Origin of the sequence: Bombella dulcis, assembly GCF_026385505.1 — a bacterium.
In the GTDB taxonomy this organism is placed as follows: domain Bacteria; phylum Pseudomonadota; class Alphaproteobacteria; order Acetobacterales; family Acetobacteraceae; genus Bombella; species Bombella dulcis.
Genome location: NZ_JANIDV010000001.1, coordinates 518332 through 633674, shown reverse-complemented (window position 1 = coordinate 633674; position 115343 = coordinate 518332). Strand labels below are relative to the sequence as shown.

The 115343-nt window shown below is 58.5% G+C and carries 105 protein-coding genes, 4 tRNA genes and 1 riboswitch (2 of these 110 only partly in view); of the genes, 76 read left to right on the top strand and 33 right to left on the bottom strand.

Annotated features, from left to right (window positions below; all coding sequences use genetic code 11):
* The 4 genes from NQF87_RS02875 to NQF87_RS02860 all read left to right on the top strand — a co-directional run.
* Positions 1–719: the 3' end of an ATP-binding cassette domain-containing protein gene (locus NQF87_RS02875; protein WP_266126905.1), read on the top strand. The gene continues 1087 nt to the left of window position 1, outside the view; 719 of the gene's 1806 nt are visible here — the last part of the coding sequence; the start codon falls outside the window, past its left edge; the stop codon is at positions 717–719.
* 133 nt (positions 720–852) lie between these two features.
* Entirely contained in the window at positions 853–1158 is a 306-nt protein-coding gene (rpmB, locus tag NQF87_RS02870) for a 50S ribosomal protein L28 (protein ID WP_077395677.1), read from the top strand.
* A 153-nt stretch (positions 1159–1311) separates the two neighbouring features.
* Positions 1312–3423 carry an elongation factor G gene (gene fusA / locus NQF87_RS02865; protein ID WP_266126904.1) on the top strand — a complete coding sequence of 704 codons (2112 nt, stop codon included), beginning with the start codon at positions 1312–1314 and terminating at the stop codon, positions 3421–3423.
* Between the two features lie 104 nt (positions 3424–3527).
* Positions 3528–3613, top strand: a riboswitch (Fluoride riboswitch).
* A 43-nt stretch (positions 3614–3656) separates the two neighbouring features.
* A complete protein-coding gene (locus tag NQF87_RS02860) occupies positions 3657–4997 on the top strand; it encodes a voltage-gated chloride channel family protein (RefSeq protein ID WP_266126903.1) in 1341 nt (446 codons plus the stop codon).
* A gap of 73 nt (positions 4998–5070) precedes the next feature.
* Here the strand turns inward: NQF87_RS02860 and NQF87_RS02855 are convergent, their stop codons facing one another.
* Positions 5071–7863, bottom strand: coding sequence for a phosphoenolpyruvate carboxylase (locus tag NQF87_RS02855; protein WP_266126902.1), 2793 nt, complete (start codon positions 7861–7863; stop codon positions 5071–5073).
* A gap of 218 nt (positions 7864–8081) precedes the next feature.
* Between NQF87_RS02855 and NQF87_RS02850 the strand changes: the two genes are divergently transcribed.
* The 8 genes from NQF87_RS02850 to NQF87_RS02815 all read left to right on the top strand — a co-directional run bounded on the left by NQF87_RS02850 (position 8082) and on the right by NQF87_RS02815 (position 15451).
* Complete coding sequence (locus tag NQF87_RS02850) at positions 8082–9338, top strand: DUF445 domain-containing protein (protein ID WP_266126901.1); 1257 nt, start codon at positions 8082–8084, stop codon at positions 9336–9338.
* 137 nt (positions 9339–9475) lie between these two features.
* Positions 9476–9970 carry an SUF system Fe-S cluster assembly regulator gene (locus tag NQF87_RS02845; protein WP_266126900.1) on the top strand — a complete coding sequence of 165 codons (495 nt, stop codon included), beginning with the start codon at positions 9476–9478 and terminating at the stop codon, positions 9968–9970.
* Entirely contained in the window at positions 9945–11426 is a 1482-nt protein-coding gene (gene sufB, locus NQF87_RS02840) for a Fe-S cluster assembly protein SufB (RefSeq protein WP_266126899.1), read from the top strand. Before NQF87_RS02845 ends, sufB begins: the two co-directional genes overlap by 26 nt.
* A 3-nt stretch (positions 11427–11429) precedes the next feature.
* Positions 11430–12200 (top strand): Fe-S cluster assembly ATPase SufC, encoded by a 771-nt coding sequence (sufC, locus tag NQF87_RS02835; RefSeq protein ID WP_266126898.1) that lies wholly within the window; start codon positions 11430–11432, stop codon positions 12198–12200.
* Positions 12197–13396 (top strand): Fe-S cluster assembly protein SufD, encoded by a 1200-nt coding sequence (sufD, locus tag NQF87_RS02830; RefSeq protein WP_266126897.1) that lies wholly within the window; start codon positions 12197–12199, stop codon positions 13394–13396. The genes sufC and sufD overlap by 4 nt, the downstream gene beginning before the upstream one ends.
* On the top strand, positions 13389–14600 hold the full coding sequence (locus tag NQF87_RS02825) for an aminotransferase class V-fold PLP-dependent enzyme (protein WP_266126896.1): 1212 nt from the start codon (positions 13389–13391) through the stop codon (positions 14598–14600). Before sufD ends, NQF87_RS02825 begins: the two co-directional genes overlap by 8 nt.
* Before the next feature lie 7 nt (positions 14601–14607).
* On the top strand, positions 14608–15054 hold the full coding sequence (locus tag NQF87_RS02820) for an SUF system Fe-S cluster assembly protein (RefSeq protein ID WP_266126895.1): 447 nt from the start codon (positions 14608–14610) through the stop codon (positions 15052–15054).
* Between the two features lie 40 nt (positions 15055–15094).
* Entirely contained in the window at positions 15095–15451 is a 357-nt protein-coding gene (locus NQF87_RS02815) for a HesB/IscA family protein (RefSeq protein WP_266126894.1), read from the top strand.
* A gap of 42 nt (positions 15452–15493) precedes the next feature.
* Here the strand turns inward: NQF87_RS02815 and NQF87_RS02810 are convergent, their stop codons facing one another.
* Together NQF87_RS02810 and NQF87_RS02805 are read right to left on the bottom strand one after the other, a co-directional pair.
* Positions 15494–16792, bottom strand: a complete 1299-nt coding sequence (locus NQF87_RS02810) for a class I SAM-dependent RNA methyltransferase (protein ID WP_266126893.1) — start codon at positions 16790–16792, stop codon at positions 15494–15496.
* The gene (locus NQF87_RS02805; protein WP_266126892.1) at positions 16789–18453 is read right to left on the bottom strand and encodes a DEAD/DEAH box helicase; all 1665 of its coding nucleotides are present in this window, start codon (positions 18451–18453) and stop codon (positions 16789–16791) included. The genes NQF87_RS02810 and NQF87_RS02805 overlap by 4 nt, the downstream gene beginning before the upstream one ends.
* Positions 18454–18490: 37 nt before the next feature.
* On the opposite strand from NQF87_RS02805, the gene NQF87_RS02800 reads away from it, so the two are divergent.
* On the top strand, positions 18491–18844 hold the full coding sequence (locus tag NQF87_RS02800) for a hypothetical protein (protein ID WP_266126891.1): 354 nt from the start codon (positions 18491–18493) through the stop codon (positions 18842–18844).
* A gap of 171 nt (positions 18845–19015) precedes the next feature.
* On the opposite strand, the gene NQF87_RS02795 is transcribed toward NQF87_RS02800, so the two are convergent.
* Complete coding sequence (locus NQF87_RS02795; protein ID WP_266126890.1) at positions 19016–19459, bottom strand: hypothetical protein; 444 nt, start codon at positions 19457–19459, stop codon at positions 19016–19018.
* A 126-nt stretch (positions 19460–19585) separates the two neighbouring features.
* Between NQF87_RS02795 and NQF87_RS02790 the strand changes: the two genes are divergently transcribed.
* From NQF87_RS02790 to dnaE, 15 genes are all read left to right on the top strand, one after another.
* Entirely contained in the window at positions 19586–20974 is a 1389-nt protein-coding gene (locus NQF87_RS02790; RefSeq protein ID WP_266126889.1) for an NAD(P)H-hydrate dehydratase, read from the top strand.
* Between the two features lie 169 nt (positions 20975–21143).
* A tRNA-Leu gene (locus NQF87_RS02785) sits at positions 21144–21228 on the top strand.
* 65 nt (positions 21229–21293) lie between these two features.
* Positions 21294–22622, top strand: coding sequence for a trigger factor (tig, locus tag NQF87_RS02780; protein ID WP_266126888.1), 1329 nt, complete (start codon positions 21294–21296; stop codon positions 22620–22622).
* Between the two features lie 147 nt (positions 22623–22769).
* On the top strand, positions 22770–23411 hold the full coding sequence (locus tag NQF87_RS02775; RefSeq protein ID WP_266126887.1) for an ATP-dependent Clp protease proteolytic subunit: 642 nt from the start codon (positions 22770–22772) through the stop codon (positions 23409–23411).
* A gap of 71 nt (positions 23412–23482) precedes the next feature.
* Positions 23483–24745 carry an ATP-dependent Clp protease ATP-binding subunit ClpX gene (gene clpX / locus NQF87_RS02770; protein WP_266126886.1) on the top strand — a complete coding sequence of 421 codons (1263 nt, stop codon included), beginning with the start codon at positions 23483–23485 and terminating at the stop codon, positions 24743–24745.
* Between the two features lie 167 nt (positions 24746–24912).
* Positions 24913–27516: an endopeptidase La gene (gene lon / locus NQF87_RS02765; RefSeq protein WP_266126885.1), complete on the top strand. Its 2604-nt coding sequence runs from the start codon at positions 24913–24915 to the stop codon at positions 27514–27516.
* A 127-nt stretch (positions 27517–27643) separates the two neighbouring features.
* Positions 27644–27931 (top strand): HU family DNA-binding protein, encoded by a 288-nt coding sequence (locus tag NQF87_RS02760; protein WP_266126884.1) that lies wholly within the window; start codon positions 27644–27646, stop codon positions 27929–27931.
* A 91-nt stretch (positions 27932–28022) separates the two neighbouring features.
* Positions 28023–28097 (top strand) — tRNA-Val (locus tag NQF87_RS02755).
* 21 nt (positions 28098–28118) lie between these two features.
* Positions 28119–28865 carry a biotin--[acetyl-CoA-carboxylase] ligase gene (locus NQF87_RS02750; protein ID WP_266126883.1) on the top strand — a complete coding sequence of 249 codons (747 nt, stop codon included), beginning with the start codon at positions 28119–28121 and terminating at the stop codon, positions 28863–28865.
* 10 nt (positions 28866–28875) lie between these two features.
* Positions 28876–29709 (top strand): type III pantothenate kinase, encoded by an 834-nt coding sequence (locus NQF87_RS02745; RefSeq protein WP_266127037.1) that lies wholly within the window; start codon positions 28876–28878, stop codon positions 29707–29709.
* An 18-nt stretch (positions 29710–29727) separates the two neighbouring features.
* The gene (locus NQF87_RS02740; RefSeq protein WP_266126882.1) at positions 29728–31386 is read left to right on the top strand and encodes a ribonuclease J; all 1659 of its coding nucleotides are present in this window, start codon (positions 29728–29730) and stop codon (positions 31384–31386) included.
* Between the two features lie 12 nt (positions 31387–31398).
* A complete protein-coding gene (proS, locus tag NQF87_RS02735; protein WP_266126881.1) occupies positions 31399–32715 on the top strand; it encodes a proline--tRNA ligase in 1317 nt (438 codons plus the stop codon).
* Positions 32716–32717: 2 nt separating this feature from the next.
* Entirely contained in the window at positions 32718–33965 is a 1248-nt protein-coding gene (locus NQF87_RS02730; RefSeq protein WP_266126880.1) for a lipoprotein-releasing ABC transporter permease subunit, read from the top strand.
* On the top strand, positions 33958–34656 hold the full coding sequence (locus NQF87_RS02725; protein WP_266126879.1) for an ABC transporter ATP-binding protein: 699 nt from the start codon (positions 33958–33960) through the stop codon (positions 34654–34656). Before NQF87_RS02730 ends, NQF87_RS02725 begins: the two co-directional genes overlap by 8 nt.
* A gap of 48 nt (positions 34657–34704) precedes the next feature.
* Positions 34705–38133 carry a DNA polymerase III subunit alpha gene (gene dnaE / locus NQF87_RS02720; RefSeq protein ID WP_266126878.1) on the top strand — a complete coding sequence of 1143 codons (3429 nt, stop codon included), beginning with the start codon at positions 34705–34707 and terminating at the stop codon, positions 38131–38133.
* A 56-nt stretch (positions 38134–38189) separates the two neighbouring features.
* Here the strand turns inward: dnaE and NQF87_RS02715 are convergent, their stop codons facing one another.
* The 4 genes from NQF87_RS02715 to NQF87_RS02700 all read right to left on the bottom strand — a co-directional run bounded on the left by NQF87_RS02715 (position 38190) and on the right by NQF87_RS02700 (position 42660).
* Positions 38190–39083 carry a hypothetical protein gene (locus NQF87_RS02715; protein WP_266126877.1) on the bottom strand — a complete coding sequence of 298 codons (894 nt, stop codon included), beginning with the start codon at positions 39081–39083 and terminating at the stop codon, positions 38190–38192.
* 53 nt (positions 39084–39136) lie between these two features.
* The gene (locus NQF87_RS02710; protein WP_266126876.1) at positions 39137–40960 is read right to left on the bottom strand and encodes a cobaltochelatase CobT-related protein; all 1824 of its coding nucleotides are present in this window, start codon (positions 40958–40960) and stop codon (positions 39137–39139) included.
* Positions 40961–40964: 4 nt separating this feature from the next.
* The gene (locus tag NQF87_RS02705; protein ID WP_266126875.1) at positions 40965–41933 is read right to left on the bottom strand and encodes an AAA family ATPase; all 969 of its coding nucleotides are present in this window, start codon (positions 41931–41933) and stop codon (positions 40965–40967) included.
* A gap of 115 nt (positions 41934–42048) precedes the next feature.
* The gene (locus NQF87_RS02700; protein ID WP_266126874.1) at positions 42049–42660 is read right to left on the bottom strand and encodes a J domain-containing protein; all 612 of its coding nucleotides are present in this window, start codon (positions 42658–42660) and stop codon (positions 42049–42051) included.
* A gap of 126 nt (positions 42661–42786) precedes the next feature.
* Between NQF87_RS02700 and NQF87_RS02695 the strand changes: the two genes are divergently transcribed.
* Positions 42787–43086, top strand: a complete 300-nt coding sequence (locus NQF87_RS02695; RefSeq protein ID WP_266126873.1) for a BolA family protein — start codon at positions 42787–42789, stop codon at positions 43084–43086.
* Positions 43083–43730, top strand: a complete 648-nt coding sequence (locus NQF87_RS02690) for a LolA family protein (protein WP_266126872.1) — start codon at positions 43083–43085, stop codon at positions 43728–43730. The genes NQF87_RS02695 and NQF87_RS02690 overlap by 4 nt, the downstream gene beginning before the upstream one ends.
* Before the next feature lie 3 nt (positions 43731–43733).
* Here the strand turns inward: NQF87_RS02690 and lipB are convergent, their stop codons facing one another.
* The gene (gene lipB, locus NQF87_RS02685) at positions 43734–44417 is read right to left on the bottom strand and encodes a lipoyl(octanoyl) transferase LipB (protein ID WP_407651980.1); all 684 of its coding nucleotides are present in this window, start codon (positions 44415–44417) and stop codon (positions 43734–43736) included.
* 88 nt (positions 44418–44505) lie between these two features.
* Here lipB and NQF87_RS02680 point away from each other — a divergent pair.
* The 7 genes from NQF87_RS02680 (at position 44506) to NQF87_RS02650 (ending at position 49990) form a co-directional block, all read left to right on the top strand.
* A tRNA-Leu gene (locus NQF87_RS02680) sits at positions 44506–44592 on the top strand.
* Positions 44593–44831: 239 nt separating this feature from the next.
* A complete protein-coding gene (gene galU / locus NQF87_RS02675) occupies positions 44832–45701 on the top strand; it encodes a UTP--glucose-1-phosphate uridylyltransferase GalU (RefSeq protein ID WP_266126870.1) in 870 nt (289 codons plus the stop codon).
* Positions 45702–45715: 14 nt separating this feature from the next.
* A complete protein-coding gene (gene pgmG / locus NQF87_RS02670; RefSeq protein ID WP_266126869.1) occupies positions 45716–47125 on the top strand; it encodes a phosphoglucomutase/phosphomannomutase PgmG in 1410 nt (469 codons plus the stop codon).
* A 17-nt stretch (positions 47126–47142) separates the two neighbouring features.
* Positions 47143–47883, top strand: coding sequence for a ComF family protein (locus NQF87_RS02665; RefSeq protein WP_266126868.1), 741 nt, complete (start codon positions 47143–47145; stop codon positions 47881–47883).
* 27 nt (positions 47884–47910) lie between these two features.
* Positions 47911–48171: a glutaredoxin 3 gene (gene grxC / locus NQF87_RS02660; RefSeq protein ID WP_266126867.1), complete on the top strand. Its 261-nt coding sequence runs from the start codon at positions 47911–47913 to the stop codon at positions 48169–48171.
* Positions 48149–48634 carry a DUF2147 domain-containing protein gene (locus tag NQF87_RS02655; RefSeq protein WP_266126866.1) on the top strand — a complete coding sequence of 162 codons (486 nt, stop codon included), beginning with the start codon at positions 48149–48151 and terminating at the stop codon, positions 48632–48634. The genes grxC and NQF87_RS02655 overlap by 23 nt, the downstream gene beginning before the upstream one ends.
* Positions 48635–48748: 114 nt before the next feature.
* Positions 48749–49990 carry a lactonase family protein gene (locus NQF87_RS02650; RefSeq protein ID WP_266126865.1) on the top strand — a complete coding sequence of 414 codons (1242 nt, stop codon included), beginning with the start codon at positions 48749–48751 and terminating at the stop codon, positions 49988–49990.
* Positions 49991–50062: 72 nt separating this feature from the next.
* Here NQF87_RS02650 and ubiG read toward each other — a convergent pair whose 3' ends face one another.
* On the bottom strand, positions 50063–50827 hold the full coding sequence (gene ubiG, locus NQF87_RS02645) for a bifunctional 2-polyprenyl-6-hydroxyphenol methylase/3-demethylubiquinol 3-O-methyltransferase UbiG (protein ID WP_266126864.1): 765 nt from the start codon (positions 50825–50827) through the stop codon (positions 50063–50065).
* A 210-nt stretch (positions 50828–51037) separates the two neighbouring features.
* On the opposite strand from ubiG, the gene NQF87_RS02640 reads away from it, so the two are divergent.
* From NQF87_RS02640 to prfA, 6 genes are all read left to right on the top strand, one after another.
* The gene (locus NQF87_RS02640; RefSeq protein WP_266127036.1) at positions 51038–52264 is read left to right on the top strand and encodes an aspartate kinase; all 1227 of its coding nucleotides are present in this window, start codon (positions 51038–51040) and stop codon (positions 52262–52264) included.
* A gap of 8 nt (positions 52265–52272) precedes the next feature.
* Positions 52273–53310: an NAD(P)H-dependent flavin oxidoreductase gene (locus NQF87_RS02635; RefSeq protein WP_407651979.1), complete on the top strand. Its 1038-nt coding sequence runs from the start codon at positions 52273–52275 to the stop codon at positions 53308–53310.
* Positions 53311–53362: 52 nt separating this feature from the next.
* On the top strand, positions 53363–54547 hold the full coding sequence (locus NQF87_RS02630; RefSeq protein WP_266126862.1) for a helix-turn-helix domain-containing protein: 1185 nt from the start codon (positions 53363–53365) through the stop codon (positions 54545–54547).
* A 76-nt stretch (positions 54548–54623) separates the two neighbouring features.
* Complete coding sequence (gene ispG, locus NQF87_RS02625; RefSeq protein ID WP_266126861.1) at positions 54624–55745, top strand: flavodoxin-dependent (E)-4-hydroxy-3-methylbut-2-enyl-diphosphate synthase; 1122 nt, start codon at positions 54624–54626, stop codon at positions 55743–55745.
* On the top strand, positions 55745–56995 hold the full coding sequence (gene hisS / locus NQF87_RS02620) for a histidine--tRNA ligase (RefSeq protein WP_266126860.1): 1251 nt from the start codon (positions 55745–55747) through the stop codon (positions 56993–56995). Before ispG ends, hisS begins: the two co-directional genes overlap by 1 nt.
* A complete protein-coding gene (gene prfA / locus NQF87_RS02615; protein WP_266126859.1) occupies positions 56992–58065 on the top strand; it encodes a peptide chain release factor 1 in 1074 nt (357 codons plus the stop codon). The genes hisS and prfA overlap by 4 nt, the downstream gene beginning before the upstream one ends.
* 18 nt (positions 58066–58083) lie before the next feature.
* Here the strand turns inward: prfA and NQF87_RS02610 are convergent, their stop codons facing one another.
* Positions 58084–58572, bottom strand: a complete 489-nt coding sequence (locus NQF87_RS02610; RefSeq protein WP_266126858.1) for a hypothetical protein — start codon at positions 58570–58572, stop codon at positions 58084–58086.
* 49 nt (positions 58573–58621) lie between these two features.
* Between NQF87_RS02610 and prmC the strand changes: the two genes are divergently transcribed.
* Positions 58622–59461, top strand: coding sequence for a peptide chain release factor N(5)-glutamine methyltransferase (prmC, locus tag NQF87_RS02605; RefSeq protein WP_266126857.1), 840 nt, complete (start codon positions 58622–58624; stop codon positions 59459–59461).
* A 192-nt stretch (positions 59462–59653) separates the two neighbouring features.
* On the top strand, positions 59654–60121 hold the full coding sequence (locus NQF87_RS02600) for a DUF4167 domain-containing protein (protein WP_266126856.1): 468 nt from the start codon (positions 59654–59656) through the stop codon (positions 60119–60121).
* A 175-nt stretch (positions 60122–60296) separates the two neighbouring features.
* Here the strand turns inward: NQF87_RS02600 and NQF87_RS02595 are convergent.
* Positions 60297–60371 (bottom strand) — tRNA-Met (locus NQF87_RS02595).
* 179 nt (positions 60372–60550) lie between these two features.
* Between NQF87_RS02595 and NQF87_RS02590 the strand changes: the two genes are divergently transcribed.
* Positions 60551–61759: a mechanosensitive ion channel family protein gene (locus NQF87_RS02590; protein ID WP_266126855.1), complete on the top strand. Its 1209-nt coding sequence runs from the start codon at positions 60551–60553 to the stop codon at positions 61757–61759.
* 64 nt (positions 61760–61823) lie between these two features.
* On the opposite strand, the gene NQF87_RS02585 is transcribed toward NQF87_RS02590, so the two are convergent.
* From NQF87_RS02585 to NQF87_RS02575, 3 genes are all read right to left on the bottom strand, one after another.
* Positions 61824–63368: an APC family permease gene (locus NQF87_RS02585; protein WP_266126854.1), complete on the bottom strand. Its 1545-nt coding sequence runs from the start codon at positions 63366–63368 to the stop codon at positions 61824–61826.
* Between the two features lie 62 nt (positions 63369–63430).
* The gene (locus NQF87_RS02580) at positions 63431–64933 is read right to left on the bottom strand and encodes an APC family permease (protein WP_266126853.1); all 1503 of its coding nucleotides are present in this window, start codon (positions 64931–64933) and stop codon (positions 63431–63433) included.
* Positions 64934–65064: 131 nt separating this feature from the next.
* Positions 65065–65925, bottom strand: a complete 861-nt coding sequence (locus NQF87_RS02575; RefSeq protein WP_266126852.1) for an undecaprenyl-diphosphate phosphatase — start codon at positions 65923–65925, stop codon at positions 65065–65067.
* A 165-nt stretch (positions 65926–66090) separates the two neighbouring features.
* On the opposite strand from NQF87_RS02575, the gene NQF87_RS02570 reads away from it, so the two are divergent.
* Positions 66091–66549 carry an MlaD family protein gene (locus NQF87_RS02570; protein WP_266126851.1) on the top strand — a complete coding sequence of 153 codons (459 nt, stop codon included), beginning with the start codon at positions 66091–66093 and terminating at the stop codon, positions 66547–66549.
* 46 nt (positions 66550–66595) lie between these two features.
* Here the strand turns inward: NQF87_RS02570 and NQF87_RS02565 are convergent, their stop codons facing one another.
* Positions 66596–67660 (bottom strand): ATP-grasp domain-containing protein, encoded by a 1065-nt coding sequence (locus tag NQF87_RS02565; RefSeq protein ID WP_266126850.1) that lies wholly within the window; start codon positions 67658–67660, stop codon positions 66596–66598.
* A gap of 8 nt (positions 67661–67668) precedes the next feature.
* Positions 67669–68235: a DedA family protein gene (locus tag NQF87_RS02560; RefSeq protein ID WP_407651978.1), complete on the bottom strand. Its 567-nt coding sequence runs from the start codon at positions 68233–68235 to the stop codon at positions 67669–67671.
* 126 nt (positions 68236–68361) lie between these two features.
* On the opposite strand from NQF87_RS02560, the gene NQF87_RS02555 reads away from it, so the two are divergent.
* The 7 genes from NQF87_RS02555 to NQF87_RS02525 all read left to right on the top strand — a co-directional run bounded on the left by NQF87_RS02555 (position 68362) and on the right by NQF87_RS02525 (position 75454).
* Entirely contained in the window at positions 68362–69372 is a 1011-nt protein-coding gene (locus NQF87_RS02555) for a lytic murein transglycosylase (protein ID WP_407651994.1), read from the top strand.
* Positions 69373–69502: 130 nt separating this feature from the next.
* Positions 69503–70726 carry a D-alanyl-D-alanine carboxypeptidase family protein gene (locus NQF87_RS02550; RefSeq protein ID WP_266127034.1) on the top strand — a complete coding sequence of 408 codons (1224 nt, stop codon included), beginning with the start codon at positions 69503–69505 and terminating at the stop codon, positions 70724–70726.
* Positions 70713–71366 carry a dTMP kinase gene (gene tmk / locus NQF87_RS02545; protein WP_266126848.1) on the top strand — a complete coding sequence of 218 codons (654 nt, stop codon included), beginning with the start codon at positions 70713–70715 and terminating at the stop codon, positions 71364–71366. The genes NQF87_RS02550 and tmk overlap by 14 nt, the downstream gene beginning before the upstream one ends.
* Positions 71363–72307 (top strand): AAA family ATPase, encoded by a 945-nt coding sequence (locus NQF87_RS02540; protein WP_266126847.1) that lies wholly within the window; start codon positions 71363–71365, stop codon positions 72305–72307. Before tmk ends, NQF87_RS02540 begins: the two co-directional genes overlap by 4 nt.
* Positions 72308–72345: 38 nt before the next feature.
* Positions 72346–73887 (top strand): methionine--tRNA ligase, encoded by a 1542-nt coding sequence (gene metG, locus NQF87_RS02535; RefSeq protein WP_266126846.1) that lies wholly within the window; start codon positions 72346–72348, stop codon positions 73885–73887.
* A complete protein-coding gene (locus NQF87_RS02530; protein WP_266126845.1) occupies positions 73884–74669 on the top strand; it encodes a TatD family hydrolase in 786 nt (261 codons plus the stop codon). The genes metG and NQF87_RS02530 overlap by 4 nt, the downstream gene beginning before the upstream one ends.
* On the top strand, positions 74666–75454 hold the full coding sequence (locus NQF87_RS02525) for an MBL fold metallo-hydrolase (RefSeq protein ID WP_266126844.1): 789 nt from the start codon (positions 74666–74668) through the stop codon (positions 75452–75454). Before NQF87_RS02530 ends, NQF87_RS02525 begins: the two co-directional genes overlap by 4 nt.
* 8 nt (positions 75455–75462) lie before the next feature.
* Here the strand turns inward: NQF87_RS02525 and NQF87_RS02520 are convergent, their stop codons facing one another.
* The 3 genes from NQF87_RS02520 to argH form a co-directional block, all read right to left on the bottom strand.
* The gene (locus NQF87_RS02520) at positions 75463–75804 is read right to left on the bottom strand and encodes a hypothetical protein (RefSeq protein ID WP_266126843.1); all 342 of its coding nucleotides are present in this window, start codon (positions 75802–75804) and stop codon (positions 75463–75465) included.
* Between the two features lie 281 nt (positions 75805–76085).
* Positions 76086–76244 (bottom strand): hypothetical protein, encoded by a 159-nt coding sequence (locus NQF87_RS02515; protein ID WP_266127044.1) that lies wholly within the window; start codon positions 76242–76244, stop codon positions 76086–76088.
* Positions 76245–76246: 2 nt separating this feature from the next.
* Positions 76247–77701 (bottom strand): argininosuccinate lyase, encoded by a 1455-nt coding sequence (gene argH, locus NQF87_RS02510; protein ID WP_266126842.1) that lies wholly within the window; start codon positions 77699–77701, stop codon positions 76247–76249.
* 10 nt (positions 77702–77711) lie between these two features.
* Here argH and NQF87_RS02505 point away from each other — a divergent pair, with 10 nt between their 5' ends.
* The 12 genes from NQF87_RS02505 (at position 77712) to NQF87_RS02450 (ending at position 90087) form a co-directional block, all read left to right on the top strand.
* A complete protein-coding gene (locus NQF87_RS02505) occupies positions 77712–78284 on the top strand; it encodes a TlpA disulfide reductase family protein (protein ID WP_266126841.1) in 573 nt (190 codons plus the stop codon).
* A gap of 12 nt (positions 78285–78296) precedes the next feature.
* Positions 78297–79085, top strand: coding sequence for an N-formylglutamate amidohydrolase (locus NQF87_RS02500; RefSeq protein WP_407651993.1), 789 nt, complete (start codon positions 78297–78299; stop codon positions 79083–79085).
* Positions 79086–79087: 2 nt separating this feature from the next.
* Complete coding sequence (locus NQF87_RS02495; RefSeq protein ID WP_266126839.1) at positions 79088–79930, top strand: shikimate dehydrogenase; 843 nt, start codon at positions 79088–79090, stop codon at positions 79928–79930.
* A 24-nt stretch (positions 79931–79954) separates the two neighbouring features.
* Complete coding sequence (gene coaE, locus NQF87_RS02490) at positions 79955–80569, top strand: dephospho-CoA kinase (RefSeq protein ID WP_266126838.1); 615 nt, start codon at positions 79955–79957, stop codon at positions 80567–80569.
* 1 nt (position 80570) lies between these two features.
* Positions 80571–81266 (top strand): DNA polymerase III subunit epsilon, encoded by a 696-nt coding sequence (gene dnaQ / locus NQF87_RS02485; protein ID WP_266126837.1) that lies wholly within the window; start codon positions 80571–80573, stop codon positions 81264–81266.
* Positions 81263–82168: a glycosyltransferase family 9 protein gene (locus NQF87_RS02480; RefSeq protein ID WP_266126836.1), complete on the top strand. Its 906-nt coding sequence runs from the start codon at positions 81263–81265 to the stop codon at positions 82166–82168. Before dnaQ ends, NQF87_RS02480 begins: the two co-directional genes overlap by 4 nt.
* Positions 82169–82219: 51 nt before the next feature.
* Positions 82220–83542: a dihydroorotase gene (locus tag NQF87_RS02475; protein WP_266126835.1), complete on the top strand. Its 1323-nt coding sequence runs from the start codon at positions 82220–82222 to the stop codon at positions 83540–83542.
* A gap of 169 nt (positions 83543–83711) precedes the next feature.
* Positions 83712–84404 (top strand): hypothetical protein, encoded by a 693-nt coding sequence (locus NQF87_RS02470; RefSeq protein WP_266126834.1) that lies wholly within the window; start codon positions 83712–83714, stop codon positions 84402–84404.
* A 20-nt stretch (positions 84405–84424) separates the two neighbouring features.
* Entirely contained in the window at positions 84425–85810 is a 1386-nt protein-coding gene (locus tag NQF87_RS02465; protein WP_407651992.1) for a PQQ-binding-like beta-propeller repeat protein, read from the top strand.
* A complete protein-coding gene (gene der, locus NQF87_RS02460) occupies positions 85803–87170 on the top strand; it encodes a ribosome biogenesis GTPase Der (protein WP_266126832.1) in 1368 nt (455 codons plus the stop codon). Before NQF87_RS02465 ends, der begins: the two co-directional genes overlap by 8 nt.
* Positions 87171–87254: 84 nt before the next feature.
* Entirely contained in the window at positions 87255–88688 is a 1434-nt protein-coding gene (locus NQF87_RS02455; RefSeq protein ID WP_266126831.1) for a sugar porter family MFS transporter, read from the top strand.
* Between the two features lies 1 nt (position 88689).
* A complete protein-coding gene (locus NQF87_RS02450; RefSeq protein ID WP_266126830.1) occupies positions 88690–90087 on the top strand; it encodes an MFS transporter in 1398 nt (465 codons plus the stop codon).
* Positions 90088–90165: 78 nt separating this feature from the next.
* On the opposite strand, the gene ubiA is transcribed toward NQF87_RS02450, so the two are convergent.
* Entirely contained in the window at positions 90166–91083 is a 918-nt protein-coding gene (gene ubiA, locus NQF87_RS02445; protein WP_266126829.1) for a 4-hydroxybenzoate octaprenyltransferase, read from the bottom strand.
* Between the two features lie 88 nt (positions 91084–91171).
* Between ubiA and NQF87_RS02440 the strand changes: the two genes are divergently transcribed.
* The 3 genes from NQF87_RS02440 (at position 91172) to NQF87_RS02430 (ending at position 94056) form a co-directional block, all read left to right on the top strand.
* On the top strand, positions 91172–91888 hold the full coding sequence (locus NQF87_RS02440; protein ID WP_266126828.1) for a 16S rRNA (uracil(1498)-N(3))-methyltransferase: 717 nt from the start codon (positions 91172–91174) through the stop codon (positions 91886–91888).
* A gap of 141 nt (positions 91889–92029) precedes the next feature.
* Positions 92030–93430, top strand: a complete 1401-nt coding sequence (locus NQF87_RS02435) for a glutamate--cysteine ligase (protein WP_266126827.1) — start codon at positions 92030–92032, stop codon at positions 93428–93430.
* A complete protein-coding gene (locus NQF87_RS02430; protein ID WP_266126826.1) occupies positions 93430–94056 on the top strand; it encodes a LolA family protein in 627 nt (208 codons plus the stop codon). The genes NQF87_RS02435 and NQF87_RS02430 overlap by 1 nt, the downstream gene beginning before the upstream one ends.
* On the opposite strand, the gene rsmI is transcribed toward NQF87_RS02430, so the two are convergent.
* Positions 94053–94889: a 16S rRNA (cytidine(1402)-2'-O)-methyltransferase gene (rsmI, locus tag NQF87_RS02425; RefSeq protein WP_323670705.1), complete on the bottom strand. Its 837-nt coding sequence runs from the start codon at positions 94887–94889 to the stop codon at positions 94053–94055. The two genes, NQF87_RS02430 and rsmI, sit on opposite strands and share 4 nt — an antisense overlap.
* A 203-nt stretch (positions 94890–95092) precedes the next feature.
* On the opposite strand from rsmI, the gene NQF87_RS02420 reads away from it, so the two are divergent.
* Positions 95093–96433, top strand: a complete 1341-nt coding sequence (locus NQF87_RS02420) for a penicillin-binding protein activator (RefSeq protein WP_266126824.1) — start codon at positions 95093–95095, stop codon at positions 96431–96433.
* A gap of 74 nt (positions 96434–96507) precedes the next feature.
* On the opposite strand, the gene NQF87_RS02415 is transcribed toward NQF87_RS02420, so the two are convergent.
* The 4 genes from NQF87_RS02415 to NQF87_RS02400 all read right to left on the bottom strand — a co-directional run bounded on the left by NQF87_RS02415 (position 96508) and on the right by NQF87_RS02400 (position 100250).
* On the bottom strand, positions 96508–96906 hold the full coding sequence (locus NQF87_RS02415; RefSeq protein ID WP_266126823.1) for a hypothetical protein: 399 nt from the start codon (positions 96904–96906) through the stop codon (positions 96508–96510).
* Between the two features lie 168 nt (positions 96907–97074).
* A complete protein-coding gene (locus tag NQF87_RS02410) occupies positions 97075–97980 on the bottom strand; it encodes a lysophospholipid acyltransferase family protein (RefSeq protein ID WP_266126822.1) in 906 nt (301 codons plus the stop codon).
* A 6-nt stretch (positions 97981–97986) separates the two neighbouring features.
* Positions 97987–98973 (bottom strand): tetraacyldisaccharide 4'-kinase, encoded by a 987-nt coding sequence (gene lpxK / locus NQF87_RS02405; RefSeq protein ID WP_266126821.1) that lies wholly within the window; start codon positions 98971–98973, stop codon positions 97987–97989.
* A complete protein-coding gene (locus NQF87_RS02400) occupies positions 98970–100250 on the bottom strand; it encodes a 3-deoxy-D-manno-octulosonic acid transferase (protein WP_266126820.1) in 1281 nt (426 codons plus the stop codon). Before NQF87_RS02400 ends, lpxK begins: the two co-directional genes overlap by 4 nt.
* 172 nt (positions 100251–100422) lie before the next feature.
* Here NQF87_RS02400 and fabI point away from each other — a divergent pair, with 172 nt between their 5' ends.
* The 5 genes from fabI (at position 100423) to NQF87_RS02375 (ending at position 106898) form a co-directional block, all read left to right on the top strand.
* Positions 100423–101274: an enoyl-ACP reductase FabI gene (gene fabI, locus NQF87_RS02395; protein WP_266126819.1), complete on the top strand. Its 852-nt coding sequence runs from the start codon at positions 100423–100425 to the stop codon at positions 101272–101274.
* 11 nt (positions 101275–101285) lie between these two features.
* A complete protein-coding gene (gene aroC / locus NQF87_RS02390) occupies positions 101286–102380 on the top strand; it encodes a chorismate synthase (RefSeq protein ID WP_266126818.1) in 1095 nt (364 codons plus the stop codon).
* 213 nt (positions 102381–102593) lie between these two features.
* A complete protein-coding gene (locus tag NQF87_RS02385) occupies positions 102594–104486 on the top strand; it encodes a ribonucleoside-diphosphate reductase subunit alpha (protein WP_407651991.1) in 1893 nt (630 codons plus the stop codon).
* Positions 104487–104592: 106 nt separating this feature from the next.
* Positions 104593–105615 carry a ribonucleotide-diphosphate reductase subunit beta gene (locus tag NQF87_RS02380; RefSeq protein WP_266126816.1) on the top strand — a complete coding sequence of 341 codons (1023 nt, stop codon included), beginning with the start codon at positions 104593–104595 and terminating at the stop codon, positions 105613–105615.
* 335 nt (positions 105616–105950) lie between these two features.
* A complete protein-coding gene (locus NQF87_RS02375; RefSeq protein WP_266126815.1) occupies positions 105951–106898 on the top strand; it encodes a polyprenyl synthetase family protein in 948 nt (315 codons plus the stop codon).
* Here the strand turns inward: NQF87_RS02375 and murI are convergent.
* Together murI and NQF87_RS02365 are read right to left on the bottom strand one after the other, a co-directional pair.
* Positions 106874–107719, bottom strand: coding sequence for a glutamate racemase (murI, locus tag NQF87_RS02370; RefSeq protein WP_266126814.1), 846 nt, complete (start codon positions 107717–107719; stop codon positions 106874–106876). The genes NQF87_RS02375 and murI overlap by 25 nt on opposite strands.
* Positions 107720–107809: 90 nt before the next feature.
* A complete protein-coding gene (locus NQF87_RS02365) occupies positions 107810–108553 on the bottom strand; it encodes an orotate phosphoribosyltransferase (RefSeq protein ID WP_266126813.1) in 744 nt (247 codons plus the stop codon).
* 205 nt (positions 108554–108758) lie between these two features.
* Here NQF87_RS02365 and NQF87_RS02360 point away from each other — a divergent pair, with 205 nt between their 5' ends.
* Complete coding sequence (locus tag NQF87_RS02360; RefSeq protein WP_266126812.1) at positions 108759–109013, top strand: hypothetical protein; 255 nt, start codon at positions 108759–108761, stop codon at positions 109011–109013.
* A 116-nt stretch (positions 109014–109129) separates the two neighbouring features.
* On the opposite strand, the gene NQF87_RS02355 is transcribed toward NQF87_RS02360, so the two are convergent.
* From NQF87_RS02355 to NQF87_RS02335, 5 genes are all read right to left on the bottom strand, one after another.
* Positions 109130–111334: a pyrroloquinoline quinone-dependent dehydrogenase gene (locus NQF87_RS02355; protein ID WP_266126811.1), complete on the bottom strand. Its 2205-nt coding sequence runs from the start codon at positions 111332–111334 to the stop codon at positions 109130–109132.
* On the bottom strand, positions 111327–111707 hold the full coding sequence (locus NQF87_RS02350; protein WP_266126810.1) for a glycerol dehydrogenase: 381 nt from the start codon (positions 111705–111707) through the stop codon (positions 111327–111329). The genes NQF87_RS02355 and NQF87_RS02350 overlap by 8 nt, the downstream gene beginning before the upstream one ends.
* A gap of 124 nt (positions 111708–111831) precedes the next feature.
* Positions 111832–112170, bottom strand: coding sequence for a chorismate mutase (locus NQF87_RS02345; RefSeq protein WP_266126809.1), 339 nt, complete (start codon positions 112168–112170; stop codon positions 111832–111834).
* Positions 112160–112816: a metallophosphoesterase gene (locus NQF87_RS02340; RefSeq protein ID WP_266126808.1), complete on the bottom strand. Its 657-nt coding sequence runs from the start codon at positions 112814–112816 to the stop codon at positions 112160–112162. Before NQF87_RS02340 ends, NQF87_RS02345 begins: the two co-directional genes overlap by 11 nt.
* Before the next feature lie 150 nt (positions 112817–112966).
* Positions 112967–115343, bottom strand: partial view of a coiled-coil domain-containing protein gene (locus NQF87_RS02335; RefSeq protein WP_266126807.1) — the 3' portion only. It continues 2171 nt past the right edge of the window; only the last 2377 of its 4548 coding nucleotides appear in the window; its start codon lies off the right edge, out of view; the stop codon is at positions 112967–112969.

Below are 115343 nucleotides of genomic sequence, written 5' to 3'. Positions count from 1 at the left end.
CGGGGCGGCTGATCCTGCGGGATGTCAGCTTCCGGCTGGAAGCGGGAAAGATGCTGGCCATTGTCGGGCGGAGTGGTTCGGGCAAGTCCACGCTGGCGAAACTGGCCAGCCGTCTCTACGACCCTCTGGAAGGCATGGTCTTCATGGAGGGCGTTCCTCTCCCGTCTCTTTCGCTGGAAGAGCTGCGGGCACAGATCGGGGTGGTTGCGCAGGATACGTCGCTCTTCAATGCCAGCATGGCGGAGAATATCGCCTATGGGCGGGTGGGGGCCAGCATGGAGGAAATCCGGCACGCAGCGGAAGCAGCCCAGCTGGCCCCCCTGATTGAAAGACTGCCGGATGGTTTCGGGACGCTGGTCGGGGAGCGGGGCGTGCGCCTGTCCGGTGGGGAGAGGCAGAGGATGGCCATTGCCCGTGTCATCCTGCGTAATCCCCGCCTGCTTGTGCTGGATGAGGCAACCAGCGCATTGGACACCAGGACGGAAGAGGCCATCCAGACGGCATTGCAGGGCCTCTCGGCAGGCAGGACCACGCTTGTCATTGCCCATCGGCTGTCCACCATCCAGCAGGCTGACCATATAATCGTGATGGACGCCGGAGCCGTGGCAGAGGAGGGAACCCATCGTGACCTGCTGGAAAAGGGAGGTATTTACGCAGGAATGTGGAGATTGCAGGCAGGAGGGGGTTCCGTTGAAAGTCATTCGGATGTAGAGGGGTAGCGGGCTGCTTCTGTCGGTATGAAAGGCAGGAAAGACTTGACGTATCAGCGTCCATAAGTCATAAGCCCGCCTTATTTACGGAACACGTCAGGCCGTCCTGCGGCCCTGCGTATCACAGTATCGAGGAAGTTCTATGTCTCGCCGTTGCCATGTCACGGGCAAAGGGGTACTGACGGGCAATAACGTCAGCCACGCCAACAACAAGTCCCGTCGCCGTTTCCTGCCGAACCTTCAGGAAGCCACGCTCCTGTCCGATATCCTTGAGGCCCCGGTGCGCATGCGCCTTTCTGCCAAGGGTATCCGTACGGTCGAGCATAATGGCGGACTTGATTCCTTCCTGCTGGGCACACCGAACCGGAAACTGACACCGGAAGCTCTGGTCATCAAGCGTCGCATCCTGCGTGTTCAGGAGCGTAAGGCTGCCCAGCCAGCCGCCTGATCCATGCGGCTGGGTCCCGCCCTAGAAGAAGGGCGGGCGGCTGTGCCGGGGTGACTCTGCCGGGGCAGTCCGTTTTCTGGTATTCATACAGGGTCTGATGAGGGTGCCCCGGTGAAGGTCGTGGCACCTTTCCTTGCATTTTGGAGGTTTCCCGTGACCGACGACAGCGTACAGGGCGCGAAGTCCGCTCTCTCAAAAATTCGCAACATCGGTATTACCGCTCACATTGACGCCGGTAAGACGACGACGACAGAGCGCATGCTCTATTACACTGGTATGTCCCACCGTATCGGTGAAGTGCATGACGGGAACACCACAACCGACTACATGGAGCAGGAGCGTGAGCGCGGCATCACCATCACCTCTGCTGCCGTGACCTGTGAGTGGGAAGGTCACCGCATCAACATCATCGACACGCCTGGTCACATCGACTTCAACATCGAAGTGAACCGTTCTCTCCGTGTGCTCGATGGTGCCATCTTCGTGATCGAAGGTGTGGCCGGTGTGCAGCCGCAGTCCGAGACCAACTGGCGTCTGGCTGACCGCTACAACGTGCCCCGCATCATCTTCATCAACAAGCTGGACCGTACCGGTGCCGACTTCGATTACGCCTTCAGCACCCTGAAGGAGAAGCTGGACATCGTGGCCATTCCGCTTCAGCTGCCGATCGGTGCTGAAGAAAACATGGTTGGCGTTGTTGACCTGGTGGAAATGCGCGCGATCGTCTGGGAAGGCGGTGAACTGGGTGCCAAATTCCACTACGAGGAAATCCCGGCTGACATGAAGGAACGTGCTGAAGAAGCACGCCAGAACCTGCTGGATACAGCCCTGAGTGTCGATACTGCCGCCATGGAAGAATATTTCGACAAGGGCGAAGTGGACGTTGCCACCCTGAAGCGGTGCATCAAGAAGGGCACCATCGCTGGTGAGTTCCGCCCTGTCCTGTGTGGTACGGCCTTCAAGAACAAGGGTGTGCAGCCGCTGCTGGATGCCGTGATCGACTACCTCCCGGCTCCGGACGAGGTTGAGGGCATCCGCATTGCTCCGCCGGAAGACAAGGAAGTCGATGAGAGCTTCCTGCCGATCATCCCGGTTGACCCGGAAGGCAAGTTTGCCGGTCTGGCCTTCAAGATTATTTCCGACAAATACGGTACACTGACCTTCGTCCGTGTCTATCGTGGCGTGCTGAACACGGGTGATACCGTGCTGAACACCACCAAGGGCACGAAGGAGCGTGTTGGCCGCATGTTCCAGATGCACGCTGACAAGCGTCAGGAAGTGAAGTCCGTCGGTGCTGGTGACATTGCTGCCTTCGTGGGTCTGAAAGACACCGTGACGGGTGACACGCTGGCCGATTCTGCTGATCCGGTCGTTCTGGAGCGTATGCAGTTCCCGGTTCCGGTGATCGACATTTCCGTCGAGCCGAAGACCAAGGATGCCGTCGAGAAGATGACGCTGGCTCTCCAGAAGCTGACAGCTGAGGACCCGTCCCTGCATCTGCGGACAGACCAGGAAACGGGCCAGACCATCCTTTCTGGTATGGGTGAGCTGCATCTGGACATCATCGTGGACCGTCTGCGCCGTGAATATGGCGTTGACGCCAACATCGGTGCTCCGCAGGTTGCCTACCGTGAGACGATCACCCAGTCCCACACCGAGACCTACACCCACAAGAAGCAGTCCGGTGGTTCCGGTCAGTTCGCTGAAGTGAAGATCACCTTCGAGCCGCTGACAGAAAAGGGTGCCGAAGAAATTCTCTTCGAGAACAAGATCGTCGGTGGTGCCGTGCCGAAGGAATATATCCCGGCTGTCGAAAAGGGCGTGCGTATGCAGTCCACGACGGGTGTTCTGGCTGGCTTTGACACGGTGGGCTTCAAGTTCACTCTGGAAGACGGTAAGTATCACGACGTTGACTCCTCCGCTCTGGCCTTCGAAATTGCCGCCAAGGCCTGCTTCCGTGAAGGCATGAAGAAGGCCGGTCCGGTCATTCTGGAACCGATCATGGATGTGGAGATCACCACACCGAACGATCACGTTGGTGACGTGGTGGGTGACCTGAACCGTCGCCGTGGTATCATCCAGAACCAGGAGACATCCGGCTCCACCGTTCTGATCCGGTCTCAGGTGCCGCTGAAGGAAATGTTCGGTTACATTTCCCATCTGCGTTCTGCCACGAAGGGTCGTGCATCCTTCACCATGCAGTTCCACCACTATGAGCCGGTGCCGCGCAACGTGCAGGATGAGATCATCGCAGAGCGTGCCTGATACGCTCCCTGGCGATTGTTCCTTCAGGAAGGCCCTCCGTCAGTTCGCTGGCGGAGGGTTTTCTTTTACGTCTGCTTGACAGAATGCGGCATGATGGTGTTCTGTCATTACACGGTGATGGATTGCCACCGGGCCATACAGGCCGAACCGCCACCCGGAAACGGGAAAGGCTGATGATTCCTGCCAATGAGACCCTTCATGGCGTATATGAAGGGCTGGTGAGGGAGTCTGTCATGCCGTCTTTTAAAGAATCCATATCCTTTCTGCTGAATCTTCTGCGCTGGCTTGGCCTGCTGGTGCCTCTGGCCGTCGTTGTGGGTAGTTCCTGCGCCCTGTTCCTCTGGATGCTGGAATGGGTGACGCAGTATCGTTTCATGCACCCTGCCATCCTGTATGGTCTGCCCTTTGCCGGTGTGGCTGTCGCCCTGTCCTATTACTGGTGGGGAGGCCGTGCGGGTGGTGGCAACAATCTCATCATTGATGAGATTCATCAGCCGTCAGAAGGCGTGCCGCTGCGTATGGCACCGCTGGTCTTCATCGGGACAGTGGTCAGCCACCTTTTCGGGGCCTCCGTCGGGCGTGAAGGTACCGCCGTACAGATGGGCGGGAGTCTCGCCAGCAGTTTTGCAAAATGGTTCCGGCTGGATAAGCGCAGCACGAGCATCCTTCTGACGGCTGGTGTGGCATCAGGGCTGGGAGCCGTCTATGGCACGCCCATTACAGGTGCCGTCTTCGGGCTGGAAGTTCTGACCCTTGGTGCGCTGGATTATTCAGCCCTGCTGCCCGTGGCCGTCACGTCCATCATCGCAGACTGGACATGCCATCAGTGGGGCATCCACCACGCCGTTTACCCGGTAACCTTCAAGGGGCTTGCGGCACCGGGACAGATTCCCTTCCATGTTGATGCCGTGTTGTGGGTGAAGGTGGCCATTGCTGCCGTGGCCTTCGGTTTTGCCAGCCGTGCCTTTGCGGAAGGTGTGTATCGGCTTGGCCCGGTCATTAAGAAAATCTGTCCCACGCCCTGGTTGCAGCCTGCCATTGGTGGTGTGGCGACCATTCTGCTGGTCTGGTTACTGGGAACACGGGATTATCTGGGGCTTGGCGTCATGGCACCCGAGGCGGGTGGAGCCTCCATCGTCAATTTTTTCAGCACGACCCATTATGACTGGAGCTGGCTGCTGAAACTGGTCTTCACCGTCATCGCTCTTGCGACGGGTTATAAGGGTGGTGAAGTGACGCCCCTGTTCTTCATAGGGGCCGGGCTGGGGAATGCGCTTGCTCCCGTACTGGGCGTGCCCGGTGATCTTCTGGCTGGTGTGGGCATGGTGGCTGTCTTCGGTGGTGCGGTGAATACCCCTCTGGCCTGTACGATTATGGGGGTGGAACTCTTTGGCGGGGCGAATATCGTCTATTACGCCACGGGCTGTTTCATTGCCTATCTCTGTTCCGGCCATACGGGCATCTACCTTTCCCAGAAGGTGGGTGTGCCCAAGGTATGGCGGCCCGATTTCGTGCCGGGGATTGCCCTGCGCCGCACGAGAGAAGGAATCTGGAAGGAAGAAGAGCAGCTCTGAATCAGAAAGGGCCTCTTTCCGGAAAGGAAAGAGGCCCTTTGTCCTGAAGGCCGTTTCTGGCCGCAGGACTGTATCAGCCGAAGCAGTGATTGGCGTGCATGATGGCCACGCCGACTTCACGAAGCAGGTCGAACGCGTCCCGCAGGGGCTGGAAGATTTCCCGATGTTCACGGGCGAAGCCCTGCGCCACACCGGCACCGCCCGGTTCACCGAAATCGAGATCAGCAATGCTGGGGGCCGTGATGGGAAAGAGATCATCCAGCAGGCGCAGTGCCCGTGGGACATCAAGGCAGAGGATCAGCGTCGTGATGGCTTCCCGCGTCAGCCCGCCACGGGGGCCGAAATAGGGGATGTGTGTTCCCAGTGTCCAGATGCGGTCCATCAGGGCGAAGCGGATGACATGGAGCAGCTTCTCGTTCACATCCATGCGGGGGGCTTCAGGCCATGCGGAGCGCAGGGCGATGTCTTCCCTCTGGATGCGGCGGAAGAGGGCCGGAACGCTCTTCCAGAATTCCAGTTCTTCCAGATCACGGGCAATGTTGAGGAAGTGAACCCGTTCATCAGCATTGTCGCAGTCGGCGGCACGGTTCAGCCATGTGCCGGGGTCCAGCTGGTGAATGGTGGCCCGCAGGACATCAAGGTCTGAATGTTTCAGGGCCTGGGAGGCAAAATCCATCAGCTGGCGGAAACGGGGCGAGCTGTGGCGCAGCTGCTCAAACTGTTCCGTGTGACGGCGGGCGGCTCCGCCAAGGCCGTGCAGGACATTGGCCCACCAGCCCAGCTGCTGGAGAATGGCATTGTTAGGAATGGCACGGATCTGGCTCGGATGGGTGATGCGTGTCACTCGTGCCGTGTCGGACTGGCGTGCAGAGGGGCGGGAGCCGGTCTTGTCCACCAGCGCAGGCCCGAAGGCACTCAGCAGGGCAGTATAGCCAGGGTCATTCACCAGATCGCCCATCTTCAGGGCGATGGTGGAGAAGAAATCCATGGCAAAATCAGGCTTGTTGAAAAGCGGGTCTTTCAGCCTGTCCGTGGCAATGGGTTCGCCCTGTGAGGCCACGAACTCGGCCAGCGTCGCAATGGTGGAGGAGGCGAGCCTGTCCGTCCCGAAGGAAAGGTAACCATCACCGCCCTGAAAAGCGGCTTCCACCCGGCTCGTGATACCTGCTTCACGCAGGGCATGGCGTGTATTGGCCGGGGAGAAATATTCCAGACGCTCTTTCAGGCTGAAAGGATGGGCACCACGGCCGATGCTCTCACCATGCGTGTCGAACATGGTGAGGGCGATGTCTTCCAGCCCATGTTCTTTCATCAGCTCCAGTGTGCGCAGGCGCAGGCGTTCGACCATGGGGCCAGCGGCCAGCTGCCCGACATAACGCCCGGAATCCGAATAGCCGAACTGGAGCGACAGACGGCCATTGGCCCGGAGATAGGCCCGCCAGTGGGGAGAGCGGAAGGCTTCTTCCAGAATTTCTTCCCCATTCTCCAGAGCCGTTTCCGTTTCGAAGAGCGGGGAAATTTCGATCTGGTCATCCCGGATGCCGAAGAGACGGGCCAGCCAGAGCGTGGCAAGCAGCGTATAGCCACTTTCCGTCTCGGCGATCAGGAAGCGGATGGGGGACCCGGAATCAACGTGCTTGAGAATCTGCGCCATCGTCATCATCAGGCGTGATGCCGCGCTGGGTTCCACCAGCAGGGCACCAAAGTCGATGGCCAGTGGCTTCAGGTCATCCATGGCGGCATCAATGTGCGAGAGAAGGGCACGCCGATGGAAAGGCAGGGTCGGGTCATCCGTCAGGCCCAGCCTCGTGCGGGCCACGTTGTAAATCTGTGCCGCATTGAGGCGGGTATGGATGTGGGACAGCCCCAGCCCATGATTGAGGAAGCCCGTGCGGATGACATCCAGCCGACGGGCAGCGGCTTCATCCAGTCCGGCGGCTTCTGTCCGGAAGAGGGGGAGAAGCTCTTCTGCACTGAGTAGGGCCGTTTCCCGCAGGTCGATGAGAATATGGGAGAAACGGGCAATGTCTTCCGGCTTCATGCTCTGGCCGGGGACAGAACGGGGGCAGGCCTCCCGCTGCTTCTGCGTGGCGTGCAGGGCGGATTCAACCCGTCTGCCAAGGGCAGAGTCTTTCAGGTCCATTTTTCCCAGACCATCCAGCAGGCGTTCCAGCTGGGCGATCTTGAGACCCAGACGGATGCGGATGGTATCCCACCAGCCGATGTCATTGCGGCCATCCGTATCGAACCCGACCCAGCTTGCCAGCCGGACGGAGGCTGGGGTCAGTTCCGTGACATCGGGCCAGCGACGGCGGGCAGTCTGGAAGATTTCCGCAGACAGCCTGTCCAGCGCATCACGCCCGCGGGTGATGGCGGCAAGGGCAAGGGCCTGTTCTTCATCCAGTGTTGGTGGCGTGCTGCGACGGTGGGTCGGCAGGGAGGGAACCGGGCAGGAAGGGTCTTCAGCACGGCGGGCCAACAGTTCGTAAACATCATTGGCCAGAGCAAAGGTCGGGTGTGCGGTGAAGACGGCAGCAAAACCGGTGGAGGCAAGGTCATCAGGTGTCCGGGCCTGGGCGACCAGCTGCTCTGCCACTTTGCGCAGGCGAGGTTCCGGCGGGCATTCCGCACCGTCATGCTCCAGACCGATATAGCGGCGCAGGGCATCGGCACGGGTCACAAAGTTGCGGTCCCGCAACAGACGGACAGCCTGCCCGATCGTGTCCAGCCCGTTTTCCGTCCCCGTTTTTTCCGCAATGGAAATGATCAGGCCGGAAAGGTCATGCGGTGCATGTTTCAGCACCGTGGCGCAGGATTCAATCAGTTCGGCAGGCGATGCGTCAGCAGGGGAGGCGCAATCTGGCATGGGGAACAGTCTCGCTTGTCTTGATCTCATGGCAGCCGGAAAGGGTATGGCTCCATTACCGGCACGGTCGTTCCTGTATAGGCTCAATTATGTTAATGCGCCAAGTGCTGTTAATAAGTGTTCGCTGTCGTGTGATCCGTGTTCTACTGCTGTTTTCCGGGATGGCAGGTGCCCGGATCGGCTCCGTGCAGGCGGCCATAGGAGGTTAGCCCAACATCATGTCCGTTCCGGTGCGTAAAAATCGGGTTTCTTTCTGGGCCACCCTGCTGCTGGCTGGTGCCTCTGCACTGGCGGTCATCAGTCGGCTGAGCCTCTGGCAGAAGCTGTTCGGGCCTTCGCTCTGGCTGGAGATGGTGCGTGCGGGCAGTCAGGCCGGTGTCGTGGGGGGGCTGGCCGACTGGTTTGCCGTCACGGCCCTGTTCCGTCATCCGCTGGGTCTGCCCATTCCACATACGGCCATCCTGCCGCAGCGCAAGGCCCAGCTGGGGGAAGCTCTCGGGCGTTTCATGGTCGAGCATTTCCTGACGGAAGAGGAACTGTTCCGTCTTCTGGAGCGGGCTGACCTGCCAGCCGCTCTGGCCCGTCTCCTTCAGCGGGATGAAACGGAGGAGCATCTGCTCCGGCATCTGCGGGGTCTGGCTCCGGCCGTGCTGGAACGGATGGGAGACGGGCGGGGCGGTTCATTTCTGGCCACCCTGTTCCCGACCCTGATGAAGCGGGACGACATTGCCGCCCTTGTCATCCGTGGGCTGCGGGCCATGGTGGATGGTGACGTGCATCAGGAGGTTTTCTCGTTCTTCCTGGCCCAGTTCAAGGAGCTGGTGAATACGAAGGAAGCGGACCTGCACAGTTTTGTGGAAAAACGGGTGCGGGAGCAGGGGGGACGGCTGCTGGGCTGGGCGATCGGGGCGTCGGTGGCCACGCAGGTGCTGACGGCCCTGAAGGCGGAGCTGAACCGGGTGGACCCGATGGATTCCGATATCCGGCATGGTTTCACCCGCTGGGTACGGAAGAAAATTCACCAGCTGGATGAAGACCCCCAGAGTGCTCATGATCTGATGGACAGCATCACGGCCTTTTTCTCTCACGACAGTGTGAAAGAGTGGAGCGGCGGCCTGTGGCGGCGTTTCTGCCAGATGGTGGAGGACGACAGCCAGCGTGATGACGGGCTGAACGTGCAGGCCCTGAAGACGGCCTATCAGCAGCTGGTGGATATGCTTTCACAGCGGACGGACCTGTCCAGCCAGTTGGATCAGGCGGTCCGTCAGGCTGTCAGGCAGGCCCTGCCGCAGATGCAGCAGACTGTGGCGGGCATGATTGCCCGTGTCGTCGGGCAGTGGGATGCGGACAGCCTGTCATCCCGTCTGGAATCCGGCATCGGGAAGGACCTGGCCTATATCCGGGTTAATGGCACTGTGGTCGGTTTTGTGGTAGGTGCCGTGCTGGAGGCTCTACTCATCCTGCTTGTCCCGTGATGAGGGCCGGACAGGGCCTGTTTCATATGAATATTACATAAAGCTTGACCCCCGGAAAAATATGGGTCACTTCCTTGAATGGGGACCGGTAGGGTCTTAAATTAAGAATCATTGATACAGGCTGTAGGTTTTTCATCGTGCTGAGACTGTCCAAACTGGCTGATTATGCGACTGTTGTTCTTGTACGTCTTGGTGTGCGTGGCGATCTGGCCACGGCTGCGTCTCTGGCGCAGGAGACCGGCGTGCCGGAACCAACCGTCGCCAAGCTGCTGAAGGGACTGGCAGCGGGTGGGCTGGTCGTGTCCTACCGTGGCGCACGGGGCGGGTACCGTCTGGCCGAGGAGCTGAAGGACATTTCTGTAGCACGGGTGATCACCGTCGTGGATGGCCCCATCTGTGTGACGGCCTGTTGTGATGGCAGGGAATGTGCCCACGGGGAAACCTGCGGCCTGTCCGGGCAATGGGATATGGTCAATGGAGCGGTCCGTCAGGCCCTTGAGACCATATCTCTGGCAGATATGGCCAACCCCGATCTGAAATTCGATCCGTCCTCTGCCGCATCGGCGGGAGCGACGATGCGTGGACCTGAGGAACAGGGAGGATGTCATGCCGGCTGTGTCGGAAACCCGTGAAACCGTTGAGAAACTGGCCAAGTCCAATTACGAGTGGGGTTTTGAGACGAATGTGGAGATGGACCTCGCCCCGAAGGGGCTGAATGAGGACATCGTCCGGCTGATTTCCGCTCGCAAGAAAGAGCCACAGTGGATGCTGGAATGGCGTCTGAAGGCCTTCCGTGCCTGGCAGGAAATGAGCGAGCCGAACTGGGCAAAGGTCAAGCATCCGCCGATTGACTATCAGGATGCCCACTATTTCGCCCAGCCCAAGAAGAAGGATGGCCCCAAGAGCCTTGATGAGGTCGATCCCGAGCTGCTGAAGACCTACGAGAAGCTTGGCATCCCCCTGCATGAGCAGGAGATGCTGGCCGGTGTGGAAGGCGCAGGGCAGAAGACGCCCGTGGCCGTGGATGCGGTGTTCGACAGTGTCTCCGTGGCAACGACCTTCCGCAAAACGCTGGCCGAGGCGGGCGTGATTTTCTGCCCGATCTCCGAGGCCATCATCGAGCATCCTGAACTGGTGAAGAAATATCTGGGTACGGTCGTGCCCGTGGCGGACAATTTCTTCTCGGCCCTGAATTCGGCCGTCTTTACCGACGGGTCTTTCGTGTACGTGCCCAAAGGGGTGCGGTGCCCGATGGAGCTGTCCACCTACTTCCGCATCAATGCCCGTAATACGGGACAGTTCGAGCGGACGCTGATCATTGCCGAGGATCAGGCCACCGTCTCCTATCTGGAAGGCTGCACGGCTCCGCAGCGTGACGAGAACCAGCTTCATGCTGCTGTGGTCGAGCTGGTGGCGATGGAAGATGCCTTCATCAAATATTCCACGGTGCAGAACTGGTATCCGGGTGATGAGAACGGCAAGGGCGGCATCTATAACTTCGTGACCAAGCGGGGCATCTGCAAAGGTGACCGTGCCCGCATCTCATGGACACAGGTCGAGACCGGTTCCGCCATTACGTGGAAGTATCCATCCTGCATTCTGGCAGGGAAGGGATCGGTTGGTGAGTTCTATTCCGTTGCCGTGACGAACGGGCATCAGCAGGCCGATACAGGCACGAAGATGATCCATCTGGCCCCGGATACACGGTCCACCATCGTGGCGAAGACCATATCCGCTGGTCAGTCGGACAGTACCTATCGTGGGCTTGTCCGTATGCAGCCCAAGGCACGCAACGGACGCAACTTCACCCAGTGTGACAGTCTGCTGATCGGTGACCAGTGCGGTGCCCATACGGTTCCCTATATCGAGAGCCGCAACATGAGCGCACGCATCGAGCATGAGGCGACAACATCCAAAATTTCCGAGGACCAGCTCTTTTACTGCCGGTCCCGTGGTTTTTCAGAAGAGGAAGCCGTTGGCCTGATCGTGAACGGTTTCTGCCGGGAAGTTCTTAAGGAACTCCCGATGGAATTTGCTGTGGAAGCACAGAAGCTGCTTCAGATCAGTCTGGAAGGGAGCGTGGGTTAAGCTATGAGTGATTTTCTGAAGATTGAAGGGCTGAAGGCCCAGATCGATGCTGACGGAACCTCCAAGGAAATTCTGAAGGGTCTGGACCTGACAATCCCCAAGGGAGAGGTTCATGTCATCATGGGGCCGAACGGGTCCGGCAAGTCCACGCTGTCCTACGTTCTGGCAGGGCGTGAGGATTACGAGGTGACGGGTGGTTCCGCTCATTTCAAGGGGCAGGACCTGCTGGAGCTGGAGCCGGAAGAGCGTGCCGCACTGGGTGTGTTTCTTGCCTTCCAGTCCCCTGTGGAGCTGCCGGGTGTCAATAACGCCAACTTCCTGCGGACGGCCGTGAATGCCGTGCGCAAGGCCCGTGGTGAGGAAGAGCTGGATGCCGTGTCCTTCCTCAAGCTGGCACGGGAGGAAACGGGCCGTCTTTCCATGTCCGGCGAGATGCTCAAGCGTGCCGTGAATGTCGGCTTCTCCGGTGGTGAGAAGAAGCGCAATGAAGTGCTTCAGATGCGCCTGCTCAAGCCTTCACTGGCTATCCTGGATGAGACGGACAGCGGGCTGGATATTGATGCGCTGCGCATCGTGGCGGATGGCGTCAATTCCCTGCGGGGGCCGGATTTCTCGTCTCTGGTGATCACCCATCATCAGCGTCTTCTGGACTATATCGTGCCGGACCGTGTGCATGTCATGGCCCACGGGCGCATCATCCATAGTGGCGGGCCGGAAGTGGCCACCCTGCTGGAAAAACAGGGCTACAAACAGTTTCTTGAGGCAGCAGCGTGAGTGAGAACAGTGCAGCAGCCTGGCAGGCCCTGACGGGCCGTGCCGGGGAGCGTGCAGCCCTGCTGGGGACGGAAGGGCTGCCGACAAGGCGGGTGGAAGCATGGCATTATACGCCGCTCCAGTCCCTGAATGGAATTGCATGGCAGGTAGCACCAGCTCTGGATGATGCCGCCGTGAAGCAGCGTATCGACGGGCTGAACCTGCCGACCCATGATGGCCTGCTGGTTTTTGCCAATGGGCGGTTCTGTAAGGGGCTGTCCCATCTGCCGGCCTGCATGGATGTGCAGGAATATGGTGACGGGTCTGCCGTGCAGCCGCTGCTGGCAGGGCGTTTCTCTGCCGGACTGAATGCGGCCCTGCGTCAGCCGGGGGCACGCCTGCATGTTCCGGTCGGGAAGGATGCCGGTCTGATTGTCATGGTCAGCCTGACGGAAGGGAACGGTGTGTCCACCCATCTTCATCACAGCATTACGCTGGATGAGGGGGCACGGCTGACCCTGCTGGATATCCAGCTTGGTGAGGGCCAGTATCTGACCAACCCCCAGATGGATGTCCATTGTGCAGCCAATGCACATCTCAGCCATGTTACGAAGCAGGTGGAAAGCCGTGAGGCGGCCCGTCTGGCGATCGTGGGGGCCTGTATTGGTGAGCGGGGCAATTATGACAGCTTTACGCTCAACCAGGGCGGCGTTCTGGCCCGCCAGGAAGTGGTCAGCCAGCTTTCCGGGTCGTTCAGCAACACGAACGTCAATGCCATCCAGCTTGTTGATGGCAGTCGGCTGAATGATCTGTCTTCCATGATTCACCATGCCTCTCCGGACTGCACGTCCCGCCAGACGGTACGGACGGTGCTGTCCGAAAATGGACAGGGCGTGTTCCAGGGCAAGATTCTGGTGGACCAGATTGCCCAGAAGACCGATGGTTACCAGATGAATCAGGCCCTGCTCCTGTCCGAAAAGGCGCAGATGAACAGCAAGCCGGAGCTTGAGATTTACGCTGATGACGTCAAGTGCAGCCACGGGGCGACCGTTGGTGCATTGGATGAAGACCAGCTTTTCTATCTCCGCTCCCGTGGTGTTCTGGAAGAGCAGGCCCGTGACATGCTGGTTCAGGCCTTCCTTTTGGAGACGGTGGAACTTGTGGAGCATGAGAGCCTGCGTGACTATCTGCTGAAAGCATTGCCCGGCCATGTCTGATACTGTGCGTGCCCGCTTCCCCATTCTTTCCGAAACGGCTCATGGGCGTCCGCTGGTCTTTCTGGACAGTGCGGCCTCCGCCCAGAAGCCGGAGTGCGTCATCGACGCCATGAGCGAAGCGGCACGGCACTGTTACGCCAACATCCATCGTGGTCTGTACGACATGAGCGAACGGACCACGCAGGCCTATGAGGCCGTGCGGGATGATGTGGCCCGGTTCCTCAATGCGGCGGACCGGCGGGAGATCGTCTTTACCAAGAATAGCACGGAAGGCCTCAATCTGCTGGCCCATTCGCTGGGCAACCAGCTGAAACCCGGTCAGGCCGTGCTGATTTCTGCGCTGGAGCATCATGCCAACATCGTGCCTTGGCTCATGCTGCGGGACCGTCTGGACATTGAGCTGCGTGTTGCGCCGATCAATGAGGCTGGTGATATTGACCTGGCCGCTTATGAAGAGCGGCTGAAGGATGGCCGTGTCGCTCTGGTTTCGGTCACGCACATGTCCAACGTGCTGGGAACCATCACGCCGGTGACGAAGCTGGCAGAGCTGGCGCATAAGTACGGGGCGAAGATCATCGTTGATGGCTCCCAGTCCATCGTCCATCGCAAGGTGGACGTGCAGGCTCTGGGGGCGGATTTCTTCGTCTTTACCGGTCATAAGCTCTATGGCCCGACAGGGGTCGGCATCCTCTGGGGGAAACTGCCTCTGCTGGAGGAAATGCCGCCTTTCCTTGGCGGTGGCGACATGATCCGCTCCGTCTCGTTCGAGAAGGCCACATGGGCGGATGCCCCGCACAGGTTTGAAGCCGGAACGCCCGCCATTCTGGAGGTGCTGGGTCTTGGGGCCGCCATCCGTTTCGTGGAAAGTCTCGGGGCAGAGGCGATTGAAGCACATGAGCGTGATCTGGTCGCTTATGCCCAGAAGGTTCTTGAAAAGACGGAAGGGGTGCGCATCATGGCGAACCCGGTGGAGCGGGGGGGTGTTTTTTCGCTTCAGGTGGAAGGGGCACACCCGCATGATCTGGCTGTCCTGCTGGATCAGCAGGGAATTGCCATCCGGGCCGGGCAGCATTGTGCTGAACCGCTGATGCAGGAGCTGGGAGTGCAGGCGACCGCCCGGGCCAGTTTTGCCATTTATACGACACGTGACGAGATAGACGCTCTGGCCCACGGCATCGAGCGTGCGCGTGCCTTACTTGCGTGAGGATGTCATGACAGAAACAGACGACCTGAAGATCAGAGAAGAAGCGGTTTCTCCCGCTGTGGACGAGACCATTCCCGATGGGCCGTCTGTTCCGACACGGGAGCAGGCTTATGAGGGGCAGGAAGAGCTTGTTCCTCCGCCTGTTGATGCGCCGCCGCAGCAGGATGAAGTCATCGCCGCCATCGAGACCGTTTTTGACCCGGAAATCCCGGTCAATGTTTATGAACTGGGGCTGATCTATGCCATCGACCTGCATGATGACGGGCGTGTGGACATCGAGATGTCCCTTACGGCTCCGAACTGCCCCAGTGCCCAGGAACTGCCCCAGATGGTGCGTTATGCCGTACTGTCCGTGCCGACCGTGCGGGAAGTGACCGTCAGGGTGGTATGGGACCCGCCGTGGGACATGAGCCGGATGAGCGACAATGCCCGTCTTGCCCTGAACATGTTCTGACTGAAGATCGCTGGAAACTGAAAATCGGGAGGGTGATTTCATGACAGCTACTGCACCCAGACGCAGCCTGCCACCTCTGATGACCATGACGGATCGGGCCGCCGTCCGCCTGAAGGCCCTGTATGAAGGGGCCGAGCAGGGCAAGTTCCTGCGTATCAGCGTGGGCAAGCGTGGCTGTTCCGGCATGTCCTACGAGATGAATTTCGTGCCGGAAATCCAGAAAGGTGACGAACGGATCGAGGATCATGGCCTGACCCTGCTGGTGGACAGCAAGGCCACGCTCTTCCTGATCGGGACAGTCATGGATTATGAGGTGAAGGAGCTGGAATCAGGCTTTACCTTCACCAATCCCAATGAAAAGGGTCGTTGCGGCTGTGGGGAAAGCTTCCACGTCTGATTTTGTGGAAGCGATCCAGAAATGATGAAGCGGAAGGGAGGATCAGCCCTTCCGCTTTTTTTCGGCTTTGCGGATGCGTTTGGGGTCTCTGGACAGAACCAGCACGGTTTCCACATCCGTGGACCAGAGAAACTGGTCGATCACGGTCCATGACAGTATGGCAAAACCGGCCTGCTTCATGGCGGGGAGTTCTTTCTCCAGGGCAGCCGGATTACAGCTGACATAGACCATGTCCTGCACTTTGGAGCGCAGAAGGGACGCAAGCTGTTTGCCGGTACCGGCATAAGGCGGGTCCAGCACGACCACACGGGCCTGATTCAGTTCCGGTGGGAGGAGGGGCTGGCGGTTCAGGTCCCGCTCAACCCCTTCGGCACGGCTGCCATGTGTGGCGGCCCGCAGGGCGGTGATGGCGGCCCTGTCGCCTTCATAGGCCTGTACGAAACCATGCTGCGCCAGAGGGAAGGTCAGGGTCCCGCAGCCAGCATAGAGTTCGATGATCCGGTCTTTCCGGTTCAGTGGTGGCAGACCGGCCAGAACGGCGTCACGGATGGCCTGTTCCCCTTCCTGACTGGCCTGAAGAAAACTGGCTGGAGGAGGAGAGACCTTCACGCCACCAAAATGATGAAAAACCGGCCCTGTCTGGGCTGCCGTTTCCATCACCCTGCCGGGAGCCGAACGCCATGTGATGCGGGGAATGCGATGCGCCCGTGCGAAAGCGGCCAGTTTTTCCCTGTCAGACCCGCTCAGGGGAGCGGGTGTTTCCAGCATCAGGTCTGGTCCGCTCTCCAGCAGGTTGATGGCCAGATTGGCACGGCTCGTCAGGGCACCGAGAGAGGACAGGCACTGGCGGAGGGCAGGGAGAAGAGCCAGAAGCTCCGGGCGGATGAGGGGACATTCCGTCATGTCCACCGGATCACCACCCCGCTGGTGAAGCCCCAGAACCATTCCTCCCGGAACCCGTTGCAGGGCCACATCCAGCCGCTGACGGCTATGGGGTGGCGTCTGGTACAGGGCAGGTTCCGGCAGATCGGTAAAGCCGCTCCTGTTCAGGACACGCTGGACCTGATCTTTCTTCCAGTCCAGCAGGGCGGCCTGATCCATATGCTGGAGGGCACAGCCCCCGCAGTGTTCGGCGAGGGAGCAGGGAGGCGTCACCCGTTCGGAAGCGGAGCTTTCCCGGTCCAGCAGCTCCACCTGCCCGTCATGAAAGTGCAGATGCAGCTGCTCACCCGGCAACGTACCGGGGATGTACCATGTCTGCCCATCATGACGAACCATCCCGTCGCCCGAACGGCCAAGTTGTTCGACGGTGGCACGACTCTGCGTGGAGGTTTCCATCATGATTCAGACGGGTCACGAGGTTCCGGCAGGAAGCTGACCTTCATGAAGGCGGGCACATTTTCGCCAAATCCGTCCTGAAGGCCGTTCTTTTCCGGTACGGGCGGCAGCAGCTCGGCCCGGCCGGAACGCTGCTTATGGTCATGCTTGCGGGCTTCTGGCAGCGGGTCACGTTCCGGCTGTTTCTTGCGGGCAGGGCGCTCTTCCGTTCTGGTTTCGGCCGTCTTCCTGTTTTTTCCACCCTGCTGCCGGTCTTTGCCTTCAGACCTGGTGGAAGAAGTCGGAGAGGCCTCTTCATCACCCCGCCACGCAAGATGCCGGAAGCCTTTGACCGTCAGTGGCTCGATCGTCTTGCCTGTCAGGGTTTCGACGGCTTCAAGCAGCTTCTGTTCGTCTGGTGTGGCCAGACTGTAGGCTTTGCCTTCCTTGCCTGCACGGCCGGTGCGGCCGATGCGGTGAACATAATCTTCCGCATTGAAGGGCAGGTCATAATTGAAGACGTGAGACAGGCCGCCAATGTCGATGCCCCGGGCGGCCACATCCGAGCAGACCAGAATCTGGAGATCACCGGTGCGGAAGCGTTCCAGCGTTTCAAAGCGGAGATCCTGCGTCAGGTCGCCATGCAGGTGTCCGACAGAGAATTTCTGCCGTGTCAGATGGCTCTCCAGCATGTCCACGTCACGCTTGCGGTTGCAGAAGATGATGGCATTCTGCACGCCGTCCTGACGCAGCAGGGCGCAGAGGGCACGGTTCTTGTCCTTCTTCTCCACGACCAGCAGCCCTTCGGTGATGGTGCTGGCAACGGAAGACTGACGGGCGACGGTGATTTCCTTCGGGCTGTTCAGGAAGTCATCAGCCAGACGGCGAATCTCCGGGGCCATGGTGGCGGAGAAGAAAAGGGTCTGGCGTCGCCTGGGCAGCAGGCTCACGATGCGTTCAATGTCGGGGATGAAGCCCATGTCCAGCATACGGTCCGCCTCATCAATGACGAGCAGGTCCGTCTGTGTCATCAGCAGCCCGCCCCGCTCGAACATGTCAAGCAGACGGCCCGGCGTGGCGATGAGGACATCGACACCACGGTTCAGAAGCTCCCGCTGTTCGTTCATCTTGCCGCCGCCAATCAGCAGTGCATGAGTGAGACGGAGGTGGGCACCGTACTGCTTGAAATTCTCGGCGACCTGAAGGGCAAGCTCACGGGTCGGCTCAAGAATGAGCGACCGGGGCATCCGGGCACGGGCACGGGATTTTGAGAGCTTCTCCAGCATCGGCAGGGTGAAGGAAGCCGTCTTGCCGGTTCCTGTCTGCGCTACGCCCAGAACATCACGACCAGCCAGAATCTCCGGGATGGCCTGTTCCTGGATGGGCGTGGGGTGCGTATAGGCCATCTCCTCAATCGCCCTGAGGATGGACGGGGAGAGAGCAAGATCGCTGAAGCTGATGCGGTCATCCGTTTCCGGCACGACGGGTTCGTCGGCCGGGCTGTCCTGTTCCGGGGCGGGGGCTGCCACAATCTCCGGTTCGGCTTCTGTTACTGGTTTGCGGCGGCGTGCAGGTCTGGCCGGGGTCCTCTTCTTTGCAGCCGTGGCCGGAGCGGTGTCTTCAGAGGCCTCGGCTTTGGCAGATGTACGGCGTCGAGTTGTTTTTTTTGTAGATTCGATCGTCACTTTTACTCTGTCGGAGGATACTACAGGAACATCCGAATTGGTAGGCTTAACGGAACTTTTATTACGTGTTGTCGTCGATGTTTTTTTTGTATTTTTACCTACTAGAGGTTCATCTTTTTGGAAAGGGTTTGTCTTTTCGAGGGTGGAAACGCTATTGCGATTCGCAATTACCTCAAAAGGAGAGCTGAGTGAATCACTTTCGGCGCGTTTTTTTGCTGATTTTTGTGCCAGGGTAGCAGACATTCCCCGGGAAGTTTTATCTTCCGGCCGTTCTGTTTCGGTCTCTGTCCCGATCTGGGGTGTCTTTGCACGGGTAGAGGATGTTTTCCGCGTGCGGCTGGTGCTGCTGCGGGTCTTGGACGGACCAGAGGATGGTTTACTGCTCAAATGACTCTCGGAATGTTTCTGTTACGGGTCGGGTTGCCCGGCAACCCCTGTCGGGCGGCTGGAAGAATGCCGGGGAAGACGGGCTACATCATCCCCGGTTCATTACTGTCCGTTATCGTTAAATGCCGTTTTTGGCAAGATAATAGGCTGTCGGTTCAGGGTTGATGACAGGGCATCAGGCTCCGCCACCAAGGGCACCGGCAATGATGGCGATGGCTCCAATGAGGGCCATGAGAGCGGCTCGCCGGTGCAGGGACGTGAAAAGCTGCGGCTGAGGGCGGATGGCACGGCGTGCAGCACGCAGGGGACCAAACAGCATGGTCAGGAAAATGACGATCATGATGAGACCGCAGAAGGCCATAAGATGAAACGGCCAGGGCAGGTGCGGACCGGCATGGATGATGAGGGCGATTCCACTGATGATGGCTACGGGAACCACATGGCAGAGTGCCCTGAGGTAGCGTCCATAGGTCTGGAGCAGCACCGTGCTGGCTTGCTGGGCCTCCAGTAGGCGGGTGGTACGGCGGGATTGGAGGCAGAAGATGGCTCCACCAACCCAGTAGGTGATGCAGAGAAGATGCAGGGCAAGAATGAGACCCCAGAGAAGTGAACTGGTCATAGTCAATCCGTGGTATGTAACTGAATGGTCGGTCACGTCTTATAGAGGGAAGATTCCATTATGTCCTGTTTTCCGTACAGGAAAGCGTCCGCCTCGCTCTTGCTGAGTCCGGAGGATACACGGCGCATGGATCGTGCCATGGCATCAGCCCTGCCGATGGTCATGGAACGGGCGGGCATGATGGCAGCCCGGATCATGTGCCAGCATTTCCGTCCCCGTTCCGTGCTGGTGGCATGCGGGCCGGGTAATAATGGTGGTGACGGCTATGTGTTGGCCCGTCATCTGGCAGACCGGGGGTGGCCGGTCCGTGTGGCCGCCCTGCATCCGCCACGGGAGAACAGTCTTGCCGGGATGATGGCCCGACGCTGGCGGGGTGAGACCGTAGCCTTCACGCCGGGAGAGGCCGGGAGGGCGGATATGGTGGTGGATGCCGTGTTTGGTGCAGGCATGAACCGCCCTCTGCCTGAGCTGGTTGAGCAGTTTCTGGCGGCGGCACGGCAGATCGTGGCCATTGACGTTCCCTCCGGCCTTGATGGAGCAACCGGCCTGTGCATGGGGCAGGTCACTCCATGCTGCATGACCATTGCGCTGATCCGGAAAAGGCCCGGCCATCTGCTGTCGCCCGGGCGGTCGCTCTGTGGCGAGGTGTTCTGTGCGGACCTTGCCATTCCGCAGGAGATCATGGCCAGTATGGAAGGGAGGGTCTGGGAAAATGGACCGACCCTGTGGAGGCTTTCGGCGCAGGCAGCGGATGATCATAAATACAGGCGGGGTGTCGTCAGTATCTGTGGTGGGGCGGAGATGCATGGTGCGGCTCTCTTCGCTTTTGAGGCGGCACGGCATGTCGGGGCCGGGCTGGTGAGGCTGACGGTGCCGTCCGAGGCTGCGCTTCTCTATCGACTCGCTTCTCCTGCAGCGATCGTTGATACGCAGCCTTTGGGACAGGCCCTGGAGGATGAGCGGCGTCAGGTATGGGTGTGTGGTCCCGGTCTGGGGTTGGAGGAGGCAGGGCAGGCACTGCCGTTGCTGGTGAACACCGGACGGAAGATCGTGGCGGATGCAGGCGTGCTGACATGGGCGGCGGGCGAGCCTGAACGTTTGAAGGGCGTGTCGGTCATCACGCCCCATATGGGGGAATTTGCCCGTCTTTTCGGGAAAGATGACGGGAGCCGCCTGGAAGCGGCGAAGCAGGCGGCTGCTCGTCTGGAGACCGTGGTCGTCCTGAAAGGAGCTGATACCCTTATTGTGGCTCCGGACGGGCGCGTGGCGATCAATGTTCATGCAGCACCGGCTCTGGCCGTTGCGGGGGCAGGTGATGTGCTCAGCGGGATCATCGGGGCGTTTCTGGCAGCCGGAATGCCTGCATGGGAAGCCGCCGCAGCTGGCGTGTGGGTGCATGGCGAAGCTGGACGCCGTGCTGCTGACAGGAAGGCGGGCTGGATTGTCTCTGAAGACCTTTTCGGGGAGCTTGGGCCTGCCCGTCATGCAGCCACGTCTTTCATGGTGGAAGAATGATGGGTGAACAGGCGGCAGGGAGAATACGGAACCGTTTCTGCCGCAAATGACATATTTGCAAACGCAGCCCTTGCCGATGCCGACTTCATGCGCTAAATCCGCAAGCTAATGAAGGTTCCGTCCCTGAAGGCCGGGGGGCGGATACTGGAGAATAGGCCGTATGGTTCATGCGGGCGTGGTGAAATTGGTAGACACGCCAGATTTAGGTTCTGGTGGCGCAAGCTGTGGGGGTTCAAGTCCCTCCGCCCGCACCAAGGCATTCTCCATCTGAAATACGATGTCAGTGATCCCCTTATTGTAGAGAAGGACTAACGGATTCATGCAGGTTACGCCCACACTCACTGAAGGTCTGAAACGGTCCTTCACCGTAGTTATTCCCGCTGCTGACCTGCAGGGCCGTTGTGATGCCCGTCTGGCCGAAGTCAGCCGTGACGTGAAGCTGCCGGGCTTCCGTCCGGGCAAGGTGCCGGCTGCTGTCGTCAAGCAGCGTTTCGGTGAGTCCGTCCAGGCGGAAGTGACCGAGAAGTTGGTGCAGGAAAGTGTGAAGTCCCTGCTGGAAGAACAGGACATCCGTCCGGCCCTGCAGCCGAAGGTTGATCTGGTTTCCCCCGGTACGGATGGCAAGGACCTTGAGTTCACGCTGGAAATGGAAATCCTGCCGGAAATCCCGACCCCTGACATGTCCGGTACGAAGCTGACCCGCTACAGTGCCAAGGTCGCTGACGAGGTGGTGGAGAAGGCCCTCAGTGAGGTTGCACAGCGCAGCCGCAAGTTCGAGACGGTTGATGAGCAGCGTCCGGCTGTCAAGGGTGATGTCCTGAACGTCAATTTTGTTGGCAAGAAGGATGGTGTGCCGTTCGATGGCGGTACTGCCGAGGACGTGAATGTCGAGATCGGTGGTGCCGGTTTCATCCTCGGTTTTGCCGAGCAGATGGAAGGCATGAAGCCGGGTGAGGAGCGGACCATCACCGTGACCTTCCCCGAGAACTATCAGGCCAAGGAACTGGCCGGTCAGGAAGCCACCTTCGAGATCAAGGCCAATGCCCTGAAGAAGGCTGTGGACCCGACCATTGATGATGAGTTTGCCAAGTCCCTTGGGCTGGAAAGCGTCGAGCAGATGCGCAAGCTGATCGCGGAGCAGGCCGAGGGTGAGTACAAGCAGCTTTCCCGTATGCGCATCAAGCGGGACCTGCTGGACATCATGTCCGAGAAGGCCGACTTCGAGGCTCCCCAGAGCATGGTTGAGGCCGAGTTTGGCCAGATCTGGAGCCGGATCGAAGAAGAGCGCAAGAATGGCGGTCTTGATGAGAAGGATGCGGCCAAGGACGAAGAGACCCTGCGTGCCGACTATCGCAAGATTGCCGAACGCCGTGTGAGACTGGGGCTGCTGCTGGCCGAGATCGGCCGTAAGCAGAACATTCAGATTGCCCAGGAAGAGCTGCTGGCTGCCATGCAGCAGGAAGCACGCCGCTACCCGGGGCAGGAGCAGGCCGTGTTCGAGTTCTTCACGAAGAACCCGCAGGCCATCGAAAGCCTGCGTGGTCCGATCCTTGAAAACAAGGTCGTGGATTATCTGATCGAACTGTCTGACGTGACGGACAAGGAAGTGACGCCTGAAGAGCTGGCTGACATGCCGGATGCTGACTGAGCGTTGAGCCTGATGGAAAAGGGGCAGCAGCCGCTGCCCCTTTTTTTTGCTCCCGGCTGGAAAATTCCCCTGCCATAAGTCTTTCCGCACGGAGACAGGGGGAGAGTGGGTGTGCTAGGCTGGAGGGAACTGTGAAGGAAAATACCTATGGGCATTGAAGACCGTAATCCTCTGGACGTGTTCAATAATACGCTTGTTCCAATGGTGGTTGAGCAGACCTCGCGGGGGGAACGCTCTTTCGACATCTATTCCCGGCTTTTGCAGGAGCGCATCATCTTTCTGACGGGGCCTGTCTATGATCAGGTTTCATCGCTGATCTGTGCGCAGCTGCTCTATCTTGAGAGCGTCAGCCCGAACAAGGAAATTTCTTTCTATATCAACAGTCCCGGTGGTGTCGTGTCCGCCGGTCTGGCGATGTATGATACCATGCAGTATATCCGCTCTCCGGTCAGTACGGTCTGCATCGGTCAGGCTGCATCCATGGGGTCGCTGCTGCTGGCCGCTGGTGAGGCTGGCCGCCGGTTCTGCCTGCCGAATGCCCGTGTGATGGTCCATCAGCCTTCCGGTGGGGCGCAGGGACAGGCTTCGGACATTGAGATTCAGGCCCGTGAAATTCTCCAGATCCGTCATCGCCTGAACGAAATCTATCGTGAACATACGGGGCGTGCCCTTGAGGAGATTGAGGAAGCACTGGAGCGTGACCGTTATCTGTCCGCCATCGAGGCCAGGGAATTCGGTCTGGTGGATGAGGTTGTGGTACGTCACCCCACGGAGAAGAGAAAGGCCTGAGCCTGACTGTTCCGGCAGGGCATCCAGAGGTCTGAACACACCCGTTTTTCATGCGGGTTTGAGGAGCTGTAATGAGCGGAAAAGAGAGCGACTCCAAGAATACGCTTTATTGTTCATTCTGTGGGAAATCCCAGCATGAAGTGAAAAAACTCATCGCCGGGCCGACCGTATTCATCTGCAATGAATGTGTTGAGCTGTGCACGGACATCATCCGTGAGGAGCGTGGTACCGGCCCCGTGACCAGCGGTGAGGGTGTTCCGACTCCTCGTGAGATCTGCCAGATTCTCAATGATTATGTGATCGGTCAGAGTGAGGCCAAGAAGGTTCTCTCCGTTGCCGTGCACAATCATTACAAGCGGCTCGAGCAGGCCGAGAAGGCAGGTGATGTCGAGATCGGCAAGGCCAACATCATGCTGATCGGCCCGACCGGCACCGGCAAGACCCTGCTGGCCCAGACACTGGCCCGCATTCTCGACGTGCCTTTCACCATGGCGGATGCCACCACCCTGACAGAGGCTGGTTATGTGGGGGAGGATGTCGAGAACATCATTCTCAAGCTGCTTCAGGCCTGTGACTATAATGTCGAGCGTGCCCAGCGGGGCATTGTCTATATCGACGAGATCGACAAGATTTCCCGCAAGGCGGAAAATCCGTCCATTACCCGCGATGTGTCCGGTGAAGGTGTGCAGCAGGCCCTGCTGAAGCTGATGGAAGGCACCGTGGCGTCCGTTCCGCCGCAGGGTGGGCGCAAGCATCCGCAGCAGGAATTCGTGCAGGTTGATACGACCAACATGCTTTTCATCTGCGGTGGTGCTTTTGCGGGGCTGGACAAGGTCATCAGTGCCCGTGGCAAGGGCAGTGCGATCGGTTTCGGAGCGGACGTGCGGGCTGAGGATGACCGCAAGCTGGGGGACATCCTCAAGGACATCGAGCCTGAGGACCTCATGAAATACGGCCTCATTCCTGAATTCATCGGGCGTCTTCCCGTCATTGCGACGCTGAATGATCTTGATGAGGCGGCCCTGGTGCAGATCCTGACAGAGCCGAAGAATGCTCTGGTCAAGCAGTATCAGCGTCTCTTCCAGATGGAAGGGGTGGAGCTTGTCTTTGAGGACGAGGCCATCAAGGGGATTGCGGCTCGGGCCATTGAACGGCAGACAGGTGCCCGTGGTCTGCGCTCCATCATGGAGAAAATCCTGATGGAAACGATGTTCGATCTGCCGGGCCGGAAGAATGTCGAGAAGGTCGTGGTCAATCGTGACGTGGCTGAGGGCAAGGCCGAGCCTGTCTATGTTCATGGTCCGGAGGCCAGCGAAGAGAAGGCAGCTAACTGACAGAATGATGCTGGCAGATTTCTCCTTTCTGCTGGCACTTCATGGTGGCAGGGTATTGTTCCCCATGCCCTGATACCCCACATAGAGACCGAGAATGAAAGAGCCTCTGCCGTGCCTTTCAGATAGGGCGGTGAAGGTTTGATCGTCCTTTATGGAGATCCTGACGCATGAGTGACGAAAAGAAACCCAAGACAGCCCGTCGCAGGGCTGCTGACAGCAAGAAGACGGACAGCAAGCCTGCAACGGCCCGTACACGGCGCACGGCCTCCACTTCCGGCGCAGAGGGCAAGGCAAAAACAGCCAAAGCTGCTGCCCCTCGTAAGAAGGCAGCCCGGCCTGTGACGGAGAAAGCGGCCAGCGAGAAGAAGACGGCCCGTGTCGTCAGGCCTGTCCTGCCTGTGCTGCCCCTGCGGAATATCGTCGTCTTCCCGCACATGATCGTGCCGCTCTTCGTGGGGCGTGAGAAGTCCATTCATGCGCTGGACAGGATGCCGGAAGACGGGCGTGAGATCATTCTGGTTTCCCAGAAGGATGTGGGCAAGGATGAACCGACCGTGGATGACGTGTTCCGTGTCGGAACGGTTGCCAGCGTCCTTCAGCTGCTGAAGCTGCCGGATGGAACGGTGAAGGTCCTTGTGGAAGGGCTGCGCCGTGTCCGTCTGGTCGGGCTGAAGGAGCAGGGTGGGTACTTCCAGAGTTCAGTTGAAGACCTGCCGGATGAGCTGAGTGGCCGTGAGGGTGAGCGTGAGGCTCTGGCCCGCTCCGCCATGAAGCGTTTTGAGGATTATGCCCGCCTGAACAAGAAGGTGGCCCCGGAGGTTCTGGCTTCAGTCAGCCAGCTGGAGGACCCGTCCCGTCTGGCGGATACGATTGCCAGCCATCTCAACCTGCGCATCCCGGAACGGCAGGAGCTGCTGGAAATCCTTTCCGTCGAGGAGAGGCTGGAACGCATCTTTGCAGGCATGGAGGCGGAGATTGACGTTCTTCAGGTGGAGAAGCGCATTCGCAGCCGCGTGAAGAAGCAGATGGAGAAAACCCAGCGGGAATATTATCTGAATGAGCAGATGAAGGCCATTCAGAAGGAGCTGGGCGAGGGCGAGGATGGCCGTGACGAGCTGGGTGAGATCGAGGAGAAGATCGAATCCCAGGGGCTCAGCCGGGAGGCGAAGGAAAAAGCCCGTGGTGAGCTGAAGAAGCTGCGGAACATGAGTCCCATGTCTGCCGAAGGTACGGTAGTCCGCAGTTATCTCGACTGGCTGGTGGGTCTGCCCTGGAAGAAGAAGTCCAAGCTCGCAGAGTCACTCCAGAAAGCGGAGGATGTTCTTGAGGCCGATCATTACGGGCTTGAGAAGATCAAGGAACGTATTCTGGAATATCTGGCTGTCCAGAGCCGTGCGAAGAAGCTGAAAGGCCCGATCCTCTGCCTGGTCGGCCCTCCGGGCGTTGGCAAGACGTCTCTGGCACGCTCTATTGCCAGGGCGACAGGGCGGAAATATGTCCGCATGTCTCTGGGTGGCATGAAGGATGAGTCCGAGATCCGTGGGCACCGGCGCACCTATATCGGGGCCATGCCGGGGAAGATCATCCAGGGGGTCAAGAAGGCCGGGGTCAGCAACCCGCTCTTCCTGCTGGATGAGGTGGACAAGCTCGGTTCCGACTGGCGTGGTGACCCATCTTCCGCCCTGCTGGAGGTGCTGGACCCGGAACAGAACAACACGTTCGGGGACCATTATATCGAAGTGGAATATGATCTGTCGGACATCATGTTCATCGCTACGGCGAACTCTCTTGATATGCCGCAGCCGCTGCTGGACCGTATGGAGATCATCCGTCTGTCCGGCTACACGGAAGACGAGAAGCTGGAGATTGCCAAGCGGCATCTTCTGGCCAAGCAGGAGAAAGAACATAATCTGCGTCCCGGTGAATGGCGTGTGACGGACGAGGCTCTTCTGGCCCTGATCCGGTCTTACACGCGGGAAGCCGGGGTGCGCAGTCTGGAGCGCATGATTGCCCGGCTGGCCCGCAAGGCCGTGCGTGAGATCATGTCCGGCAAAGTCAGGAAAGTTGAGGTGACGCCGGAGACGCTGGAGACTTATGCTGGCGTGCCCCGTTATCGGCATAGTGAGGCCGACAAGGAAGATCAGGTCGGTATCGTGACCGGTCTGGCATGGACGGAGGTCGGTGGTGAGATACTGACCATCGAGAGCCTGACCATGCCCGGCAAGGGCGCGATCCGCCATACGGGCAAGCTCGGCGACGTGATGAAGGAAAGTGTCTCCGCAGCCTTCTCTTATGTGAAGTCCCGTGCGGAATCGTTCGGCATTGATCCTGCCGTGCTGGAAAAGACGGACATCCATGTGCATCTGCCGGAAGGCGCAGTGCCCAAGGATGGTCCTTCTGCCGGGTCGGCCCTGACGACGTCGCTGGTCAGCGTGCTGACACGCATTCCGGTCCGTCATGATGTTGCCATGACAGGAGAGGTGACCCTGCGGGGCCGTGTGCTGGAGATCGGCGGGCTGAAGGAGAAGCTTTTGGCTGCCCTCCGTGCTGGCATCAAGACGGTGATGATCCCGGAAATGAATGTCAAAGACCTTGCCGAGATTCCGAAAAATGTGAAGCAGGGGCTGGAAATCATCCCCGTGCAGCATATGGATGAGGTGCTGAACATTGCCCTGACAGCCTCCCCCACAGTCCTGCCTACGAGCCATGTGACGGGCACGAAAGGCAGGAAGGCAGATGGGAACGGAATTTCTCGCTCAATTCGGCACTAAGTGAGGGTATCTTGCCCTCCGGCTGTTGACGCGGGCGAAAACCGCTTCATAGTGCAGATGTAAATTGCAATATGTGATTCTGGCCCTTTTCCGGGGCCGTCTCACCCAACCATTGGAAAGGCTTAACATGGAGAAACCTCTGAACAAGCAGGAACTTATTGCTCAGGTTGCCGAGGCTGCAGATCTTCCCAAGGCAAAGGCTGGCGATGTCGTGGACGCCGTTTTCGGTGCCATTGAAAAGACCCTGGCCAAGGGGCAGGAAGTCCGCCTGGTAGGCTTCGGCAGCTTCGTGACAGCCACCCGTAAGGCTGCCAAGGGGCGCAACCCGCGTACTGGCGAAGAGATCGACATTCCGGCTTCTACATCCGTGCGTTTCAAGCCGGGCAAGGGTCTGAAGGACGCCGTCAGCAAGTAAGACGGCTGATGCAGGGCGGGGAAGAGAGTTTTTCTGAAAAAATGAAAATTCCCCGTTGCGCCCTGAGGTGCTTTTGCATATAAACCGGGGCGGGCAATTAGCTCAGCGGTAGAGCGTCTCGTTTACACCGAGAGGGTCGGCGGTTCGATCCCGTCATTGCCCACCACCCCATATACCAAGTTTATTTATGACCTGGCGTTTCGAACAGTATGAAACGCTGGCATCCACTTCCGATCTCTGTCGGGAACGGGCTGAAGCCGGCGAAAAGAGTGGGCTGGCCGTACTGGCAGAACGACAGAGTGCCGCACGGGGCAGCCGTGGGCGTGGCTGGGATAGTGGTGAAGGAAATCTGGCTTTTTCCTTCCTTTTCCATTTTTCTGACAGTCGTGATTTTCGGGCGGTCCTGCCGTATCTGGCAAGTCTGGCCTTTCATGATGGCCTGATGGCCGCTGCCTCATGTCCTGAAAATCTGTCTGACCGGCTACGGGTAAAGTGGCCGAATGATCTTCTTCTGTCCGGACGCAAGATGGCGGGCATCCTCATTGAGACGGGTCTGTCAGCAGGGGGCGACCCTTCCACATGCTGGGCGGTGATCGGCATGGGAGTCAATCTGCGCCAGGCTCCGGCCATTGAGGGACGGCAGCTGGCAGCTCTGGCTGAAGTCTGTTCTCCTCCGGATGCTGTATCCTGCGCTCATGCCATCCTGCACGCTTTCGATGACTGGATGGAACGCTGGAAGAGAAACGGTAACGGCGTGATCTGGGAAGGCTGGATGAAACGTGCCCACCCCGTGGGTACTCGACTGATCCTCAGAAGACATGGTAGGGAGACAGCAGGCCGCTTTGCCGGGCTTGATGCGCAGGGGCATCTTCTGCTCACGCTGGACGGTGGTGCCGTGATTTCAGTTGTGACGGGTGATGTGATCTGTGAGTAAAGGAGGCGATGTGCTGCTCGTCATTGATGCTGGCAATACGAATGTGGTGTTTGCCGTTCATGATGGCGGGTCATGGGTAGGACGCTGGCGCATCTCGACGGATGACCGCAGGACGGCGGATGAATATGCCGTCTGGCTGCTGGCACTGATGGAACGGGCAGGGCTTGGCCCGGATTGTGTAACGCAGGCCATCATCGGTACGGTGGTGCCGGCTGCGTTGTATGATCTGCGGCGTCTGTGCCGGTGCTGGCTGCATGTGGAGCCTCTCGTGGCCAATCATGAGCTGGACTGGCAGATGGATGTACTGGTGGACACGCCAGCGGAGCTGGGAGCGGACCGTCTGCTGAACGGCCTTGCAGCCCGTCAGCTTTATGGTGGTGGCCCGCTGGTGGTCGTGGATTTTGGAACGGCGACAACCTTTGACGTTGTCGATGCCCGGGGCCGCTACTGCGGCGGGGCGATTGCACCGGGGGTCAATCTCTCGATGGATGCGCTGCATCAGGCAGCGGCACGGCTGCCCCGTGTCAGTGTCGGGCGGCCGGTGGAAGCGATAGGCCGCAGCACGAGTGTGGCGATGCGATCAGGCCTTTTCTGGGGCTATGTGGGTCTGGTCGAAGGAATTGTTCACCGCATTGCCGGTGAGATGGATGAACGTCCCAAGGTGGTGGCGACGGGCGGTCTGGCCCCGCTCTTCTCCGAGGGGACAGCGTTATTTGATGAAGTGGCACCCGACCTGACGCTGGAAGGGCTGCGGATGCTGGCAGCGCAGAACAGGGACCGTTTCATCACCGATTTTTCCGGGCAACAGGCCCATGATGCCTCCGGGCACCCTGACAACGCTTGAACAGGATATGATGCGTTTATGACAGAACAGAAGAATGATTTTGCCTACCTCCCTCTGGGAGGGACAGGCGAGATCGGCATGAATTTCAATCTCTACCGCCTGCGTGAAGATGGTAGGGAACACTGGCTGGCCATTGACTGCGGCATCGGGTTCTCTGGCAATGACACGCCAGAGGCTGATGTTCTCATGTCTGACCCGACCTTCATTGCGGAGCGGAAAGACAGCCTGCATGGTCTGGTCATTACCCATGCCCATGAGGACCATGTGGGGGCCGTGGCCCATCTCTGGCGTTATCTGCGCTGCCCGGTCTACGCCACGCCTTTCACGGCAGCAGTACTGCGCCGCAAGCTGACCGAGGCCGGACTTCAGAATCAGGTCATCATCCACGTCATCATGCCGGGGTCCCGTTTTGATGTCGGGCCGTTTGATCTCCAGTTCATTCCGGTGACACATTCCATTGTGGAAGGGCAGGCCATCGCCATCCGCACCCCGCATGGCATCGTTGTCCATACCGGGGACTGGAAGCTGGACCCGACCCCGATGGTCGGTCCGGTGACGGATGAAGAGGCGTTCCGTGCGCTGGGTGACGAAGGTGTCCTGGCCATGGTGGGTGACAGCACCAACGTCATGAAGGAAGGGCGTTCCCAGTCCGAAGCGGAAGTCCGTGTCGGCCTGACGGAAATGATCGCCAGGCTGGAAGGGCGTGTCGCCGTGACCTGCTTTGCCAGTAACGTGGCCCGTGTGGAGAGCATCGCCAAGGCGGGCCTGGCCTCCGGCCGTGAGATCATGGTGGTGGGCCGTTCCCTGCGCAATCTTGAATCGGCTGCCCGTGAATGCGGCTATTTTGCTGATTTGCCGCCTTTCCTGACAGAATATGACGTCAAGGATGTGCCGGATGAGAACCTGCTGATGATCATTACGGGCAGTCAGGGTGAGGCCCGTTCGGCTCTGTCCCGCATTGCCTGCGATACCCATTCCACCATTTCGCTGGGTGAGGGGGATACGGTCATCTACAGCTCCCGTGTCATTCCGGGGAATGAACAGGCTGTCATGACCGTGCAGGACAATCTGACCCGCCGTGGCGTGACCGTGCTGACAGACAGGGATGGCATGGTGCATACATCCGGTCATGCGACCGGTGGCGATATCCGTCATCTCTACAGTCTGGTCCGGCCCCGTTACAGCATTCCGACGCATGGGGAATGGCGTCATCTGACGGCACACGGGGCACTGGCCCGTGAATGTGGTGCAGAAGCCGTGCTGCTGGAAGATGGTGACATCCTCAATCTGGCACCGGGAGCCGTCGAGGTGGTCGATACGGCCCCGACAGGCCTTCTGGCTCTGGATGGTGACCGCCTCCTGCCCATGACGGGCGGCGTTCTGGCGGCCCGCCGCCGGATGCTGTTCAACGGCATGGTGCTGGCCAGCTTTGCGGTGGATGATGAAGGCTATGTCATTGGTGAGCCTCGTATCAGTGCGCCGGGCCTGCTGGAGCGGGATGACCCCGAAAGCTCCCGTATCCGTGAAGAATTTGCCTATGCCATTGATGAGATTCCCGACGAATTCCGTCAGGATGATCAGGCGTTCCGTGATGCGGCACGCACGGCCCTGCGTCGGGCACTGGGCCGGAAACTGCGGAAGCGTCCGCTGGTTGATGTCCACCTCCTGCGCGTCTGAGGAAAAAAGAACATGCGGTTAAGTCAGGCCTTCCAGCCCACTCTGAAGGAAGTTCCCGCCGAGGCACAGATCGCCTCCCACCGGCTGATGCTGCGGGCGGGTCTCGTACGGCAGTCTTCATCGGGCATCTATACATGGCTGCCCGCAGGGCTGCGTGTTCTGCGGAACATCGCCAATATCGTACGGCAGGAACAGGACCGGATTGGCGGGCAGGAAATCCTGATGCCAACCGTCCAGTCCGCTGAGCTGTGGCGGCGTTCGGGCCGTTACGATGCCTATGGGCCGGAGATGCTGCGCATTGAGGATCGGCAGGGGCGTGAGCTGCTCTACGGTCCGACCAATGAGGAAATGGTAACGGACCTTTTCGGTGGCACGGTGAAATCATATCGTGAACTGCCGAAGATGCTCTATCATATCCAGTGGAAGTTTCGGGATGAGATCCGCCCCCGTTTCGGCGTGATGCGTGGCCGTGAATTCTACATGAAGGACGGCTACAGCTTCGATCTCTCCTATGAGGATGCGGTGAGCAGCTATTACCGCATCATGCTGTCCTATCTGAAGATTTTCCGCCGTCTGGGTGTGCAGGCCGTACCGATGGCCGCTGATACGGGGCCGATCGGTGGCGAACTGAGCCATGAATTCCTTGTTCTTGCCCCGACAGGGGAGAGCGAGGTTTTCTATGATGCTGGCTGGGATGAGATTGACTGGGACAGTATCGGTCTTGACCCGCAGAAGGAGGAAGACCTCCAGAAGCTGCGTGAGATCGTGAAGACGACCTATTCCGCCACGGATGAAAAGCACGACCTTTCCGCATGGGAGGCTGTGCCGGAAGATCGCCGCCGTGGGGGGCGTGGCATTGAAGTGGGTCACATCTTCTATTTCGGTACGAAATACACCGAATCCATGGGCGTGGAGGTGAGTGGTGCTGATGGTGCGCCCCTGCATCCACACATGGGGTCTTACGGCATTGGTGTATCCCGTCTGGTCGGGGCCATCATCGAGGCCTCCCACGATGAAGCCGGGATCATCTGGCCGGAGGAAGTGGCTCCCTATCGGGCGGCTCTACTCAATCTTCGTCCCGGTGATGAGCTGTGCGATCAGCTCTGCGAGTCCATCTATGGTCGTGACCCGGAAGGACTGCTCTATGATGACCGTTCCGACCGTGCCGGTGTGAAGTTCAATGATGCCGACCTGATGGGCCATCCGTGGCAGATCATCGTTGGTCCCCGTGGGGCCAAGGCGGGCATGGTGGAGCTGAAGCACCGTGCCACTGGCGAGCGGAGTGAACTGGCCCTGGATGAGGCTCTGGCAAAGCTGGGGCTGGCCTGACCATGTTCGGACGGTTTGAGCGGACAGTCGCCTTGCGCTATCTGCGTGCCCGCAAGGGAGAACGCTTTGCCTCTGTCATTGCGCTTTTCTCCCTTGTCGGAATCGCCCTGGGGGTGGCGACGCTCATTATCGTCATGGCCGTGATGAATGGTTTCAAAGCCGACCTGATGGGCCGGATTCTCGGCCTGCATGGGGACCTGAATGTCTATGCCTATGGGCAGGTTATCCGGGACTACAAGGATGATGCCGCTCTGATCCGCAGGGTCCCAGGCGTGACGCAGGTGCTGCCCATGACGCAGGGTACGGTCCTTGCGGAAGCAGGCCGTTATTCCACGGGGGCCATGCTGGAAGGGCTGGCGCAGGAGGACCTGCGGAGCTGGAAAGCCCTCAGTGATGGAATCATGGAAGGAAGTCTGGATGATTTCCGGGGTGATTCCGCCGTGGCGGTGGGGGTTACGTTGGCCGAACGGGCCGGCCTGCATGTCGGGTCGCCACTGACCATCCTCTCCCCCAACGGGCAGGCCACGCCATTCGGTACGATGCCTCGGGTACGGAAGCTGCATGTGGCCCTGATCTTTGATGCCAACTGGAATGACTATAATAGCAACATCATCCTCATGCCGCTGGCGGCGTCCCAGAAATTCCTGATGATGGGGGACGGCGTGTCCCTGATGCAGATCAGTACGTCCGACCCGCTGAATGTCAGACCCGTCAGCCGCCAGATTACGGAGGCTCTGAATGATCCCCGTCTTCAGGTGCTAGACTGGACGCAGAGTGCCAACGGTTTTCTGGATGCTGTGACGGTGGAGCAGAACGTGATGTTCCTCATCCTCACGCTCATCATTCTCGTGGCGGCCTTCAACGTGATTTCCTCGCTCATCATGATGGTCAAGGACAAGACACGGGATATTGCGGTATTGCGGACCTTCGGGGCCAGCCGGGGCAGCGTGATGCGCATTTTCCTTATGTGCGGGGCGTCCGTGGGTGTTGTGGGAACGGTCGTGGGAACGGGGCTGGGCATCTGTTTTGCCCTGAACATCGAACGCATCCGTCATGTTCTGGAATCACTGACGGGGACGGACCTGTTCAATCCGGAAGTTTATTTCCTGGCCCGCCTTCCGGCCCGTCTGGTCTGGTCGCAGGTTGTGGAAGTCGCCGTGCTGTCGCTGGCTCTGTCCCTGCTGGCGACATTGTATCCTTCATGGCGTGCGGCGAAGACGGACCCGGTGGAGGCCCTGCGGCATGAGTGAGACACGGCAGATGACGGTTCTGACTCTTGAGGCACTGGGGCGGTCCTTCCATTCCGGTGATGAAGAGCTGCACATCCTGTGCGGGGCTGATTTTGCCCTGAAGAGCGGCGAGCTGGTGGCCCTGGTTGCACCAAGCGGGACGGGTAAGTCCACCCTGCTGCATCTTGCCGGTCTTCTGGAGCGTCCGGATACTGGTGAGGTGTTCATCAGGGGGCAGGCCACGTCCCGTCTGGGTGAGGCAGGGCGCACGGCTCTGCGGCGGGATGAGATCGGTTTCGTGTATCAGTTTCACCATCTGCTGCGGGAATTCACCGCCGTGGAGAATGTAATTCTGCCCCAGCTGGCAGCAGGCGTGAAACCGGCCGAGGCCCGGAAGTGGGCGGAAGACCTGCTGGTCCGTTTCGGGTTGTCCCATCGGCTGGAGGCCCTGCCGGGGCGCATGTCCGGTGGGGAGCAGCAGAGGACGGCTATCGCCCGTGCGCTGGCGAACCGGCCCAGCCTGCTTCTGGCTGATGAACCAACGGGCAATCTGGACACAAAAACGGCTGATCTTGTTTTCGCCGAGCTGATGCGTGTCGTGCGGGAAGAAGGCGTGGCGGCTCTGATCGCCACCCATAATGAAGCTCTGGCCGCAGCAATGGACCGCACCGTGACACTGGATGAAGGGCGTATCGTTCCTTTTCAGGGATGAGGGTGTTTTCTGTTCCGCAGTGGCGGAGGGACATGGTAATCATGGGCCATGTCCTATGCCAGCTTCGTCCATCTCCGTAATCACTCTGCTTATTCCCTCAGTCAGGGGGCGATCCGTGTCTCCGAACTTGTAGAGCTGGCGAAGAAGAACGCCATGCCTGCCGTGGCCCTGACGGATAGCGGCAACATGTTCGGTGGTCTGGAATTCTCCCAGAGCTGCCGCAAGGCCGGTGTGCAGCCCATCATCGGGTGTCAGCTGGCATTGCCTTCAGCTTCGGGCAGGCCCGGTGTTCCGGCGGAACCGCTGGTCGTTCTGGCCCGGACAGAAGAAGGGCTGGAGAATCTCCAGTATCTTTCCACGCAGGGCTTCCTAAATGGCGATTCAGCGGACCCATCCATGCCGCTGGATGTACTGTGCAGCCGTGCGGGGGGGCTGTTCCTGCTGACAGGTGGTAACAGAGGGCCGATCAACAGGCTGCTGCTTGGCGAACAGACAGTCGCTGCGAAGGAGATGCTCCAGCGTTTCAGGGAAGCGTTCGGGGGGTATGTGGCGGTCGAGATCAACCGGCTGGATGAAGCTGGGGAGGAGATCACGGAGCCGCAGCTGATCGCTCTGGCCGATGAGCTGGACCTGCCGCTTGTAGCCACCAATGAATGTTTCTTTCCAAAGCCAGAACTTCATGAGGCGCATGATGCGCTGCTCTGTATTGCGCAGGGGCGGACCATGGCGGAAGAAGACCGCTGGCGTGTCTCCCGTCAGGCCTGGTTCAAGACGCCGGAGGAAATGCGGGAGCTGTTCCACGACCTGCCGGAAGCCTGTGACAATACGCTGGTGATTGCACGTCACTGTGCCGTGGCGGTGAACACCCGCAAGCCGCTCCTTCCTGTCTGTCCGAAGGTCCGTGAGGGCAGCACGGAAGAAGAAACCCTGCGGGCCATGGCACGGGAAGGGCTGGAGAAGCGTCTGGCCGTCATGAAGGACGGTGAATCCCAGCGGGCAGCCTATGAGGAACGGTTCGAGACCGAGCTGGACATCATCGCCGGTATGGGCTTCCCCGGGTACTTCCTCATCGTGGCGGACTTCATCCAGTGGGCCAAGGCGCATGACATTCCGGTAGGGCCGGGGCGTGGGTCCGGTGCAGGGTCTCTGGTGGCCTATGCGCTGACCATCACGGATATTGACCCCATCCCGTTCGGGTTGCTTTTTGAGCGGTTCCTGAATCCTGAACGTGTGTCCATGCCGGACTTTGATATTGATTTCTGTCAGGACCGGCGGGATGAGGTCATCCGCTATGTGCGGAATGAGTACGGCCATGAGCGTGTGGCGCAGATTATCACTTTCGGGAAGCTTCAGGCCAAGGCGGCCGTGCGGGATGTGGGGCGTGTGCTGGGTCTGCCCTATGGCATGGTCAACCGTGTTGCGGAGCTGATTCCGAATAATCCGGCCAAGCCGACACCACTGGCGCAGGCTATTGAGGAAGAACCCCGTCTTCAGGAGATGCGGGACACGGATGAGATGATCCGCCGCCTTCTGGAAATCGCCCTTCAGCTGGAAGGGTTGTATCGTCACGCCTCGACCCATGCGGCCGGTGTGGTGATCGGGGACCGTGATCTTGTGGAGCTTGTGCCGCTCTATCGTGATCCCCGAAGTGAGATGCTGGTCACTCAGTATAACATGAAGTTCGTGGAGCAGGCCGGGCTGGTCAAGTTCGACTTTCTCGGGCTGACGACGCTGACCATTCTCAAGCGGGGAGTCGATTTTCTGCGAGGGCTGGGGGTGGAGGTGGACCTCTCCCATATTCCGCTGGATGACAGGAAAACCTTCGAGATGATGGCCCGGGGGGACACGGCGGGCGTGTTCCAGTTTGAAGGGGCGGGCATGAGGGACATGCTCAAGCAGATGGCTGCCAGCCGTCTGGAAGACCTGATTGCCGGCGTGTCCCTTTACCGGCCCGGCCCGATGGAAAACATTCCGGAATATTGCCGTCGCAAACATGGGGCACCGTGGGAGCCGCCCCATGAGGAAATCCGCCCGATCCTGGAAGAGACTTATGGCATCATGGTCTATCAGGAACAGGTGATGCAGATTGCCCAGAAAATGGCCGGTTACAGCCTCGGCGGTGCTGACCTGCTCCGGCGTGCGATGGGCAAGAAGATCGCCTCGGAGATGGAAAAGCAGAGGGCCATCTTCTGCGAGGGAGCCACAAAGAGGGGTATTACGGCGGAAAAGGCTGAAGAGGTGTTCGACCTCATGGCCAAGTTTGCCAATTACGGGTTCAACAAATCCCACGCCGCAGCCTATGCGTTTGTTTCCTATCAGACGGCGTGGATGAAGGCGAACCATCCGGTGGCCTTTCTCGCAGGCTGTATGTCTCTGGCACGGGAAAAGACGGAAAAACTGGCGGCTCTCTGTCAGGAAGCCAGACGGATGGGGATTCCTGTCCTGCCGGTGGACATCAACAAATCTCAGGCCGATTTCTCCATTGAAAAGATGGAGGATGGCCAGCTTGGTATCCGTTACGCTCTGGCCGCCGTCAAGCGGGTCGGGTTCGTGGCGATGGAAGGGCTGGTGCGGGACCGTGGAGAAAAACCCTTCTGCGATCTGACCGATTTTGCGGAACGGTGCGATTCCCGCAACATCAACAAGATACAGATGGAAAGTCTGGCCAAGGCCGGAGCTTTTGACAGTCTGGAGCCGGACCGTCATACGGTTTTCGCCAGTGCGGAAATCATTCTGCGCCGGGCGCAGTCCCGGGCGCAGGAGAAAGAAGTGGGGCAGGCAGGGCTGTTTGGCGGTGGCGTGGACAGTAGCCTGCGGGAAGTCCTGCGGCTGAAGAAGGTCCGTCCGTGGCCGGATTTTGAGCGGCTGTCTCACGAGGCCGGGGTGATTGGCTTCCATATGAGTGCTCATCCGCTGGATGCCTACAGGCATGTATTGCGGCGTCTTGGTGTGACGCCTGCCCTTCAGCTGGAGAGCAGGGCACATCAGGGTACGGTGCGTGTGGCGATTGCAGGCTGTGTGGTGGACAGGAAGGAACGTCCGACCAGAACGGGCAAGAAGATGGCATGGGTCACGCTGACAGATGCCAGTGGCGGCTGTGAGGTCACGTTATTCTCCGAGACACTGGAGAGCTGCCGGGATCTTCTGGTGGCGGGGCAGGCCGTTCTTGTACAGGCGGAGCTAAAGCTGGATGGTGATGCCCTGCGCATTACGGCGAACAGCGTGCAGGACCTTGAGACGGCAGCGGCTCATGAAAAAAGTGAAGTGCGGATATGGCTCGATCATGAAGCTGCCCTTGACCCTCTGCATGAGATGCTGGAAGGCATCCGGGGGGGACGGGGGCGTGTCGTGCTGATGCCAACTCTGGAAGAGACGCAGGATATCGAGATCAGGCTGCCGGGGTTCTACCGTATCACGCCCCGGCTGGCGGAGCAGATGAACACGCTGGAGGGGATCAGCAAGCTGGAGCAGGTATGAAAAAGGCCCCGCCAAGGGAGCGGGACCTGTCCTGAAAGTTTGTTCTGGGAGCAGGATCAGAATGGTACGGGCACTTTGACGCCATTGACCTTGATGGTGCCGTTATCCACGACAATGTGCCAGCCCGTGTAGTGGTCCGGTTCCCGTTCCCCCATGAAGCGGGCGATGAGCAGGGCTGCGGTGATTTTGGCCGGGGCTACCTTGCTGACCTGATCGATCATTTCACCGATCTGCCCGATGGAGAGGTGAACGTCGGCCTTCAGGTTCTTGGTGCCTTCGCCCGCCACGACAGTGCCGTTTCCATCAACATCACTGCCATTGATGACGGTATGCAGTTTGTTGATGGTCAGGTGGTAAGGAGGCTTGGCGGCCGGTACGAAACTGACATCCCCGGTGAGGGCGGGCGGCAGCAGAATGGCCCCGGGAGAGTGGAGACCGGCAGCATCAAACGTGACATGGATGGTCGGGGTTGTGCTGAGGACATGCACATGGGCCGAGCTGGCCGTGGAGACCCGGTCCGGACGGGTCATGGTGATGCCCTTCCATTGCAGTTCCGGCAGGGTATTCTTCACTTCTTCCACTTCCGGCAGTGGCTGCGTGGAGCAGACCTCCGTCATGCCACGGTGATAGGCCGTCAGGGCGGCATAGGCGACGGCGGCGTTGAGGCGGGTCAGTGCAGCCTCATCCAGCTTCCGGCTATGGTCCGTGGCTGTACTGGTTGCCACGGTGATGTGGTGCTGCGTTCCCGTCAGCTCGGCTGTCATCCCCTTGATGAGAATGCCCTGCTTTGATCTGGTGACTGTTCCCGGAGAGTAGGTGAAACAGTCTGCCGAAAGATGGGGCAGCGTATCAGCTGAAGCGGAGGGCAGGGCCTGATGGCCCAAGGCCAGCAGGGCGAGGCCACCAGCAGCGGCCAGCGCACGGAAAAGACGGATGGAATGATGTGACATAATGCTTGGGAGAGTGGCGGAGTCTGAGGCGTCTGGCAATGGGGGAGGGGAAATTATCCCCTCCGGCCTTTTCTGGCAGAGCGTGGGGCGAACAGGGTCGTCAGCTGGGCGATCATGGTGTCGCCAAGGTCTTCGGCCGAGCTGATGGTCACGCTGTTGGCGTAATAGCGTGTGACGTCATGCCCGATGCCGATGGCCAGCAGTTCCCCGGCAGGGTCATTTTCCAGCTGGTGAATGACACGGTGCAGGTGCAGGTCCAGATATTCCGGCCCATTGGCGGAGGATGTACTGTCATCCACCGGTGCCCCGTCGGAGATCACCATAAGGATACGGCGATGCTCCGGGCGGTGTTTCAGGCGTTTCCAGGCCCAGAGCAGGGCCTCACCATCGATGTTCTCTTTCAGCAGCCCTTCACGCAGCATGAGGCCGATATTGCGCCGGGCACGCCGCCACGGCGTGTCAGCCGATTTATAGATGATGTGGCGGAGGTCATTCAGGCGGCCCGGTTCTTTCGGGCGGCCTGCCTCGCTCCATTTCACCCGGCTCTGGCCGCCCTTCCAGGCCCGCGTGGTGAAGCCCAGAACTTCGACCTTGATGCCGCAGCGTTCCAGCGTCCGGGCCAGAATGTCGCCACAGATGGCTGCCGTGGTGATGGGACGCCCCCGCATGGAACCTGAATTGTCGATCAGCAGGGTGACGGTCGTGTCACGGAAGTCGATCTTGCCTTCCTGCTTGTAGGAAAGAGGCAGGGAGGGGTTGCTGATGATGCGGGGCAGGCGGGCGGCATCAAGGATGCCGTCTTCCTGATCGAAATGCCAGCGACGCTGCTGTTGGGCCAGCAGTTTGCGCTGCAGACGGTGGGCAAGGCGGGAAACGAACCCCTGAGTCTGTTGGAGCTGTTCATCCAGCTTGTCACGCAGAAGGTCCAGTTCGGTCGGGTCACAGAGGTCGCTGGCGTGGACTTCCTCGTCAAATTCCTGCGTATAGGCCTGATAGCTGTCGCTTTTCCTGATGGAACAGTTACGCTCTTCTTCCGTCTGGGCGGAAGGGCCGGCAGGCTGTTCGTATCCGTTCTCGCCCTCCGTCAGGATGGCTTCCATCTCTTCGGAGGAAAGGCCTTCTGCACTGGCGGATTCATCGGACTCATCGCTCAGGGCGGCTTCGGCATCCTCTGTCGTGCCATCTTCCTCTTCCTGCCCCTGCGGATCAGGAGCGGAGGATTCGCCGTCCGTTTTTTCTTCCTGGCTCTGGCCACGGGACTTTGAAGGGTCCGGTTCCTCCGTTTTTTCGTCAGTCTCCTTCATGGTGAAGACTTTCACGAAATGCCGGGATGCTTCACTGAAGAGCGTCTGGTCATTCTGCACCTCAGCCAGTCTGGCCAGCGATTCACGTGCTCTGGGGCTGAGGGACTGCCGCCATTCTTCCAGAGCCGGACCGGTCATGCTCTCGGGCAGTTTCCGGCCGGAGAGGGCTTCCCGTGTCAGGAGTTCCAAGGCGAGGGGAGTGGGCATGTCATCCCGCTCGATCATTTTCGCACTGTTGAGGGCATGGAGCCGCCGCCCCAGGTAATCCTCCAGATTGGCCTGTACCCCGGCCATGTGGCGGGCACCATAGACCTCACACCGGGCCTGCTCCATGCCGTCAGTGATGGTCTGGGTCTGCGCATCAGGGATGGTGATGCGCTTTTCCGGATCATGATGGCGTTGATGCAGGGCCACGGCATCGGTAGCCCCCCGGATGTAGGTCTTGTCCTCAGGGGTGAGAGCCGCACGCTCCAGAGAGGCCAGAGCGGGTGTCATGGGAACATCCTGATGACCACTCAGGGCGCGCTGCGTGGCAAAGATTGCCTTGCGGAAGAGTTCGTGCGGATCAGACATGAGATCAACCCAGTGGGGAGGCGTTGAAACAACGCTGGTAATATTCAGCCACGATGCTGCGCTCGGCTTCGTCACATCTGTTGAGGAAGCTCAGGCGGAAGGCGAGAGGCACGTCCCTGAAGATGGTGATGTTTTCAGCCCAGGAGAGAACCGTCCGGGGTGAGATGACGGTGGAAATGTCTCCGTTCATGAAGCCTGCACGGCTCAGGTCTGCCAGCTCCACCATCTGGCCGATGAGGGTTTCTTCCAGAGCGTCACCTATCTTGGCCCTGATGATGCGGATTTCCTGTTCCTTGGGCAGATAGTTCAGGGAGGTGACGATGTTCCAGCGGTCCATCTGGCCCTGATTGATCTGCTGTGTGCCGTGATACAACCCGGTCGTGTCGCCCAGTCCGACCGTGTTGGCCGTGGCGAACAGGCGGAAAGAGGGATGCGGATGGATGACACGGTTCTGGTCCAGCAGGGTCAGGGCACCATCAGTTTCCAGCACACGCTGGATGACGAACATGACGTCCGGCCGTCCGGCATCATATTCGTCGAAGATCAGACTGCATGGATTCTGGAGGCACCACGGCAGCAGTCCTTCACGGAATTCCGTGACCTGCTTGCCATCTTCCAGCGTGATGGCATCCTTGCCGATGAGGTCGATGCGGGAAATGTGACTGTCCAGATTGATGCGGACACAGGGCCAGTTCAGCCGTGCGGCGATCTGGTCGATATGGGAGGATTTCCCGGTGCCGTGGAACCCCTGAACCAGCACGCGGCGGTTATGCATGAACCCGGCAAGGATGGCACGGGTCGTGTCCCGGTCGAACTGGTAGGCCGGGTCAATGTCAGGGACATGGTCTGTCTTCTGCGACCAGACGGGGACCTCAAACTCCAGGTCCAGACCGAACAGCTCCCGTGCGGGCTTCAGGCTGTCAGGTGTCTGGGGCAGTGTCTCGGAGAGGGACTGTGCTGAGGGAAGAGCCATGACATGATTCCTGTCATTGAAAAGGTGAAAAATGGGAGGTCAGAAAATGTCCATCCTATTAAGGACTCTACAAGTACGATTACATAATCCCCGGAAGATGGGAAGGGGTGAGACGTTACCCGGCATCGGCAGTTTCTTGCTCCATGCTGCTGGCAAAATGATCCCGCAGTGTGGCATAGGCTGTGCCGATCACCTTGAAGCGTTCCTCGGCCCGCGGGTCATCCTGATTGGCGTCCGGATGGTAGCGGCGGGCCAGCACACGGTAGCGGGTCTTGATGACCTCGATGGTGGTTGGCCATTCAAGATTGAGCTGGGCCAGAGGTTCACGCAGGGCGGCGGGAGCGTGACGGCGTGTTTCGGCCTCCCGTGAAGGACGGGCCTTGTGCCCCCTGAGAATGTCCAGCGGGTCATGCAGGTCATCCAGCGTGAAGGAAGCCCGTGCGGAATCGTGACCCGGGGTCCCCATTTTCCACGAAGGACGCTGCCACGATGTATCTTCCCGAAGATGCCGTTCAATCTGCCCTGGCGTCATGCCCCGGTAATAGTCCCAGTTGGCATTGTACTGGCGCACATGTTCCAGACAGAACCAGTAATAGCTGCGCAGGTTGTCCCGCCCCCGGGGGGCACGGTAACCGGCTGGCTGGTCGCAGTCCGGATGGTCGCAACATTGCTGGGGAGCGTCCGGGTCCGGTGCGAAGGCTTTATGTCTGGATGGTTTACGTTGCATAATGGACGATATGGGGAGAGGTCTGGCATGGATGCAAGCATCCTTTCTCCCAAGGATAAAAGATTCCTGTGATGGATCAGACAGGCAGAACCTGTGACCCCCGTGGCAGAACATGGAAGAGATGCGATGAAGAGAGCCGACCGTATGAGAACCGTGCTGGAGGAGGCTCTGGCCCCTTCCGTGCTGGAAATCCGGGATGACAGCGCACGGCACAGCCATCACGCTGCGATGCGCACTGCCGCACAGGAGAGCAGGGGGCCTGAACGGGCAGGCGAGACTCATTATCACCTGCATGTGGTCAGCCGCCACTTTGACGGGATGACAAGTCTGGAGCGGCACAGGCTTGTCCATGAGATTCTGGCGGAGGAATTCAGGACGGGGCTGCACGCCCTGTCCCTCTCCCTGAAGGGGGAGGCACGGTCATGAAAAACCGGATGCTTCTGAAGCGGTTTGCTGGTGGTTTCATGCTCTGGGCAGGCGTGGTTGCTGGCCCGGTGGTGGGGCTTGGTCTTTCAGGCTGTGCCACCTCCGGTTACGATCACCTTGCAACGGCTGACCGGCATGACATTCACCGGGTGGAAGCCTATCTGAACGGGCTGACATCCCTGCGGGCTTCTTTCGTGCAGGATGGTCCCGCCCAGCAGCAGGGTGATGGTCAGTTCACATATGTGCCGGGCCGCTTCGAGATGGTGTATGAGGTTCCGCACGCCATGCGGGCCGTGGCCAGGGATGGCCGTCTCGTGCTGCGCAATGCCGACAGTGGGGCCGTGACGCATCTGTCACTCAGGCGGAACCCGCTGGGTCTCCTGCTGCGTCATCCCATCGAGTTCGAGAAGGAGGTGCAGGTTACCGCAGTGTCCCGTGGTACTGAATCGCTCCAGCTTTCGGTGGCGGAAGCCAATAATCCGTCTCAGGGTCTTCTGACGCTCCAGTTTTCTGATGTGCATGGCAGGCTGACGCTTGTTGGCATACAGGGTGTCGATGCCCGCCATCATCATTTTGGCCTTTCCCTGTTTGACGTGCAGGAGAATCAGCCTGTTTCCGAGAGCAGCTTCACCCTGCCTGAATAAGGTTCAGGACTGGCGGGTCACTGGGCCGAAAAGGGCTGTCCAGTTTTTCAGCAGGGCAGCGTCGGCATCAGACATGGTGAGTGACGGGTTGAAACGGTGCAGGCTGGTCACGCCATAGTTACGGATGCCGCAGGGGATGATTCCTTCAAAGTCACTGAGGGCGGGGGATACGTTCAGCGAGATTCCGTGCCAGCTGACCCAGCGTGTGACACGGATGCCCAGAGCGGCGATCTTGGTTTCCAGTCCGTTCCGGGCATCAAGGCACCATACGCCAATCCGGCCTTCCCGGGTGAAGGCATCCACATTCAGTGACTGGAGGCTCATGATGAGCCAGCGTTCCAGCATCTGGACGAAGGCCCGTACGTCCCGTGCAGGCAGGGGACCATGTGGTCGGGTAAGGTCCAGCATGACATAGGCAATACGCTGGCCGGGACCGTGATAGGTCCATTGCCCGCCTCTTCCGGCTTCGAAGGTCGGGTAGTTGTGAGGATTGATGAGGTCTTCCGGTTTTGCGGATGTACCGGCCGTGTAGAGGGGGGGATGTTCTGTCAGCCAGATGCGCTGGGGGGCCTGCTGAAGATGGATGGCCTCCACCTGTTGGCGCATGAATTCGAGAGCATCAGGGTAGGGGCAGGGCGTCCCGTCTTCCTGCCAGATAATTTCTTCATAAAACTGTGTCATGACCATTGCCCTCTCTGTTTTGATGGGCTATAGGCCATTTCGCCGGAGCGGTCACGCCTCAGAAGTGAGGAAGTCAGACCGCTTTTGTCACGGAGCGGCCGTGGCGGAATGGTAGACGCGCAAGCTTGAGGTGCTTGTGGGGGATAACCCCGTGGAAGTTCGAGTCTTCTCGGCCGCACCATACTTCCTGTAGCGACGTATGGTTCTGACATGGCAGTGGTCATGTTACGTTAATTTCACGAAAAAATGTGACTGTTACTAGGTCTCCGCCCTATCTCGGGGTGGAATTTGTATTACATCTTCATTTATATAAGGGTCTGCTTAATGAGGTGGCCAGGTTGTATCCCACTGGCACATCTGAATTGAAGAAAGAACTCTGCCGTCAATACTGGGCAGGGTATGACCTTAGAGAGAGTTGAGATGATCAAGCCATTGAAGAAAGCTGTTTTGCCTGTTGCCGGTCTGGGGACACGCTTCCTGCCAGCAACGAAGGCTATGCCGAAAGAAATGCTGCCGGTGGTGGACAAGCCGTTGATTCAGTATGCGATTGATGAGGCCCGTGCTGCGGGTATTGAAGAATTCTGTCTGGTTACGGCCCGTGGCAAAGACAATCTGATTGACTATTTTGATATCGCTTATGAACTCGAGAGTACACTGAAAGAACGCAAGAAGACGTCCGCCATCAAGGCTCTGGAGAGCAGCAGTGTGGAGGCAGGGTCTCTTGTTGCTGTTCGCCAGCAGAATCCCCTGGGGCTTGGTCATGCCATCTGGTGTGCCCGCAATTTCATTGGTGATGATCCTTTTGCCATTCTTCTTCCGGATGACATCGTCAAGGGTGGGCGCAGTTGTGTGGCCCAGCTCGCTGATGTCTATCATCAGACGGGGGGAAATGTCGTTGCTGTGGATGAGGTCCCACATGAATGGACTGACCGTTATGGCGTTCTGGAAGTTGGTGAGGATGATGGGCGCAGGGTCGAGGTCAAGGGGCTTGTCGAGAAGCCTGCCCCGGAGGATGCTCCGTCCAATCTGGCCATCATCGGTCGGTACGTGCTGACGGCTGATGTTCTCAAGCCGCTTTCCGCCCTGAAGACTGGCGTGGGTGGTGAGGTCCAGCTGACGGACGCCATGGCTGAGATGATCGGCAAGGTGCCTTTCCATGGTCTGCGCTATGAGGGCACACGGTTTGACTGTGGAAGCAAGCTGGGCTTCCTTGAGGCACAGGTTGCCATGGCTCTGGAGCGTGATGACCTAGCCGATGATGTACATGCTTTCCTGAAGAAATACGTCTGAGAGGGAGAAGCATCATGACAGGATTCAAGCATCACTTCGAGCCGACTAGCCTGCGTGAGTACGATATCCGGGGTATTGTGGGGAAGACACTTCACCCTGAGGATGCTTATGCGCTGGGCCGTGTCTTTGCGAGCATGATCCGACGTGATGGCGGTAGCGTGGTGACGGTCGGTTATGATGGCCGTTTGTCCTCTTCTGAGCTGGAAGCGGCACTGGTTCGTGGTGCTGTGGATTCTGGCGTGACGGTGCGTCGTGTCGGACGTGGGCCGACACCCATGCTCTATTATGCGGCCGTGACGGGCAAATCTGACGGGGCCATCATGGTGACGGGCAGTCATAATCCGCCCGATCATAATGGCTTCAAGATGATGCTGAAGGGCAAGCCTTTCTTTGGTGAGCAGATCCGTGAGATCGGCCGTCTGGCAGAAACAGGCGATGTCGTGCCCAGAGCAGAGGGGAAGGTTGAGACACTCGATCCTTCAGAGGTCTATATTGAGCGTCTGCTTCAGGACTATGATGGCGAGAGGCCGCTCAAGGTAGTGTGGGATAATGGAAACTCCGCCGCTGGAGACGTGTTGACCCGTCTGGTGAAGAAACTGCCGGGCGAGCATACGGTGCTGTATCCCGAGATTGACGGTAGGTTCCCCAATCATCATCCGGACCCGACTGTTGAAGGCAATCTCCAGGACCTGATCAGGGCAGTGAGGGAAAAGAAGGCGGATATTGGTGTCGCTTTTGACGGTGACGCTGACCGTGTTGGCATCGTGGATGGCAAGGGTGAGATTCTCTGGGGTGACCAGATTCTTGTCCTGCTGGCCCGTGACGTGCTGAAAAAGCATCCGGGGGCAACCATCATTGCTGACGTCAAGGCCAGTCAGGTGCTGTTCGATGAGGTGGATAAAGCTGGTGGCAAGCCCCTGATGTGGCGGACCGGACATTCTCTCATCAAGAGCAAGATGGCTGAAACGTCATCTCCGCTTGCAGGTGAGATGTCAGGGCATATCTTCTTTGCTGACAAGTGGTACGGTTTTGATGATGCGCTTTATGGGGCCATCCGCATTCTGGGGATCGTGGCCCGTCTGCCGGGAACTCTGGCCGAGATGCGTGAAGCCCTTCCCAGGATGGTCAATACGCCGGAACTGCGTTTCCCCTGTGAGGATACTCGTAAGTTCGATGTCATCAGGGAAGTGGCCGAGCGTCTGAAGCAGGAGGGAGCTGATGTTTCCTCCGTCGATGGTGTGCGTGTGAACACGGCTGATGGTTGGTGGCTGCTTCGTGCGTCCAACACGCAGGCCGTTCTGGTCGGGCGGATTGAGGCGCAGTCTCATGAAGGTCTGGCCCGTCTGAAGAAGGCGTTCGTGGATCAGCTGGAGGCTTCCGGCCTTCAGGCTCCTGATTTTGAAGCAGCGGCCGCAGGGCACTGATTTTTCATCCCGCAGGGATGAAGTGGTGGAAAAAGATCGGGCGGAATGTGCTGGACTGGCTCATTCCGCCCAGCTGTATCTGCTGTGGTGATGAAATTGCCCCGGATGGAGGGCATGTCTGTGGTCCCTGTTTTGCGGGATTCCATTTTGTCCATTTCCCTTTCTGCGATGCCTGTGCCCTGCCCATAACGCAGGAGGAAATGGCCGAGCGGGGTGCGCTCTGCTCGGACTGTGAAAGGCGGCCACCGCCGTGGCACAGGGGGCGTGCGGCGTTTCTATACGGGGGGCCTGTCCGCCGGCTCATTATGGGGCTGAAATATGGAGGACGGACCGAACAGGCTTCGGCTCTGGCCCGTTTCATGGCGCAGGCAGGGGATGACCTTCTGAAGCCGGATGCTGTTCTGGTGCCTGTTCCCGTTCATCGCTGGCGGTTATGGGGACGGGGCTATAATCAGGCTGCCCTGATGGCAAAGGTCCTGTCCCGCAGGAAACATCTTGTCTGTTATCCGGATGCGCTGCGGCGAGGGTTCAGGACGACCTCTCTTGCAGGCCTGTCCCGGCAGGGACGGCGGAGGCAGATGGCCGGGGCCATCGTGGTTCAGGACAGGTATCGTGAGATGTTGCGGGGACGTCCTGTCATTCTGGTTGATGATATCCTGACAACAGGGGCGACGGCTGAGGCCTGTGCAAAAGCATTGCTTGAGAATGGATGCGTTTCGGTGGATATTCTTGTGGCAGCCCGGGTGACATTGTCCTGACATCCGGCCTTCAGAAAGGAACAATGCATGTCGAAAGTTGAAATCTATACACAGCCGGGGTGCCCTTATTGTGTGCGGGCCATTACTCTGCTCCAGTCCAAGGACGTGCCTTTTGAGGAGATTCATGCGCCGCGTGGTTCGGTGGAGCGGGAAACGGCCAGGGAGCGTTCAGGTGGGGGCACGACCGTGCCGCAGATTTTCATTGATGGCAAATCCGTGGGAGGATGCAGTGAACTTGTGCAGCTGGAGAAGAACGGGCAGCTTGATGACCTTCTCGGCCGCAGGTAAGGGCCTCTTTGCTGCCATCATGATGGGGTTCGGGGGGCTGCTGGTGACGCCGCAGGCTCAGGCGTCGGTTGCTGCCCCTGGCCCTGAAGGCACATGGCTCGTGGAAGAGAAGGATGGCATTTTCGGCATTGCGCCCTGTCCTTCAGATTCCAGCCGTCTCTGTGGTCGGCTGGTTGGCATGGATTATACGGACGCCGAACCGGAGAAGGATATCTGGGGGCGGTCGGAATGCGGACTGGAAATCATTAGTGACATGAAGCGGCGCAAGAATGGCCGTTGGCATGGGACGATTCTGGACCCAAGGAGCGGACGGACCTATCAGGCCTCCATGTGGCTGGCTGATGCCAATACTTTGAAGCTGCGGGGCTATATTGGTCTGGCCATATTTGGTGAAACACAGACATGGAAACGTGTTGTCAATCCTGCCATAGGTGTCCAGTGTCGCATGAAGAAAAGTGACTAGTGTTTTTTATTCTTTCATTTGTAAGGGTGAGTCACTCTTACGGGAAACGGCTTTCTTTGCTAATGTCACTTTGTTTTTCCCGTACCGGGTAAAGTTGAAGGAGAGTAATACATTATGTCACAGAGTCTTTCCCGGCGTCAGTTTGCGCTAGGACTTGCCGGTCTGGGCGCAGCTACGGCCCTGTCACCTCTGAGGTCTGCCCGAGCACAGAATGAGCCGCTGCCGCGTGTTCTGTGTTTTGTTGGTGGCTATACGGAACATGCTCCCCCCGGTGGCGCAGGCAATGGCAAGGGAATTGCCGTTTTTGAGATGGATCGTGATACCGGCTTTCTGACACCGGTTGCCACCTTCATGGACATTCCCAGCCCTTCCTTCATCACGCTGAGCCGCAACCGCAAGTTCCTCTACGCTCTCAGTGAGATTAATGATTATGACAAGGCTGGCAGTGGCTCTGTAACGGCCTTCTCCGTTGATACCCGCAACGGGACTCTGGCCAAGATCAACACTGTCAGTTCTGGTGGAGCCGTTCCGGCCCATCTGAGCGTACATCCTTCAGGCAAATATTTGCTGGTTGCCAATTATGTGGGGGGCAGTGTTGCCGTCCTGCCGATCCGCAAGGATGGATCACTCGGCAAGGCTACGGATGTTGTCCATAATTCCGGTCCGAAACAGCCTGAGCGTGCTGCGGACAATCCGGAAGGCAACTTCGCCATTTCTGATCATTCCGGTGCGCATCCGCACATGGTGGCCACTGATCCGAGCGGGACGTTCGTTCTGGTGGATGATGCCGGGCTGGACCGTGTTTATGTCTGGAAACTGGACCTGAAGACGGGCAAGCTGATTCCGGCAAAGAAACCGTTCTATGAGATGGAACCCGGTTCTGCCCCACGGCATTTCGTTTTCGATCATACGGGGCGTGTGCTGTACAATCTCTGTGAGCAGAACTCCAAGGTTGTGGTGTCCAAGTTTGACCCGCAGACTGGAGAGATCACACAGATTCAGTCCGTCAGTACCGTGACGTCACATTTCCGTGGCTCCACGCTGGCTGCTGAAATCCTGATCGCCGAGAGCGGACGGTTTGTGTACGTTTCCAACCGTCTGGGTGACTCTCTGGCTGTCTTCTCTGTCGGAATTGACGGAACCCTGACTCTGGAGGACGAAGTCTGGATGCATGCCGATTATGGCCGTGCCATGATGTTCGATCCGACAGGAAGCTTCCTGTTCTGTGCCAACCAGCGGTCTGATTCCGTCACTGCGTTCCGTGTGGATCGTGAGACAGGCAAGCCCGTCTTTACGAACCACTTCACGGCCGTGGGCAGCCCGACGACATTTGCCTTCATGGTGGCTGACAGCTGATCGGGTTGAGACTGTCTTCCATGAAATGAGGGAAAGGCGTCCCGGTCCTGGGACGCCTTTTCTTTATGTCCGTCAGTCCTTCTGAAAGATGGCGATGTAATTGATGCTGGTATCGTGGCTCTCCTGCCAGCGTGGCGGGCGGTAGGAAAGACCTTTCAGGTCCAGCAGGCGCAGGCCGGCCTGTCGGGCCATGCTGTCCAGCTCCGTCGGGCGGATGAATTTTTTCCAGTCATGCGTACCGACCGGGAGAAGGCGCAGCACATATTCTGCGCCCAGCTTGGCCATCAGGAAGGAGCGCAGGCTGCGGTCCATGGTAGAGACGGCGACATGCCCACCCGGTTTTGCCAGCCCTGCCAGCAGGGACATGAATGTCTGAGGGTCCCGCACATGTTCGATCACTTCCAGTGCGGAGACCACGTCGAACTGCCGTCCTTCTTCAAGGAGGGCTTCGGCCGTGCCGCACAGATAACCAAGGGGAGCGGCATGAAGGGGAAGGGGATGCCGGGTCATGTGGGCCTTGGCGGCCTGTATGCCGTTTTCACTGGCATCTACCCCCAGTGTGCTGAAACCGAGCGTGGCGAAGCGTTCGCTGGCCAGTCCTGCCCCACAGCCAATATCCAGCAGGGTTGGTGGAGTGTCCTTCTGGAAGAGTGAAGTGGGAAGATGCCTGACGATCCATGACGTCCTGAGGGGGTTCATGGCATGGAGGGGGGCCATAGGTCCCTTCGGGTCCCACCAGTTTCTGGCAAGATTTCCGAACTGGCTGATCTCGTCATTCACGACGGAGGATACTGGCTCATCCGGCATGCTGGATGGTGATGGTGATGAAACGGACATTCTGACACTTCTCCCGGCTTTTGTGGTGCTTTTCTGCCATGTTGCGGCTAGACGTGAAAGGGCAGGAGAGTTATGTGGGACGGATATTTATGTAACGCTAGCCTAGTTGTTGGAGCTTTCTCCCAGATGCCCATGTTCGATCGCTCGGATGATACAGCACGGTCTGTTGCTGATGTTTCTTCAGATCGGGCGGTTTCCCGTACGGTTGTGATGAAGTTTGGCGGAACCTCCGTCAAGGACCTGGACCGTATCCGCATCGTGGCAGAGAAGGTCCGCAAGGAGCGGGCGAGGGGACAGCGTGTGGCCGTGGTCGTGTCCGCCATGTCCGGCGTCACGAACCAGATGGTGGATTATTGCCGGAATCTGGATGAGCAGGCCGATCCTGCCGAGTATGATGCTGTCGTGGCGTCCGGTGAGCAGGTGACGAGTGGTCTGCTGGCCATTGCCCTGGGTGCCCTGGGTGTGCCGGCCCGTTCGTTTCAGGGGTGGCAGATTCCTCTGCGTACGGATGAATCACATGGCTGTGCCGTCATTGAAGGCGTCGATGGGCAGGCCCTGCGTGAGTGCATGGAACGGGGCGTGGTGCCCGTGATCGCCGGTTTCCAGGGGGTGGATGCACATGGGCGCATCGCTACGCTGGGCCGGGGAGGGTCGGATACCTCCGCCGTGGCTCTGGCTGCGGCCATCAGGGCTGACCAGTGCGACATCTATACGGATGTGGATGGCATCTATACGACCGATCCCCGCATTGTGAAGCAGGCCCGTCGCCTCGAGCGTATTACATATGAAGAAATGCTGGAGCTGGCATCTGTTGGTGCCAAGGTTCTCCAGACCCGCAGCGTGGGGCTGGCCATGAGGGAGAAGGTGCATGTACGTGTCCTTTCTTCCTTCGTGGAGACAGATGACAGCAGCGGGACCATCGTAGTGGATGAGGACGAGAGTGTGGAAAAGAAGCTGGTGACCGGAATTGCATACTCCATGGATGATGCGAAGATCACCATCCGGCAGGTCCCTGATGAGCCGGGCATTGCTGCAAGAATATTCGAGCCTCTGTCCGCTGCGGGCTTGAATGTGGACATGATTGTCCAGAGTATTGGCGTTGACCGCAGCACGAACATGACCTTCACCGTGAGCAAGGGTGATGAGGGCCGGGCACGTCAGATTCTGGAGGGAATGCGCTCCGAGATTGGCTATGGTGACCTGGACACCTCCCATAATGTTGCCAAGATCAGTGTGGTGGGTGTCGGGATGCGGTCCAACACGGGCGTGGCGACGACCATGTTCCGGACACTGGCGGAGAAGGGAATCAACATCCAGGTGATTTCCACCAGTGAAATCAAGATTTCCGTTTTGATTGATGCAGAATATATGGAACTGGCCATGCGTGCCCTGCACACGGCTTATGGGCTGGATGCATCTGAAGGGGCGCAGGCATGAGTGGAACAATGAACGCACGTAAGATACTTGATCAGCTCTGGAAACCGGGCTGTGATTTTCTGGGCAGCCGTTACGCCATCCTTGGTGGAGCGATGTCCTGGGTGAGTGAACGCAATCTGGTTTCGGCCATCTCCAATGCGGGTGGTTTTGGCGTGATCGCCTGTGGTGCGATGGAACCGGAACGTCTTGAAGAAGAAATCGTTGCCACGCAGGCCCTGACGGACAAGCCGTTCGGTGTCAATCTCATCACCATGCATCCCAAGCTGGATGCGCTGGTGGATGTGTGTCTGGCCCATGACGTGACGCATGTCGTGCTGGCTGGCGGCGTGCCGACTGGCGGCACGATCCGCCGGGTGCGTGATGGTGGTGCACGGGTGATGGGGTTCGCACCCGCCCTTGCTCTGGGCCGGCGGCTGGTGAAACTGGGCATTGAGGCCCTGGTGATTGAAGGTTCCGAGGCTGGTGGTCATGTCGGGCCGGTCTCCCTGAACGTGCTGGCTCAGGAAATCCTGCCGAACATCACGGAAGTTCCCGTCTTCGTGGCTGGTGGGCTGGGACGTGGTGATGCCGTCCTGTCCTATCTGGAACAGGGAGCTGCCGGTGGGCAGCTGGGCACGATGTTTGCCGCTTCCAAGGAAAGCATCGCTCATGAGCGGTTCAAGGAGGCATTCCGTCGTGGCAATGCCCGTGATGCCGTGATGTCCGTACAGCTGGATGAGCGTTTCCCCGTCATTCCGGTGCGTGGTCTTTCCAATGCGGCGACACGCCACTTCATGACCCATCAGGCTGACGTGATCGAGCGTTTCCGCAAGGGGCAGATCGAACGTGAGGCGGCCCAACTGGAAATCGAGCATTTCTGGGCTGGTGCGCTGCGGCGGGCCGTTATCGAGGGTGATGTGGAGAATGGCTCCATGATGGCGGGGCAGTCTGTCGGCATGGTGAAGGAAATTCGGCCGGTGGAAGAAATCATCACCACTCTGGTGGATCAGGCGGTTGAAGCTCTCCAGAAGCGTGAGCGGCGCATCCAGTCTGAATGTGCGGAATAACTGGCGGGGTCTGAGCTGATAACCTGCATGCGGATCTGAGGGTCTGGGGCATATGAGTGAGAAGGGTGTCGTGATGGAAGATAAAACAGGGCAAAGTATGGCCAGTCAGCCATCTGCCACTCTTGGTGCCCGCCTGATGGCCCGGCGTAAGGAGCTGGGTTGGAGCCTGGGGGATGTGGAGGCGCACCTGAAGGTGCGTCTGGCCATTCTTCAGGCCATTGAAGAGGGTGATTATTCCAGGCTGCCGGACAAGGTCTATGTTCTCGGGTTCGTCAAGAGCTATGTCCGCCTTCTGGGCTTCAAGGATGACGAGATCATGCAGCAGGCCAACCGGGAGCTGTCTTCCTACATGCCCAAACGGCAGACGGTCCAGCTGGACCTTCCGGGGCCGCAGGAAGGACGTTCAACAGGGCTGTGGGTTCTGCTGGGCATCGGGCTGATCGTCATTGTCGGTGCCTATGTCGGATGGTACCATTTCTCGTCTCATGGGCAGCTTGCCTCCTCCATCCTGCCGTCCCATCTGGCCGGGAACAGTGAAGAGTCATCGTCTGACACGGCGCAGGCTGAAAAGTCCGAGGGGCAGGAAGCAGCTTTACAGAAGCAGGAGACGCAGAAGAACGCTTCTTCTTCCTCTGCCGGAACACAGGACATGACCGCCCGACAGGATGACGGGCAGAAGGACACGCCCGATCTTCAGCCCGCTCCTGAGGTTGTTTCACCGTCCCCTACGGCCGTACCTTCCACGGGTGACGTGACCGGTGGTGATGGTCACCCTGCTGAGGCCCCGGTCGTGGAGAATGCGCAGCAGCCTGTTCAGGTGACGGCCCCGGTCCGTCCTGCTGATGTGCCGAAAGCCGCCCCCGAGCCGCATGTGTCCCAGCCCGCTCCAGCTCCCGTGGCGAATCAGAAGGCTGAGGACAGTATCAGCATTCTGGCCCGTGAGGACAGCTGGGTGCAGGTGACTGATGCTTCAGGAAAAGTCCAGCTTGTCCGTGTCCTCAAGAAGGGTGAGGTCTGGCAGGGTGTTGCCGGGCAGACATACCGCATCACAAGCGGCAATGCCGGGGGTGTTGTTTTTCAGGCCGGTAATGTTGTAAGCGCACCCTTGGGGCTGCGTGGCCGGGTTGTGCGCAATGCGACGGTCGATGCGGCATCTGTGGAGCAGGGGCGTTACGGGTATGGTTCCCTGGCCATTACACCGCCCGTGCCGGGACCGGCAGACAAGCGCAGCCAGTGAAGTTCTGTGACCGCTCGATCACGTAGCGGTCACGTTTATCATGGGTCAGTCCAGTCAGGACCCGGAGAGGTTATTGATGAGCAGTTTACGTCCCTATCAGCATATTGAACGCCGTAAATCACGGAAGATCTATGTTGGTAATGTTGCCGTTGGTGGTGATGCCCCGGTCTCGGTGCAGACCATGACCAACACGCTGACAACGGATATTGAAGGTACGATTGCTCAGATTCGCAAGGCCGAGATGGCCGGTGTGGATATCGTTCGTGTATCCTGCCCTGACGAGGCGAGCACGAAGGCCCTGAAGACCATTGTCGAGGAAGTCAATGCGCCGATCGTGGCAGACATTCACTTCCATTACAAACGGGCCATTGAGGCTGCGGCGGCCGGTGCTGCCTGCCTGCGCATCAATCCGGGCAATATCGGAAGTGCCGACCGTGTGCGTGAGGTTGTCAAGGCGGCCCGTGATCATGGCTGTTCCATCCGTATCGGTGTGAATGCTGGCTCTCTGGAGCGTCATCTCCTGGAGAAATATGGCGAGCCGAAACCGGAAGCTCTTGTGGAGAGTGCGCTGGAACATGCGAAGATTCTTGAAGATCATGACTTTCATGAGTTCAAGATCAGCGTGAAGGCTTCCGACGTCTTCATGGCTGTGGCGGCTTACAAGGAACTGGCCGCCTGCTGTGACCATCCGCTGCATATCGGCATTACGGAGGCAGGCTCCAAGCGTGCCGGGACGGTGAAGTCCGCTCTTGGTCTTGGCAACCTTCTCTGGGCTGGTGTGGGTGATACGATGCGTGTTTCCCTTTCCGCTCCTCCTGAAGAAGAAGTGCTGGTGGGCTGGGACATTCTCAAGTCCCTTGGTCTGCGTCATCGTGGTGTGAAGATCATTTCCTGCCCGTCCTGTGCCCGTCAGGGTTTCAATGTGGTGGATACGGTCCAGACGCTGGAAGACCGTCTCCAGCACATCAAGACGCCGCTGACGCTTTCCATCATTGGCTGTGTGGTCAATGGTCCGGGTGAGGCTCTGATGACGGATATTGGCGTGACGGGTGGTGGCTCCGGCCGTCACATGGTTTATGCGGCTGGCAAGCAGGATCACACTATGCCCGCCGAGAACATGATCGAGCATATCGTCGAGCTGGTGGAAGCCCGTGTGGCGGCCATCGAGGCCGGAACGGCCGAGAAGGCTGCACACTGATGGCCCGTTTCCAGCCGCCCCGGGGAACGAAGGACCTGCTGGGTGAGGACATGCGTCGTCATCAGCAGGTCATCGGTACGGGAGAGACGATTTTCCGCCGTTATGGTTTCAGCCAGTGGGCAACGCCCATCTTTGAGGACACGCATGTTTTTGCCCGTTCCCTGGGAGAAAGCTCGGACGTTGTCTCCAAGGAGATGTACACGTTTGAGGACCGTGGCGGAGAAAGTCTGACCCTTCGCCCGGAGGGAACGGCTGGCGTGGCCCGTGCGCTGGTGTCCAATTCCCTGACACAGGCCCTGCCGCAGAAAATCTTCTATACCGGCCCGATGTTCCGGTATGAGCGGCCGCAGAAGGGGCGTTTCCGCCAGTTCCATCAGATTGGGGCAGAACTGATCGGTGCGGAAAGTGCGTTCCGTGATGCCGAAATCATCGCCATGGCCCGGGATTTTCTGGTGTCCCTTGGTCTGGGTGACGACCTGACGCTTGAGCTGAACACGCTGGGGGATAAAGCCAGCCGTATGGCGTGGCGTGAGGCTCTGGTGGCTTATTTTCGCCAGCATGAGGACCGTCTGTCAGAAGACAGCCGGTTACGGCTTGAAATCAATCCGCTACGCATTCTGGACAGCAAGGCGGAACAGGACAGGGTACTTTTGGCGGATGCTCCGGCATTTGATGATTACCTTAATGAGGAATCCCGCATGTTCTGGAGTGAACTGAAAGCGGCCCTGACGGCTTTCGGTGTGTCCTTTGTGGAAAATCCCCGGATTGTCCGGGGGCTGGATTATTACAGCCATACCGTGTTCGAGTTCGTCACGGACAAGCTAGGGGCGCAGGGAACGGTGCTGGCTGGTGGCCGTTATGAAGGTCTGGTCGAAGAGATGGGCGGTCCTGCCGTGCCCTGCATTGGCTGGGCGGCTGGTGTTGAACGTCTTGCCGCCCTGATTGAAGCACCGGCCGCCGATATCAGTGACGTGGCCATTCTTCCGATGGGTGAGGCAGCTCTGCTCAAGGCGGCTTCCCTGTCCCGTATGGTGCGGGATGCGGGTCTGTCCGTGTCAATCGAGACACGGGGGAACATGAAGAAGCGCATGGACCGTATCGTGCAGTCTGGTGCCTCCCATGTTCTGTTCCTTGGCGATGATGACCTGGCACGGAATGTCGTGCAGCTGCGTCATCTGGCCTCACGGGAACAGGGAGAGGTGCCCGTGGAGGATGTCCTCTCTGCGCTGGAGCGTGCCCGAACCTCATGAGTGCTGCGATCGAGCATAAGCTGGAGCAGATCATCGCCCGCTTTGAAGAAATGCAGGCATTGATGGCGTCCGGTGAGATGGGTGGAGAGGAATTCGTCCGTCTCTCGCAGGATTATGCCGCCATGGAGAAGCCCGTGGCGGCCATCCGGGCATGGCAGGCGGCCCAGAAGCGTCAGAGGGACGCTCAGGCCATGCTGGTTGACCCGGAAATGAAAGAGCTGGCCCAGCTTGATCTTGAAGAAGTCGAGGCAGAGATGCCTGCTCTGGAACAGGCCATGCAGCTGGCACTTCTGCCCCGTGATGATGCTGATGAGCGCAGTGCCATTCTGGAAGTCCGCCCCGCTGCGGGGGGGGATGAGGCAGCACTGTTTGCGGCGGAACTGTTCGAAGCCTATCGGCGTTTTGCCGAGAATAATGGCTGGCGTTTCGAGGTCATGTCCCTGACGGAAAGTGAGCTTTCCGGTATCCGGGAGGGTATGGCGACCATTACGGGGCGGGGCGTGTTTGCCCGGTTCAAATATGAATCCGGCGTGCATCGTGTCCAGCGTGTTCCGGCAACGGAAAGCCAGGGGCGGATTCACACCTCCACGGTGACGGTAGCCGTGCTGCCGGAAGCCGAAGAGGTGGATGTGCAGGTGAATGAAGAAGACCTGCGGATTGATGTTTTCAGGGCTTCAGGTGCGGGTGGCCAGCACGTCAACAAGACGGAAAGTGCAGTCCGCATCACGCATCTGCCGACCGGCGTCGTCGTTGCCATGCAGGAAGAGAAGAGCCAGCATCGCAACAAAGCAAAGGCCATGCAGATCCTCCGTGCCCGCCTTTATGAAGCAGAACGCCAGAAAGCCCATGCAAGCCGGGCTGCGGACCGCAAGTCACAGGTCGGGACGGGCGACCGTTCTGAACGGATACGGACATATAATTTCCCGCAGGGCCGTGTGACGGATCATCGGATCAATCTGACACTGTACAAGATTGCTCAGGTCATGGGGGGAGAGTTTGATGAGATCGTCAATGCCCTGACCCATCATGAGCAGATGGCCCTGCTGGCCGAGGAAATAGGCCGCCCCTAGGGCGGTCACTGGTTCCTCTCAGCTGTTGGACGTGAGGCAGCGGGAGGAGGACCCGTTATGATGGTCGGTGGCGGCAGGGTCATTCTCGTCCATCAGGAAGAAATCCTTGAATTCTTCACTGCCAACCGCCTCGTAATAATGGTTGTCGGGATTATGTAAGATACCTTCGCCACTTACGGCATGAGTTTCTGCCTGACCATTCTTCATGACAGTGATGGTGCCGCAGAGGGTGTATGGAAGATCGACCCTTCCCAGAGGGATGGGGATGGTGGTGGTATCATCTGCGTGAGCCAGATCAAGATGGAATGTTGCAGCCAGCTGACCATTGATATAGAGGCGGGAAGATTCTGATACCTCATTGGGAGCACGTCCATCATGGACGGTGAAGCTCCCGCCCGTCGGGCCGTCCGGCATGGGGCTGACGGTCTCACTTTTCGCCACGGGTAGCAGCAGACAGCTGAAACCGGACAGGATCAGCAGAGAGCGCATGAAACGGGATATGGTCATGTCTTGGTCTTCCCGGAAAGATGAAAGCGGCAGCTCAGGAATAGCGTCTATGCGTAAAATAACTCTTTTGAAACAGGCCGGGGAGAGGTTTTTTCAGGCAGGTATCGAGGATGCCGCCTCTGAAGCCCGCCTTCTGCTCTGCTGGGCCAGCAACTGTACCCGGATCGAACTGATGCAGCGTGACGACATTCCGGATGATGTTGTGGAGAAATTCCAGCAGGCCATCCAGCGGCGCAGCGCACGGGAGCCGGTAGCGTTCATTACCGGGGAGAAAGGGTTCTGGACACTGGACCTGCATGTATCACCAGAAACGCTGATTCCACGTGGAGACAGTGAGACGCTGCTGGAGGCCCTGCTGCATCACAGGCCCGACCGTCAGAAGGTTCAGTCCATACTGGATCTGGGCACGGGAACGGGTTGTCTGTTACTGGCTGCCCTCAAGGAATATCCGCAGGCCTGGGGGCTGGGGGTGGATGTCGCTCCGGGAGCGGCAGCTCTGGCTCGCCGCAATGCCCGTCGCAATGGCCTGAGTGAACGGGCAGCCTTCATTGCGGGAGACTGGGCGGCGGCGATCAGGGGGCGTTTTGATGTCGTACTGTCCAACCCACCTTATATCGAACATGCCGAGATGGTCCGTCTGATGCCGGATGTGGCGGAGTATGAACCGCACCGGGCACTGGATGGGGGGAATGACGGGCTGACAGCCTATCGGATTCTGTGCAGGAGCCTGCCTCATCTGCTGTCGGAGCAGGGCTGTGCCGTGCTGGAGCTGGGAATAGGGCAGGCGCAGGCCGTAACAGCCCTGGCTGAATCCGCAGGCCTGAAGGTACTGGAGTGCCGGAAGGACCTGGGAGGGGTGGAACGTGCTCTGGTTCTGGCCTTTTCTTAGGAAAGCAGTTGGCTTATGGAATGAGGCCTGATAGATTGCCGCAGAGAAAATACAGGGGATGGGCGGCGTGCGGTGATATGCTGCCGGTTGGGCACGATTTCCTCTGGGAGTGATGTTTCTTCGGACAATATGTGAAGAAACGGCAGATTGGCTGCTGAAGTGCCATTATGACAAGATTGCGGGTTTGAAAATATGAAACGTATGAGGAACCGTCATCATCGTTCAGGCGGCGGTGGAGGAGCATCCCGTGGCAATAATGGCCAGATTCCTCTGAACCGGAACCATGTTTTTGAGAGTAACGGGCCTGATTTGCGCATTCGTGGCACGGCCCAGCAGCTGTTTGAGAAGTATCTCCAGCTGGGGCGTGATGCGACAGGCACTGGTGATCGTGTGCAGGCAGAGGCCTACTTTCAGCATGCCGAGCATTATTTCCGTATGCTCAACGCCATGAATCAGGCCGCCCAGGCTGCCCAGCAGGAACGTGCCGAACGGCAGCGTACGTATGAGCAGGCCCGTCAGGAACGTCGTGATGCGCGGGGGCGTCAGGAACAGGATGAGGAGGAGACTCCTGCACCTGCTGCTGAGCCTCGTCGTCCGTCCGAGCGTCGGAAGCGGGTTGAAAAGCGTGAGGAAGACACGGACCAGGGCGACGAGGACTGAGACCGTTTTCCAGGGATGTGCCGAGTGGAGACAGGCTGGGATTTTGTTCCAGCCTGTTTTTCTATGATGACCCGTCCAGAAACAGGTGCGACAGGATCGTTGCCATAATTCTCTCAGAAACCAGGGATGGCGCACTCAGGACAGTTACATTATCATGGGAGAGTGTGAGGAAAAATGGTAGCGGCGGACGGATTTGAACCGCCGACCAAGGGATTATGATTCCCCTGCTCTACCACTGAGCTACGCCGCCATCGTGTCCTCTGAAGGCCCGCACCTTCCGACGGATGTGCTTTTATGGCAGCCGATGAGCGAAGTCAATAGGGCTAAGGTTTATCTTCATGTTTTTTCGTTCTTTTCTATTCCATTCCTGTGATGAGGCTGTCATTTTTCGCTGACGATTTTTAAACGTCCCATTGGGAGCAGCCCCTTTTGTCTCAGCATTTCACCAATATCCTGTTTGCATTCAGCAGTGCGATGTCCTGGCTGCCGGCTGCGGTCGTGTCCGTCCTCATGCTCGTTATTGTCGGGCTTGCGGCGTTCTATGCCGGACACGGGGCAAGTGCGCTGATTCTGCGCATTCCCGGTACACGCAGCGGGGCCATGATCCGGAATACGATCAGTGCCCTGCGGCGGCCCATGCAGGTGATGGTCACCTTGCTGGCCCTGCTGGCAGCCCTGCCGGCCGCCACGGGGTTTTCTTATGAACAGGAGCAGAATCTTAGGCTATTTTTCGTCTTCCTGCTGATCTTGATCCTGGGGTTTTCGGTCATCACCACGTTCCGCCTGATGTCAGAGGCCTATCTGAATCGGCTGGCCCGGCTGGATTATGCGGATGACATCATGGCCCGTGCCCATCAGACGCAGATTAAGGTTCTGCGGCGGCTGGGGGAAATCCTGATTGGCCTTGTGACGGTGGCATCGGCTCTGATGCTGTTTCCTTCGGTCAAGCAGTATGGTGTTTCACTCTTCGCTTCTGCCGGTGCGGCGTCGCTGATTGTTGGTCTGTCAGCTCGTGGACTGCTGACAAATCTGATTGCCGGTGTGCAGATCGCCATTACCCAGCCTATCCGTATGGAAGACCTGGTCATCATTAATGGGGATTGGTGCTGGGTGGAGGAGATCACGGCAACTTATGTCGTGCTGCGTGTCTGGGACTGGCGACGCCATATCGTGCCGATTTCCTATTTTCTGGAAAACCGCTTCGAGAACTGGACTCACAATTCGGCTGCCATTACGGGCGTCGTGTTTCTTTGGTTGGATTATGATGCGCCGATGGATGAGATTCGGGACATGCTGCGGGAAATCGTGCGGGGCTGTCCGCTCTGGGATGGCAAGGTATTTGATGCCCAGGTGTCGGACTGTACCGATCAGGCCATGTCTGTCCGTGTCATTGCCAGTGCACGCAATGCCATGCAGAGCTGGGACCTGCGCTGTGACATCCGTGAGAAGGCCATTGCCGGTATCCGGGAAAGATTCCCGCAGGCCCTGCCACGGCGGCGTGTCGCTTTTGTCTCTCCTGAGACAGGCCAGAGGCTGGACATGACGGACCCTGATACCATCCTGTCCCCACCGGTTCATCGTCCGCCGCCGGGGAGTTATCTGGGGCCGACCAGTACCGGTGATAAAGGGGCGAAATAATTCCTGTGCTACAGCTCCTGGGGCAGTCTGGCCCGTTCTTCTGAAAAACGGGCCAGACGGTTTCTCAAGGTTGGGTCGAGCTGTTGCCGTCAGCCATGCGGGAATTGTGGTAGCCGTAGAAACGGTATGTCAGTGCGCCGATCACGAAGTAGGTTACCAGCAGGATGACAGGGACTGGATTGCCGCCCAGCAGGGCGTGGATCATGTTGAAGAGCAGCGGCAGAATCATGATCAGGCAGAAGATGATGCCCAGCACCGGCGTGATTCCCACCCAGAGGCCCTGGATGCGGATGCCGCCGAGAGGCACGTTGAAGGGCCGTTTTATGTCGGCAGCATGATTGCGCTGCCAGATGACGGTGAAGCAGACCATCGCAAAGGCGAGTGCCGTGCCCAATGAGACAAGGTCGCTGATGATGTCGATGGGCAGGGTTGCCGTCATCAGGGCAATGATGCCTCCCATGATGAAGGTGCCATGAGCCGGGGTACGGTAGCGGGCGTGAATCCGGCTGAAGATGGCAGGGATCAGCCCATCCCGTCCTGTGGTCAGGAGAATGCGGGACTGCCCGTACATCAGGCCGAGCAGGACGGAGGAGAGACCGATGGTAGCCCCTCCATTCACGAGCAGGGCGAGCCACGGCTTGCCCATCGCCTGCGTGGCCACAGCCAGAGGATCAGCCACGTTCAGCTTGCCATAGGGTACGATTCCCAGAAGGACCGCTGCCACGGCCACATAGATCAGCGTACAGATGATCAGGCTGCCAATAATGCCGATCGGAATGTCCCGGGTGGGATTGCGGGCCTCCGATGACGCCGTGGACACGGCCTCGAACCCGCCATAAGCAAAGAAGATGATGGAGGCGGCCCGGAAGATGCCTGCCACACCGAAATGGAAATGCTCCTGTGCAGGAGGAATGAAGGGGAACCAGTTGGCTGGCGTGATGTAGCCGATCCCGATGATCAGGAAGAGGAACAGGACACCAATTTTCAGGGCGACCACAAGTGAGTTGAAACGGGCCGATTCTTCCACCCCACGGGCCAGCAGGGCCGTGACCAGAAGGACGGAGACGAAGCCGATCAGGTCCAGCCGCCATCCGGCTGTCAGGGCCGTCCCTTCAGAACCGGGAACAGGCTGGAGACTGGTCTGGGTCAGCCAGACGGGAAGATGGATGTCAAAGATGCCCAGCAGGGAGTTCATGTATCCTGAAAGGCCTGCCGCCACGGCGGTACAGGAGATGCCATATTCCAGCAGCATCAGCCAGCTGACATTCCATGCGGCCCGTTCTCCCATGGAAATATAGGCGTAAGAGTAGGAGGAGCCTGATACGGGAAATGTGGAAGACAGCTCCCCATAACAGAAGGCCGTGAACAGGCAGGCTGCCGCTGCCACGAGGAAGGAGAGCAGCACGGCAGGACCGGCATATTCCGCTGCCGCTGTTCCGGTCATGACATAGACGCCGGCTCCAACGGTTGTCCCAACCCCCATGAGCAGTAGCTGCGTGGCTGTCAGACTTCTCTTGAGCGTAACGGAGTCATTTTCCGCTGTAATCTGGCTCATGCTCTTGCGCCGTGGGTTACGGCGTCTGGTGGGATGGGAGGAATGTTTACGCATAAAGACGGTGGATCATCCGGAAAAAGGTGATGGATCGGGAGAATGAGGAACGGGTGGTCATTTCATGATGAGGGCGGTTTCATGGTGGAGTTGTGCCGCCCGTAGAGCAGATAGGTCGCAAAACCCAGTCCCGTATACAGGATGAAGAAGATCAGCGGGATGAGATTGCCATGCAGGGTCACGTTCAGGATGTTCAGCCCCAGAGGGACGATCATGCAGAGGCAGAAGAGAATGCCAAGCAGGGGAGTGATGCCCAGCCAGAGTCCCCGGATGCGGATTCCCCCTAGCGGTACCTGGAAGGGGCGGGGTGTGCCCGGTGCCCGGTTGCGCTGCCAGATGACGGTGAAGCAGACGATGGCAAAGGCCAGCGTCGTGCCGATGCAGAGCAGATCACCCAGCAGGGCGATGGGCATGGTGGCACTCATCAGCCCCATGATGAGGCCGAGGAGCAGTGTGGCCAGCCAGGGTGTTCTGAAACGTGGATGCACGATGCCAAAGAAGCGTGGCAGCAGGCCATCATGGCTGATGGCATGGACCATGCGGGAGATGGCATAGAGCAGGCCGATCAGGACGGAGAACAGCCCGACCGTAGCCCCGGTATTGATGAGGAAGGCCATCCACGGCTTGTGAATCAGTCCTGTGGCGATGGAGAGAGGGTCTGCGGCATCCAGCATCTGATAGGGGGCAATGCCCAGCAGAACAGCCGCCACGGTGACATAGACCAGCGTGCAGATGATGAGACTGCCGATGATGCCGATTGGCACATCCCGTGTCGGGTTACGGGCTTCCGCCGCAGCGGTGGAGACGGCTTCAAACCCCCCATAGGCAAAGAAGATGATGGATGCTGCCCGGAAGATGCCTGCCACGCCGAAATGGAAATTCCCCTGTGAGGGAGGAATGAAAGGATGCCAGTAGGCAGGGTGAAGGTAGAACAGGCCAACCCCGACAAACAGCACGAGCACGCCAATCTTGACGGCAACGAAGACCGTGTTGAAACGGGCGGCAGTCTCAATGCCCCTTACGAGTACCAGACTGATGAACAGCATGACGGCAAGGCCGATCAGGTTCATGCTGTGATGGAAGGTCAGCAGCCCGCTGCTGGAGTGTGGAATGGACTGGAAGGTCGTCTGGGAGATGACATCCGGGATGTGGACACCAAACCCCTTGAGCAGGGAGGTCAGATAGCCGGCAAAGCCGGCCGCCACGGCCGTTCCGGCGATGCCATATTCCAGAAGGAGCAGCCAGCCGGTCACCCAGGCCATTTTCTCGCCCATGGAGAGGTAGGCATAGGCATAGGCCGACCCGGAGACGGGAAAGGTGGATGCAAGCTCCCCATAGCAGAGGGCCGTGAACAGGCAGGCTGCCGCAGCAATCAGGAAGGAAAGCAGGACGGAAGGGCCGGCATATTCTGCTGCCGCCGTGCCGGTGATGACATAGACCCCCGCACCAATGGCCGTACCAACCCCCATGAGCAGAAGCTGCGTGGCTCCGAGGCTGCGTCTGAGGCCCTGCTGCTCTCCGGAAGACTGTATCTGGGACAGGGTTTTGCGGCGTGCTCTGTTCATGGTGTTTCAAGATGCGGCATGGGGTGTCACGAGTCCTGGCTGACGGCCTGAAAATGGTATGATACCGGAATGTTTTCTTTCTGGCGTTCCGGAGCGGATTTGTAAATTACGCTCCGGCCATTTTTCTGTGGCTAGAGGTGAAAATGGAGCAGGCAGGCACTGCCAATGCCTGCCAGAAGGCAGTAGACGCCGAAACCGGTCAGGGTATGTCCGTTTTCTTCCCGGAAGAAGCGCAGGAGCAGGCGGGAGCAGATCAGGGCCGTGATGCCTGCCACGACGGCACCGACCAGGGACTGTGTGATCATGGTATGGGACAGATGGACATGGCGGAGCTGCCACGCTTCCTTTGCCGTGGCGGCCAGAATGACCGGCTGTGCCATGAGCAGGGAAAAACGGGTGGCTGTCAGATGATCCAGTCCCCGCATCAGCCCGCCATTGATGGTTGCTCCGGAGCGTGAAATGCCGGGGAAAAGGGCCAGACACTGCCAGAGGCCAATGATGAAGGCATTTTTCCAGTCAAGCTCCCGCGTCTGGTATGTGGTCCTCAGCGTATCCTCAAGGGAGCGGCGGCGCATGATTTCGGTCACGATCAGCAGCAGCCCGTTGAGGGTCAGGAAGCCAGCCACCATGAGCGGGTTGGCGAAGACATGTCTCAGATGATGTTCGAACAGCCCTCCCATGATGACGGCCGGTATGGTGGCGATTACCAGCAGGCTGCACAGACGCACGGCCTTGTTGCGGTTCTTCGCACTCTGGCGGGGGGAGAAGAGGCCCAGCAGGATGGCCCGCCAGACGTGCCAGAAGACATGGGCCAGAGCCAGCAGGGTCCCCACATGCAGCATGGTCAGGAAGGGGAGAAAAGTCGGGCTGTGTTCATCCAGCGGCCAGTGCAGCAGGCCGGGAAGAAGGACGGCATGGCCAAGGCTGCTGACGGGGAAAGGTTCCGTGATGCCCTGAACTATGGCGAGAATGAGGGCCTGAAAAGTTGTCATACGGAACCATGATCCATGCAGTGGGGGAGGAAATGGGGGAAAAGCCGAGCCTGACGCTGGTGAGAAATGCTTACATATGGTAGCGGTAACAGATTGTTGCTTTTCATGAAATCAGCGTCTCCTGCGGTCAGGCTAGCAGAAGGGAACGTGAATTTCGAGGTGTCTATGTGGTCGATCCTTAAAGGGCGTGCCGGAGCATTCATTGCCAGCAGCTGTGTTCTGGTGGCTGCCGGCGGGTTCGTGGCTTACGGGCTGGGCCTGCTGGCGGGGCCGGATCGGCACATGACAAGCTATCACGCCACGTTCAGTTCCACGAACGGGCTGGATAACGGGGCTGACGTTGACCTTGGCGGGGTTACCGTGGGACGGGTGCGGGCCATCACGCTCAACCCGGAAACGGCCGTCGTAGATGTGCTGTTTTCCGTGCAGGATGACCTGAAGCTGCCGGTGGATACGGCCGTGGCCATTGCGGCCCCGACCATCGGGGGGGACAATGCCCTGCAGCTCCTGCCCGGCAGGTCCGGCAGGGTGCTGGCGGCTGGGGCTACCATCCTTGACGCCCATCCTCTGCTGTCGCTGGAACAGCAGATCAGCAATTACATTTTTGGAGCGGGCAAGCTCTGAGGATCGTGAAGCCCCGCCGGATGGGTTTCCCGGCGGGGCGTGATGATCAGTCGTTGGTCGGGTAGGAGGCCAGCAGACGCTTCTGCTTGATCCATGAACGGAGCGTCCCGAAGATGCCGGAGCTTTTCCAGCCCTGCTTCTTTTTGGCGGCGCCGATGAGGAAGGTCTGCCTGTAATGGTAGAACTGGGTACGGTAGGCCTCGACAAGGGTCGTGCGCCGGTCCCAGATATGGATGGCTTCTGATCCGACACCGTTGATCTCGATGATCTGGAAGTCTTCTCCGCGCTTCATGGCTTCAGGCGAGGCGACCTTCAGGTCGATCCGGCCGAAATGGAAATCCGGGATGTCCAGCATGATGGCGTTGATGCGGTCCGTGAGAGCCGGGGTGATGTCAGGCCGTCCGTCCCGGAAGATGGACCCCTTGCAGTGATTGCCTGCAAAGAGAAGGGACACGGTCTCCCCGGCAGGGAGGACTTCCTGTTCCCGGCCCTTGATGCGGGGCATGTAGAGCTGCGGCACCTGGCTCATGCGAGGGTCGGCCATGATGAGTTCCTGGAGGGTGGAACGGCCATTCCCGATCAGGACGGGGGATTCCTTGTAGGTCAGCGAGGTGATGCGGCCGACAGCTTCATCAGGATGGCGGATGAAGAAAATGCCGACTTCCAGCGGATAGGTAATGAGCTTCTGGACCATCAGGGCCGTTCCCGCCCGGAAGAGTGGCAGCACCTCACGCAGCATGTCCAGCGACGAGATCAGCTTAACCCCCGTGCCGTTGCAGCCAATGTCGGGCTTGAGCACGACGGGAAAATCAACGTCGATCGCCTTCATGGCAGCGAGTACATCCTCAACGGCCCTGGGGCCGTTCCGGATGACACGATACGGGGCGATGGCCTTCTGGGCTGTCGGGCCTGCCATGTCCAGAATGGAGCTTTTGCTTTCCCCGCAGAGGCCACCAGTTTCAATTCTCGGATTTGCCGCCGTGGAAATGGTGAGGTCTCGATAGCGGAGGCCCATCAGGATCCAGTAGATGACAATGGGGGTATAGAAAATGCTGTCTGGCCAGAATTCGAAAAGGGACAGCGTTTTATGATCGGCAGCAGGTATTTTCATGAATTTATTTATATACTTCCGCGATGCAGGTGGCTGACAAAACGTCCCATCAGCAGAATGCACAGGACGAAGCCGACAATTCCCGCCCATCGCCAGCCACCCTGATGTGCCAGCAGCCACCCGCCAACACGCAGGGCAAGGAGGAAGAGTAGGCTTGTCCAGACCAGCGTGGCACCGATTGCCGTCAGGGAGAAGGCAAGGAAGGGAGCACGGAAAAAACCGCAGGCCGTATAGAGCGGCAGGCGGCTCCCCGGTACGAAGCGGGAAATGGCAACGACACCTATGATATTGCGGGAGAACCAGCGTCTGGCCTGTTCCTCACTCGGGAGGGTGAGAAAACGGCGGAGAAACGTCCAGCGGCTCCCTGCCAGACCGAGACCATAGAGTCCTATGTCCCCTACGGCAACGCCAGCATAAAGGCTGATCAGGGCCACGGGAATGGAAATCTGCTCCCCTTTGGTGGCAATGGCCGCCAGAACGGTTGCAACATCTTCGAGGATAAATGTACCAAGAATGACGGAGGAGGCTTTCAGCCATATAGGCTGGGACGCCATGATAGCGGTGATACGGATCACAGAAAAACGGTCCTGGCTATGGTTGGCGAGGTTGTGCCACGAAATGCTCCCGTTCGCAATTGGCAGGGCGGCAGGAATGCTCCTGTCCTCATGAAGGTTAGGTGAAGCGTGACAGAAAACGGAATGATGAAAAGGCGCAATTTTCTGGTCGCCGCTGCTGGTGGTCTGGTGGCGGCCGGGACGGGGCTGCCTGCCTGGGCGCAGGCTGCGGCAGGGGAGAGCTATGCGGCATTTCTGAGCGGTCTGCGCCAGCAGGCTCTGGCGGCTGGTATGCCCTCATCCATCGTGGAGCAGTCCCTCGCTCTGGCCCCGGCTCCGAATCAGGATGTGCTGAAACTGGACCGGCACCAGCCGGAGTTCACCCTTACATGGGCACAGTATCGTGATCGTGTGGTTTCCCCCACACGGGAGGAGAAGGGACAGCAGACCTACCAGCAGGTCAGAAATTCCCTCTCATCCATAAGCGAACGGTTCGGCTGTGATGACGACGCCGTGATGGGCATATGGGGGCTGGAATCAGGCTTTGGAGAGCGTCAGGGGCGTTTCAATGTCATCGAGGCTCTGGCGACACTGGCCTATGATGGACGGCGGGCAGCCTTTTTCCGGAGCGAGCTGATCAAGGCCATGCAGATTCTGGCGAGAGGGGTCATCAGCCCCTCCGACATGCTGGGCAGTTATGCCGGAGCCATGGGGCAGCCCCAGTTCATGCCGAGTGCCTACCTGCGCTTTGCGGCGGATGGAGACGGGGATGGTAGATGCAACATCTGGAGTTCGGAGCTGGATGTGTTTGCGTCCATTGCCAACTATCTTGGCCGGTCCGGCTGGCAGCGGGGAGAGCCGTGGGGTGAGGAAGTGGCGGTACCGCTGGGCAGCAACGGGCAGTTCACGTCATTTGCCGCCACGAAGTCCCGCCACGCTCCCGTGCACCCCGTCAGCACATGGCAGGCCCTGGGCGTGAGACCGGTCCAGTCTTCTGGTTTTCTGGCACCGCAGGCCACGGGTAGCCTGCTTCAGCCGGATGGTCCCGGTGGACAGGCCTTCCTTGTTTATCGTAATTTCCGTGTCATACGGGCCTATAATCCTTCTGACTATTACGCATTGGCGGTTGGGATTCTGGGCGGTAGGATAACCCGGTAAATCACGATATCTGGAGTTGCCCAGTGTAACTTGCTGCGGGGTGTCGTAACTAACGGTTTTTCATACAAGGTTCCGCTCTCGTGGCGGGGCGTGCAGTGCGGGGATTGACGTGCAGACAAGACGTTCTCTCATGGGGGGAGCTGCCGGTTTTTCGGCGTGTTCCCTGCTGGCATTATCACGGGTCGGGCATGCTGCCGGGATGCACCGGCAGGGGCGTGCCCATCAGGCCGGGCAGGACAGGGCAGCAGACAGTGCGATGGCCGATTCGGCCATGGGCGACGCCATGACTCCGATGGGCCCCATGCCGACCTCTGCCCGCTGGGCCTACATCCTTGACAGCACGACCAGTACGGTGCTGCTCAGCCGCAATGCGGAAGAGCGCATGCCGCCGTCATCCCTGACCAAGATGATGACGGCCTATGTCGTTTTTGCCTTTCTGGCATCCGGCCGCATCCGGCTGGAGCAGGAGTTCCCTGTCAGCTCCAAGGCCTGGAAGATGGAAGGCTCCCGCATGTTTGTGCCGCTGGGCAGTTCCGTCAGTGTGGAGAACCTGATCCGTGGGATGCTCATCCAGTCCGGCAATGATGCCTGTGTCGTGCTGGCGGAAGGTATTGCAGGGTCGGAAGAACGGTTTGTTGTCCTGATGAATGAGGCGGCCCGTCGCATAGGTCTGCGTAATTCCCATTTCATGAACGCAACGGGCCTGCCTGCTGAGGACCACTACATGTGCGCACACGATGTGGCCACGCTTGCCCAGCGCATCATCTGTGATTTTCCGCATTATTATGGCTTCTTTGGGGAGAAGGAATTCACCTTCAACCATATCCGGCAGGGTAACCGGAACGTGCTGGTTGACAAGGGGCTGGCGGACGGGCTGAAGACCGGTCACACGGATGCGGGCGGGTTTGGTCTCTGTGCCAGCTCCGAGCGGAACGGGAATCGGGTCATCGTGGTCATCAACGGGACATCCTCCACGAATGAGCGTGCCCATGAGGGTGAACGGCTGATGAGCTGGGCGTTTTCCAGTTTCGAGACGGTCCAGTTCCTCCATAAGGGGCAGGTGGTGGAACCGAATGCTGCCGTGTGGAATGGTGAGCATCGGAGTGTCGGTCTGGCCGTGGCGGAAGATGTCAGCCTGACCATTCCTGTCGGCTGGTCTTCCAGGGTGCAGATCAGTGTGGATTACCCGTCTCCCATTCCGGCACCGGTAGCGGAGGGGCAGAAATCCGGCCATATTTCCGTTGGCCTGCCGGGGCAGCCGCAGGTCTATTCATCGCTCTATACGGTGGAGGCCGTGGCTGAGCTGGGCTTTGTCGGGCGGCTCATGGCACGGTTCGGCCATGCCCCGCAATAAGCAGGCGGGACTGTTCATCACTCTGGAAGGCGGCGAGGGAGCGGGCAAGACGACACAGCTTGCCCGTCTTGTCGGAAGGCTGGAAAGTGAAGGGCTGCCTGTCTACCGGACACGGGAACCTGGTGGTACTCCGGCGGCTGAAGCCCTGAGAAAACTTCTGCTTTTTGGCGATGAACATTTCTGCTGGCAGGCTGAGATCATGACCCATATGGCGGCTAGGGCCGATCATCTTGCCCAGGCGATCCAGCCCGCCCTTGAAGAGGGCAAAATTGTTATCTGCGATCGGTTCCATGATTCCACATGGGCCTACCAGGGCTATGGCATTGGTGAAGGCAGACGGGAGGTGCTGGATTATATCAGCTCCCTGCGGCGGCTTGTTGGTGGTGAGCCGGACGTGACGTTCTGGCTTGATCTCCCCTGTGAGCGTGCCCGCCAGCGTGTGGCGCAGCGTGGGGGGAAAGTGGACCGTTACGAGGGGCAGAAGATGCAGTTCCATCAGCGTGTGCGGGAAGGTTTCTGGAAGATGGCGGAGTGTGACCCTGACCGCATCGTGAGGGTTGATGCCAGCCAGTCCGTGGAAGAGGTGCAGGAGCATCTTTACAGGCTGGTACATCAGCAGCTTGCTGGCAGGGCTGCGTGAAAGACAGCCTCCCGGAGCCACGTCTGGCGGCGCCTCTTTATGGTCATCAGGCAGCGGTACAGCAGTTTGAAGAATCCTTTGCTTCCGGGCGGCTGCATCATGCGTGGCTGATTTCCGGTCCTTCCGGTGTCGGGAAGGCGACGCTGGCGTTTCATCTGGCACGCAGGCTGCTGGGAGGCAGTGATCTGAGCAGCCCTGCTGGACGGCGCATCTCTGCCGGAACACATGGCGATCTCCTGACAGTCGCCCGGAAGATGGACCCACGGAAAGGACAGCTGAGGGGGGAGATCACGGTTTCTGACGTCCAGCCCGTCCAGAGCTTCCTGCATCATACGGCCACGGAAGGTGGCTGGCGGGTCGTGATCGTGGACGGACTGGAGAGCCTGAACCGGTTTGCCGCCAATGCCCTGCTGAAAATTCTGGAGGAGCCACCGCCGAAGGCTGTCCTGTTCCTGACGACATCGTCACCGGGTGCCCTGCTGCCGACATTGCGGAGCCGCTGCCGTCCTCTGGTTCTTTCCGGGCTGGGTGGTGGTGACATGAGGGCTTTGCTACCAGACCTGCCGGAAGAGATTCTTCAGCGTGCCCATGGTTCGCCGGGGCGTGCCCTGTTTCTGGCGCAGGACAGGGATGGCATCTGTGCGTCACTGGTTGCCAGAGCGATGGCGGGGGAAGAGCTGGATCATGACAACTGGGTGATCATCAGCCGGCTTGCTCGTGACGCGGACGGTTTTGCGCTAGTATGTGATCTGCTGGGTGAAGCCTTGGCAGCCCGGGCCAGAGAGGCGGCCTGTTCGGGTAATCTGGCTCTGGCTGCTGGTATGGCGGAACGGACCCGTCGGCTGGGGCAGATACGGATGCAGAGCGAGCGTTTCAATCTTGACAAGGCCGAGGCTATTCGGGAAGCCCTTGCTCTGGCCCGCAGCGGGCCGGAAGACTGAACATCGATTTTGGAAGAACTTGGATAACAGGACGGACTATGACACGGCGTTTCACCATCACGACCCCCATTTTCTATGTGAATGGTGCGCCGCATATCGGCCACGCATACACCTCCATTGCCTGTGACGTGATTGCCCGTTTCCACCGGCTGGACGGGAATGACGTGCTGTTCGTCAGCGGGACGGACGAACATGGGCAGAAAGTGGAGCAGAGCGCAAAGGCGCAGAACGTGCCCCCTCAGGAGTTTGCTGACCGCATCTCCCAGAGTTTCCGCCAGATGCAGACGGACATGGCCGTCCAGACGGATGAATTCATCCGTACGACAGAAACCCGCCACAAGAAGGCTGCCCAGACCCTCTGGAAGAAGGTTGCCGAGAGTGGCCATATCTATCTTGATGCCTATGAGGGCTGGTATTCCACACGTGACGAGATGTTTGTCGGTGAGGATGAGATCACCACACATCCGGATGGCAGCCGGACAGCTCCTTCCGGTGCGCCGCTTGAGTGGGTGCGGGAGCCGTCCTACTTCTTCCGCCTCTCCGAGTTTCAGGACAGGCTGCTGAGGCTCTACGAGGAAAATCCCGATTTCATCGGCCCTCATGGTCCGAAGCGGGAAATTATCAGCTTCGTGAAGCAGGGATTACGGGACCTTTCCATCAGCCGGACCAGCTTCCGCTGGGGTGTGGAGGTGCCGGGTGACCCGGATCACGTCATGTATGTCTGGTTTGATGCGCTGGCGAATTACCTGACAGCCGTGGGCTATCCCGATCTGGAAGACCCCCGCCATGTTCACTGGCCTGCCGATGTGCATGTGGTGGGCAAGGAGATCATCCGTTTTCACTGCATCTACTGGCCGGCCTTCCTGATGGCAGCCGGTCTGCCCCTGCCGAAGCGGGTGTTCGCCCACGGCTGGTGGACCGTCGAAGGCGAGAAGATGAGCAAGTCTCTCGGTAATGTGCTGGACCCCAAGAAACTGGCTGATGAGTTCGGTCTGGACCAGCTGCGCTTCTTCCTGATGCGGGAAGTGCCTTTCGGTGGTGATTCCAACTTCAGCCGCCGGTCGCTCATTACCCGCATGAATGTCGAGCTGGCCAATGACCTCGGTAATCTTGCCCAGCGGACGCTCAGTCAGGTGGCCCGCAATCTGGAGGGTGTCCTGCCGGAACGTGGCACGCTGACCGAGGATGATGGGAAGATTCTGGCCCAGGCGGCCCTACTGCCGACCCTGACCCGTAATCATGTTGAACAGCTGGCCATCAGCGATGCGCTGGAAGACATCTGGAAGCTCATCCGGGAGGCCAATGCCTATATTGACCGTCAGGCCCCGTGGATTCTGAAGAAGGAGAACCCGGCCCGTATGGCGGATGTCCTGCGTGTTCTGGTGGATGTGATCCGTACCGTAGCCACATTGCTTCAGCCTTACATGCCGGACACGATGGAGAAGATGCTGGATCAGCTGGGTGTGGAAAAGGATGAGCGTCACATTGCCGCTCTGGAAACACCATTGCCCGGTGGCCGTGTCCTGCCCAAGCCGCAGGGTCTGTTCCCCCGCTTTGTGGAGGAAGAAAAACAGGCATGAAGGGGCTGATCGACACACATTGTCATCTGGACAGGCTAGAAGACCTGCCCGCCGGGCTGGATTTTGCCCGACAGGCGGGGCTGGCCGGGATGATCACCATTGGCACACGCTGGTCGGAGCGGGCGAAGCAGAAGGCCCTGACGGAGCATGACAGTCCGGACCTCCGCATCTGGTATGCGCTGGGCACGCATCCTGACCACGCCCATGAAGAAACCCTGCCCAGCCTTGATGAGATGCTGGCAGAGCTTGAATCTCCCTGTGTGGCGGCCATCGGTGAATCGGGCCTTGATTATTTTCATGGCACGGAGGAAGTGAAACCGGCCCAGCATGTGTCCTTTCGCCGCCATATTGAGGCCGCCCGTGTGGCGGGTCTGCCGTTGGTCATCCATACAAGGCAGGCGGATGATGACACCATTGCCATTCTGCGGGATGAGCATGAGAAGGGGGCGTTTCCCTTCCTGATCCACTGTTTCGCTTCTGGTCCGAAACTGGCAGAGGCGGCACTGGAACTGGGCGGATATTTGAGCTTTTCCGGGCTTCTGACTTTCAAGAAATGTGAGGAAATTCGGGACGTGGCCCGTCATGCGCCGGAGGACCGCATTCTGGTGGAGACGGACAGTCCATTTCTGGCCCCCGTGCCCAAGAGGGGCAAGCCCAATACGCCGGGTTATGTCGTTCATACGGCAGCCCGTCTGGCGGAGGAGCGGGGGCTGACGGAGGAGCGTCTGGTGGAGGTCACGCAGGCCAATACGCGGCGTCTTTTCACAAGGGTGGTTGCATGAAAATCACGATTCTCGGTTGTGGAGGCTCCGCCGGTGTCCCCATGATCGGGGGAGACGAAGGGGCGGGGACAGGTCTCTGGGGCGTCTGTGATCCGGCGAACCGGCGTAATCACCGTCTGCGGTCTTCCGTCGTGATTGAACATGAGGGGTTCCGTCTTCTGGTTGATAGCGGGCCGGATTTACGACAGCAGATGCTGGCGAACGGGCTGACCCATGTTGACGCCGTGTTCTATACGCACGCTCATAGCGACCATATTGGCGGGCTTGATGAGCTGCGGGCGATCAATCGTGTGATTGGCCGTCCCCTCCCGCTTCTGGCCAGTGCGGACGTGCTGGCCGAACTGCGGCAGCGTTTTGATTATGCGTTCCGTCCCTGGGAGGGGGGAACCTTCTACCGGCCATCTTTTGACGTGCAGGAAATCCCTGATTACGGGCCGATAAAGGTTGGTCCGCTGGAAGGACATGTCTTCCCGCAAAGGCATGGCTGGATCACAAGCCTGGGTGTACGTTTCGGCCCGTTTGCCTACTGCACGGATGTGGAAAGTTTTCCGGAAAGATCACAAGTCCTGCTGCATGATCTGTCATGCTGGGTTGTGGGCTGCTTTCAGCGGGGAGAGCATCCTTCCCACGGCTGGCTCGGGCGTGTACTGGAGTGGCGGCAGCAGTTCAGACCTAGCCACACCGTTCTGACTCATATGGGGCCTGACATGGATTATGACATGCTCCGCAAGGAACTGCCGGATGATGTCAGGCCTGCATGGGATGGCATGGAACTGAGCGTATAGAAAAGCCTTCAGGCCGCCTGTTCGGCCTGTTCCAGACGGATGCAGAGAAGCCCCTGTACCCAATAGGGCATGGCAGGGAGATTGATCTCGACATTCCGGGTAGCATCACCCCGTCTGGCTGAGGGGATTGGCAGGGACCATTCCTGCGCACCAACAAATAGCGTCAGTTCCACCAGAGTGAAGCCGGACAGGTCGGGGGCTGACATGTCAAGGCAGATATAGGCTGTTTCGGCAGGCAGAACGAAATTGTACCAGCCCTTATTGTGACGCTGGCAGGGAATGGCATCGCCCGTGGGCAGGGTCAGGCGCAGTCCGGTCTCAACCGCAGGGACGGTCTGAAAATGCGCCATGTTTCCCGTCTGCATATAGCCATAATGGGATGGGTTTTGCAGGATGTTTTCTGTCAGCGTTGCCATCATGAATACCCTAGCTTGAGGTCCGTTCTACAGGGACAGGCTAGGGAAAGAATTTGAAGAAAAAATGAATTAATAGGGAATATTTTTGGGTCTTATTATTTATATCTATTTACTGACCATTTAACAGATGGAAACAGACTTCATGAAAAACAGAAAAGGCAGACACCATCACGTGGAAAATGCCGGTGTCTGCCCTGGGAATGAAGGTTTTTGTCTTATTCCGGCGGGTAAATCTGAGGATAGGTGACCTTGTCAGAGGGGCCGGGTGGCTGGGGGCTGCCCTGTCGACCGCAGGCACTCAGCCCCAGAAGGAAAATACCACCCATGAGGGCCAGCATGGCCCCCTTCATCACGGAGGACTGAAAAAAGCGCATGATCATTTCTCCGTTGAGGACTGTTCCAGGCGTTCCAGCCATGTCCTGGCCTGGGCCTGCACATTGGCCGGAGCCGTACCACCGTGGCTGGTGCGGGAGGCAAGGGAGGATTCCACGGTCAGCACATCATAGAGGGATTCAGTGATGCCGGATTCTACGGCCTGCATGTCCTCAAGGGAGAGATCAGCCAGATCGCAGCCCTTCTGCTCTGCCAGACTGACAAGACGCCCCGTGACATGATGGGCCGTACGGAAGGGCAGGCGCAGCTCCCGTACCAGCCAGTCAGCAAGGTCCGTGGCGGTGGAGAAACCGGCCCCGGCCAGTTCCCGCATCCGTTCCTTGTTGGGTTTGAGGTCCCGGATCATCCCTTCCATGGCAGCCAGAGACAGGGTGATGGCTGTCGTGGCATCAAAAACGGGTTCCTTGTCTTCCTGCGTGTCCTTTGCATAGGCCAGCGGAAGGCCTTTCATGACTGTCAGAAGTCCGATGAGATCACCGGTGATGCGGCCAACCTTGGCACGGACCAGCTCGGCAGCATCCGGGTTGCGCTTCTGCGGCATGATGGAGGAGCCGGTGGTGAATGCATCGGAGAGATGCACGAAATTGAAGGCCGCAGAGGCCCACTGCACGATCTCTTCGGACAGGCGGGAGAGATGCATGGCCTCCATGGAGAGGACAGACAGATATTCCAGCGCAAAATCACGGTCAGACACGGCATCCAGCGAGTTCGCCGTCGGACGGTCGAAGCCGAGGGCCTGTGCCGTCATGTCCCGGTCGATGGGGAAGGACGTACCAGCCAGGGCGGCAGAACCGAGCGGGCATTCATTCATCCGGCGGCGGGCATCACGCAGGCGGGACGCATCCCGGGCGAGCATTTCCACATAGGCCAGCAGATGATGGCCGAAGGTGACGGGCTGTGCCACCTGAAGATGGGTGAAGCCCGGCATGGGCGTGTCGTGATAGTCCAGCGCACGGCGGGCCAGGGTCCGCATCAGGGCTTCGGTCTGTTCGACGACGCCATCAATGGAGTCACGCACCCAGAGGCGGAAATCGGTGGCGATCTGGTCATTGCGGGAGCGGGCGGTGTGAAGGCGTTTCCCGGCCTCGCCGATCCGTTCGGACAGGCGGGATTCGATATTCATGTGAATATCTTCCAGTGCCGGGGAGAAGGCAAAGCGGTCTTCTTCAATTTCCTTGGCAATATCTGCCAGACCCTGCTGGATTTCAGCTTCCTCTTTTCCCGTCAGCAGGCCAACCTTGCGGAGCATGGCGGCATGGGCGAGGGAGCCGCGGATGTCCTGCCGCCAGAGAATCCGGTCAAACCCGATGGAAGCGTTGATCTCTTCCATGATGGCTGCCGGGCCGCTGGCAAAACGGCCACCCCATTGCGGGTTGGCGGCTTCGGCCTTGGAGGACTGGTTTGCAGGGGAGGCGTTGCTGGTATTATTGTGCGTCATGAGGACCGATATGATCAGAAACTGGAAAAAGATTCGTACATGCGCCGTTCTGGCGGGCTGGCTGAGTGTAGCGGCTGCGGGCCTGTGGCACAATTATGCGCAGGCCGATGCCTTGCAGAGTCTTCAGGAGCTGGAGCCGGAGCCGCCCCTGTCCGCTCCCGTCATGCTGCCCGTCACGGGGCTGGGAGGGACGAAAGCGACCTTGCCCATGCAGGCTGGCAGGCCGTATATGCTGCATTTCTGGGCGACATGGTGTACGCCCTGTCGGGAAGAACTGCCCAGACTGGCAGCATTTCTGGATAAAAATCCTGATCTGCCCGTCATTCCCGTTGCGCTGGACAGCGGACTGCCCGAGCAGGTGCAGGCGACTTTACCCCGTCTCCATGCCGAAGGTCTCCCGGTCTGGACAGCGGCCCGCCAGAATGTGGAGCCGTTCCTGAAGAGTCTTCAGGAGCCGGGACTGCCCATGACGCTGCTGATTGATGCGCAGGGACAGGTGCGGGCCATTTCCGATGGTGGTGTGGACTGGAAAGAGACCGGAGCCGCTGGCACGGTCCGGTCCCTTCTTCACCAGGTGGAATGAAGGAAGGTCATGATGAGCCAGCAGAATGAGGCAGGCCGTTTTCTGGGTGAGGATGAGAGCCGTCCTTACCATGTCCATCAGGCGGTAGTGGATAGCCCTTTTGTCATGATCAGCGACCATGCCGGTCGGATGGTGCCGGAGAAGTTAGGTGATCTGGGGCTGCCTAGGGATGAATGGGACCGGCATATCGCTTATGACATTGGCATCCAGGAGGTGGGCAGACACCTCCAGCAGGCTCTTGGCTGCCTGCTTGTGGAGCAGGTCTATTCCCGTCTTGTGATCGACTGTAACCGGGCTGCAGGTCATCCGACCTCCATTCCACCCGTCAGTGATGGTGCGCCGGTGCAGGGCAATCAGGGTCTTTCAGCCGCAGAGAGGCAGCAGCGGGAAGATGCCATCCTCCATGCCTATCACGATGAGATAGAACGCCATCTGGCCCGCAGAAAGCTGGATGAAACCCTGTTCGTGTCTCTGCACAGTTTTACGCCCGCCATGCAGGATGGGCAGGCACGTCCGTGGCATATCGGCCTTCTGCATGACCATGACCCCCATTCGGCTCGACTGATGCGGGAGCTTCTGGAGGATGAGGGTGATCTCTGTGTGGGGGATAACCAGCCTTATGTCCTGAATGTTCAGAATGAATATAGCGTGCCGTACCATGCCGGGCGGCGGAATCTGCCGGCTCTTGAGATCGAGATAAGGCAGGACCTCATCAGTGATGAGGCAGGGCAGCGTCTCTGGGCGGAGCGTCTGGCCCGTCTGCTGCCTCTTTTTTGGGAAAAACGGAAGGATCATATGTGACAATGGATGGAAAAACCAGACTGGCCGGGATAATTGGCTGGCCGGTGGAACATTCCCGGTCTCCCATGCTGCATAACCACTGGTGCCGGGTGCATCAGATCAATGGTGCCTATGTTCCTCTGCCGGTAGAACCGGGACAGCTGGAAACGGCCCTGAGGGGGCTGGTAGCGGCCGGTTTCCGGGGTGTGAATGTCACGATTCCACATAAGGAAGAGGCTTTCCGCCTCTGTGATGAGCTGACGGAGACAGCCCGTCGGGCTGGGGCGGCCAATATACTGCGTTTTGCAGAGGGGCGGATCATTGGGGACTGCACGGATGGGACCGGCTTCTGCGACAATCTTCTGGCGCATGACGTGGCGTTGGAAGGGCGTGCCCTGATTCTGGGTGCCGGTGGGGCCGCCCGGGCTGTGGCCGCCTCCTTGCAGGATCGGGGCTGTGAGGTCTTCATTTCCAACCGCACGGCCGCCCGGGCTGAGGCTCTGGTGCAGGCACTGGGGACAGGAACCGTTCTGGACTGGGCAGAGTGGCCGGACCGGCTGGGAGAGATGAATCTGCTTGTCAATGCGACATCGCTGGGCATGGGGGGGCGTGGGGATGTGGACTGGCCCGCTCTATTGCAGGCGGGACAGGCTGGGTTGGGTGTGGCGGACATCGTCTATACGCCACGGCAGACATCTCTGCTGAAAGCCGCACAGGAGCGGGGTTTTCGCACCGTGGATGGGCTGGGAATGCTGATCTGTCAGGCAAGGGCCGGGTTTCAGGCATGGTTTGGTGTGTTGCCGGACGCTGATGAAGCCAGTTTTGACCTTCTGGCACAGGACCTCGCCCGGCATGGTCTTTCCTGACAATGTGATGATCGGGGCCTGTCCGTGAAGGTTCTGGGGCTGACCGGTGGCATGGCGGCGGGAAAGAGTACGGTGGCGTTACTGTTCCGCAAGGCCGGTGTGCCGGTTTTCGATGCGGATGCCTGCGTCCGTCAGCTTCAGGCCCCTCATGGGCGGGCGGTCCCGGCCCTGCGGAAGGCTTTTCCCGGCACCGTGCATGATGGTGTGCTGGACAGGGCGGCTTTGCGCCGTCTGATTGCTGCCGATTCAACAGTCCTGCCCCGGCTGGAAGCCATCATCCATCCGCTTGTCAGGCAGGAGAGGCAGGCCTTTCTGAAACGCTGTCGGTCCCGTCAGGTGCCGCTTTGTGTTCTGGACATCCCCCTTCTGTGGGAAACCGGGGCGGACCGGGACTGTACGTTCGTCATGGTGGCGGTAGCGCCGCTGTCTGTCCGTCTGTCCCGTATCCAGCAGCGTTACAGGAGAGGTGGCCGGATGAGTGCAGCGGATGCAGAGGCCCTGCTGGCCCGGCAGATGCCGGACCGGGAAAGGCGACGTCGGGCCGATATCGTGATAGAAACGGGCCTGTCCCGTGCCCATGCGGCCCGTCAGGTCCATGCCCTTCTGGCCTCCCTGCGGCAGATGCGTGAAAGAAGATGACATGACCCGCTCCATTCTCTTTGATACCGAAACAACAGGGCTGGACCCGGATACCGGGGACAGGGTGATCGAGATTGCCGCCCTGGAGTTGGTGAATGACCTGCGGACAGGGAATTATTTTCATGTGCTGGTGAATCCCGAACGGGACATTCCGCCCGAGGCCACGAAGGTTCACGGTTTCACGCTGGCGGACCTTGAGGGGAAACCTCTCTTTGCTGACATCGCTGATGAGTTTCTGGCCTTCATCGGTGACGGGAAGATGATTGCCCATAATGCGCCGTTTGACTTCAAATTCATCAATGCAGAGCTGAAGTGGGCAGGGCGGACACCGCTGGATTATGACAGCCGTGCCATTGATACCGTCATCATGGCCCGGAAGAAATTCCCCGGTATGCCCGCCAATCTGGACGCTCTCTGCCGCCGTTTCGGGATCGACCTTTCCGAGCGTGGCACTCACAATGCCCTGCTGGACTGCCGCCTGCTGGCCGATGTGTATGTGGAACTGATTGGCGGGCGGCAGCGTGGCCTCGGGCTGGGCAGTGACCGGCAGCAGTCATCTGCCTCTGGTGGGACGAGGAAGCGCAGGGCCGTGACGGGCCGCAGGGCACGCCCCATGCCCCCACCGGATGAGGCCACTCTGGCCCGCCATGCTGAATTTCTGAAAGGCCTGTCCGACCCGATCTGGTTGCAGGAGTGAAGCGGGTCCTCTTCATCACGGCGCATCGTCTCGGTGATGCCGTGATTGGCATGGGGGCCTTGGCCGGGCTGATGAAGCGTTACCCGCAGGCTCGGTTCACCATTGCCTGTGGTCCGGCCGTGCAGGACCTGTTCCGTCACATGCCACGGTGTGAACGCATCATCGTGGTGGAAAAAAAATCTCATAACCGGCACTGGCTGGCTTTGTGGTGGCAGGTTGTGCGGTATCGCTGGGAGGCTGTGGTCGATCTGCGGTCATCACCTCTGGCCTATGCGCTCTGGAGCCACGTCCGGCATGTTGTCAGAGGGGGCAGACAGCCGGGGTTGAAGCTGGAGCAGCAGGCCCGCTCTCTGGGGCTGGAGCAGCTCTGTCGCCCTCATGTCTGGCTGGGGCAGGAGGAGCAGGAAGAGGCGGCTCGTCTTCTGCCCGGTGAGGTCCGCTGGGTGGCTCTGGCTCCGACAGCGGGAACGGAAATGAAAATCTGGCCTGCTGCGGCCTTTGCTGCCCTTGCCGAACGGCTGGAGAGGTACGGACTGCATCCGGTCCTGTTTTATGGGCCTAGTGAGCGTGAAGACAGGCTGGCCGCTCCTGCACGAGCGGCCATGCCGGACGCTCTGGATATGGGGGGACGGTATACACTGGCGCAGGTGGCGGCTCTTCTGGCCCGATGCTCTCTGTTTGTAGGGAGTGATTCGGGGCTGATGCACCTGTCTGCGGCACTGGATGTGCCAACACTGGGGCTGTTCGGTCCCAGCCATGCGGCGCAATATGCTCCTTCAGGCCGCTGGGCAGAGGTGCTTGAGGCTCCCGGTCCGCCGGGGGCAGGGGCAATGGAGGACCTGAAGGCGGAAGATGTCTGTCAGGCCACCCTCTCTCTTTATGAACGCTCAGGAGAGCGGTAAGAATCAGTCACCACTGTGAGAGAACGATGGCAGATTTTTCAGGGAGGCATCATGCATTTTGATCTCATAATCCGTAATGGACGCTGTATATTTCCGTGGGGGGAGGCACAGGCTGATATTGGCATCCGGGACCAGCGGATTGCGTCATTGTCCGTCTCTGCCCACGATGAGGCGGATCGTGTCATTGATGCCACTGGGCTGCATGTTCTGCCCGGTTTGATCGATTCCCACGTGCATCTGCGTGATCCCGGCAAGCCGGAGGCGGAAACGCTGGAAACAGGCACCCGTGCGGCGGCTCTGGGGGGCATCACGTCTGTTTTCGACATGCCGAATACCAGTCCGACCATCACGAGCAAGAAGATGCTGGACTGGAAGCGTCAGCATATCGTGGAGACGGCAAACATTGATGTCGCCATGTATATCGGTGCGACCCGTGAGAATACGCCTCTTCTGGCCGAGTTTGAGCAGGAAGAAGGCGTCTGCGGTGTCAAGGTATTTGCCGGGTCCTCTACCGGCGACCTCATGATTGAGGATGACGAGGGAATTGAGGCTGTTCTGCGCTCCGGCCATCGCCGTGTGTCCTTCCATTCGGAAGATGAATACCGCCTGCGGGAGCGGCGGAAGCTGTTCGAGCCGGGGCAGCCTTACCACTGTCATGCTGAATGGCGGGATGCCGAATGTGCCATCCGGGGGACGCAGCGTATTCTGGCCCTGTCTCGCAAGACGGGGCGTCCCATCAATATCCTGCATGTTTCGACGGAAGAAGAGTTCATCCTTTTGGGTGAAAACCGCCGCCATGCCACGGTGGAGGTGCTGGTCAACCATCTGACCAATGAAGGGCCGGAATGTTACGAGCGTCTGGGTGGCAAGGCCGTGATGAACCCCCCGTTGCGGAATGAACGCCGTCATTTTGAAGCAGGCTGGGCGGCCCTGCGTGACGGACGTGTCGATGTGGTGTCGTCCGACCATGCCCCTCATCCCAAAGAGGCCAAGGAGCTGCCGTGGCTGGAATGTCCGTCCGGTTTGACGGGTGTGCAGACGATCGTTCCGCTGATGCTGGATCACGTCAATGCGGGGCGTCTGTGCCTGACCCGTCTGGTGGATGTGATGGCTGCTGGCCCTGCCCGTGTCTATGGGCTGCCCAACAAGGGGCGTCTGGCTGTCGGGTTTGATGCCGACATCACTCTTGTGGACATGAAGAAACAGCGGACCATCACCAATGACTGGATTGCCTCCCCTGCGGGCTGGACACCTTATGATGGCAAGACTGTCACGGGCTGGCCTGTAGGGACCATCGTCCGGGGGCAGGTCGTGATGCAGGATGATGAAATCGTCACCCGCAATGTGGGGCGGCCCATCAGCTTCCAGCCCTGAAGGATGAGAGGGGAGGGTGTTTCAGAAAATGAAGCATCCTTTCCAGTCTCATGCCCCTGATGCTGGCTGATGGGGAGCGTGGAATTTTTGTGATGAAGGATGTTTGTTGCCGTTCCGTCATGCTATAGGGGTGTCCTTATTCTCATGACTGGTCCAGCAAGGATATGGCGTGGCAGACGATTTGATCAGGGAAGTGGAAGAGGAGCAGCGTCTGCTGCGGCTCAGGTCCATGGCTCTTCGCATGGGTGTGGTTCTTGCAGTCGTGCTGGTGGTGGCAGGCATTGCCGGTGGGGTCTGGGGCTGGCAGCAGCACCGGCTCCATGTAGCACAGGCAGAGGCTTCAGACCGTTATTTTGAGGCCATGCATCTTCTGGTTGGACCGGATGGCACGACACCTGCTTCGGCCGATGAGCGGCAGAAAGCTGAGGGTATTTTCTCAGCTCTGGCCCAGTCTGCACCGCAGGGGGTGCGCAGCTATGCGGCCATGTATCTTGCCGAGCTGAAGGAGCAGGATCATGACCGTCAGGCAGCCCTGAAACTGTGGCAGCAGGTGGCTGATGACAGGGCTTTTGACGGCTCTCTGCGGATGATGGCGCATTATTGTCTGCTGAATGCCCGCATGGGCACCGCCCCGAAGGATGAGCTGCGTCGTGGCTATCAGGAACTGGTGCAGCAGGGGGGAAGCTGGACTCCTCTGGCCAAGGAGGGGCTGGCCGTGCTGGACCTGACGGCGGATTCAACGCAGGCGGATCACGCAGAAGCACGTCGCCTTCTGCTGGACGTTCAGACATCACCTGACAGCACGGATGAACTGCGACAGCGGGTCGGAATGCTGTTACAGACTTTGGGAGAGGCCGGATGAACCATCGTTTTTCTTCAGTCATGGAGGATAAACCCGTGGGACCATCCCGCCGTGCCCTTCTCAGGGGGGCCTGCTCTTTTGCTGCCCTGACCGGTCTCGCAGGCTGTGACGCTTTCTCGGATGATCCCAAGAAGACTGTCCTGCCGGGGCGTCGTATTGACGTGCTGTCCACAGGTGCCGGCCTGACCGTGGATACGCATGACATGGCTCCTGTTACCCTGCCAGCCGTGCGGCCTGTGAGTGAGTGGACACAGGAGGGGCGTGTGGCCTCTCATGAGTCCGTCAACGCTGCCTGGAGTGGTACGAAGGAACTGTGGAGTGAGTCCGTCGGTTCTGGTGTGAACCGTGTGGGCTGGCTGTCTTTCGTGGCGTTCGTGCCGAACCGGAAGGGTGCCCTACAGGCTACACCGGTGATTGGTAATGGCCGCATGTTCACGGTGGATGCAGAAGGTCTCATCCGGGCATGGAGCTGGCCGGGGCGCAGCCCGCTCTGGCATTTTCAACCGGCCCGCAAGACACGCTCCACCAATCTTGGTGGTGGCATCGCTCTGGTGGGTGACACGCTGTATGTCGTGGATGGCGTGGCGCAGGCCCTTGCGCTGGATGCTGCCACGGGCCGGAAAAAATGGGCCATTGACATTGGTACGCCGGGCCGTTCCGCTCCGACCATCGTGGATGGTCTGATGGTCTTCACGACCATTGATGCCCGCCTCTATGCCGTGGATGCGGCTACAGGCCAGCAGCGTTGGACCTATCAGGCAACCGATGTCAATACGAGCATGTTTGGTGCGGGTGCCCCGGCCATTGTCAATGGCATCGTGGTAGCCGGTTTTGGCAGCGGTGATCTCGTGGCCCTGCGTGCTGCATCTGGTGAGGTTGTCTGGAGTGACAGCCTTGGGGGCGGTAACGGGCTGGGGGCCATGCTGGACTTTGCCTGCGTGCGTGGTGGCCCCGTGGTTGTGGGGGGAACGGCCTATGCCATTTCCCTGTCCCGTGTGCTTGTTGCCATTGACATGCGCTCCGGCCGTCGCCTGTGGGAACGTGAGGTCAGTGGCCAGTCGCCGCTCTGCATCTGTGGTGAGTGGATGTACCTCATTTCTCTGGACCAGCAGCTGGCCTGTCTCGACCGTGTAACGGGCCAGGTACGCTGGGTCAGGCAGCTGGCACGCTACAGGAAACCGGAGCACGAAAAGGGACCCATTCAGTGGATGGGGCCGATTATGCTGAATAACAAGCTGGTCTGTCTCTCTAGCATGGAGCGTGGTGGTATGGTGATCGTGAATGCCCAGACAGGTCAGGAGGAAGGGCAGATCGAGACGCCGTCTTCCTGTCAGGTGCAGCCAATTGTCTGTGACGGGCAGCTGCTTGTCCTGAGTGAAGATGGTGTTCTCCGCGCTTATGGTTGATTCTGCTGTGATGGGCAGGCTGCCAGTCGTCGTCATTGCAGGGCGTCCCAATGTGGGGAAGTCCACCATCTTCAACCGGCTGGTCGGACGACGTCAGGCGATCGTTTCGGATCAGCCGGGAGTGACGCGTGACCGCAAGGATGGTATGGCCTTGCTGCGTGGCCGCCGTGTGCGGCTGGTGGACACGGCTGGTCTTGAAGAAGCAGCTCCGGAGACGCTTTTCGGGCGGATGCGGGCCTCTTCCGAGCAGGGGATTGCGCAGGCTGATCTGGTCGTTTTCTGTGTGGATGCACGATCAGGGATCACACCAGCGGATGCCCATTTCGCCAACTGGCTGCGGCGTCAGAACCGGCCTGTTCTTCTTGTTGCCAACAAGGCGGAAGGGCGGGCTGGAGCCGAAGCGGCCATGGAGGCCTATTCTCTGGGGCTGGGCACTCCTCTGGCCATGTCAGCCGAGCATGGCGAGGGGCTGGCCGATCTTATGGGAGAAATCGTCAGTCTCCTGCCCGATGAAGAGACGCTTGCCGAGCAGGATGGCGACAAGCCGCTGCGTATCGCCATCATCGGGCGTCCGAATGCCGGAAAATCGACCCTTCTGAACAGCCTTCTTGGTGAGGAACGGATGATTACCGGTCCGGAAGCCGGGCTGACACGGGATGCTGTCAGTGTCATGCTGGAAGATGACGCTGGTCCCATCGAGATCGTCGATACGGCCGGGATGCGGAAACGTGCCCGTGTTCAGGAAGGGCTGGAGCGAGTGTCCGTCTCTGCTTCCATTGAGGCCATGAAAATGGCCGAAGTGGTCGTGCTGGTGCTGGATTCAGACCGTGGCGTTGATGAGCAGGACCTCCAGATCGCCCGTCTGATCGAGAGGGAAGGGCGGGCCTGTGTTCTGGCCCTGAATAAATGGGATGCCGTCAAGGAACGTCAGGCGACCCGCAAGGCGATTTCTGATCGTATCGAGATTTCCCTGGCCCAGATGCGTGGCATTGAGGTCGTGACTTTCTCGGCCCTGACGGGTGAAGGGCTGCACCGTCTTCTGCCTGCTGTCCGTCGGGCCAGCGAGGTCTGGAATGCCCGTGTGGGCACAAGCGACCTGAACCGCTGGTTTGAAGAAGCCGTGGAGCGTCATCAGCCACCATTGGTGGATGGGCGCAGGCTGAAACTGCGTTACATGACGCAGGCAAAGAGCCGTCCGCCAACTTTCGTCCTGTTCGGTACGAGAGCGGAGCAGTTGCCGGACAGTTATAAACGTTACCTCATAAATGGGTTGCGGGAGACGTTCCATCTGCCGGGTACGCCGATCAGGCTGCTGCTGCGGGGAAGCCGTAATCCTTTTGTGAAGAACGACGATCGGTAAATCATTTGAAACTGGAGCCATAAAGTCCATATTCTTTGGCAACCTGCGCCGGAGGGCGTTGAAGATTATGGGTAAGGAGTGATCATGGTAGGAGTAACGCCGGCATCCAGACGTGAGGGTGGGGCGTCATCGTCGCAGAAGGCGACGGGGCGGGCCACGGTTCTGGGAATTCTTGCAGCTCTTTCTGGGCTGATGTTCGGGTTGGATACAGGTGTTGTTGCCGGTGCTCTGCCGTTTATTGCCGGTGACTTTCATGCGAGTGCGGTCCTTCAGGGCTGGATCGTTTCATCCATGATGGCTGGTGCCGCAGTCGGGGCCATGTTTGCGGGGCGTATTTCCGTCTCGTTCGGGCGTCCGGGGGCCATGCTGGGGGCTGGTGTCCTGTTTCTGGTCGGCACGCTTTTCTGTGCTTTTGCACCAGGGGCGGCCCTGCTGATTGTCGGGCGTGTCCTGCTGGGGCTGGCCGTGGGGGTCGCCGCTTTTGCAGCCCCCCTCTATATTTCCGAGATCACGGTGGAATCCGCCCGTGGAGCCATGATCTCCTTCTATCAGCTGATGGTTTCCCTCGGTATTTTCCTGGCCTTCATTTCTGACAGTCTCCTGTCAGCAGGGGGGCACTGGCGTTGGATGCTTGGCGTCATGGCCGTTCCGGCGGCCCTGTTCCTGATCGTGGTCCTGATCCTTCCGCATAGCCCGCGCTGGCTCATGATGCGGGGTGACAGGGACCGTGCCCGCAAGGTCCTCCGTATTCTGCGTACTGATGAAGAGGTGGCAGAGGCGGAACTTGCCGACATTCATGACCGTCTCTCAAAAAGCAGTGATGCCGGTTATGGGCTGTTCCGTAGCAATCCGAATTTCCGTCGCTCCGTTTTTCTGGGCATCGTGTTGCAGGTCATGCAGCAGCTGAGTGGAATCAATGCACTGCTCTATTACGCCCCGCGCGTATTCGAGGCGGCGCATTTTGGTACCAATGCGGCCGTATGGGCGACGACTCTGGTCGGGCTGACCAACATGGTCTTCACCGGCGTGGCCATCAAATATGCTGATCGCTGGGGGCGTCGCCCGCTGCTGCTGACGAGCTGTGTCATCGTGGGAGCCTCTCTCCTCGGTGTCGGTATCGTGCTGGCTGTTGGTGGTGCCAGCCTGACCGCGGCCATTCTGCTCTGTGGCCTGATTCTGCTTTTCGTGGCGGGCTTTGCCATTGGTGAGGGGCCGCTTGTCTGGGCCTTGTGTTCGGAGGTTCAGCCGACGCGTGGCCGTGATTTCGGGATCGGCTGTTCCACCGTGACGAACTGGGTTGCCAACTGGGTCATCTCCAGCATTTTCCCGCTGATGATGCTGGCCATGGGGGCGTCCTGGACCTTCATCCTGTTTGCCGCTTTCAACGGCCTGTTCGTTCTCATCACTCTGGGCTTTGTGCCGGAGACGAAGGGGGCCTCGCTGGAACGGATTGAGACAAACCTTTTTGCAGGGGTTCCCCTGCGCAATCTGGGAGAACCGGAAAACAATGGGCAGTAAGATGGCAGATCCAAGCCTGGAGGGTGAATACGACCCGGAGAGGCACGCAGGCCTTTACGGGATGCAACGCTTCAAGGCGATGTCATCTGTCATCCTGGCATTGATGCTCTCGATTCTGGATTACTCCGTTGCGAATGTCGCTCTGCCGACAATCGCAACGGACCTCCATTCTCCTGCTTCGCAGGCGATCTGGGTCATCAATGCCTACCAGCTGGCCAATCTGGCTTGTCTTCTGCCACTGGCGGCCATTGGCGCCCGTGTCGGTTTCGGGCGGATGAGTCAGCTGGGTATTGTCCTGTTTCTCATAGCGTCCGTGGCCTGTGCCATGTCCCAGAACATGCTGGAACTGACACTGGCCCGTGCGTTGCAGGGCGTGGGCAGCTCCTGCATCATGAGTGTCAATATTGCGCTCGTGCGTTTCATCTACCCGCATAAGCTCATCGGCAAGGGCATTGCGCTGAATGGGCTGTTCATCGGACTGGGTGTAGCTCTGGGGCCGACTATCGGATCGTTCATCCTCTCCATTTCGTCATGGCCGTGGATTTTCTGGATCAATCTGCCATTGGGTGGCGTGGCCATTCTTCTGGCCAGCAAGGCACTGCCAAAGACGCCCCGCAGCGCGGTGAAGACGGATGTTCCCGGTTCTCTCCTGACGGTTGCGTCTTTTGCCCTGCTGGGGATAGGCCTTGACAGCCTCATGCATGGTGATCTGGGCTGGGGAGCTGGCCTGACAGGCTGGAGCCTTGTCAGCTGGTGGTTTCTGCTGCGTTGGCAGAAAAAGCGGCAGGAACCCATCGTGCCGCTGGACCTGCTCAAACGGGTTCCGTTTCTTGTGGCCTGTCTGGTCAGCTTCTGCGGTTTCGTGGCATCCAATCTCTATATTGTGGCCATGCCCTTTACGCTGGCCATTGCCTTTCACAAGAATCCGGCAACAGTCGGGCTGCTGATTGCTCCCTGGGCTGTGGGCGTGGCCGTGATGTCTTTCACGGTAGGTAAAATCGCTGACCGTTTCCCGGCTTCCCTGCTGTCATCCATCGGATTGCTGGTAACCTGTACAGGGTTCATACTCCTCTGCACTCTGCCACTAGATGCCAGTAATATGGCTATTGCATGGCGGACTCTCGTAGCTGGCATGGGGTTTGGCTTTTTCCAGCCGCCCAACAACAGGGCCATCATGGTGACGGCTCCTCCGGGACGGGAAGGAGGGGCAAGCGGTATGCTCTCCGTGGCCCGTCTTTCTGGTCAGACGACGGGTGCGCTTCTTGTAGCGGGTCTGTTTACCCTGTTCCCTCATCCGGCGTTCATCTGTCTTGGGGCGGCGGCTTTCGTGGCGTTCTGTGGTGCTGCCCTGAGTGCGGGACGGACGCTTCTGAGGAATCGCCCAGCCAGGGTGGCGTAAATTCGGCCAGTCTGACTGACAGAAAAAGCCCCCTGTGGAGGAAGAACCACAGGGGGCTTTTTCTATGAGCCATGTGGATCAGGTCATGCGTCCAAGAATGAAGGCGACGGCAAGAATCATGCCGACCGGCACATTCTGTCGGAAGAAATGCAGACAGAGTGGCGCATCGTGAGGGGAAAGACGCATCGTCTGACGGACCAGAATCAGACAGGCCAGCAGGAATGGGGGCCAGAAGAGGGGCTGCAGGTCAGCTTTCAGGGCAGACAGGGCAAACAGGCCGAGTGCAGCAGTATAGCAAAGACCGATAAAAAGGCGGGCGTGGCGCAGCATCAGTCGGGAGGTGGATTTTACGCCTATGCGGGCATCATCTTCCATGTCCTGAAAGCCGTAGATGGTGTCAAAACCGAGCTGCCAGACAATGACGCCAGCATAGAGAAGGAGGCCTGTCAGGGTGACGGCCTGCTGGCTGGCCGCATAACCCATTGGTGCCCCGCAACCGAAGGTGAAGCCCATGACGAGCTGGGGCCACCATGTCAGCCGTTTGGCGACCGGGTAGAGGGCGACCAGCAGCATGGCCAGCGGGGCAAGTGCCCAGCAGAGGGGAGGCAGGGAGAGCAGGACGGCCAGTCCGCCCAGCAGCAGGATGGCAAGAAGGCCTAGCCCCTGCTTCAGGCTGAGGGCACCGCTGGCGAGCGGCCGACCGGCTGTACGGGAGACCTGGGCGTCAATGTTGCGATCCCATATGTCATTGATGACACATCCTGCGGAACGCATGAGAAGTGATCCGATGGCGAACAGGGCCGTATAGACCAGACGCTGCTTCAATGATGTTCTGCTGTCAGCCAGAAAGATTCCGAACACGCCGGGGAGCAGGAGCAGCCACGTGCCGACAGGCCGGTCCAGCCGTGCCAGCAGGGCGTAGGAACGCCACGGTTCTTTCAGGCGGCCAACAAGGCCATTCTTGCGGATGTCTGTATGAGGGGGCATCTGGGACATGGGGCGAGTGATTGGACAGAAACGGGCTGAGGTCAATATTTTATCACAGCTGCTGGAAAGTGACTGATGAAAGCGGTATGCCCGAATCATGAGCCGTACAGATCCCCGTCTTTTTGTCATTGATGAATCATTCCTCTGGAAGGAAGGAGAGGTCATTCCTTTGCCTGCCGGGCAGGCCCATTATCTGGGCAAGGTCATGCGTCTCCAGAGGGGCGATGATGTCGTGCTCTTCAATGGTCGTGATGGCGAGTGGCAGGCAACCCTCGAGGAAGTGCAGAAGAACCGTGCCACGGTGCGTCTGTCTTCCTGCCTGAGGCCCCAGCAGGAAACGGAAGGCGTGGAGCTGCTGTTTGCTCCCCTCAAGCGTGATGCCACGGAGCTGGTCATCCGCATGGGAACGGAACTGGGCGTCACACGGTTCCGTCCAGTCCTGACAGCCCGGACCAACACGCATCGCCTGAATCTTGAACGTCTGGGTCTCATCGCACAGGAAGCCGCCGAACAGTGTGAGCGGCTGGATGTTCCTGCACTCATGCCGCTTGAGCCTCTGGCGGCCGTTCTGGCCCGCTGGCCTGTGCGGCGCAGACTGGCAGTCGCGCTGGAGCGTCAGGGTCAGGGTGGGGCACCCGGTGACTGTGATGCCCTGCTGATTGGCCCTGAAGGTGGTTTTTCAGAGGAAGAGGTGACCCGCCTTGCCCGGCATGAGGCTGTGCAGCCCTTCTCTTTGGGGCCACGCATCCTGCGGGCGGACACGGCTGCCTGTGCCGCTCTGGCGCAGATGGGAGCGGCCCGTCAGGGCACATGAAAGACCGGGAGGCACATGAATGTGTGATGCTCCCTTGAATGAAGACAAATACGCCCCCTACTATAGAGCATCTGGCTTACGGACAGTCTGAGCGTCCTGCGGCATGTTTTATGGTGGAATTTAGCCGGTAAGGTTTTGTGAATGTCCAATCCAGGTGAGAGCAACACGACACTGATTGAAAACAGGGCACAGCTTGTTGATGTGCTGGCCCGTGGCTGCAAGCCGCAGGAAGAATGGCGTATCGGGACGGAGCATGAGAAATTCGGTTTTCGTCTGCCAGAGCGGGCCAGGGGGAAGCTGAAGCCGTTTGCCCCACCGGCCTATGAGCCGGAGGGGATCGGTGCCCTGCTTGGTGCCCTGGAAGGGCCGGACTGGCAGGCCATTCGTGACAATGGGCATCTGATCGGCCTGAAGGGTGCGGGGCCGCACAAGGGGAGGTCCATTTCTCTGGAACCTGCCGGTCAGTTTGAGCTGTCTGGTGCGCCGGTCCGGACGGTGCAGGAAACCGAGCAGGAGATGATTGCCCATTTCCAGCAGATCACGGAGCCTGCACGGGAGCTTGGTCTGGGTTTTGCTCCGCTTGGGTTCCAGCCGCTCTGGGAGCGTGATTCCATACCGTGGATGCCCAAGAGCCGTTACGCCATCATGCGCCGTTACATGCCCAAAGTGGGACGGCGCGGGCTGGACATGATGACCCGTACCTGCACGGTGCAGGTGAATCTGGATTTCTCCAGTGAGGATGACATGGCCCGCAAGATGCGGGTGTCCCTCGCCCTTCAGCCGCTCATTACGGCCCTGATGGCAAATTCACCTTTTGCTGATGGCAGACCGACGGGGCGTCTGTCCAACCGGGCTTACATCTGGCTGGATACGGATAACCAGCGCAGTGGCCAGCCGACGCTATTCTTTGAGGAAGGCTTCGGGTTTGAGCAGTATGTGGACTGGGCACTGGATGTTCCAATGTATTTTGTCCATCGGGATGGGCGGAACATTGATGCGGCGGGCTGCTCCTTCCGGAAATGGCTGGATGGCGTGGAACAGGAGCCTCTCGTCGGTCTGCGTCCGACAGTTGGCGATTTTGAAGATCATCTGACAACCCTCTTCCCGGATGTCCGCCTCAAGCAGTTTCTGGAAATGCGTGGTGCGGATGCAGGGCGGCCTGACATGATGGTGGCACAGTCCGCCTTCTGGGTGGGGCTGCTTTACGATCCTGATGTGCTGCTTGAGGTGGAGCGTGTCGTGAAGGAACAGTCCTGGCTGCATTATCAGTCTCTGGCGGAGCTGGTGGTGGAGCAGGCCATGGATGCACCATTCCCTGGTGGCCTTCGTGCTCTGGCAAAGCGTGTTCTGGAACTGTCCGAGCAGGGCCTCCAGAAGCGTGGTTTTGGTGAGGAATATTACCTTGCCCCGCTCTATGAGATTGCCGATGGCGCAAAGACGCAGGCGGAACGGTGGCTGGAACGCTATCACGGCGTCTGGAAGGAAGACGTGCGGCATATTTTCCGGGAAGCGGACATTGTCCTTCAGGGAGGAGTGAGGTGATGATGTTACGGCGTGCCGTCATGGCCTGTGGTCTGGCTCTTGCTTTCGGTGGAACCGTCATGTCGGGGCCTCAGGCTGTGGCGGCCGCCAGCCTGACATCTGCCCAGCAGGTCTGGGTGCACAGGATTGAATCCAGTCTTGCCGATACGAAAAATTTCCAGGCCCGCTTCGAACAGGTGACGGAGCAGGATGGACGGTCAACCGGTACGGTTCTGCTGGAACGGCCGGGGAAGATGCGTTTTTCCTATGATCCGCCAAGCCCGCTTCTGCTTGTTGCCAATGAGGGGAAAGTCGTGTTCCAGGACCGGAGTATCGGTCAGATCACCACGATTCCGCTTGACCATACGCCGCTTGGTCTTCTCCTGCGGCCTGATCCCCGTTTTTCAGGGGATGTGTCCATTCTAGGGTATGAGCAGCACGGTAGTGAGATAGAGCTGCGTGTGACGAGGACTGAGAATCCGGGAGAGGGAGAAATGACACTGTTCTTCTCCACACATCCGCTCAGCCTGAAAGGCTGGACGGTGCTGGATGCCCAGGGGCATAGAACGGTCGTGCACTTCTCCAATATCCAGACAGGGATCAGTGTCTCCGAGGACAGTTTCATCCTGCCCAAGGATGAAGATTAATCAGTCCTGTTCTGTCTGGCCAGCTCAAGTGCCCGGTTATAGACCGTGCGCTTGGGCAGGTTGACGATGCCTGCTACCAGAGCGGCAGCATCCTTGACGGAGTGGTTTTTCAGGGCATCCTGCAGGACCTGGTCTAGTTCCTGTGCTCCGGTGTCTTCTTCAGCGGGAGGACTGAGCAGCAGAGTGATTTCCCCTCGGGGGGGAGTTTCCTCAAAATGGGCGATCAGTTCGGCGACGGTGCCCCGGACCATTTCTTCAAAATTTTTTGTCAGTTCCCGGCCAACAGCAGCGGGTCGATCGGCTCCGAAAACCTGCTCCTGCGTCTTCAGTGTTTCCAGCAGGCGGTGGGGGGATTCATACCAGATGAGCGTGGCGGCAAGACCGGCCTGTTCAACCGCACGTAGGGCAGCGAAATGCTGACGGCGTGCCTCTCCCCGTGGTGGGAACCCGAGAAACATGAAGGGGATGGGAGGCAGGCCCGAGAGGGTCAGGGCCGTGACGGCGGCGTTGGCCCCTGGCAGGGAGGTAATGGCAATATGTTCGTCCTGCGCTGCCCGGACGAGCCGGTAGCCGGGGTCCGAAACGATGGGCGTGCCGGCATCTGATACCAGTGCAAGACGCTGCCCCTGGTGCAGGCGGTCAATCAGGGATGGGGTTCTGTCCTGCTCATTGTGATCATGCAGCGGAATGAGCTGGTTGCTGATGCCATAATGCCGTAGAAGTTTTGTGGTGACACGGGTGTCTTCGCACAGGATGGCATCGGCCGCCCGCAGGGCATCCAGGGCACGTTGGCTGATATCGGCAAGATTGCCGACAGGCGTTGCCACCAGCATGAGCTGCCCGGTAGAAGAAGGAGACGTTCCGTGATCGGGGGGAGTATATGGTTTCTCAGACATCGCTATCCTCAATGAGCCGCTCTGGCCCTTATAGCCGTGGGAGGCAGGGGCACGGCAAGAGAGGAAACGGCCAGACCGCACTGGCGGCGGGCATTTTCCTTTTTCTGGGGGCCTGTTCTGGAGGGAGCGGTCACGAAGACATGATGACGCCACAGGTGTCTGCCCCTGCGCCCGTGGAGAAGCCGGCACGTGTGGGGCTGATTGTGCCGCTCAGCGGGCCTCATGCGGCCATTGGTCAGCGCATGAGAGATGCCGCCCGTCTTGCCCTGCCTGAAACGCAGGCTCCGCCCATGGATATTTTCGACAGTGCCCAGCCTGATGGCCCGGCTCATGCCGCACAGCAGGCACTGGATGCCGGGGACAGGATCGTGCTTGGACCTCTCACGACAGGGGATACGCAGGCCATCTCGTCTGTTCTGCAGCCGGCAGGCGTGCCGGAGCTGGCCTTCACCAGTGACGGGACTCAGGCAAGGCCCGGTGTCTGGGTCATGGGGCTGACGCCGGAACAGCAGGTCCGTCGTCTCGTGGATGCGGCCCGGCTGGATGGCCGGAAACGTTTTGCAGCCTTTCTGCCAGATACGGCTCTGGGTCACTCCATGGGGGAAGGCCTGACGCTGGCCTGTCAGGAAGCGGGACTTGAAGTGCCGCAGGTTGTTTTTCACAGCAGTGACATTGATGACATCACGCAGAAAATGGCTCAGCTGAGTCGCAGGCCGGTTTCTCCTTCTGTTCCGCCGTCACAGGCAGCAGGGGATGGTCCTTCAGCTGCCGATCCGATGGCTGAGAATGATGATGCGGGGGGAACAGCCACGCAGACAGACGCACAGGGACAGTCATCCGGGAATGGTGCATCGGGTGATGCGGCCAGTCCTCCACCGTTTGATGCCCTGCTTCTTGGTGATACCGGGCTGGAGCTGGCGCGGGTGATTGCGGCCCTGAAGAATGATCAGGTTCTTGTTCCTCAGGTCCGCATTCTTGGTCCGATGCTCTGGCGTTCCTTTGATGGCAAGCTGGGTGATCTGCGAGGGGCCTGGTATGTGGCTTTTGATGAAAAGCAGCGTAGCGGTTATGTCCAGAGCTATCAGAATGTCTATCATCAGAGACCTTCGCCCGTAGCTGATTTTGCCTATGATGCGGCGGCTCTTGCTGGTGCCTTGATCCGTCAGAACAAGCTTGATGTGGCTACGCTTACCCAGCCCAAGGGGTATGTCGGTGTTAATGGACTGTTTCACCTGCGTTCGGATGGTCGTCTGATTCGGGCTCTGGCCATCTATCAGATTGCACCAGGAGGTGGCAGTCAGATGATCGTACCGGCATCTCGTGATCTCACATCCTCAGTATCCCTTTCCACACTGTCTCCTGTTTCGGGACGGGGGGTGTCATCTACGACAGCAGTAGGGTCTTCTGATGTTGCCGTGTGGTCTCCGGCCCGACATGTCCGCTCGGCTGCTGTAAAGTCTCCAGTTCCAGCTGTTCCCTGACAGGACAGTGGCACATGAAAAAAGCCCACCTGTTTTCTTCAGGTGGGCTTTTTCAGTGGAGTGTAAAGAAAAATTTAGAGAGACGCTATTTCAGGCCGATGGAGAGGGAGAACTGGGCGGATGGTATGGAGGGCCTCGGAAAGGTCTCTGTAACGGCCAAGCTCATTATCTCTCAGACAGTCAGTAAGAACCCACTGAGGCCCATTCAGGCTGATGATGTAGGCGGGGTCTGCGTTTTCCCGTACCCAAACGACGACCAGATAGGATTCTGTTCCTGTGCTTTCGGAAGCTGTTTCAATGGAGGCATCAAGTATGCCCATGCGTTCGCTGGCAGCGAGCCACTGGGCAAGGTGACGATGGTGACGGGGAAGAAGTTTTTGGCGGAAGGGGATGACGGTACCCGCCTTGCTGCCCTGCGTGCTGGAGGAAGAAACCGTGGTCTGATCTGCCACGCGGAATGCTTTCTGAGCCATGTCGGCATCTCCTTCATGGGAACAGGGCAGGCCCTGTTTCGTCACCATCCGAACAAGTCATGAATACCGAAGCGCACTATGTGAAAGCTGAGCAGGAGGGCTTGGCAGGTATGAGCTTGTTCCTATTTTGCAATCCTACCATGTTTTCTGTGCATGGCTAGGGGAAATTTACGTTTTCTTATGCTGGTAATATGGCTTCTCCCATCGCCGGTGCAGCCAGAGCCAGTTTTCCGGGCGTTTCGTAATCCATCCTTCAAGTTCATCACTCAGTTTCTGGGTCAGGCAGTGAATCATCTCGTGGCGGGAAGAGCTGGTCATTTCCTGTGGGTCGATGCAGGTGGTGACGTCCAGGACAAGGCGTGCAGGGCCTTCCCGCCAGACATATCCTGTGACGATCAGGGCATTGAAGCGCAGGGCCAAGGCGGCAGCGGCCGGGGCTGTCATGGTGGGGTACCCGAAGAAGGATACTTCGATGCCGTCATTCATTTTCTGGTCGCCCAGAACGCCCAGATGCCCTCCTCTGGCAAGATGGCGAACTGCATCCCGTGCGCCCTGTCGTCCTTTGGGAAAGAAGGACATGGGTACACCTGCAATTTTCCGACGTATAGTGCAGAGCAGCTGATCCACCAGTGGATTGTTGGGGGCACGGTAGAAGGGGGAGAAGCCCAGGCCATAACGGGCTACGATCAGGGGCATGAGTTCCCAGTTGCCCAGATGTCCTGAGAAAAAGATCACAGGTCGGCCGCTCTGGCGGGCCTGATGTAGCAGATCTTCGTTTAGGACATGCCAGCCCGGTCCATTTTTGGGGTGTGAGGGAAGAGCCGGAAGGTGAGGAAGTTCTGCCAGAGTGGAGCCGATATTGTTCCAGCAGCCTTGGATGATTCTCTGACGGTCCTGTTTGCTCAGTGCTGGAAAAGCCCGTTGCAGGTTGAGGTCCGCAATGCGGGATGACGGCAGAAAGACGCCAATATGGCGGGCGATGGCTCCGCCCATGCGGGAAGACAGGGAAGCAGGCAGCTTTCCAGCACACCAGAGACACCCTTGCAGAACCCATGCTTCAAGATGATGTTTCATGAGGCGTTATGAGTTCGCATTCAGAAAGCGGTCCAGGAGGCTGTTGACCAGAGCTGGGTTGACCCAGCGGGGTTCGACATCAAGACTGACCACGAAATTCTGGAAGATTGGTGGCAGTTTGATGTAATCTTTTTCCGTTGTGACCAGTTTGGTGTCCGGTGCATGAGCGAGCTGGGCCAGCTGTCTCAGCTCCCGATCTGAATAGATATGGTGGTCAGGAAAAGTCAGGGTACGCAGCAGGGTGAGGCCCGCTTCCTGAAGGGTGGAAAAGAATTTTTGCGGACGGCCAATACCGGCAAAAGCGATGATCTGATGGCCACGCAGCTTTCTGATGCCGGGGCCGGGAGACAGGCTTCCTTTCAGCAGGGGTATGTCCGGGGGTAACTGTGCAGCGATGTGCTGCTGGTCTTCCCCAAGAATGGCAACGGCATGAAGGCGCGGCAGTGCGTCGGCCAATGATTCACGCAGCGGGCCAGCCGGAAGGAGACGCTGGTTTCCCAGTCCTACCGGGCCATCAACGGTCAGAATGGCCAGGTCCTTGTGCAGGGCAGGGTCCTGGAGACCATCATCCAGAATCAGGCAGTCTGCTCCTGCAGCGATGGCCTGGAGAGCGTTGGCCCGGCGGTCTGGTCCTCGCCATGTCGGGGCGAGATGGGCCAGTAATATGGTTTCATCCCCGACATCAATGGCCCTGTCCTGATCCGGCCGTATCAGTCCGGTTTTCCGGGAGAGACCGCCATAGCCACGGGTAATGGCATGAGGTGTACGGCCACGCTTTATCAGTTGCTGAAGCAGATGGAGGACAAGAGGTGTTTTGCCCGTTCCGCCAACGGTGATGTTACCACAGCAGAGAACAGGAACGGGAAGTTTCAGGGAAGGCTGGCTCTGCCGTCGTCGCCCTACATAACCAGTTACTCTGCTGAAAGGGAGCAGAAGATTGGATAACATGGTTGGGGTAGGGGTCTGCCAGAAGGAGGGTGCAGTCAGTTTCATGCATGCGCCTTATTGGGCAGAACTGTGTCTTTAATATGGCGAACCGCTTTCGAGATGGCATAATTCTTATACAAAAATTGCGATTTGAAAAAACAAGGCACAAGAAGCCATCGAACAAGCGAATTCACATTTTCAATACGATGTAAAGACGCAGCATGACGGGTACAGAGATCAGCCCAGTTCTGCATGTAAGGACCGATGGCTGTGGGGCACTGGAAACGCAATGACTCAAGAGGGTTATGCCCTCCACCAGGAAGGCAGAGAGAATTGCCGATGAGGACACGGTCAGCCAGCCGGAAAAAAAGGCCAAGCTCCCCCAGAGTATCAATGATCCAGAGAGTATCCTCGGGGGCAGGCATCTGCCTTCGGGAACGCTGTGGTGCATGATACTGACTGGCCAGTACCATACCACGTTCCGGGTGGCGGGGAATGATGATGGTCAGCAAATCTGGTCGTGTTTCTCGGGCCTGCCGGACTGCCTCTACAATGATTTCTTCCTCTCCGGGATGTGTGGAGGCAGCCACGAAAACAGACCGATGCCCGATTTTCTGACGCAGAAATGCGACTTCTGTTTCATCGGCGGGAAGTGGTGGTGAATCTTCCTTGAGGTCAGCGGGAGAAAGAAGACGGTGACCTACTCCGAATCGGGAAAAAGAACGTGCGTCTTCCGTGCTGCGGGGCATGATCCAGCAGAGGGGACGCATGAGGTGACGTAAGAGAGGTGCAGCCAGCCGCCAGCGTGCTGCAGAACGGGGAGACAGACGGCCATTCAGCAGCATGACTGGTAACTGCGTCCGCTGACACAGACAGAGAAGGCCCGGCCAGAGTTCACTTTCCGTCAGGACAAGGCCGAGAGGCTGCCAGTATGTGAGGAAGCGTCTGAGAAGATGGGGAGCATCATAGGGGATGAGCTGATGTATCAGACGTCCCGTCCCGGTGGCAGAATGAGATGTGACTGTCTGCGCTCCCGTCAGTGTTGCCGTTGTCATGAGAATGGTCAGTTCTGGGCAGTCTTTGAGAAGCTGTTCAGCAACAGGAAGGACGCAGAGACTTTCTCCCACACTGGCAGCATGAAACCAGACAAGTGGTTTATCCGTGGGTGGCCTGTCCGCACCGGGAATGCCGAAGCGTTCGGGGAGACGTGAGCGTATTTCCTTACCCTGCCGTGCTCTTTTATGAGCATGGTGGTGCAACCACGGTGTGAGGATATGACCAATCAGGGACCAGAGCCAGAGAACGGGATCAGGTGAAGAGCCGGAAGGTGGAAAGGAGCGCATTGAATGTCCTGTTTGACCCTGTGACGTATTTTTGCACCATCTCCCGGGACAACGGGCATGGAGCAGAAAAAACTCTGTCTCGTGATAAGAGAACCCTTGCCGTGTGACCATCCTTGTGCGACGAGATGACCCAATTATTACAGACGCAAGATTATCCTCAGGGGAGCTGACCATGTCAGAAACGGAAACGCATTCACAGCAGGAAACAGCCAAAGGAACGCTTATGGCTGGCAAGCGTGGTGTCGTCATGGGTGTGGCAAACAAGAATTCCATTGCCTGGGCCATTGCCAAGGCCTGTGCCGATCAGGGGGCCGAAATTGCGTTCACCTATCAGGGGGAAGCCCTGGGCAAGCGCGTGCGTCCGCTGGCAGAAAGTGTTGGTTCCAGCATGGTCCTGCCCTGTGACGTGAGTGACGATTCAGCTATCAACGCCACGTTTGACGAGATTGAAAAAGCCTGGGGCAGGATCGACTTTGTCGTGCATGCCATTGGCTGGGCCGATAAACAGTATCTGCGCGGACGTTATGTGGATACGCCTCGTGAGGCTTTCCTCCAGGCGATGGATATTTCCTGTTTCTCATTCACGGCGGTAGCCCGTCGTGCATCAGCCATGATGAATGAGGGTGGCTCCATCCTGACATTGACTTATCTCGGTGCTGAACGTGTCATGCCCCATTATAATGTGATGGGCGTGGCCAAGGCGGCTCTGGAGGCATCCGTCCGTTACATGGCGGTTGATCTGGGTCGTGACGATATCCGTGTCAACGGCATTTCCGCCGGGCCGATCATGACACTGGCCGCCAATGGCATCGGTGACTTCCGGTACATTCTGCGCTGGAACCAGGTCAATGCTCCGATGGAGCGCAACGTGTCCCTAAAGGATGTGGGTGGTTCCGGCCTGTATCTGCTGTCCGATCTTTCAAGCGGTGTGACAGGTGAGATCCACCATGTTGACTGCGGGTACAACATCATTGGCATGAAAAATCCGGAAGCTCCTGACATGAGCCTTTCATCCGGGGAATAAGGACTTGACCAATGTCTGAAAACAGTTTTGGGCGTCTGCTGCGTGTCACGACATGGGGGGAGAGTCATGGTCCTGCCATTGGCTGTGTCATTGATGGCTGTCCACCTCGCCTGAAACTGTCGGAGGATGACATCCAGCCCTGGCTGGAGAAAAGACGTCCGGGGCAGTCCCGGTTCACGACCCAGCGTCGTGAACCGGATGAGGTCCGGATTCTGTCCGGCGTCTTTGAAGGCCAGACGACCGGAACGCCTATTTCTCTGATGATCGAGAACACGAATCAGCGTTCCCGTGATTATGGGGAGATTGCCCGGCAATACCGTCCCGGCCATGCTGATATTGCTTATGATCTGAAGTATGGCATCCGGGACTATCGTGGTGGTGGCCGTTCTTCCGCCCGGGAAACGGCCATGCGCGTGGCGGCGGGAGCCGTGGCACGGGTCATTCTTCGGGAACTGGTCGGGCCGCAGCTGGTCATTCGGGGTGCCCTGACAGGGATCGGGGAGCAGTCCGTGGACCGTGCCCGCTGGGACTGGGATGAGGTGGAACGGAATCCATTCTTCTCACCGGATGCTGCAATGGTGCCGCTCTGGGGTGAACAGCTGGATGCCGTGCGGAAGGCTGGTTCATCCATCGGGGCCACGCTGGAGGTTGTGGCAGAAGGTGTACCGGCCGGTTTGGGCGCACCCGTTTATGGCAAGCTGGATGCCGAGCTGGCCGGTGGGCTGATGGGCATTAATGGCGTGAAGGCCGTGGAGATCGGTGACGGTCTGGGGGTAGCGAAATTGCATGGGCAGGAAAATGCCGACCCCATCCGTCCTTCAGAAAACCCTATGGAACCCGTTTTTCTTAGCAATCATGCTGGAGGAGTTCTTGGGGGTATTTCAACCGGGCAGCCAGTGGTGGCTCGCATGGCGATTAAGCCCACCAGCTCCATCCTGATTCCTGTGCCAAGTCTGACACGGGATGGCGAGGCCGTGGATGTGAGGACCAGAGGACGGCATGATCCGTGTATCGGTATCCGGGCTGTTCCTGTCGCTGAGGCCATGATGGCCTGTATTCTGGCTGACCAGCTCCTGCGCAATCATGCCCAGTGTGGATGGCTCTGAAAATTATTGCCGTCTGGTTGAAAATCTACTGACCGTTAACAAGATATAGTGTTAAAAGCTGTTCATTCACCCCTATATGTTCCTCGAAGACATAATTGCGTGTGAAAAACAAGCCTTGAAATGCGTCTTTCATCCGTGGGAGATGAGGGGCCAGACAAGCCAGAAATGATGCCGAAATGAGGGGCTCGATTCATGAGAATGCATGATGCGCAGATGTTCGCTCAGCCAACGGGCGGGCCTGAAGAGCCCGAACTTTTTCCCAATGTTGTTCAGCTTCCGGGACGTCATCCTGTCCGGACGTCTCCTGAGCGTGATGCACTTCTGACAGATTTTGGACGGGCCACCCTGGATGACCGTTACCTGCTGGACGGGGAGACCTATCAGGGGCTTTTTGCCCGTGTTGCCTCCCGGTACGGTGCCGATGAAGGGCATACCCAGCGGATTTATGACTATATGTCCCGTCACTGGTTCATGCCTGCCACGCCGGTTCTGTCGAATGGTGGCACGAATCGTGGCCTGCCGATTTCCTGCTTTCTGAATGAGTCGGAAGACAGTCTGGAAGGGATTGTCGGTCTCTGGAATGAGAATGTCTGGCTGGCTGCCAAGGGGGGCGGGATCGGGTCCTACTGGGGCAATCTGCGGTCCATCGGGGAGAATATCGGCCGTAATGGCAAGACCTCCGGGGTGATCCCGTTCATCCGGGTGATGGACAGCCTGACGCTGGCCATCAGTCAGGGCAGCCTGCGGCGTGGGTCTGCGGCGGTCTATCTGCCGATCTGGCACCCTGAGATTGAAGAATTCATTGAGATGCGCCGCCCCACAGGGGGGGACCCGAACCGGAAGGCCCTCAATCTGCATCACGGTGTTCTGCTGACGGATGATTTCATGCGGGCTGTGGTCGGTGATGAAGAGTGGCCGCTGATTTCCCCCAAAGATCATAGCGTCATCCGGAAAGTGTCGGCCCGTGCCCTGTGGATCCGTCTTCTGACGGCACGCATGGAACAGGGTGAGCCATATATCGTGTTTTCCGATACGGTGAATCGTGCCCGTCCCGAGCATCACCGTCTTGCAGGGCTGGAGGTGAAGACCTCCAATCTCTGTGCAGAAATTACCCTGCCGACCGGGATTGATCATCATGGCAAGAGCCGTACGGCGGTCTGCTGTCTGTCATCCCTGAATCTGGAATATTGGGACGAGTGGAAAGATCATCCGCAGTTCATCAAGGATGTGATGCTGTTCCTTGATAACGTGCTGCAGGATTTCATTGATAATGCGCCTGATGACATGGCTCATGCCCGTTATGCGGCCATGCGGGAACGGTCTGTCGGGCTGGGAGTAATGGGTTTCCATTCGTTCCTTCAGTCCAAGATGGTGCCGTTTGGCAGCGTCATGGCGAAGGTGTGGAACAAGAAGTTCTTCGAGCATATTTCAAAGCAGACAGCCGAGGCCTCCCGTGAGCTGGCAAAGACACGTGGGCCTTGCCCGGACGCCGAAGAATACGGGTTCCAGGAACGTTTTTCCAACAAGATGGCCGTGGCTCCAACGGCATCCATTTCCATCATTGCGGGTAATGCCAGCCCGGGGATTGACCCGATCAGTGCCAACGTCTTTCTCCAGAAGACACTGTCTGGCTCTTTCACGGTGCGTAACCGCCATCTGGCCAAGCTGCTCCAGAAATATGGCCGGGATACTGATGAGGTCTGGTCTTCCATTACGCTGAGCAAGGGGTCTGTCCAGCATCTGGATTTCCTGACGCAGGATGAGAAGGATGTTTTCAAGACAGCCTTTGAGATAGACCAGCGTTGGGTTGTTGAACATGCGGCAGATCGGGCGCCGTTCATCTGCCAGTCACAGTCGGTCAATCTGTTCCTGCCAGCGGATGTGCACAAGCGTGACCTTGTCCGTATTCATTACGAGGCATGGAAGAAGGGCGTTAAATCTCTGTATTACTGCCGCTCCCTTTCCATCCAGAGGGCGGATACGGTTTCCAATGTTGCCGTGAAGCGTGACATTATGGATGGTGATGACGACCATCTTCCGCAGGCAACACAGCGTCATGCGGAAACTGGTGCCGGAAGTTATGAAGAGTGTCTCTCCTGCCAGTAAGATGGAGAGCATGACGGTGAGGGCCTGTCCGTTCTTGGCTCTTGCCGGCTGAAGAAGAGTGATTCAGCCCGGAGGGGCTGCCCCAGAGAAAAGAAGGTTTTGAGAAATGACAGATGGCACTCCCTTGCCACAGGCCCCTGAATCTGCCGAGCAGGCCAATCTTCTGGTCGAAAATCCGGTCTACAAGCCGTTCCGCTATCCTTGGGCCTATGACGCCTGGCTGACCCAGCAGCGTCTGCACTGGCTGCCGGAGGAGGTTCCTCTTGCTGAGGATGTGAAGGACTGGCACCGCAAGCTGTCAGAGGCCGAGCAGAATCTTGTCACGCAGATTTTCCGCTTCTTCACGCAGGCTGATGTGGAGGTGAACTCCGCTTACATGAAATATTACAGTCAGGTCTTCAAGCCGACGGAAGTCCTGATGATGCTTTCATGTTTCTCGAACATCGAGACCATCCATATTGCGGCCTATTCCCACCTTCTGGATACGATCGGGATGCCGGAAACGGAATACTCCGCCTTTCTGAAATACAAGGAAATGAAGGACAAGTATGATTTCATGCAGTCCTTCAACATCAACAGCAAGCGTGAGATTGCCAAGACAATGGCAGCCTTCGGGGCCTTCATGGAAGGGCTTCAGCTTTTTGCGTCTTTTGCCATCCTGCTGAACTTCCCCCGTTTCAACAAGCTGAAGGGGATGGGGCAGATCGTTTCCTGGTCTGTGCGAGACGAAACACTTCACTGCCTCTCCATGATCCGTCTGTTCCGTACCTTCATTCGGGAAAATCCCGAGATATGGACGGAAGATTTCCGGGCCGAGCTGGTGGAGATTGCCCGTCAGACCGTTTCTCACGAGGATGCGTTCATCGAACTTGCGTTCGAGATGGGGCCGGTGGAAGGGCTTTCTGCAGAACAGGTGGAGCGTTATATCCGTTTCATTGCAGATCGCCGCCTGATCCAGCTGGGTCTGGACCCGATCTATGGCATTGAGGAAAATCCGTTGCCGTGGGTGGATGACATGCTGAACGCTGTCGAGCACACGAATTTCTTTGAAAATCGTGCAACGGAATATTCCCGTGCGTCCACTCAGGGAACATGGGAAGATGCCTTCGAAAGTGGGGTGTTTTCCTGAGCTGCGGACAGAGGAGAATACCCGTCATTTGAGCGGTTTATGGCCCGGACTGTCTTGACCGTAGCTTCTTTGCTGCTCATATGGTTGGAATTATTTTTTAATCAGGGATGACTGTCATCTTCCTGCCGGAACGCCATATGGGAGGCAGAGGAGACGGGGAGGGCAGTTGGTCGACGTCGCCCATTCTAAGTAGTCTGGGCTGGGCGGAACTGGAGTTGTGCGTTTTGGTTTCTTCCTCATCAGAGCCCCACGGTGCATCTGGCGGCGAGGCCGTAGGTAAGGAGGTCAGGGGAGAAGACGCCCTTAAGGCCCTATCAGCTTATCTTGCCGATGATATGATAGCCTGTAATCAGGCCATTATAGACAGGATGCAAAGCTCTGTACCTCTTATCCCTCAGCTTGGTGCGCATCTTGTGGCTGCCGGTGGGAAGCGGCTGCGCCCTCTGCTGACGCTCGCTTCTGCCCGTCTCTGCGGGTATGGGGAAAAGGAAGGACAGAAACGGCATATCAGGCTGGCAGCCTGTGTGGAGTTCATTCATACGGCCACATTGCTGCATGATGATGTGGTGGATGAAAGCACCCTGCGGCGGGGCATGGCTTCGGCCAACGCTCTGTTTGGGAACAAGGCCTCCGTGCTTGTGGGGGATTTCCTGTTTGCGCGTTCCTTCCAGCTGATGACGGCGGATGGGTCTCTGGAAGTCATGGCCATTCTGTCAGCGGCCTCCGCAACCATTGCCGAAGGTGAAGTGTTGCAGATGTCCACGCAGAACGATCTTTCCACGCCGATTGAACGGTATCTGGAAGTCATTCATGGCAAGACAGCTGCTCTGTTTGCAGCAGCCTGCCGGGTTGGTGCCGTGGTCGCACAGCATGATCGTGAAGCCGAGCTGGCTCTGGAACAGTATGGAACCAATCTAGGCATGGCGTTCCAGCTGGTGGATGATGCTCTGGATTATGCGGCTGATCAGCAGGTCCTGGGCAAGACGGTTGGGGATGATTTCCGTGAGGGCAAGATCACGCTCCCTGTGCTGGCTGCCTATGAGCAGGGAACAGAAGAAGAGCGTCGGTTCTGGAAGCGTGTGATTGAAGAGAATGAGCAGACAGAGGATGATCTGCCTCATGCTCTGGAGATCATTGCCCAGAGAGATGCCATCCGGATCACGATTGAGCGTGCCCGTGATTATGCTGAGAAAGCCGTGGCAGCTCTTGCCTGCTTCCCGGAAAGTGGCCTGAAGAACCTTCTGCGTGGAACTGTACTTTATACGGTCGAGCGTGCCCGGTAAGGGAAAACCTGCCATCCATTGGTGAATCCAAGCCAGGCTATATGACTGGCAAGGTCCTGCCCCTCAGATGGTGGGGCCGTCAGGTAAAAGCGGTCTGATGGTGCGGAGAGGTCTGCGGCTGGTGGGGCTTCCACGCTATCGCCCAGTCGTCGGAGAGCCTGCTGGGCAACGGCGGGGGCGGGGTCCAGCCACATGATGCCTGTGGGTCCAAGACGCTGGAAGTACGGCATCAGGAACGTGTAATGTGTGCAGCCCAGCCCCACAGTATCTATTCTGTTGCCGCCGGGTTGTTGGAGAAGGCAGGCCAGTTCCTGCTGTACTTCGGCGGGGTCAAGCTGTTCTCCCCTGAAGGCCCGTTCGGCCATGTTGGCCAGATGGCGGGAACCGTGTACCAGCAGCTGGCAGTCGGCTGCGAAGTCTTCGTGAAGCTGTTTCAGGTAAGGTCGCCGTGCCGTGGCACTCGTGGCCAGAAGGCCGATGGTTCGGGTAGTGGAGACACGTCCTGCCCAGCGGATGGGGGGAACACAGCCTACGATGGGAAGTGTCAGCCGTTCCCGTAAAATGGGCAGGGCCAGGGTGCTGGCCGTATTACAGGCAATGATGACCAGAGAGGGGTTCAGCTCCTCGCAGGCCTGGGAAATCAGCTCGACAATGCGCTCCTGAAGAACGTCGTCCGGCTGCTCGCCATAGGGGAAAAGGGCCGTATCGGCGAGATAATCTATTGTCAGGGAAGGGGCCAGACTGCGTAGTGCCTGAACGACGCCAAGTCCCCCGATACCGGAATCAAAAACCAGAATACGGGGAGAGAATGGTGTCGACATGGATGGCTTCTCCTAGTGCAATGGCTGGCAGAAAGGGGAAAGGGCTTTTATCCTCTTTCCCTTTCTGTAGATCACGGAGAGCGGGGGAGATCAGCCCCGTTTGAAGGCGAGGGCTTCTTCTGCGCTGCCGACGCCACCATGAGCCTTGGACCAGCTGCACGGATCTTCGAGGAAGCGGCGGACTTCTGCACTATCCTCAGTAGAGAAATACTGCCCGTCCGAGCAGGCTTCCAGAACATCCCACCATGTGCAGAGCGCATGAAGGCTGATACCCATACCCTGCAGGGTTTTCTGGGCACCGGGGAAGACCCCGTAGAAGAAGACGACAAAAGTGTGGTCTACAATGGCTCCAGCTTCACGCAGGGCATTGGCGAAGCGGATTTTGGAGGCACCATCTGTCGTCAGGTCTTCCACCAACAGGGTACGCATGCCTTCTGGCACATCACCTTCGATCTGTGCATTGCGACCGAAGCCTTTGGGTTTCTTGCGAACATAGGCCATCGGTGTCATCAGCCTGTCGGCAATCCAGGCGGAGAAGGGAATGCCTGCTGTTTCACCACCAACGACGGCATCAATGCTTTCATATCCGATGTGACGGCCGATCTTTTCAACAGCCAGTTCCATTAGTTTCTTGCGGGCACGGGGAAAGAAAATGATCTTGCGGCAGTCGATATAGACCGGAGATTTCCAGCCGGAGGTCAGCGTGTAAGGTTCGCCGGGACGGAAGTTGATGGCCTTGATTTCCAGAAGAATGCGCGCCGTTGTCAGCGCAGCATCACGGTCCCACTGTGTGGGGCGGATGCCCAGATTTGATGCTGTGCCAGATGCAGGCATTATTCTCTCCGTAATCTCGAAAAATGGTTCCTTTGGAGACATCTACCCGTTAGAAGGGGAGAGGGGTAGGGCGAAGATGCCTTTTTTGCCCATTCTCTTATTGATGACGCTTTATCCTGTCATTTGCGAAAGCGATAAAGGCTTTCTCCCTTCTTTGATGAAGGTTTTTCCCTAGGGAAACAGGGTATCGTAGGGGTTGTAGGATATGAAAGTTGATACCGGTCATATCGGTCGTAAATGCGAACGCGCCGTAATTACAGCGTATCAGGAACTGCATGATATGGGGCAGAGCGAGATGAAAATTTTTGCCGCCTGTACCACCCTGTATCGGATACACCATCCAGAAGCTTCCTTACCCGAGGCACGGCTTCTTGTCTCAGAATGGATTGATCATCATATCATCCGGCGTTCCAATGCTCCTACACGTGGCTGTGACTGCCCACCGACAAATCCTCGCTAAAGGCGGGCCAGATGACATGAAAAGCGGAACCTCTCCAATGAAGAGGTTCCGCTTTTTTAGTCTGAGGCTGTTCTCCTTCTGGCCATTCATGAACGGCCAGAAGAAGCGAGCCAATGTCATTTTTCCTGTTCAGGCAGGGCATAGACTACCAGTGAGTCGGAGACGGGTGTTCCCATCAGATGGTGTCCGCCTGCCATGATGGCGACGTACTGGCGGCCATTGACGGCATAGGTCATGGCGTTGGCCTGTCCTCCGCCGGGCAGCACGTCCGTCCAGACGGTCTTGCCTGTCTTGAGGTCAATGGCATGAATCATGTTGTCCGTTGAGGCACCGATGAAGGCTAGTCCTCCGGCGGTCATGAGCGTTCCACCATTGTTGGGTGTACCGATTGTCAATGGTAGGTGTGAGGCAATGCCCCACGGACCATTGGCCCGTGCAGAACCAAATGGCCGCTGCCACAGTACCTTATGGGCCTTCAGATCAATGGCTGTAATCATGCCATAAGGCGGTGCATTGCACATGATCTTCGTAAAGGTATTCCAGAAGGGACTGACCAGTGCCCCATAAGGCGTTTCGGCCTGTGGAGCATTGCCAGCAGAAACCCCGGGGCGCGAAATATGCTGTGGTACATCAAGAGGGAACAGTTTCCGCCTGTCGGCTTCCTTGCGGCTGACGAGCTGGTCATACATGGGCATATGGCTCCAGTTTGCCAGCAGGATTCCCGTCTGGGGATTATAGGAGACGCTGCCCCAGTCACTGCCTCCATTATAGCCAGGATCTTCGATCCATGGCTGCTTGATGGTAGGTGGTGTGAATTCGCCAACATAGTGTGCCTGACGGAACTTGATGCGGCAGGCCAGCTGATCCAGAGGGGATGCCCCCCACATGTCCGCTTCGGTCAGTTCAGGGAAACCAAAACGGGGTACGCCAGTGGACCAAGGCTGTGTTGGTGCCCGTGGGTCGCCTGGAACAAAACCAGGGTTGGGGACTGGTTTTTCCACGACCGGGAAGTCAGGGAGGGGTTTGCCTGTCCGACGATCCAGGACGAAGGTCTGTCCCCGTTTGGTGGGCATGATGAGGGCTGGAATGATGCTGCCGTCATCAGCATGATAATCAAACAGGGTAGGCTGTGAGCCGATGTCGTAATCCCAGACATCCTTGTGGACGGTCTGGAAGACCCAGCGGGGCGCACCAGTGCGGACATCAAGAGCCACGACGGACGATGACACCCGATTTTCAGCATCACTGCGCAGGGCACTGTAATAGTCAGCAGCTGAATTGCCCGTCGGGACATAAACAAGCCCGAGGGCATTATCCCCTATCATGGCAGCCCAAGAATTGGGGGTTCCACGGCTGTAATAATGGTCCTTGTCAGGCTGGTGATGATTGTCAGGATTATTGACATCCCATGCCCAGAGGAATTTACCGCTTTCGGCATCGTAACCCCGGACGACGCCGGAAGGTGCCCAGCGTCTCTGGCCATCCAGCACTTCATGATTGACGACAATCACGCCGTTGACGATGGGAGACGGGCTGGTTACGGCTACAAAGCGGGGAACGGACCAGCCCATGCCCTGCATGAGATTGACCTGACCATCATGACCGAAGGCTTCGCAGAGTTTTCCGTCTTTAGCATCAACGGCGATCAGCCGGTTGTCCAGCGTACCTTCAATAATGCGGTTGTGACAGGGCTGCCCGTCCGGGACTGTTGAGGACGTGTAGTACGTGACCGCCTTACAGGCAGAAGTGAATGGAATGGCGTCGTAGCCTTCATTGGAATGAAACCGCCATTTCTCTTTCCCCGTGACAGCATCGACACGCATCATGTCATTGGTGGCAGAGCAGAGATACAGGGAATCGCCGACCTTGATGGGCGTTGTTTCTGGAGCCAGCCTGTTGAGCTTGCCCTTGGGAAGCAGAACGCCCGTATGATAGGTGAAAACCCGCTGTAGTTTCCCGACATTTTCTGGCGTGATCTGTGCCAGGGGGGAATAGCGTGTGGCCCTGTCGTCACGCCCGTAAGCCGGCCAGTCTTCCGGTTTAGGGTTCGCACTTTCCTGCGGAACGGCCTGAGGAAGCTGGTCGATGGGCAGCTCGTCAATATCGGGCAGGTTGGCTGCATTCACACCGGGAGCCTGTGGCGTACTGGGAGCCGGATCGTGGAACACGCTGGAGGCCGTCTGTGCCTCGGGAATGGTGATGTAACTGGTGCTGGGCTGAGTGTCCTGTGGAGCAGGAGACTGTGCCTGTGCTGGCAGGAATGATACGCCAAGGATGGTCCCACCTAGCAGAAGACCAAGAAGATGGGCCTGATTACGCATTGAAGTTTGCTTTCTGGTTGCGAAGGAGACGGGGAAGGCAGGCGGCAACGGCAATGGCAACCAGGGTGGGGCCAAAGAGACGGGGAAGCCAGCCCCAGAAATGAAAGCCAACCTCATAGATGGTCCAGGGAATGGTCAGTGCCCAGGCGAGAAGATAACTCCACACGCCGATCGGGTTCTGCCGGAAGAGATAGACGCCGGAAATGCAGAGCAGAATGCCGCACGGTGTGTAATACCAAGACCCGCCCAGCAGGATGAGCCATGAACCGAAAATAACGAAGTAAAGTCCGAATAGAAGGACCAGCAGAGCCAGGGCACAGATGGCCAGCCTTACAGGCCCTAGTTTTGGTCTGGAAATTGATAATGATGACACAATGCTACCTCCAGTCTAGCAGTAATCATGCAGTAACTATGGTGTCAGTTCTGGAGGATGGAAAAATAGATAGTTAAGGTTAATTTATGATTTTGATAGGTAGAACAGATTAGACTATTTTCTGTCAGGCTGAGGTGTCTGTTTCTGAGCAGTGTTCGGCAGCAACAGCTTCATGTCTGGCAATGACCTCTCCAACAAGGAAAGTAAAAAACTTTTTCGTGAAGACGGCATCAAGTCCAGCCTCCTGCGCCAGAGCATGAAGACGGGCCAGCTGTTCTTTTTCTCGAACGGGATCACAGGCGGGCAGCTGAAAGGAGGCTTTCAGTTTTCCTACTTCGCCTGTACAACGGAAACGTTCGGCCAGCATGTAGATCAGTGCTGCGTCAATATTGTCGATACGCTGCCGAAGCGTGGCTAGCTGCCGTGTCGGCTCTGAGAGTGTAGTGTGTGGCTTAGAAGTCATTGAGGTCTATCCATGCAAGATGGCCGCCTTTTCCGGCACCAAGGTCCATAAAGACAGCTTTTCCGCCCAAGCGGCCCGTACGGTGCAGGGGACGCCCATCAAGGGAACGTCTGTCATGCCCGACATAGACAGTGATGCCTTCAGGAATACGGTTGAGCCAGCTCAGTCGTCTCTCTGGGTAACCGTCAGGTTGAAGGCGGCTGGTGGTTTCGCCAAACAGGGCGCGGGACAGAGGGGCAGACATGTCAGCAAGGCCGGTTGTTGGTGGCGGTCCGGCCAGCATGGCTGTATGAAAGCCTCCATGCACGAAAAGCAGGTTGCCAAGCCGCTGCCATGCAGGGGCTTGAGCAATGGCCTCATAGGAACGGCGGGCCAGGTCTTCAGCTGTGGAGGCCTGTATCTGCCTGAGCGTCGTCTCCAGAGGGAGATCACGACGGAGACGTCGTCCCTCCAGTGCGCGGCCTAGTTTACGGTCGTGGTTGCCGAGAACGAACATGCCCCTGCGGGTTTCCAGCAGGTCCAGCATGGTTTCCAGAACGCCGGCACTATCAGGCCCATGATCGACGAGATCACCCAGCTGGATGACGAAACGTTTCGTAGCGATGGCATGACGGAAAGCATTGAGATCACCGTGTACGTCTCCCACAATGCGAAGGCCATGCTTGCGAATATGGGATAAAACCGATTCGTCAAGCCGTGGTTCTGAAAAGATAGGTCGATCGCTCACGATTTTGGAAACTCAGCCTCCAGCTGCCTTAAAGAAAGGCAGTGATTGTCTGATGATAATGGCAGAAGGTCAACCATTTACCATACGGATGCTTTCGTCGAGATTCACAGAAAGCAGGCGGCTTACACCCCTTTCCTGCATCGTGACGCCGTAGAGACGATCCATGTGGGCCATTGTCAGCTGATGATGGGTGATGACCAGAAAGCGAGTACCTGTTTCTTTAGTGATGTCCCGGATCAGAGTGCAGAAACGTTCCACGTTGGCGTCGTCAAGGGGAGCGTCGACTTCATCTAGCACGCAGATGGGAGCAGGGGTACATTGGAAGGCTGCAAAGATGAGGGACAGGGCCGTGAGAGCCTGTTCTCCCCCGGAGAGCAGCGAGAGAGTGGAGAGTTTCTTGCCCGGTGGCTGGGCAAAGATTTCCAGTCCTGCTTCCAGTGGGTCGTCATTGCCAACCATCTGTAGATGGGCTTTGCCACCGTTGAACATGCGGGTAAAGAGTTTCTGGAAATGAGCGTTAATGTCGGCGAAGACGGCCATGAGGCGTTGCCGCCCTTCACGGTTGATGGCCCCGACCCCGCCACGCAGTCGGGCGATGGCTGCGGACAGGTCCTGATGCTCCTTGGCGATTCGTTCGGCTTCCTGCCGTGCTGTCTGGAATTCTTCCTCGGCGCATAGATTGACCGGTCCCATCTCTTCACGGCGTCTGATGGCCCGTTTCAGGGATTGGCACAGGACCTGTTCCGCTTCGGCAGAAACGCTCTCCGGTACTTCTGCTTCTTCTGGTAATGGGGCATCATGGCGCAGAAGGGAGAGTGTTTCCTCCGCCTGTTCAGCACGCTCTTTCAGACGGATGGCATCTTCACGGTAACGGCTGTTGCTTTCCTTATGGTGCTCCAGCAGGGTCTGCTGTTCCTGTAGGGCAGCTGTGATGTGGGAAAGCTGTGTGGCCAGGGTCTGCCCGTCTGCTTCCAGTTTCCTGAGGGCTTCCATATCCTGCTGGAGCTGTTTTTCATGCTGAGAGACGTCGCTCTCATCAGTCTGGACGGAGGAGGCTTTTAGCAGGGTGGCATGACGTCCGGTCAAGTCTTCGATGAGGACCTGTAGCTGGTCATGGCGTTCGCTCTGTTTCCGATTATCGGCTTGTAAATGTTCATGCCGTTCTTTCAGGAGGGAACATTTCTGTGTCAGGGCATTATTTTTTGCCTGTTCCTGCTGTAAGGTCTCTCTAGTTCTGGCCAGTTGAGTTGTTGCCTGATCAAGTTTTTCTTTCAGGGAAGTCGTATTAGGGAGCTGAGACTGGTCTTTCTGGCAGCGTGACTCTTCGTTCAGACGATTTTCCAGCATGGCTTTAAGGGCCTGTATCTGCTGGGACAGGCTATCACGACGTGCTTGTAGTCCAGCGAGAAGACGGGTCTGTTCCTGGAAGGCCTGTTCCTGGGTGGTGGCCTGTTTACGAATCGTATCGGCCTTCTGTGCTGCGTCAGTGGCCGCTTTTTGGGCCAGCTGCAGGGCAGACTGGGCCTTTGCCATATCGGCCTGGAGAGCAGAAAGGTTGATCTGTTGCTGACTGTCCAGAATTGTTTGTTTTTGAATATTCTGCTCTTTCATATCCTGTTCAAGCTGGGCGATGGCCTGTGTCAGCTCTTCCAGCCGTGTGGCGAGGGAGTGATTTCTGAAAAGGGCCTGCTGCTGGTCAGCTTCGGCTTTCTGTAGTTGGGCACGGGCAGAATCGAGTGCCTGGCGTGCTGCCTGTTCCTGTTCCCGTAGGGTCTGAAGAATGGTAGCCGCTTCGGACACTCTGTTGTCTGATTCGGGAAGAGTGGCGAGTTCTTTGCGAGTTTCATCATGCTGCCCTGTCGTGCGGGCCAGCTGTTCTGCATGTGTGGTCGCTTCACCCTGGAGGAGTGTCAGTTGTTCCTGCTGGAAAGCATGTCGCTGCTTCAGGCCTTCCAGTTGATGGTGGAGCTGTGCCTGTTTGTCCCGACTTACCTCATGGTTCTGACGTTGCTCTGCCAGAGCCTGCTCCAGTGATTCACGCTTCTGCTGGATTTCATGAGCATGCCGCTTCTGAGACTCATACTGCTGGCTTAGCGTCTCGAGAGCAGCCTCCGTCTTTTTCAGTTTCTGTGCCTGCTGAAGGCGGATCATTTCAGCCGTTGGAGTATTGGACTGACGGATGAAGCCATCCCATCGCCATAGGGCACCATCTTTTGAAACGAGTGACTGACCGGGCTGGAGGTGTTTCTGTAGAGAGGGGCCTGTCTCATTATTTTCCAGAAGGAAAATGGCCTGGAATGCACGCTCCAGCGGGGCTGGGGTCTCAATTAGGGTTGCCAGATTTGGAAGGCTGGCAAGGGCTGAATGGGGTTCTGTCTGTTCCGTGAAGGGAGGTAAGGCGTACCACTGGCGTGGTGTGTTGGTGAGTGTCTCTCCTCTGCGGGGA

Coding starts and splice junctions, on each gene's coding strand:
- grxC (WP_266126867.1), top strand. CDS start 47,911: ATGTCGAAAGTTGAAATCTATACACAGCCGGGGTGCCCTTATTGTGTG.
- NQF87_RS02555 (WP_407651994.1), top strand. CDS start 68,362: ATGAAAAGGCGCAATTTTCTGGTCGCCGCTGCTGGTGGTCTGGTGGCG.
- NQF87_RS02550 (WP_266127034.1), top strand. CDS start 69,503: ATGGGGGGAGCTGCCGGTTTTTCGGCGTGTTCCCTGCTGGCATTATCA.
- NQF87_RS02575 (WP_266126852.1), bottom strand. CDS start 65,925: ATGACAACTTTTCAGGCCCTCATTCTCGCCATAGTTCAGGGCATCACG.
- NQF87_RS02855 (WP_266126902.1), bottom strand. CDS start 7,863: ATGCCAGATTGCGCCTCCCCTGCTGACGCATCGCCTGCCGAACTGATT.
- NQF87_RS02430 (WP_266126826.1), top strand. CDS start 93,430: ATGATGTTACGGCGTGCCGTCATGGCCTGTGGTCTGGCTCTTGCTTTC.
- fabI (WP_266126819.1), top strand. CDS start 100,423: ATGTCAGAAACGGAAACGCATTCACAGCAGGAAACAGCCAAAGGAACG.
- NQF87_RS02360 (WP_266126812.1), top strand. CDS start 108,759: ATGAAAGTTGATACCGGTCATATCGGTCGTAAATGCGAACGCGCCGTA.
- NQF87_RS02500 (WP_407651993.1), top strand. CDS start 78,297: ATGAGCCAGCAGAATGAGGCAGGCCGTTTTCTGGGTGAGGATGAGAGC.
- NQF87_RS02760 (WP_266126884.1), top strand. CDS start 27,644: ATGGAGAAACCTCTGAACAAGCAGGAACTTATTGCTCAGGTTGCCGAG.
- NQF87_RS02795 (WP_266126890.1), bottom strand. CDS start 19,459: ATGACCAGTTCACTTCTCTGGGGTCTCATTCTTGCCCTGCATCTTCTC.
- NQF87_RS02750 (WP_266126883.1), top strand. CDS start 28,119: ATGACCTGGCGTTTCGAACAGTATGAAACGCTGGCATCCACTTCCGAT.
- tig (WP_266126888.1), top strand. CDS start 21,294: ATGCAGGTTACGCCCACACTCACTGAAGGTCTGAAACGGTCCTTCACC.
- tmk (WP_266126848.1), top strand. CDS start 70,713: ATGCCCCGCAATAAGCAGGCGGGACTGTTCATCACTCTGGAAGGCGGC.
- prmC (WP_266126857.1), top strand. CDS start 58,622: ATGCGTAAAATAACTCTTTTGAAACAGGCCGGGGAGAGGTTTTTTCAG.
- murI (WP_266126814.1), bottom strand. CDS start 107,719: ATGTCGACACCATTCTCTCCCCGTATTCTGGTTTTTGATTCCGGTATC.
- NQF87_RS02850 (WP_266126901.1), top strand. CDS start 8,082: ATGTCCGTTCCGGTGCGTAAAAATCGGGTTTCTTTCTGGGCCACCCTG.
- NQF87_RS02730 (WP_266126880.1), top strand. CDS start 32,718: ATGTTCGGACGGTTTGAGCGGACAGTCGCCTTGCGCTATCTGCGTGCC.
- NQF87_RS02515 (WP_266127044.1), bottom strand. CDS start 76,244: ATGCGCTTTTTTCAGTCCTCCGTGATGAAGGGGGCCATGCTGGCCCTC.
- rsmI (WP_323670705.1), bottom strand. CDS start 94,889: ATGCTGGTGGCAACGCCTGTCGGCAATCTTGCCGATATCAGCCAACGT.
- NQF87_RS02415 (WP_266126823.1), bottom strand. CDS start 96,906: ATGGCTCAGAAAGCATTCCGCGTGGCAGATCAGACCACGGTTTCTTCC.
- sufB (WP_266126899.1), top strand. CDS start 9,945: ATGCCGGCTGTGTCGGAAACCCGTGAAACCGTTGAGAAACTGGCCAAG.
- NQF87_RS02345 (WP_266126809.1), bottom strand. CDS start 112,170: ATGACTTCTAAGCCACACACTACACTCTCAGAGCCGACACGGCAGCTA.
- NQF87_RS02810 (WP_266126893.1), bottom strand. CDS start 16,792: ATGATGGAAACCTCCACGCAGAGTCGTGCCACCGTCGAACAACTTGGC.
- NQF87_RS02690 (WP_266126872.1), top strand. CDS start 43,083: ATGAAAAACCGGATGCTTCTGAAGCGGTTTGCTGGTGGTTTCATGCTC.
- aroC (WP_266126818.1), top strand. CDS start 101,286: ATGTCTGAAAACAGTTTTGGGCGTCTGCTGCGTGTCACGACATGGGGG.
- galU (WP_266126870.1), top strand. CDS start 44,832: ATGATCAAGCCATTGAAGAAAGCTGTTTTGCCTGTTGCCGGTCTGGGG.
- dnaQ (WP_266126837.1), top strand. CDS start 80,571: ATGACCCGCTCCATTCTCTTTGATACCGAAACAACAGGGCTGGACCCG.
- lpxK (WP_266126821.1), bottom strand. CDS start 98,973: ATGAAACTGACTGCACCCTCCTTCTGGCAGACCCCTACCCCAACCATG.
- lipB (WP_407651980.1), bottom strand. CDS start 44,417: ATGGTCATGACACAGTTTTATGAAGAAATTATCTGGCAGGAAGACGGG.
- NQF87_RS02570 (WP_266126851.1), top strand. CDS start 66,091: ATGTGGTCGATCCTTAAAGGGCGTGCCGGAGCATTCATTGCCAGCAGC.
- NQF87_RS02450 (WP_266126830.1), top strand. CDS start 88,690: ATGGCAGATCCAAGCCTGGAGGGTGAATACGACCCGGAGAGGCACGCA.
- NQF87_RS02640 (WP_266127036.1), top strand. CDS start 51,038: ATGAAGTTTGGCGGAACCTCCGTCAAGGACCTGGACCGTATCCGCATC.
- NQF87_RS02630 (WP_266126862.1), top strand. CDS start 53,363: ATGAGTGAGAAGGGTGTCGTGATGGAAGATAAAACAGGGCAAAGTATG.
- NQF87_RS02825 (WP_266126896.1), top strand. CDS start 13,389: ATGTCTGATACTGTGCGTGCCCGCTTCCCCATTCTTTCCGAAACGGCT.
- NQF87_RS02435 (WP_266126827.1), top strand. CDS start 92,030: ATGTCCAATCCAGGTGAGAGCAACACGACACTGATTGAAAACAGGGCA.
- proS (WP_266126881.1), top strand. CDS start 31,399: ATGCGGTTAAGTCAGGCCTTCCAGCCCACTCTGAAGGAAGTTCCCGCC.
- NQF87_RS02815 (WP_266126894.1), top strand. CDS start 15,095: ATGACAGCTACTGCACCCAGACGCAGCCTGCCACCTCTGATGACCATG.
- lon (WP_266126885.1), top strand. CDS start 24,913: ATGAGTGACGAAAAGAAACCCAAGACAGCCCGTCGCAGGGCTGCTGAC.
- NQF87_RS02530 (WP_266126845.1), top strand. CDS start 73,884: ATGAAGGGGCTGATCGACACACATTGTCATCTGGACAGGCTAGAAGAC.
- metG (WP_266126846.1), top strand. CDS start 72,346: ATGACACGGCGTTTCACCATCACGACCCCCATTTTCTATGTGAATGGT.
- NQF87_RS02380 (WP_266126816.1), top strand. CDS start 104,593: ATGACAGATGGCACTCCCTTGCCACAGGCCCCTGAATCTGCCGAGCAG.
- ubiG (WP_266126864.1), bottom strand. CDS start 50,827: ATGTCCGTTTCATCACCATCACCATCCAGCATGCCGGATGAGCCAGTA.
- NQF87_RS02775 (WP_266126887.1), top strand. CDS start 22,770: ATGGGCATTGAAGACCGTAATCCTCTGGACGTGTTCAATAATACGCTT.
- NQF87_RS02580 (WP_266126853.1), bottom strand. CDS start 64,933: ATGAACAGAGCACGCCGCAAAACCCTGTCCCAGATACAGTCTTCCGGA.
- prfA (WP_266126859.1), top strand. CDS start 56,992: ATGAGTGCTGCGATCGAGCATAAGCTGGAGCAGATCATCGCCCGCTTT.
- NQF87_RS02790 (WP_266126889.1), top strand. CDS start 19,586: ATGGATCGTGCCATGGCATCAGCCCTGCCGATGGTCATGGAACGGGCG.
- NQF87_RS02410 (WP_266126822.1), bottom strand. CDS start 97,980: ATGAAACATCATCTTGAAGCATGGGTTCTGCAAGGGTGTCTCTGGTGT.
- NQF87_RS02710 (WP_266126876.1), bottom strand. CDS start 40,960: ATGTCTGATCCGCACGAACTCTTCCGCAAGGCAATCTTTGCCACGCAG.
- NQF87_RS02520 (WP_266126843.1), bottom strand. CDS start 75,804: ATGGCGCATTTTCAGACCGTCCCTGCGGTTGAGACCGGACTGCGCCTG.
- ubiA (WP_266126829.1), bottom strand. CDS start 91,083: ATGTCCCAGATGCCCCCTCATACAGACATCCGCAAGAATGGCCTTGTT.
- NQF87_RS02650 (WP_266126865.1), top strand. CDS start 48,749: ATGTCACAGAGTCTTTCCCGGCGTCAGTTTGCGCTAGGACTTGCCGGT.
- NQF87_RS02375 (WP_266126815.1), top strand. CDS start 105,951: ATGATAGCCTGTAATCAGGCCATTATAGACAGGATGCAAAGCTCTGTA.
- clpX (WP_266126886.1), top strand. CDS start 23,483: ATGAGCGGAAAAGAGAGCGACTCCAAGAATACGCTTTATTGTTCATTC.
- NQF87_RS02455 (WP_266126831.1), top strand. CDS start 87,255: ATGGTAGGAGTAACGCCGGCATCCAGACGTGAGGGTGGGGCGTCATCG.
- NQF87_RS02635 (WP_407651979.1), top strand. CDS start 52,273: ATGAACGCACGTAAGATACTTGATCAGCTCTGGAAACCGGGCTGTGAT.
- NQF87_RS02700 (WP_266126874.1), bottom strand. CDS start 42,660: ATGCAACGTAAACCATCCAGACATAAAGCCTTCGCACCGGACCCGGAC.
- NQF87_RS02525 (WP_266126844.1), top strand. CDS start 74,666: ATGAAAATCACGATTCTCGGTTGTGGAGGCTCCGCCGGTGTCCCCATG.
- NQF87_RS02860 (WP_266126903.1), top strand. CDS start 3,657: ATGCCGTCTTTTAAAGAATCCATATCCTTTCTGCTGAATCTTCTGCGC.
- rpmB (WP_077395677.1), top strand. CDS start 853: ATGTCTCGCCGTTGCCATGTCACGGGCAAAGGGGTACTGACGGGCAAT.
- pgmG (WP_266126869.1), top strand. CDS start 45,716: ATGACAGGATTCAAGCATCACTTCGAGCCGACTAGCCTGCGTGAGTAC.
- NQF87_RS02600 (WP_266126856.1), top strand. CDS start 59,654: ATGAAACGTATGAGGAACCGTCATCATCGTTCAGGCGGCGGTGGAGGA.
- NQF87_RS02610 (WP_266126858.1), bottom strand. CDS start 58,572: ATGACCATATCCCGTTTCATGCGCTCTCTGCTGATCCTGTCCGGTTTC.
- NQF87_RS02440 (WP_266126828.1), top strand. CDS start 91,172: ATGAGCCGTACAGATCCCCGTCTTTTTGTCATTGATGAATCATTCCTC.
- argH (WP_266126842.1), bottom strand. CDS start 77,701: ATGACGCACAATAATACCAGCAACGCCTCCCCTGCAAACCAGTCCTCC.
- NQF87_RS02820 (WP_266126895.1), top strand. CDS start 14,608: ATGACAGAAACAGACGACCTGAAGATCAGAGAAGAAGCGGTTTCTCCC.
- NQF87_RS02705 (WP_266126875.1), bottom strand. CDS start 41,933: ATGGCTCTTCCCTCAGCACAGTCCCTCTCCGAGACACTGCCCCAGACA.
- NQF87_RS02740 (WP_266126882.1), top strand. CDS start 29,728: ATGACAGAACAGAAGAATGATTTTGCCTACCTCCCTCTGGGAGGGACA.
- hisS (WP_266126860.1), top strand. CDS start 55,745: ATGGCCCGTTTCCAGCCGCCCCGGGGAACGAAGGACCTGCTGGGTGAG.
- NQF87_RS02420 (WP_266126824.1), top strand. CDS start 95,093: ATGATGACGCCACAGGTGTCTGCCCCTGCGCCCGTGGAGAAGCCGGCA.
- dnaE (WP_266126878.1), top strand. CDS start 34,705: ATGTCCTATGCCAGCTTCGTCCATCTCCGTAATCACTCTGCTTATTCC.
- NQF87_RS02495 (WP_266126839.1), top strand. CDS start 79,088: ATGGATGGAAAAACCAGACTGGCCGGGATAATTGGCTGGCCGGTGGAA.
- NQF87_RS02505 (WP_266126841.1), top strand. CDS start 77,712: ATGATCAGAAACTGGAAAAAGATTCGTACATGCGCCGTTCTGGCGGGC.
- der (WP_266126832.1), top strand. CDS start 85,803: ATGGTTGATTCTGCTGTGATGGGCAGGCTGCCAGTCGTCGTCATTGCA.
- sufC (WP_266126898.1), top strand. CDS start 11,430: ATGAGTGATTTTCTGAAGATTGAAGGGCTGAAGGCCCAGATCGATGCT.
- NQF87_RS02355 (WP_266126811.1), bottom strand. CDS start 111,334: ATGCGTAATCAGGCCCATCTTCTTGGTCTTCTGCTAGGTGGGACCATC.
- NQF87_RS02385 (WP_407651991.1), top strand. CDS start 102,594: ATGTTCGCTCAGCCAACGGGCGGGCCTGAAGAGCCCGAACTTTTTCCC.
- NQF87_RS02655 (WP_266126866.1), top strand. CDS start 48,149: ATGACCTTCTCGGCCGCAGGTAAGGGCCTCTTTGCTGCCATCATGATG.
- NQF87_RS02365 (WP_266126813.1), bottom strand. CDS start 108,553: ATGCCTGCATCTGGCACAGCATCAAATCTGGGCATCCGCCCCACACAG.
- NQF87_RS02665 (WP_266126868.1), top strand. CDS start 47,143: ATGAAGTGGTGGAAAAAGATCGGGCGGAATGTGCTGGACTGGCTCATT.
- ispG (WP_266126861.1), top strand. CDS start 54,624: ATGAGCAGTTTACGTCCCTATCAGCATATTGAACGCCGTAAATCACGG.
- NQF87_RS02400 (WP_266126820.1), bottom strand. CDS start 100,250: ATGCGCTCCTTTCCACCTTCCGGCTCTTCACCTGATCCCGTTCTCTGG.
- NQF87_RS02565 (WP_266126850.1), bottom strand. CDS start 67,660: ATGAAAATACCTGCTGCCGATCATAAAACGCTGTCCCTTTTCGAATTC.
- NQF87_RS02465 (WP_407651992.1), top strand. CDS start 84,425: ATGGAGGATAAACCCGTGGGACCATCCCGCCGTGCCCTTCTCAGGGGG.
- NQF87_RS02715 (WP_266126877.1), bottom strand. CDS start 39,083: ATGTCACATCATTCCATCCGTCTTTTCCGTGCGCTGGCCGCTGCTGGT.
- NQF87_RS02475 (WP_266126835.1), top strand. CDS start 82,220: ATGCATTTTGATCTCATAATCCGTAATGGACGCTGTATATTTCCGTGG.
- NQF87_RS02725 (WP_266126879.1), top strand. CDS start 33,958: ATGAGTGAGACACGGCAGATGACGGTTCTGACTCTTGAGGCACTGGGG.
- NQF87_RS02585 (WP_266126854.1), bottom strand. CDS start 63,368: ATGCGTAAACATTCCTCCCATCCCACCAGACGCCGTAACCCACGGCGC.
- NQF87_RS02695 (WP_266126873.1), top strand. CDS start 42,787: ATGAAGAGAGCCGACCGTATGAGAACCGTGCTGGAGGAGGCTCTGGCC.